Origin of the sequence: Stenotrophomonas sp. 59, from assembly GCF_030291095.1 — a bacterium.
In the GTDB taxonomy this organism is placed as follows: Bacteria; Pseudomonadota; Gammaproteobacteria; order Xanthomonadales; family Xanthomonadaceae; genus Stenotrophomonas; species Stenotrophomonas maltophilia_Q.
The window spans coordinates 1,223,321-1,336,541 of the sequence record NZ_CP127408.1; the positions used below are offsets into that span (position 1 = coordinate 1,223,321).

Genomic DNA, 113,221 nt, shown 5'->3' on the forward strand with positions numbered 1-113,221 from the left:
GTACGCGTGAGGACACCCGGCTGCGGTTGTGCCGGGCCATGCCCGGCGGCCGAATGTATCCAACTGTAGGAAGCCGCCGCCGCCCTACAGTCCGGTACAACTCTGCCTCGCAGCGAAACAGCGCCGATACATCCCCAGGCGGAAATGGCCACTCCCAACACCGGAGTACCCCCATGATCCGCATCACCCTGCTCGCCGCTGCCCTCGCCCTTGCCGGCGTCGCGACGCCTGCGTTCGCCGCCGAGGCCGATGCCGGCGCCCCGCCCACCGTCATCCTGGTACACGGCGCCTTCGCCGATGGCTCCAGCTGGAACAAGGTCATCACCACGTTGCACGATTGGAAGCTGCGGGCGGTGGCGGTGCAGAACCCGCTCACCTCGCTGGCCGACGATGTGGCCGCCACCCGTCGCGCGATTGCCGCCGCACCGGGCAAAGTCGTGCTGGTCGGCCACAGCTGGGGCGGAACGGTCATCACCGAAGCGGGCAACGATCCCAAGGTGCAGGCGCTGGTGTACGTGGCCGCATTCGCACCGGATGCCGGGCAGTCATCGGCACAGCAGGGCGAGGGCTATCCGGTCGGCCCGGGCCTGACGCGCCTGCAGGAGAAGGACGGCTACCTGACCCTGCCAGCCGACGCCATCGCCCAGGACTTCGCACCGGATGTGATGAAGAAGACCGCCGCACTGTTGTACAGCACGCAGGTGCCATTGAAGGCCAGCGCTCTGGGTGAGCCCGTCACCGTGGCCGCATGGCGCAGCAAGCCGAGCTGGTACGTGCTCAGCCGTGACGACCGCATGTTGTCGCCGCAGCTGCAGGCGGCTACCGCAAAGCGCATTGGCGCGCAGCTGCAATCGATCGGCAGCAGCCATGTGTCGCTCCTCTCGCACCCGGCCCAGGTGGCTGACGGCATCCTGGAAGCCGCAGGCGTGAAGCCGGCCGAACTGCCGCTGGCCGAGCAGGGGGGCTGAACGATGGCCGGGCTGCGTGTGTATGTACTGCCGTTGCTGCTGGGCCTGCTGGGTGGGGCGGCGCTGCTGATGGCCTGGCCCAGCCCGGAGGCCGATGCGCATCCGGTGCAGGCCGCTCCGGCTGCCGCGTTCGATGGCGGCGGGCCCTGGCACAACAGCCCACCGCTCGCGTTGAACCAGCTGCGAGGGCAGGTGGTGCTGGTCGAGTTCTGGACCTATGCCTGCAGCAACTGCCTCAACGTGGCACCTCATGTGCACCAGTGGCATGCGCGTTACGCGCGGCAGGGCCTGCAGGTGATCGGCGTGCATACACCGGAGTTCGCCTACGAAGGCCTGCCCGGCAATGTGCGCAAGGCCATCGCGCGGCTGGATATCACCTGGCCGGTGGTGCAGGACAACCAGTACCGGATCTGGAACGCCTGGGGCAACCGCTTCTGGCCGGCGCTTTACCTGGTCGACCGGCAGGGCAGGGTGGTCTACCGCCACTACGGCGAAGGCGACTACGCGCGTACCGAAAGCGAGATACAGCGCCTGCTGGCCAGCCCCTGAGCCGCGCTACCATGGCCGCGCCGCGCGGCCTTGACCTCCGTCTTCATCGAGAACGCAATGAACCACGTACCGCACATCCTTGTCGTCGACGATGACAGCGAGATCCGCCAGATGCTGGCCGACTACCTGCAGCGCAACGGCCTGCGCGTCAGCCAGGCCGATGGCGGCCGTGCGATGCGCGCGCTGATGGATACCCACGCGGTGGACCTGGTGGTGCTGGATGTGATGATGCCCGGCGAGGACGGGCTGAGCCTGTGCCGCAACCTGCGTGCCGGCAAGCATCGCGCGGTGCCGGTGGTGCTGCTGACCGCCCGCGACGATGAAACCGACCGCATCATCGGCCTTGAAATGGGCGCCGATGACTACGTGACCAAGCCGTTCTCCTCACGCGAACTGCTGGCGCGCATCAATGCGGTGATCCGACGCACGCAGATGCTGCCGCCGAACCTGCAGGTGAGCGAAGCCGGCCGCCAGTTGGCCTTCGGCGACTGGCGCCTGGATACCACTGCCCGCCATCTGCTGGATGCGCAGGACACCGCCTATCCGCTCAGCGGTGCGGAATTCCGCCTGCTGCGCGTGTTTCTCGACCACGCCAACCGCGTGCTCAGCCGCGACCAGCTGCTCAGCCTTACCCAGGGCCGTGATGCAGAACTGTTCGATCGTTCCATCGATCTCCTGGTCAGCCGCGTGCGCCAGCGCCTGGGCGATGACGCGCGTGAGCCCACCTACATCAAGACCGTGCGCAGCGAAGGCTACGTGTTCAGCGTGCCGGTGCAGCTGCTGGGGCCGCAGGAATGAACGCCCGCGCGCGCCGCCTGCCGTGGCCGCGCACGCTGTCGGCGCGCCTGCTGCTGGTGCTGCTGGGCGGGTTGATCCTGGCCCATGCGCTGTCCTTCGGTCTGTTGTTCTACGAACGCTACCAGTCCACCCGCAGCATGATGCTGCGCAACCTGGACGAGGATGTAGCAGTGAGCGTGGCCCTGCTGGAACACCTGCCGGCCGACCAGCGCCAGGCCTGGGTGTCGCGGTTGGAGCGGCGTACGTACCGCTACCTGTTGCGCCCGGCAGAGGCCGGCCCGGCGTTGGAAACCGATCGTGCGCGCCAGGTCACCGCCATCATCGATGACAGCCTGGAACACCGCTATCCGCTGCAGGCGCGGCAGGTGGCACGCCTGCCGGAACGTTTCGAAGTGGAGCTGCGCCTGCACGACGGTTCACCGTTGACCATCGAAGTCACACCGTCGGGCCTGCCGCTGGCGCGCTGGCTGCCGGCCGTACTGCTGGCGCAGCTGGCCCTGCTGCTGGTATGCGCGTGGCTGGCGGTGCGGCTGGCATTGCGCCCGCTGCGGCAGCTCTCGCACGCCGTCGAGCAACTGCAGCCTGGCAAGGACGCACCGATGCTGCCCGAAGACGGCCCCGCCGAAGTGGGCACGGCCGCAGCCGCGCTCAATGCACTGCAGGCGCGCATCCGTGGCCATGTCAGCGAGCGGCTGCAGATTCTGGCGGCCATCTCGCACGATCTGCAGACGCCGATCACGCGCATGAAGCTGCGCGTGGAAACCCTGCCCGAAGATGCCACCCAGCAGCGCCTGCTGGATGACCTGGACCACCTGGGGCAACTGGTGCGCGAAGGCGTGGCCTATGCGCGCAGCAGCCACGTGGCCAGTGGCGCGCCGGTGGCGATGGATCTTGGCGCGTTCCTGGCCAGCGTGGTGGGCGACTATGAAGACATGGGCAAGGCGGTCAGTGGTGGCGCGCCCACAGGCCTGACCGTGCAGACCTGGCCGCAGCCGCTGCGGCGGGTGGTCGGCAATTTGGTCGACAACGCGTTGCGCTACGCCGGTAGTGCCGAGATCGAGGCGGGGCGCGATGCAGCAGGCCGGCCGTGGATCAGCGTGTCCGACCGCGGCCCCGGCATCCCGGAGGACCAGCTGCAGGCCGTGCTGGCACCGTTCCATCGGCTGGAAAGCTCACGCAACCGCGATACCGGCGGCACCGGGCTGGGCCTGGCCATCGCCGTGCAGCTGGCGCAGTCGCTGGGCGGCTCGCTGCGGCTGCACAACCGTGAGGGCGGTGGCCTGCGGGCCGAATTGCAGCTGCCGGGGTAGCTGGCGGGGGCGGATCCCTTTGCGGGAGCAAAGGGCTCTGACCCCGATGTGGGATCTGCGACGTTCCTGCATGGCACCGGGATCAGCGATCATCTGCAGCGAGTGTTGAAACCAGGGAGCACCACGCAATGCAGGGACGCCATCCTTCAATCGGGCACGCACACGGTGTCGCGCTGCTGATCAGCGCAGGGTTGCTGCTGGCCTGCCAGCGCTCGCCGGAGGTACCGGCCGAACACACGCCTGCAGCCCCACCGGCGGTGATGCCGACCGCCAGCGCCGACCTCTCTCCGCTGCTGGACGCGCTGCCGACCTGTGTGTTGGACGGCTGGTACATCGACCCTCAGACCGATCGCCCGGCCCATCCCTGGCTGGCCGCGAACGCGCCGAAACCCTGCAAGGTGGACGAGGAAAACGAGATCGCCACGTTCTGCATGCGTGGGCAATGGAAAGGGTTGCCGGTGGAGGAGGTGATCCTGCCGACGATGACGTTCGTCTCGTTCCGCGGGGCGAAGATCGGCCTGCCGCTGGAGACCGCCCGCGTGATCGTTCACCAGCGCTTCGGCCGGGACTTTCCGGGGGGTACGGCTTACGAGCAGGGCCGGGAGCCGAAGCTGATGGCCGATCCCGAAGATGCACAGCGCTCGTGGCTGCTGTGCAGCACGCCGGAACCGGGGGACGACCTGGGCAGCCAGGCAGGCGTGAGCTATTCCGGTATGAACCTGCCCTACGACCACGACGGGTGCAGCTATCGCTACAGCCCGGTCGATTTCTGCGATGCGCAGCACGTGGCGCGCATCGAGGAAGCCCTCAGCAACGAGACGCCGAACTTCAACCAGCACTACCTGCTGGTGCAGGTCGATGATCGTCCTGAGTTCTTCCAGCGTTCGGTGGTGCTGGTCGACACCCGCACCGGACGCGCCACGCCATTGCCGATCGATGCCTTCACCGGACCAGCGGAGAGGGGCGGAGACGCCATCCGCTACGGAACCCTGGAAACGGGTGTGGACCAGCAGCAGTTCTGCCTGGATGGCGCGTTGCTTGTCTATCGCGCGTTCGAGGAAGGGCGGTTCTGCTTTGGCTTTGACGGTGAGCGCTTCACCGGGCACGAGACGCAGTACATGCAGCCGATGGATGGCCGATGACCGGCATTTCACCCGGATCGTGACACCCTGCCCGGAACCTGCACCCACGGGAACGAGGCTGTTGAAGGCGAACACGCAATGACCGCGGCGCGGCAGCGCTCGATGTGGGTGGCCGGCCTGTCCACGGTAGTGGAGTGGTACGACTTCACCCTGTACCTGTACTTCGCCACGGTGCTGTCACGGGTGTTCTTCGGCGGCGGCGAGCAGGCGCTGCTGGTGACACTGGCCGGCTTTGCGGTCTCCTACCTGATGCGCCCGCTGGGCGCGCTGTGTTTTGGCCACCTGGGCGATCGGCTCGGCCGGCGCTGGATGCTGTTGGCGTCGATGGCCTTGATGGCAGCGGCGATGCTGGCCACTGCGCTGTTGCCGACCGCGGCCACCGCAGGCGCCACCGCTGGCGTGCTGCTGCTGGTGCTGCGCTGCGTGATGGCATTCTCGGTGGGGGGCGAATACACCGGCGTAGTGGCCTACCTGCTGGAAAGCGCGCCGGAGAGACGACGCGGGCTGGTCACCTCGCTGGCGTCGGCAGCCAGTGAAGTGGGCGCGCTGCTGGCGGTGGCGATTTCCGCGCTCACTGTCGCGCTGCTGCCCACCGCGCAGCTGGACAGCTGGGGGTGGCGCATTCCGTTCTTCGTTGGTGCCGCGCTGGCGCTGGTGATCCTGGTCGCGCGCTCTGGCATGCACGAATCGCCCGAGTTCGAGCGCCAACGGCGCGAGGGCAGCATTCCCGCCACGCCGCTGCGGCATGTGCTGCGCAACCATCCTGCTGCGGTGGCGCGCACCTTCGCGATCTCGGCGCTGGGCTCAATCACCTATTACGTGGGCATCACCTATGTGCCGGCATTCCTGCACGCGCAGGGCCACGACGAGGGCGATGCGCTGTGGTTGTCGACGATCGCGGCGGTGGCGGTGATTGTGATCACCCCGCTGTGCGGTGCGTTGTCCGACCGCGTGGGGCGCCGGCCGATGCTGCTGGGCCTGACGTTGCTGGCGGCGCTGCTGCCGCTGTCCCTGTTCGCATGGATGGCGCAGGCCTCGGTGTGGGGCATCGCGCTGGCCGCGGTGCTGCTGGCCTGCGTGGCCGGTGGCGTGAGCGCGGTCGCGGCCCCGGCCACGGCTGAGCAGTTCCCGGGCGAAGGCCGGGTCAGCGGACTGGCATTGGGCGTGACCATGGCCACCGCGGTGTTCGGCGGCGCGACGCCGTGGCTGGCGCAATGGTGGGTGGAACGCAGCGGCTGGGCGGCGGCGCCGGGCGCGATGATCGCGCTGGTGGCGGTGCTGGTGTTGCCGGTGCTGTGGACCCTGCCCGAGACGGTCCCGGGCAGGGCCAGGCGCTAGCCGATCAGACCTTCAGGGTCTGCTCGATGTCGGCCAGTACGGCGGCCGCATCCACGCCGATGGCGACGGACTGCAGCACGTGGCCATCCCACACGCTGGGGCCGAAGCCCATGCCTTCCGGCTTGGGAATGGTCATGCCGCGGGCGACGCCGTCGGTGGCCACGCGCACGCTGGCGCGCTCGAACTGGAACAGCTCCGGGCGGGTCAGCGCGATGCAGGCGCAACAGTCGTGCACGACCATGCCCTTGTGCCCGGCCTGCAGGTAGAAGTCCACGTAGTCCTGCGACAGCGCACGCACCAGCTCGGCGTCGGCGCCGCCGAGGGCGGCCAGTTTGTCGAGGCCGTCGCGGTCCATTTCCACGCGGGTGGTCACGTCCAGGCCGATCGCGGTGACCGGCCAATCGGTGGTGAACACCACGTCGGCCGCTTCGGCATCGCCCCAGATGTTGGCCTCGGCGGCCGGGGTGATGTTGCCGTTGACGTGGAAGGCGCCGCCCATGAGCACCACGCCGCGCACCAGCCCGGCGATGTCTGGCGCCTGCTGCAGGGCCAGGGCCAGGTTGGTCATGCGGCCGACCGCGACCAGGGTCACTTCGCCCGGATGGGCGCGGACCAGGTCGATGATCAGCTGTGCGGCGGAGCGCGTGTCGGCGGCCACGTCCAGGCTGGCCGGCACCGGGTGGTTGCCCAGGCCGTTGTGGCCGTGGATGTGCACCGGCCAGGCTTCCGGCGTGGCTTCCGGCTGCAGCGGGCCTGCGGCGCCGCGCGCGACCGGGGCGGCAAAGCCCCAGGCCTGCTTCAGGTACAGCGCGTTGTGCGTGGTCGACTCCACCGAGGCGTTGCCGAAGGTGGTGGTGACGCCGATCAGGTCGATCTGCGGGTGCTTGTGCAGGTACAGCAGCGCCAGGGCGTCGTCGACGCCCGGGTCGGTATCGAAAATGACTTTCAGCATGTTGTTGTTCTTCTTCTTCCGTGTGGTGCGGGGGGCGCCGGCGGCCCGGAGACAGGCCGGCGCGCCCTACATTGTCCCATCTTCATGACAGGCAGGGCCAATGCCGGCGCGGCGGGCCATAATGCCCCCACGTCCAGGCACGGAACTGCCGCATGCTGATCGTCGCCCTTCTGCTGGTCCTGCTGGTGCTGGGCCTGAACATGGTGGCCACCGCGGTCATCATCAGGCGCGACGGGCTTTCGGCGGGCGGCCGTACGGTGCAGCTGTTGCTGGTCTGGCTGTTGCCGCTGGTGGGCGCAATCCTGTGCATGGCGGTGGCCACTGCCGATGGCTCGGGAAGCCGCGGGGAGGGGGGCGCAAGCTACGACAGCTCCGGTGGGTATTCCGGCGACAGCCACAGCCATCACAGCCACAGCAGCTCCGACTGCAGCAGTGATGGGGGGAGTAGTGACAGCGGCAGCTGCGGCGATTGAAGCCCGGCGCCCGGCTGTAGCGCCGAGCCATGTTCGGCGGCTTCCACCGCTCGCGTCGGGTGCCAGCCGAGCATGGCTCGGCTCTACAGAAGCCTGCTCAGCCGCCGCCTTCGGTTGGTAGCGGTGCCGGCACGTTCAACAGGCCTCCCGCCGCCACATAGGCGGCCAGCGCCCGGCCCTGGCTGAGCAGGTGGCGCTCCATGGTGCGTTCGGCGGCAGCGGCATCACGCCTGCGGAAGCACTCCATCAGTTCACGGTGCTCGGCCAGCGACTGCGCGGTACGGCCTGGGGTCAGCAACTGGCGGCCACGGTGCATCTTCAGGATGCGGTGCAGGTCGTGGGTGATGCGGATCAGCCACGGGTTGCCGGCATAGTGCTGCACGGTTTCGTGGATGAGGTAGTTATTGCGGTAGTACTCGGCGATGTTGCCCTCGGCCGCAGCCGTTTCCATCGCCGCATGCAGGTCTTCCAGCTGCTGTACCCCAGCATCATCGATATGCCTGACCGCTTCATGCGCGCAGCGGCCTTCCAGCATCGCCATCACCGGGAACAGCTGGTTGAGGTCTTCCAGCGTAAGCCGGGTGACCCGCGCACCACGACCGGCATCGATCTGCACCAGGCCTTCGGCGGCCAGCAGCTTCAGCGCTTCGCGCAGCGGCGTGCGGCTGATGCCCAGTTCTTCGCACAGCGCGGGCTCGTCGATCCACTCGCCCGGCGGCAGCCGGTAATCGTAGATGCGCTCGCGCACGTGTTCGGCGACCTCTTCATACAGGGGGGCGCGCTTCTTGGGAGAACGCGGGGCGGGAGCGATGGCCATGGTGGAAAGTGTACTGCCTCCATGCGTGGGACCTGTAATGCGGGCGGAAACCGAGGGGGAAACGGGTTTGGGGAAACGGCTGGGGGAAACGGGTTGGGGGAAACGCGTTGGGGCAAACGGGTTGGGGGAAACGGCCGGGGGAAACGGCTGGGTAGAGTCGACTGTTAGTCGACTATCGCGCGCAGCGCGGGGGTTTTCGCCGTCGGAACGAAGGGCAGTCGACTACCAGTCGACTCTACCCAGCCGACTATCGCGCGCAGCGCGGGGGGGCCGCCGTCGGAACGAAGAGCAGTCGACTACCAGTCGACTCTACCCAGTCGACTATCGCGCGCAGCGCGGGGGATTCCGCCGTCGGAACGAAGAGCAGTCGACTACCAGTCGACTCTACCCAGCCGACTATCGCGCGCAGCGCGGGGGGGCCGCCGTCGGAACGAAGAGCAGTCGACTACCAGTCGACTCTACCCAGTCGACTATCGCGCGCAGTGCGGGGGGTTCCGCCGTCGGAACGAAGAGCAGTCGACTACCAGTCGACTCTACCCAGTCGACTATCGCGCGCAGCGCAGGGGGTTCCGCCGTCGGAACGAAGGGCAGTCGACTACCAGTCGACTCTACCCAGTCGACTATCGCGCGCAGCGCGGGGTTTTCGCCGTCGGAACGAAGGGCAGTCGACTAACAGTCGACTCTACCCAGCCGACGATACCCAGCCGACTCTAACCCGCTCGCAGGGCGCCGGAATGGTCCGGCGCCCTGCGCACCTGCTTACATCCATCCCGGTACCACGAACACCAGCCAGGCCAGCAGCGGCCCCAGCGCGACTACCAGCCCGCTGTAGACCAGGAAACGACGGAACAGGGTTTCGCGCTCTTCCTTCGCCGCCGATGCCACCACCAGGGCGCCATTGGTCGAGAACGGGCTGACATCGACGATGGTGGACGACACTGCCAGTGCGCAGATCACGCCGGCCGCGCTGAGGTGGCCCTGCATCAGGAACGGTACCGCCAGCGGAATCGTGGCGCCCAGTACCGCCGCCGACGAGGCGAATGCGGAGACGATGCCGCCGACGTAGCAGACCAGCAGCGCGCCCAGCAGCGGGATGCCGATGTCGGAGACACCGTTGCCGATGAAATCCACCGCGCCGGCATGCTCCAGCACGCCGATGTAGGTCACCACGCCACAGATCAACAGAACTGTGGACCAGCTGATGCCATCGACTGCGCCCTTCTGGCTCTGCGGCGACAACAACGCCAGCGCCACCGCGACGGTGATCGAGACCAGGCCGACGTTGAGGTTGTAGATCAGCGCAGCAACACCCAGGCCCAGCAGGCCGATCAGGGTGAACAGCCGCTCGCGGGTCAGATTCACCGCATCCAGAGCGGCGGGATCATTGGACAGGGTGCCCCCGCCAGCGGCAACCAGCGCGCCGTGGCCTTCGATGGCGAACTGGCGTGACGATGCCTGCGGGCCACCGGCCATCGCCAGTTCGGCATTGCCGATCGTTCCGGTCGCGGTGATCGAGCCACGCCGCAGCAGGGCGATGCCGCCGAAGGCGAAGAAGCAGATCGTGGCCATCATGAAGTTGAAACCGAGACTGGTCAGGAATACCGCCATTTCAGTCACTTCCAGGCCGGCCTTCTGCACCACGCCGTTGGTGATGCTGCCGTACACGCTGATCGGCGAGAAACCGCCGGCCTGCGCACCGTGGATCACCAGCAGGCCCATCATCAGCGGGTTGATGTTGTATTGCTTTGCAAAGCGCAGTGCGACCGGTCCGATGATCGCCACCGCGGCGGGGCCGAGTGCGCCGAAGGCGGTGAGGACCGCGGTGATGACGAACATCACCCACGGAATGGCCACGATATGGCCGCGTACGGCTTTCACCGCCCAGTGCACCAGCAGGTCGATGGTGCCGTTCTTCTGCGCGATGGCGAACAGGTAGGTAATGCCGACCAGGGTCAGGAACAGATCGCCGGGGAATCCGGCCAGGACCTCCTTGCCCCCCATGTCGACCCACAGGCCGCCGATGATGAAGGCCAGCGCGAAGGCGACAGCTCCCATGTTGATTGGCATCGCGGTGGCGACGATGAACATGATCACCAGACCGATGATCGTTGCGATTTGTGGACTCATGCGCCCTCCCAGACACGTGACTCACGTACAGCGCGGATGGAGACCCGCCATCCCGGGGTAAGGCGACGTACTGCGTGTTGCGTGATACGTACTGCTCGAACCCGTTACTGCAGCCGTTCCAGCGCGCTGCGGACCCATGCCGCGGCGCCGTCCAGGCTCTGGAACTCCTCCACCGCGCGCACTTCGCAGCACGGGTAGGACGGCGCGACCATGCGCGCCAGTGCATTGCCCGGGCCCAGCTGCAGGAACACCCGCGCGCCGCGCTCGAAGGCCTGGCGCATTACCTGCGCCCATTCGATGGTCTGGGCCAGCTGTGCCGACAGGGTGTGTACCGCTGCGGCGCGATCGCGTACCGGCCGTGCATCGATACCGGCCAGCAGCGGCAGACGCGGGGCTTGCAGCGCGGCGGCATCGAGCGCCGCAGCGAACGGTGCGACCGCCGCCGCCAGCAGCGGTGTGTGCGCCGGAACGTGCACCGGCAGCGGACGGATGTCTGCACTCTCCGCACGCGCTGCATCGGCCAGGCCCTGCAGCGAGGCGTGCGTGCCGCCCACGATGAAATGATCCTGGCCATTGGCGATGGCCACGTACGCGCCCTGTGCATCGCAGAGTGACTGCAGGCTGCGGCGGTCCAGGCCGAGCACCGCCTGCAGGCCTGCATCGGCGGGGCTGGCGCCGTCCATCAGCTGCGCGCGGCGTGCGGCGAGGGCCAGGCAGGTGGCTGCATCAATGCTGCCGGCGATCGCATGTGCGGCCAGTTCACCGATGCTGTAACCGGCCACCAGCACCGGTGCTTGCACCGCTTCGCGAAGTCCCTGCCAGTGCGCGAGGCTGGCTGCACACAGCAAGGGCTGCGCCAGCGCATTGTCGAAGCGCGATTCATCGGCGGCCGCCGCGAACACGTCGCGTCCAAGCACTGTACTGGCAGTCTCCAGTACGTCGCACGCGGCCGGCAGATCGCGCACCCGGTCCAACATCGCCGCATGCTGCGCGCCTTGCCCGGGGCAGAGCAGGGCGAGGCTCATACACCCTCCTGCTGAAGCAGGAACCAGCTGCAGGCGAGCAGATCAGCACTGCCACCGGGGCTCAGGCGGCGTGCCACGAAGCGCTTGCCGACATCGCGCAGCCGCGCCTGCCAGCCGGGTGCGAAGGTGCCGCCGCTCGCGAGGAATGCGTGCGCCTGCTGCTGTGCCCAGTGCAGCCCATCGGCACCGCCACGGTGCAGAAGGTTGAGGTCATCGATCTGCGCGACCAGCTGCATCAGGGTCTGGCACAGCGCCGCATCGTGCGTCAGGCCTTCCCCCAGTGCATGACGCAGCGTAGGCATCGCCAGCTCGCGCAGCACCGGGTAGCCGGCCGCCGCCTGCTCGCGTACGCCCGGCACGCCATGGCGCACGCGTGCCCGCTGGCCAGGGCTGCTGGCATCCAGTGGTGCGCTGGCGAAGTCGGCTGCCCAGTGCGGCACGGCCAGGCACACCTGTGCAGCCGAACCCGCATGGTCGTGCAGTTGGCGGTAGCGTGCCGATGCAGCGACCAGCAGGCCGAGGCTGAAGATTGCACCACGATGGGTATTGATACCGCCGGTGGCCCGCAGCATCGCGGCCTCGGCGGCCAGCCCATGCATGCGCAGGTCCGCGAAGGGCGCATCGTCGGCGCCAGCATGGGCGATCGCGGTGAAGTAGTGGCGCAGGGCAAACAGGCTGCGCAGGAAGGTGCCGGCGTCCATGTCGTCATGGCTGCCGGTATCGAAGGGGGTGACCAGCCCCGGCTTGGGTGTGCACGCCAGTTCGGCATGCAGGCTGGCGATGGCCAGGCGGCCCAGTCGCGCGCTGTCCACTCGGGGGCGACAGGGCCGCTCGGCGTGGACGGCGATGTTCATGCGGCCACCCCGTTGGCGATGAACAAGCGATCGCGGGCTTCCAGCGCAGCACCATCCACACGCTTGACCAGTACCTCGCGGCTGCATCCGGCGTACTCGCGCCAGTTCACCGCGCCACCGTCGGCCAGGCACAGCTCGCCATCGACGCGGCGCGCGTGCGTGCGTTCCCAGTCCTGCAGGCGCTCGACCAGGGCATCGGCCTGGCCTGCGGCCCTTATCTGCCACAACAGATCGATGTCCGAGCGCGGATGCACATACGGCAAACCGCTCAGATGCTGCCAGGCGAACGCACCGAACACGCGTGCCGGTGCCAGCCGCTGCATCGCCTGCAGTGCGCTTCGCCAGTCGTCGGGCACGCCGCTGGCAACGACCTCTTCCAGCGCGGGCGGTGGCTGCAGTCGACGTACCTCGTGCGGAGCCACGCGTAGCGCCAGCCGTAGCTTGCCCTCGCTCGGCGGCAGCGGCACCCCCAGGCGCAGGCGCGGGTCGCGATCATCCACGGCGCAGCGCGCCACCATTGCAGGCAGGCCCTGCGCGAACCACGCTGCCAGGCGGGGTTCCTGCGCAGCGACGTCGGCGCGCCAGCCGGCGTGGGCCGACAGCCAGGCCAGCGTGTGGCGGGCGGGCCGCTCAGGCATCGCCACGGGCCACCGCATCGGCAACATCCGCCGCCAGTGCACGACCGCCGCGCTGTGCAGCCAGTGCCGCGCGCGCATCGCCGTCGCTGGGCGTGCGCAGGGCCCGCAGCAGGTGCTGCGCAAGATCGCCGTCCCACAGCGATTCCACCGCACCCATCGCCACGTAGTTGGCCACGCCCGGTGCGAACACCGGTGAGCTCTGGCTGAGCGCCTGCAGCTTTTCCAATGGTTGCTTGGTCACCCGCGCCATCGCACGCAGGTCCATCACGCGTACCTGTGCATCGGGCAGGGCATGGATGTGGTCGGCCATCAGGCCGAAGGACAGGAAGCCGCCACTGACCGATTCGCCATAGACCAGAGTGACCAGGCGCGCGCCACGGCGGCGGGCCAGATCGAGAGTCTGCGCGAGGTGCGCGAAGCAGCCATTGATGCCCAGCAGCTCATCGCGGCGCGCCAGGCGCTGGCCGGCAGTGTCGGCCAGCATCACGATCGGCCGCTGTGGGTGCGCGGCGGTGCTGGCAAGCACGGTCCCGGCCAGCGCCAATGCGTGGTCGACGCCAACCTCGATGCGGTCGGTGGTGCCGATCACGGTCACCTCGCCATCGTCGGTGGTTGCGCTGCCGGTCAGCACAGAATCCCGGATGTCGATGCGATGGCCGCGCGGGAACAGGGCGTCGAGCAGGGTCTGCAGCGGGGCGGTCATGGCAGCCTCCGGTCGGCGGTGGCGGCAAGGAAGGCGTCGGTGTCCAGCAGCTGCAGTCGTTCGGGTTCGGCGATGCCCTGGCGGGCCCAGATTTCCAGCCCATCGCGGCAATCGCCCCAAGCCTGCACACGGGCTTTCAATGACGCATGGCGTTCCTGCAGCGCGGCCAGCGCCGCATCGGTATCGGTGCTGGCGGCATCGGGTTGCAGCGCATCGCTTGCGGCCTGCGCGAAGGCTTCGATGGCGTCAGGCACCAGCACCTGTGCCTGGTCGATCAGGTAGCGGTGCTTGCCACCGGTCACGCGCCAGACCAGCGCACGGTCGCGTGAGTCGAACTCTTCCACGCCGCGTACCGTCTCGATCACTTCCGGGCCGGACAGCGAGAGCCGGCCTTCCTCGGACATGATCACCGTGGTGCAGCAGCGGGCGACGATGCCCATGCCGCCGAACGCACCGTTGCCGCTGCCGATCAGCGCGATGACCGGTACGCCAGCTGCACGTGCGGCCAGGGTGGCGCGCATGATTTCCGAAATCGCGATCAGGCCTGCATTCGCTTCGTGCAGTCGCACGCCGCCGGTGTCCAGCAGCAGAAGCACGCCGTCTGGACGCGTTTCGGCTGCGCGGCGCAGCAATCCGGTCAGCTTGGCGCCGTGCACTTCGCCCACGCCACCGCCCATGAACTGCCCCTGCTGCGCGGCCAGCAGCACGTGCTTGCCGCGCAGCGTGGCTTGGCCGACGACGATGCCATCGTCGAAGGCAGCCGGCTGGTCCAGCTGGGCCAGGTGCGGGCTCATCATCCGCCGCGCCGGGCCAAGGAATTCGTGGAACGAACCGGCATCGACCAGCCCGGCAGCGCGCTCGCGCGCATCGGCTTCGTAGTAACTGTGGCGACGTGCGTGGCTCATGGCGTGCCTCCGGCCAGCAGGGTTTCCACGGCCTGGTCCAGGCGCAGGCTGACCACGGCCGGGGTCGCGCCGGCGTCGTTGATCGACACGCGCACGTCGCGCAGCGGATGGCGCTGGGCGAAATCGGCGATCACCGCCTGCCAGATGCTGCCGAAGCCCTGTGCGGCGGTGATGATACGCACGGTCATTGCGCCGTCCAGATCAGCCGGTTCCAGCAGGATTTCCAGGTTGCCCGAGGCCAGCACGCCCACCAGCACCGCGTCGCGCGGGAACTGCACGGCGGTGCGGCCGTCGAATCGATAGTCGAGGGTTTCCATGCTCAGCCCCTTACCAGTTGCGGAAGCGCTTGGGCGGGTCGTACAGCCCACCGGACCAGCGCACCAGATCCTTCACCGAACGCGCGGCCAGCAGATCGCGGCTGGCATCGCGCACCCGGATGCCGAGGTCCTCCGGTCGGCGGATCACACCGCGGTCGCGCAGGTTTTCCACCATCGCGCGATCGCGGCCAAGGCCGACGGCGGTGTAGCCGGATACGCCGCGGATCGCCTGTTCGCGTTCCTCCGGCGTGCGGCACAGCAGCAGGTTGGCGATGCCTTCCTCGGTCAGCACATGGCTGACGTCATCGCCGTAGATCATCACCGGCGGCAGCGGCATCTGTGCGCGCTCGGCCAGGTCCCAGGCATCGAGGCGATCGACGAAGGCCGGTGCCATGTGCTCGCGGAAGGTCTCCACCATCTGCACGACCAGCTTGCGGCCGCGTGGTATTTCACCAGGGCGAGCGGCCTGTTGGCCGGCCTTGATCCAGGCGTCGCTGGCATGGCGGCGGCCGCGTGCATCCGAGCCCATGTTCGGCGCACCGCCGAAGCCGGCGATGCGGTCGCGGGTGGCGGTGGAGCTGTTGCCCTGCAGGTCGACCTGCAGCGTCGAGCCGATGAACATGTCACAGGCATACAGGCCGGCGGTCTGCGAGAGCGCGCGATTCGATCGCATCGAGCCATCGGCACCGGTGAAGAACACATCGCCACGGGCGGCGATGTATTTCTCCATGCCCAGTTCCGAACCGAACGAGTGCACCGACTTCACGAAGCCCGATTCAATGGCAGGAATCAGTGCCGGGTGCGGGTTCAGTGCCCAGTGCTGGCAGATCTTTCCCTTCAGCCCCAGCGATTCGGCATACGTGGGCAGCAGCAGTTCGATGGCTGCCGTATCGAAGCCGATGCCATGGTTGAGGCGGTTCACGCCGTACTCGGCGTAGATGCCCTTGATGGCCATCATCGCCATCAACACCTGGATCTCGGAGATCTGCGCCGGGTCGCGTGTGAACAGCGGTTCGATGTGGTTCGGCTTCGGCGCCTGCACCACGAAATTGACCCAGTCGGCCGGGATATCGACGCGGGGCAGGGTGTCGACGATCTCGTTGACCTGGGCGATGACGATGCCGCCGCGGAAGGCCGTGGCCTCCACGATCACCGGGGTGTCCTCGGTGTTCGGGCCGGTGTAGAGGTTGCCGTGGCGATCGGCAGCCTGCGCGGCGACCAGCGCCACGCGTGGGGTCAGGTCGATGAAGTAGCGGCCGAACAGTTCCAGGTAGGTGTGGATGGCACCGATCTGGATGCGGCCTTCGGCCACCAGGTTGGCCAGCCGCACCGACTGCGGGCCGGAGAAGGAGAAGTCGAGCCGGGAGGCGATGCCGCGCTCGAACACATCCAGATGCGAGGGCAGTGACAGCACCGATTGCACCATGTGCAGGTCGTGCACCCGCGCCGGGTCGAGATCGGCCAGCACCTGGGCCAGGAAGTCGGCCTGCTTCTGGTTGTTGCCCTCCAGGCAGACCTTGTCACCCGGCTCCAGCAGCGCGTGCAGCAGTTCACCCACGTCCTCGGCGGCGACTTGGTGGCCGCGCGCCCACGGCGCTGCGCGCTCCAGGCGCGCCTGGCGACTGCGCTCCAACGTATCCCAGCTCGGGTTCATCGACCGGCTTCCGATTGGCGTTGATATAATTACGGCATAATTATGGCTTGGTGTGCAACCCGCAGTGCAGCAAAAGGAAGGGCCCGCGCGGAGGCGGGCCCATTGATCCGGGTAGTGCCGGCCGCTGGCCGGCTCCACGCGATGCAGGGTAAGGGGAAGCCGGCCAGCGGCCGGCACTACCGGTTCCAGTCGCTCAGAACTTCCAGCGCAGGCTGGCCGACACGAAGCGCGGTTCGCCGTAGTTGTTGTAGTCCAGGTTCGCCCAGTAGCTCTTGTCCAGTGCGTTGCGCACGCTCAGCGTGGCCGTCCAGTTGTCGCTGATGCGGTAGTTGGCGTTGAACTGCACCAGCGAGTACGCCGGCTGCTTCACCGTTACCGTGCCACCCAGCGGGTAGGCGATGTTGTAGCCCTGCACCTTGCTCTGCCACTGCACGCCGCCGCCGATGCTCAGGCGCTCGAGTGCGCCGCGCAGCTGCAGCTGGGTATTGAGCTGCAGCAGGTCTTCGGGCGGGTTGGCGTACAGCAGGTCGGTGGCGGCACGGGTGACCTTGACGTGGGTGTAGCCGGCGTTGATCGTCCAGCCCGGCAGGATCTCGCCGTTGACGTCCACTTCCCAGCCGCGCGCCTTGGTGCCGTTGATGCCGATGTAGGCCGAGCTGCCATCGCTCAACGTGCCTTCCGGCACGCTCATGTCACGCACCGCGTAGTTGTCCTGCTTGGCCTCGAACACGGCGGCATTGGCGGTCAGGCGGCCATCGAACCACTGCGTCTTGATGCCCGCTTCCAGGTTGGAGCCCTGCACCGGTGCCAGCAGGTTGTCATTGCGGTCGCGGTAGTTCTGCGGGTTGAAGATCTCGGTATAGCTGGCGTAGGCCGACACGTTCGGGGTGATGTCGTAGACCAGGCCCACGTATGGGGTGACTTCGTCGCTGACCTTGTAGGCGCCGCTGGTGCCGGTATAGGCGCCGGCCGCGTTGTAGGAACGGCTCAGTGTCTGCCAGCGGCTCAGGCGCGCACCGGCAATCAGCGACAGCGGATCGGCCAGGTGCAGGCGGGTGGCCAGGTAGACGCCACTCTGCGTGGTCTTGGCCACGCGGCGCGCGCCGGTGCGGGTGTAGGTCACCTCGGAGATATCGCCATCCCAGCTGAAGACATTGGGGATGTAGTAGCAGCGCTCGCGCCCGCAGGTGGCCCAGTCGCGCGGGTAGTTCAGCGTGAGTGTATTGGTGGTGCCTTCCAGGTCCGACCACTGCGCACCGACAGTCAGGTCATGGTCGCGGCCGAACAGCGGGAACGTGCCGGTCAGGTAGGCGTCGACGTTGCGGCGGGTGTCCTTGGAATCACCGGCGGCGGCGCGCAGGTAGATGCCCGAGCCGCTCACCGGGTCCGGATTGCCGGTGCCATACAGGCGCACGTTCTGCACGTTGCCGCGGGTGTAGGCGGTGTTGATCTTCAGCAGCCAGTCGTCGCCGAAGCGCTGTTCCAGGTTGGCGAACGCGGTGTTGCTCTCGCGCTTCCAGTAGCTCCACTTCGGCGACAGGTTGGTCGAGCGCGCCAGGTGGGCGAAGTTGCCCTGGTTGTCGAAGAACGCGACGGTGCCCCAAGTGGATCCGGTCGGGTTGTTGTCCTGGCTCTGGTAACCGAGGGTGATGGTGGTGCTGTCGGTGACGTCGCCTTCCAGCACTGCCATGCCGGCCATCTTGTTCTCGTCGTAGCGGTCGTAGTACAGGCCACGATCGGTATAGGCGGCGACCACGCGGCTGCGGAAGCGGCCGTCATCGGTCAGCGGCGCGGTCACATCGGCCTCCATGCGCCGATAGTCCCAGCTGCCCGCGCTGACCGCGAACGAGGCATCGAACTCCTTGCCCGGGCGCTTGCGCAGCAGGTTGACCGTGGCCGACGGCACACCGGCGCCACTGAGAAGGCCGTTGGCACCGCGGATCACTTCGATGCGGTCGTAGAAGGCGGTGTCGTATTCCTGGTTGGTCGAACCGCTGTAGGTCGGGATGCCGTCGACCTGGAAGTCGGTGATGGCGAAGCCGCGTGCGTAGTAGAGCGGGCGCTGGGTGTCGTAGAAGGACACGCTGACGCCGGTCACGGTGCGCATCACGTCGTTGATGCTGAACAGCGATTCGTCCTGCAGGCGCTTCAGGCTGATCGCGGTGGCGGACTGCGGAGTTTCCTGCAGCGTGATCGGCAGGCGCGTGGTGCTCGACGGCGGTGCGGACTGTTCGGCGCGAACGCTGACCCGGTCCAGGGTCTTGGCATCGGCGGCGCCATCGGCCGCAGCGAACGCACTGGGTGAGGCCAGCAGGGACAGCGACGAAAGCAGGGCAGCCGGCAGCAGCGCGCGGCGGGGCAGGCGGTTACGCAGGGTCAGGGACATGAGGGGCTCGAGGCTTGGAAGCGGGGAAGGGCGGCAACAGTCGTCCAGCACCCGGGGCGGCGGCTTCGGGCACATCAGGTCCATCTGGGAGGGGCGCGGTCACTGCGCAGGACGCAAATGTAAATAATTCTTAACAACATTACAATTCGTATCAGTGCGCACAGGCTTTCCGGCGTATGGCAGCGATGGGATGGGGTCAGATCCCGTTGCCCAGGCAACGGGCTCTGACCCCGATCATCAGCGCCTGGGGACGGGTCAGAGCCCTCCCATGCGGGAGGGATCCGACCCGTCGGCGCACAAAAACAAACGGCCACCCGAAGGTGGCCGTCCGTCTGCATCGAAAGGAAGGCGCGGGCTTACAGCGCCTGCAGTTCCTCGTTGGCGTTGCGCTTTTCCTTGGCCGGCGCCGGAACCGCAGCCGGAACCGCGGTGGGAGCCGGCGCTGCTGCATTGGCGTCCACCGGCACTTCCAGGTACGGCAGGTGCAGGGTCTGGCTGGTCAGCGTACGGATCTCGTTGGTCAGCGCGGCGCTGTCGTTGAGCTTGCGCCCGTACGACGGCACGATTTCGCGCAGGCGCGCTTCCCAGCCGGCCTTCATCTGGTCCGGGAAGGCCTTGGCCATCAGGTCCAGCATGATCGGCGGCGAGGTCGACGCGCCCGGCGAAGCGCCAAGCAGGGCCGCGAGGGTGTGGTCCTTGTCGGTCACGATCTCGGTACCGAACTGCAGCACCGGGCCCTTCAGCGGATCACGCTTGATGATCTGCACGCGCTGACCGGCGGTGACCAGCTTCCAGTCGCCCGGCTTGGCGTTGGGGAAGTACTTGACCAGTTCGGCCTGGCGGTCGGCATCGTTCAGGCGCGCCTGGCCCATCAGGTACTGCACCAGGTCCAGGTTGTCCTTGCCCACTTCCAGCATCGGGCCGACGTTGTTGTGGGTGACCGAGGAATACAGGTCCCACCACGAGCCGTGCTTGAGGAACTTGGTGCTGTACAGCGCGAACGGCCCGAACAGGACCACCGGCTTGCCATCCAGCTTGCGCGCATCCAGGTGCGGCACCGACATCGGCGGCGAACCGGTTTCGGCCATGCCGTAGGCCTTCACACCGTGGCGCGAAGTTACGTCCTGACCCTGGAAGGCGAGGAACTGGCCACCGACCGGGAAGCCGGCGTAGTCCTTCGATTCCGGGATGCCCGACATCTGCAGCAGCTTCAGCGCGGCGCCACCGGCACCGATGAACACGAAGCGGGCGTGGGTCGTGGACTCGGTGCCGGCCTTGAGGTCCTTCACCGTCACGTTCCAGCTCTTGTCGGCGTTCTGCCGCAGCGCGCTCACTTCATGGTTCAGGTGCAGGCTGAAGTTCGGGCTGCGCTGCAGGCCGGTGGTCAGCTGGCGGGTGATCACGCCGAAGTTGACGTCGGTACCGAGCGGCATCCAGGTCGCGGCAACCTTCTGCTTCGGGTCGCGGCCTTCCATCAGCAGCGGGGCCCACTGCTTGATCTGCGCCGGATCTTCCGAGTACTGCATGCCGTAGAACAGCGGGTTCTTCACCAGGGCCTGCTGGCGCTTGTGCAGGTAGGCGATGTTGTCATCGCCCCAGACGAAGCTCATGTGCGGGGTCGGGTTGATGAAGTCGCTGGGCTGGCTCAGCCGGCCTTCCTTCACCTGGTGCGACCAGAACTGGCGCGAGACCTCGAACGATTCGGCGATGCCGACCGCGCGCTTGGTCTCGATGCTGCCGTCGGGCAGTTCCGGGGTGTAGTTCAGCTCGGCGAACGCCGAGTGGCCGGTGCCGGCATTGTTCCAGCCGTCGGAGCTTTCGCCGGCGACGCCATCGAGGCGCTCGTAGACCTGGATGTTCCAGTCCGGCTGCAGTTCCTGCAGGTAGGTGGCCAGAGTGATGCTCATGATGCCGGCGCCGACCAGCACAACGTCGACGGGCTTGTCGTTGCTGGCGGCGGGCACCGAGCGCTGGGTCAGCGGCCAGTACAGGAACAGCGCGGCGGCCAGCAACAGCAGCACGAGCAGGGCGAGCAGGGCCTTGCCAAATTTCTTCATGGGGGCGGGATCGTTGGCGGAGGGGAGGAGGTCAGGATGCGCATGAAGCAGGGAAAGGGCGTGAAGAAACAACGCCTTGCATCATCCGCCTGCGATTCTAACCGGAACCGGTCCTTTTTTGATGCAACGCAGCATCCGGCGGCCGGAATGCCTCACCGGTAGCGCCAGGCCATGCCTGGCGACCTCAAGCCCAGTAGCGCCAGGCCATGCCTGGCGACGCCTTCAATCAGACCAGCTCAAGAATCTCGTCACCGGCCTCGTCGACCTCCCCGGTCGGGCGCCAGCCCAGGCGCCGGTAGAAGCCGTGCGAGCGCGAGCGCGGGTCGGCCGAGCAGGCCAGGAACAGCCGCGGGTGGCCGGCATCGCGGGTCAGGCTGACCACCTCCTGCAAGAGCTGGCGACCGATGCCGCGGCCTTCATACTCCGGCAGCAGGGCCAGTACCAATACCTCGCCACTGGCGCGGTCGGCGAAGCAGTAGCCGGCCATGCGTTCGCCGTCCCAGGCGACGCGGCCGATGAAATCGCCACCGGAGATGCCTTCGGCCCACGTCTGCGCGGTGATGCCCAGTACGGCCAGCTGTGCGGCGCTGAAGGCGTTCTCGCGGGTACGCCCGCGCAGGTCAATGCAGGCGGCAGCATCTTCGGGGCGCGCATCGCGGACGAATACAGGCATGCAGGGCATCCTTGCAGTGATCGGCCGACCAGTATCCGCATCACGCATGGACCCGGTGTGTAGGACGCATGGAGATTGGATGGAGAAAAAGGGGGCGGAGGCGATTAAGTCTTTTAAGGCCCCAACGTCATGCAGGGCAAAGATGACTTGATCCCCTCCGTCCCCTTTTTTCAGCGCTTGCGCCGGATCAGCGCGGAGGACGCGTCCAGCACCGCGCGGGTCAGCAGGGCCATGGTCTGCACGTCGCCCTTCCAATGCTGCCAGTACAGCGGCACGTCTTCCCACGCGCGCTGGCGCACGTAGACCAGTCGCCCGGCGTCCAGATGCCGCTTGACCAAGGGCAGGGGGTTCATGGTCCAGCCCATGCCGCCCAGGTTGGCCTGCACGAAGGCGCGGGTGGAGGGAATCCACCAGGTCGGCGCGGTGCTGGGCAGATCGTCGCCGGCCATGCGCCGGGCGAAGCGGGACTGCATGTCGTCTTTTCGGTTGAACACCAGCACCGGGGCCTGCGCCAGCGCCTGCGCGGTCACGCCCTTGGCGAAGTGGCGTTCACGGAACTCCGGCGTACAGGTCGCCGCGTAGCGGATACTGCCCAGCGCGTGGATCTGGCAACCCTGCACCGGCTCGTCCAGGGTGGTCACCGCGCCCAGCACCGTGCCCTGGCGCAGCAGTTCCACGGTGTGGTCCTGGTCCTCAACGCGCAGGTCCAGCGTGGTGCCGGTGGTCTGTGCGAACTGGTAGGCGGCCTGGGGGAACCAGGTTTCCAGGCTGTCGTGGTTCACCGCCACCGGGATGCTGGCCTGTGGCAGATCCTCGTCGGCCAGGCCCATCCGGTGCAGCGCATCGTGTTCGAGCAGGGCCGTCTGCTCGGCCAGCTGCACCAGCAGCTGCCCCTCGGCGGTGGCGGTGGCCGGGGTGCCGCGCTTGACCAGCAGCCGGCCGATCCGATCCTCCAGCGCCTTGACCCGCTGCGAGATGGCGGACGGGGTGACATTCAGCGACTGCGCGGCACGGTCGAAGCTGCCTTCGCGGATCACTGCGGCCAAGGCGCGCAGCTGGGCATGGTCGATACGCATCGAATTAAGCTCCGCTAATGTTGGTTTAGGAAGTTTAGCTCGTCTTTTTCATGTTGCGGCGCGACAATGGCGCCCGTTCCGGTGCTGTCCGCCTTCGCGAGGCACCGTCCCCCCAAGCAAGTAAAGGCAGTGAATCCCATGTTCTCGGTCATCTCCGCCAGCACCGGCCTCGGTGCCTGGTTCTCTGGTGCAGCTACCGGCATCGGCCTGTTCGCCGTGGTCGGCGCCCAGAGCGCCTTCATCCTGCGCCAGGGCATCCTGCGCAAGCACATCGTGCCGGTGGTCGCCACCTGTGCGGCCATCGATGCGATCTTCATCTTTGCCAGCGTGGCCGGTCTGCGCACGCTCACTTCGGCGCTGCCGTGGCTGACCACTGCCGTGCTGTGGACCGGTGTGGCGTTCCTGGCCTGGTATGCGATGAAGTCGGCTCGCCGTGCGATCGCCGGTGGCGGCGGCATGGGCGAGGCCGACAGCGACGACGGCAGCCGCCGCGCGGTGCTGATGGCCGCGGTCGGTTTCTCGCTGATCAACCCGCACTTCTGGCTGGACATGATGGTGATCGGTTCGATCGCCGAGAACTTCGGCAACGCCCGCATGGCTTTCGCCGCCGGCGTGGTCACCGCCAGCTGCCTGTGGCTGACCGCGCAGGGCCTGGGCGCGCGCCTGCTGGCGCCGCTGTTCACCAAGCCCAGCACCTGGCGTGTGCTCGACGGCACCATCGCGGTGATCCTCAGCATCCTGGCCCTCACGTTGGCGGTGCGCGGGGTCCATTGACCCGGCGCACGCCCCCCGAACCCACGTCCTGACTCTCTCTCCAAGGTAGTGGTAACGACGGCACCGGCAACGGTGCCGTCGTTTTTTGTGGGCCACTGGCGGTCCGGTCGGCAGCCTGCCTAGAATCGGCCAGCCGGGACAAGGGGTCCAGGCAGGGGGAGAAGGATGCAGAAAATGATTCTGGCGGCCTCGCTGGCCGTCTTCGGGAGCGTTGCCGCGGCTGGCGCGGGCGCAGTGGATCTGACGCAGTACCTGCGTCGGGAGACCTTCACCGACATCAAGATCTCGCCGGGGGGCGAGTACGTGGCCGCGACGGTGCCGATGGAGGATTACACCGCCATCGCCGTGTTGAGGCTGAAGGACAAGCAGATCGTCGGCAGCTTCCGGCCTCCCCGGCGCAACCACGCGCAGACATTCGACTGGGTCAGCAACGAGCGCCTGCTGATCGGCCTGGCCCAGAAGTGGGGCGCGCTCGATCAGCCCAACCTTACCGGCGAACTCTACGCGATCGATGCCAACGGCAGCCGAGGCGAGCTGCTGGTGGGTTACCGCGTGGAGAGCAAGGGCCCGGGTACTCGCATCCAGCCGAAAACGGTCGAGGCGGTTGCCGCCTTCCTGGCCGATGATCTGCCAGGCGACGAGCGCAACGTGCTGGTGACGGTCTGGCCATTCACCGACGATCCCTACACGCGCATCGAGCGCATGGATGTCAGCAGTGGCCGGCGTTCGCGGGTGGTCGGATCGCCGGTCCGGCGCGGTGAGTTCACCACGGACGGGCAGGGTGAGGTGCGCTTCGTGCACGGTGCGGGTACCGACAACATCAACAAGCTCTATTACCGCGAGCGTAGCGGGGAGAGCTGGAAGCTGGTCAACGACGAACAGGTGAGCAAGCGTATCGAGACGGCGGTCGGGTTCTCCGCCGACGGCAACCTGGCTTACCTGGAGGTGCAGCAGGCGCAGGGCCCCGATGCCATTGTCAGCTGGAATCCGCAGACCGGCGAGCGCCATGCCGTGCTGCGCGATGACGTGGTCGATCCTTACCGGATCATCCGCCGCCCCGGCAGCCACGAGCCGGTGGGCGCGTTGTACTTGGGGGACACACCGAGGACCCGCTTCTTCGACGAAGCTTCGGCCGAGGCACGTCTTTACCGCAGCCTGGAAGCGGCCCTCGGTGGAGCGGTGTACATCACCTCCAGCACCCGCGATGGCCGTGTCGTGCTGGTGGAAACCTGGTCGGGCACGAACCCCGGCGATTTCTACGTGTACGACACCGAGGCACGCAAGGCCGAGCACCTGATCAGCCGCAGCGAATGGATCGACGCGCGCAACAGTGCCAGCGTAAAGGCGATCGCATTGAAGGCACGCGACGGGATGCCGCTGCATGGCTTCCTGACCCTGCCGCAGGGCAGCGATGGGCGCAATCTGCCGATGGTGGTGATGCCGCACGGCGGGCCGTTCGATGTTTTCGATTCCGGCCAGTACGATCGTGAAACGCAGATGCTGGCCGCTGCCGGCTACGCGGTGCTGCAGGTCAATTTCCGTGGTTCGGGCAACTATGGCCGTGCGCACACCCAGGCTGGCGCGCTGCAGTGGGGCGCGGCGATGCAGGACGACGTGACCGATGCCACGCGCTGGGCGATCGGGGAAGGCATTGCCGACGCGCGGCGTATCTGCATCTACGGCGCCAGCTACGGCGCCTACTCGGCGATGATGGGTGCCGCCCGAGAGCCGGGGCTGTACCAGTGTGCGGCGGGCTATGTCGGCGTCTATGACCTGCCGTTGATGTACACCCGTGGTGACATCCAGGATCGCGGCTCGGGCGTGACCTACCTGCGCGAATGGCTGGGGGATCCGGCACAGCTCGGTGCTGTCTCGCCAGTCAATCTTGCGGAACGGATCAAGGTACCGGTGTTCCTTGCAGCAGGTGGCGAGGACAAGCGCGCACCGATCCAGCATACCGAGCGCATGGAAGCGGCGCTCAAGCGCGCCGGCACGCCGGTGGAAAGCCTGTACTACACGACCGAAGGCCACGGCTTCTACACCGAAGCCCATCGCAGCGAGTACTACGGCAAGCTGCTGGCGTTCCTGTCGCGCAGCCTGGGTGGCAAGACCGCCACGACTGTGGCTGCGGACGGCAAGGGCAAGGCGCCGTAGCGCAAAGGGCGGCGGATGGTTCATCCGCCGCCCCGATTCCTGCCTCTGCGTGGGCTTACTTCACCCCGTGCATCATCTTCTTCAGCAGTGGCGCGGCGATGAAGGCGGCCAGCGCGCAGCCGAGGCCGATCCACATCAGCAGCCAGAACAGGTGCGCATAGGCACCAGCCGCGGCGACCATGTCCAGCGATTCGCCTTCCGGCACCTCGATCGCGGCCAGCTTGCCGAACAGTGCGGCAAGCGTTTCCGAGAATGCAGTGGCCAGGAACCAGGTGCCCATCATCAGGCTCATCACCCGCGGCACCGCCAACTGGGTCACCGCCGACAGGCCGACCGGCGACAGGCACATTTCACCGCTGGCCAGCAGGAAGTAGGCCAGCACCAGCCACCACACGCTGGCCATCTCGCCGGTGGCGCCAACCTGCTGTGCAGCCAGTGCCAGTGGGACGAATGAAAGCGCGCCGATCACCAGGCCCCAGGCCGACTTCACCGGCTTGCCCGGCTCCCAGCCACGGCGGTCCATCCAGGTCCACAGTGCGGCGAAGGCCGGGGCCAGCAGCACCAGGAACAGGCCGCCGAGATAGGTGAGCGAGCCGGCGGTCTGCGGAATCACCAGGCAGTCGCGCACCAGCAGCACCAGCATCAGTACGACGATGGCGGCGAAGAAGGTGCGCGGCGCCGACGACCCCGGACGGCGCTCGGACAACCGCGCGCTGACTACGAAGCCGAGCGGTGCCAGCAGCAGCGAGATGATCGACCACGGCAGCGGCGTGCCACCGGTGATCACCAGCGACGGCACGATGTCCTTGGTCAGCAGGCGGTCGGTGAAGGTCACCCACGAGCCATAGGACTGCTCGTACATCGTGAAGAACACCAGCGCCATGAAGATCAGCACCATCAGCGCGATCATCTGCTGGCGCTGCACCGGCGTGCACTTCGTGCCGGTGAACCAGGCGAACCAGACCAGCACGCCGCCCAGCACCACCAGCATCAGCATCAGCGCCAGGCTGATTTCGCCGCCCAGCGCGAACGCGCCGTTGCCGGCCGCCCACATCAGCCACGCCACTGGCAGTACACCGAGCACCGCGCACAGATAAATGAGCCATTCGCGCGGCAGTCCCAGCACCTTCTGCTTCAGCGCGGCCGGCTGTGGCGGTTCGGCATGGCCCTGCAGGTACTTCTGGCCCCACAGGAACATCGCCAGGCCGGCCAGCATGCCGATGCCGGCAGCGCCGAAACCGTACTTCCAGCCGTAAGCCTCGCCGAGGAAGCCGCACACCAGCGAGGAAAACAGCGCGCCGAGGTTGATGCCGGCGTAGAACAGTGAGAAGCCCGAATCGCGGCGCGGATCGTCCTTGGCGTACAGCTTGCCGACGATGGTGGAGATGTTCGGCTTCAGGAAGCCCACGCCCATGATGATCAGCGCCAGCGACAGGTAGGTCACCGCCAGCGCGGAGGTATCGCGCACCACTTCGCCGTTGACCCGGTAGGCCGCGTGGCCCTCGAAGGCCATGCCCAGATGGCCGAGCACCAGCAGGATGCCGCCGAACAGCACCGCCCGGCGCATGCCCAGCCAGCGGTCGGCCAGCATGCCGCCGAACACCGGGATGCAGTACACCAGGCCACCGTAGGCGCCGAGCAGGTCCAGGCCGGCCTTGTCGCCGAACAGGTGGTACTTGGTCAGGTACAGCAGCAGCAGCGCCTTCATGCCGTAGAAGGAGAAGCGCTCCCACATCTCGGTGAAGAAGCAGACGTAGACACCCTTGGGATGGCCCAGGAAGTCGTCGGAGGCGGTAGCGGCAACGGTCATCGACGGCGCGGACAGCGGAAAGGGCGCGATTATAGAAGGGGATGAGCCGCATCACGGCGCTTATGACAAATGCGACTTAATCCCCTCCGTCCCCTTTTGCGGCAGGCGTTGCCTGGCCTTGCCGGATCGGCCGGTTGGCCTTGCCGAACGGGTCGGGGAGGGCGTTGGGCCATGTCCTGCGGTGACCATGCGCACTGGACTTGCCGCCCCCTGAACGCTAGCGTGATCGGGATTTTTTGCCAGCAGGGGCTTCCATGAACCACGACGCTGCGCCCAAGCAGCTCACCTTCCGCGCAGTGGCCCTGGCCATCGTGCTGGCGGTGGTGCTGTCGGCCGCAAACGCCTACCTCGGTCTGTTCGCAGGCCTGACCATCGCCACCGCCATTCCCGCCGCGGTGATTTCCATGGGCGTGCTGCGCCTGCTGGGCGGTGGCTCCATCCTCGAAAACAACATCGTGCAGACCGGCGCTTCGGCCGGCTCGTCGATCGCCGCCGGTGTGATCTTCACCATCCCCGCGCTGGTGATCATGGGCTACTGGCCGGACTTCAAGTACTGGTGGGTGCTGGGCATCGCCGGCCTGGGTGGCCTGCTGGGCGTGCTGTTCTCGGTGCCGCTGCGCCGTTCGATGATCGTCGAAGACCCGCTGCCGTTCCCGGAAGGCAAGGCCGCGGCCGAAGTGCTCAAGGCCGGTGAGAATCCGGGCCCGGGCCTGAAGATCCTCGGCCTGTCGGCGGTGATCGGTGCGTTCGTCAAGCTGGCCGCGGAAAGCGGCATGCGCCTGATTCCCGATGCCTGGGCCACCTCGGCCTACGTCGGCAGCTCCAAGGTCACTGCCTTCATCGGCACCAACCTGTCGCCGGCGCTGCTGGGCGTGGGCTACATCGTCGGCCTCAACGTCGGCATCGTGGTGGTGTCCGGCTCGATCCTGACCTGGCACATCGCCATTCCGATCTACCAGGCGTTCTTCATGAACACCGATCCGGCGCTGGCCGCGTCGGTGGCTGCCGCTTCGTCCACCGAGGCCGCGTTCGCCATCTGGGGCGCGAAGATGCGTTACCTGGGCGTCGGCGCGATGCTGATCGGTGGCATCTGGACCCTGATCTCGCTGCGCAAGTCGCTGCTGAACGGCGTCAAGAGCGGCTTCGCGGCCGCGCGCAAGAGCGGTGGCCCGGTCTTGGCGCACACCGAGCGCGACCTGCCGATGAAGTGGATGCTGGTCGCCCTGGTGGTCTTCGTGCTGCCGCTGCTGGCCCTGTACCAGGCCATCGTCGGCCAGTGGCACGTGTCGATCCCGATGACGATCATCATGATCGTCGCCGGCTTCCTGTTCGTGTCGGTCTCGGCCTACCTGGCCGGCCTGATCGGCTCGTCCAACAACCCGGTCTCGGGCATCACCATCTCCACCATCCTGTTCGCCTCGGCCGTGCTGGTCGTGCTGCTGGGCGCCGATGGCCTGAAGCCGGTCGGTGCCGGTGGTGCGCCGCTGGGTGCGGTGGCCGCGATCATGATCGGCGCGGTGGTGTGCTGCGCCGCCGCGGTCGGCGGTGACAACCTGCAGGACCTCAAGGCCGGCTACATCGTCGGTGCCACCCCGTGGAAGCAGCAGCTGATGCTGGGCATCGGCGCGTTCTCGTGCGCGCTGATCATGGCCCCGGTGCTGAACCTGCTGGCCACCGCCTACGGCATTGGTGTGAAGTCCGAGCTGCATCCGAACGCACTGGCCGCGCCGCAGGCCAACCTGATGGCCTCGGTGGCCAAGGGCCTGTTCGGTGGCGAACTGCCGTGGACCTTCATCGGCATCGGTGCCGTGGTCGGCGCCGCCATCATCGCCTTCGACAGCTGGCTGAAGTCGCGCAACGCCCGCTTCCGCGTGCCGGTGCTGGCCGCCGCCATCGGTATCTACCTGCCGCTGGAACTGATGGTGCCGATCTTCCTCGGTGGCCTGATCGCCTACCTGGTCGAGCGCTTCCACAAGGTGCGCGCCGATGACGAAGAAGGCCGCGACCGCGTGCACAAGCCGGGCGTGCTGTTCGCCGCTGGCCTGATCACCGGCGAGGCGCTGATGGGCATCGCCATCGCGATTCCGATCGTGGTCAGCAGCCGCGCCGACGTGCTGGCCGTGCCGTTCCACCTGCCGGCCGCGCAGTGGATCGGGCTGGCCGTGCTGTTCCTGGTCGGCTGGCTGATCTACCGCACTGGCAAGTACGCCAAGGCGTAAGCAATGGGGTCGGATCCCTTCCCGCAGGGAAGGGCTCTGACCCCCACGCAGGCGGCGCCTGGGGTCAGAGCCGATTCTGCCGGAATCGGATCCGACCCCGGTGTCCCCTCAAACCGCGCTACGGCGCGGTTTGCTGTTTCTGGCGGCTGCCCGCCCGCAGGCATGACCGATGGCCTTGGCAGCTCCGGCCGCGCGGGCCTAACATCGGTTTTTTGCCGTCCTGCGGAGACCCCGATGAAACTGCGTCATGCCCTGCTGCCACTGAGCCTGCTGGCCGCCCTTCCCAGCGTTGCCGCTGCCCGTGGCCTGGAAGTCCGCGACATGGTGGCCATGGACCGCGTCTCCGCGCCGGTGCTGACCGCGGACGGTGGCACCGTGGTGTTCGCCAAGCGCAGCGTCGATGCCAACCTGAAGGCCTCCACCGCGCTGTTCGCACGCAACCTGCGCACCCGCGACGCGGCGCCGCCGAAGCAGATCACCCCGGCCGGCTGGAACGTCAATTCCGCCTCGCTGTCGGCTGATGGCCAGACGGTGTATTTCCTCAGCGCCAAGAACGGCAGCCAGCAGCTGTACGCGCAGCCGCTCAGCGGTGGCACCCCGCGCCAGCTGACCGATTTCGCGGTCGACGTGGACAGCTACCACGTGTCGCCGCAGGACGACCGCGTGCTGTTCAGCGCCGGCGTGTTCCAGGCCTGTGCCTCGGACCTGGCCTGCACCGAGAAGAAGCTGAAGGATGTGGCCGCTGCCAAGGCCAGCGGCAAGGTCTTCGACTCGCTGTTCGTGCGCCACTGGGACACCTGGAACGACGGCCGCCGCAACACCCTGTTCGTTGCGCCGCTGCCGGCCGCCAAGGTCGGTCCGGTCAAGGGCGCTTCGGCACTGAGCGCCACCATCGATGGTGATGCGCCGTCCAAGCCGTTCGGTGGCAATGACGATTTCGTGTGGTCGCCGGATGGCGCCAGCGTGGTGGCCAGCATCCGCGTGGCCGGCAAGCAGGAGCCGTGGTCAACCAACTTCGACCTGTATCGCTTCGACGCTGCCGGCAAGCAGGCGCCGGTCAACCTGACCGCGTCCAACCCGGCCTGGGATGCCGGTCCGGTGTTCAGCGCCGACGGCAAGACCCTGTTCTACCGTGCGATGAAGCGCCCGGGCTTCGAGGCCGACCGCTTCGGCTTGATGGCGATGGACCTGGCCAGCGGCAAGACCCGCGAGATTGCCCCGCAGTGGGACCGTTCGGCCGGTGGCATCACCCTGTCCGCCGACGGTGCCAGCATCTACACCACCGCCGATGACCTCGGCGAGCACCCGCTGTTCCAGATCGACGTGGCCAGCGGCAAGGCCACCAAGCTGATCGGCGACGGCAGCGTGACCTCGGTCGACGTGGCGGGCACCAGCGTGGCGATCACCCGCAACAGCCTGAAGAGCAACGACCAGGTGCTGGTCGGCCTGCTCCCGGCCGCAGGCGAAGCCATCGGCGAGCTGCGCGCGCTGACCCCGGCTGCTGGCGACGTGCTGAAGGACGTGTCCTTCGGCGACTACGAGCAGTTCGAGTTCAAGGGCTGGAACAACGACACCGTGCACGGCTACGTGGTCAAGCCGCACAACTACCAGGAAGGCAAGTCCTACCCGGTGGCGTTCCTGATCCACGGTGGTCCGCAGGGCAGCTTCGGCAACGGCTGGAGCTACCGCTGGAACCCGCAGACCTACGCGGGCCAGGGCTACGCGGTGGTGATGATCGACTTCCACGGTTCCACCGGCTACGGCCAGGCCTTCACCGATGCGATCAGCCAGCACTGGGGCGACCGTCCGCTGGAAGACCTGCAGAAGGGCTGGGACGCGGCGCTGAAGAAGTATTCCTTCCTCAACGGTGACAAGGCCTGTGCGCTGGGCGCCAGCTACGGCGGCTTCATGGTCAACTGGATCGCCGGCAACTGGAACAGCCCGTTCAAGTGCCTGGTCAACCACGACGGCGTGTTCGACCAGCGCATGATGGGTTACGCCACCGAAGAACTGTGGTTCACCGAGTGGGAGCAGGGCGGTACCCCGTACCAGAAGGCCGCGAACTACGAGAAGTTCAACCCGGTCAACCACGTGGCGGACTGGAAGAAGCCGATCCTGGTGATCCACGGCCAGCAGGACTTCCGCATCCCGGTCGAGCAGGGCCTGGCCGCGTTCACCGCTGCCCAGCGCCAGGGCATCGAATCGAAGTTCCTGTACTTCCCGGATGAGAACCACTGGGTGCTGAAGCCGAACAACAGCATCCTGTGGCACGACACCGTCAATGCTTGGCTGAAGCAGCACATCGGCGAATAAGCCGCTGCAGCGCGCAGGGGTCGGATCCCATCCGCATCGCGGATGGGCTCTGACCCCGTCATTGGTGGGTGTCGACCGTTGGTCGGCACGCCTTCGTCCCTCGGGGTCAGAGCCCTTTCGCATGGCGAAAGGGAGCCGACCCCGTATCGAGAGCACCTGCATGATCCAGAACGACATCGTCGTCTTCGGTTTGATCGCCGCCACCCTCGGCGCCGTGTTCTGGACCGCCTCGCGCGAGCAGGGCCTGTGGAAGCGCTTCTACACCTTCGTGCCGGCGCTGCTGCTGTGCTACCTGATTCCCGGCATCTACAACACCGTCGGCCTGATCGACGGGCAGAACACCAAGCTCTACAACCCGATCGCGCGCGACATCCTGCTGCCGGCGGCGCTGATCCTGCTCACCCTGGCGGTGGACATCAAGGGCATCCTGCGGCTCGGCCCGAAGCTGGTGCTGATGTACCTGGGCGCATCGGCCAGCATCATGCTCGGCGCGGTAGTGGCCTTCCTGCTGATGCGCGCGGTGCATCCGGAAACCGTCGCCGGCGACACCTGGGCCGGCATGGCCGCGTTGGCGGGCAGCTGGATCGGTGGCGGCGCCAACATGCTGGCGATGCGCGAAGTGTTCGACGTCAACGCCACCACGTTCGGCCAATTCGCGGTGGTCGACGTGGGTGTCGGCTACGTGTGGATGGCCGCGCTTATCTTCCTGGCCGGGCGTGCCGCGAAGATCGATGCACGCAGTGGCGCAGATACCTCGGCCATCGATGAGCTGAAGGAGCGCATCGCGCGCTTCCAGGCCGAACACGAGCGCATTCCCAGCCTCACCGACCTGATGCTGATCGTGGCAGTGGCCTTTGGTGGTGTCGGCCTGGCCCACGCCATTGGCGCGCCGCTGGCGGCGTGGTTCAAGGCCAACGTCAGCTGGGCCGCGCAGTTCAGCCTGGACGCACCGTTCGTGTGGGTGGTGGTGCTGTCGACCACGCTGGGCCTCAGCCTCAGTTTCACCCGTGCGCGCAACCTGGAAGGCGCGGGCGCCTCGCGCCTGGGCTCGCTGCTGCTGTACTTCCTGATCGCCTGCATCGGCATGCAGATGGATCTGCTGGCGTTGCTGGATCGCCCGTGGCTGTTCCTGCTGGGCATCATCTGGATCAGCGTGCACATCGTGCTGCTGTGGTGCCTGGGCAAGCTGCTGAAAGTGCCGTTCTTCTACTTCGCCATCGGTTCGCAGTCGAACATCGGTGGCCCGGCCTCGGCGCCGGTGGTGGCCGCGGCGTTCCATCCGGCGTTGGCGCCGGTAGGCGTGCTGCTGGGCACGATGGGCTACGCCACCGGCACCTACCTGGCCTATATCGTCGGCATCACCCTGCGCGCGCTGGCGGGGCAGGGCTGATCCTGTAGAGCCGGCCGCTGGCCGGCAACCCGGTGATGCTTCACGGCTTCATGAGGTTGCCGGCCAGCGGCCGGCACTACCGACGCTCTATGCCTGCAGCAACCCGCGTTCGATCAACCACGCTTTCGCGTCTTCGGCGTCCTGTTCGAACCACGCCTTCGTAGACCCCAGCCGATACGTATACCCCCAGGCATCCATGTCGGCCATCAACCGCGCACTGCCGACACCAGGCAACCGCCCGGCCAGCACGATCTGCAGATAGCAGGTGGCATCTTCCTCGGCCACTGAATCGGTGGCGTCGGTGTGCACCTGCGCTCGCCGCTCCGGCGGCAACACGATCAGATGGCAGGCTTCGTGCAGCATCGAATGCACGGGGGTGTCGTCGCGCACGTACACGTTGCTGGCGATGATGCCCGCCTCGGGCTCGCCCCAGTAGCTGCCTGGAATCGGTTCGCCGGCGGCCACATGGTGCAGCAGCAGGCCATGCGCGGCGAGCAGGCACTGCGCATCGGCGAAGGCGATGTCGCCCACGCAGGTGATGTCCACGGCAGTTGTCGTATCGGTCATGCAGGTCACGCAGCCCCGCCCATGCAGGCACGGGCGGGGCAGGGCATCAGGGTTTGTCCGGGCCTTCAGGCAGCGCCACGGAGATGTCCAGCACATCGTGCTGGCCATCCTTCACCAGGTCGACCTTCACCGCATCGACGTCGATGTTCACGTACTTCTTGATCACTTCCAGCAGCTCGCGCTGCAGCAGCGGCAGGTAGTCCGGGCCACCGCGGTGGCTGCGTTCCTGCGCGATGATGATCTGCAGGCGGTTCTTTGCGGTTTCGGCGGTGGTCTTCTTCGCTTTGAGGAAATCGAACAGGCCCATGCTTACCCTCCGAACAGCTTGCTGAAGAAGCCCTTCTTCTCGACGCTGGTGAAGCGCATCGGGCGATCTTCGCCGAGGATGCGCGCGACGGCGTCGTCATACGCCTGGCCGGCGGCGGATTCGACATCCAGGATGACCGGCTCGCCCTTGTTGGAGGCATTGAGCACGTCGCCCGATTCGGGGATCACGCCGATGGCCTTCAGGCCAAGGACTTCCTCGACGTCGGCGATGCTGAGCATCTCGCCGGTTTCCACCCGCAGCGGGGTGTAGCGGGTCAGCAGCAGGAACGCGGGCACGTTCTGGCCGGATTCGGCCTTGTGGGTCTTCGAGTCCAGCAGGCCGATGATGCGGTCGGAGTCGCGCACCGAGGACACTTCCGGGTTCACCACCACCACGGCGCGGTCGGCGAAGTACATCGCCAGGAACGCACCCTTCTCGATGCCGGCCGGCGAGTCGCAGATGATGTAGTCGAAGCCATCGGCGGCCAGGTCCTTCAGTACCTTGCCCACGCCTTCCTGGGTCAGTGCATCCTTGTCGCGGGTCTGCGAGGCGGCCAGCACGTACAGGTTGTCGAAGCGCTTGTCCTTGATCAGGGCCTGCTTGAGGGTGGCTTCGCCGTGCACGACGTTGACGAAGTCGTACACCACGCGGCGTTCGCAGCCCATGATCAGGTCGAGGTTGCGCAGGCCGACGTCGAAGTCGATCACCGCCACCTTCTTGCCGCGCCGCGCCAGGCCACAGGCCAGGCTTGCGCTGGAAGTGGTCTTGCCCACGCCGCCCTTGCCGGAGGTGACTACGATGATTTCAGCCAAAGGACTTCTCCTGGTTCTGCATTAGTTTGGGGCTGCGTCAGTCCAGCGCAGCGATCTTGATCTGGTCCTGTTCCAGCCACACCTGTACGGCCTTGCCGCGCAGGTTGTCCGGCACATCGTCCAGTACCTTGTAGTGGCCTGCAATGGCCACCAGTTCCGCATGGAAATCACGGCAGAAAATGCGTGCCGCGGTGTTGCCCTGGGCCCCTGCCAGCGCGCGGCCGCGCAGGGTGCCGTAGATATGGATGCTGCCATCGGCGATGACCTCGGCGCCGGCGCCGACGGTGGCCATCACGGTCAGGTCGCAGTATTCGGCGTACAGCTGCTGGCCCGAACGCACGTTGCCCAGCTGCATGCGGCCCGGCTGCGGCGCAGCTGCGTCGGCCACCTTGGCCACCGGTGCGGCCGGGGCCGGCTTCGGTTCGGCGCGCACGGCGCGGCGCGGTTCCGGCGCGGGCGGCGGGGCCGTTTCGGCCTCGGCACGTTCGTACTGGGCACGGAACTTGGCCAGCAGCGGCAGGCCGAGCTGCTGCGAGAGCAGGTCGACCGCGCTGGTGCCATAGGCCAGCGCCACCGGCAGCACGCCGGCGCTGCGCAGGCCATCGACCAGCGCCTGCGCGGTGGCCACGTCCGGCACCTGGCTCAGGCCGCCGAAATCGAGGATCACCGCCGCGCGGCCGAACAGCTTCGGCGCACGGGTCACGCGCTCGCGCATTTCCTGCACCAGGCGTTCGACATCAAGGGTACGGATGCGCAGGTTGGCGATGCCCACCTGGCCGATCTTCAGTTCACCGGCCTGTTCGTAATCGAAATTCACCGCCACGCTCAGGTCCCCGTCGGCCGCTGTGCCTGCGCCGGCAGCTGCCGGGCGCGTGTCCATGCCACATCCGGCAGCTTGCCGCCGTAGGTCTCCTGGACCCACGGGTAGCTGCACAGTTCCTTGGCCAGCATGCTGGCACGCACATCGACCTGGGCCATGGTGTTCTGGCCCAGCTCGCGGAAGCCGAAGCTGCCGTGGAAGAGCAGGGCGGCATCGGCGCCATGGTCGAGGAAGACTTCGCAGGTCATCTGCGGGTAGCGCAGCTCGGCAAAGCTCTGCGCGTCGGCATAGAACGCACGGCCGACGCCACCGCCGCGGCGGCGGCTGGCGACCACGATGCGGTCGATGTAGAAGAACGGGGTGTCCAGCTGCTGCTTGAACCAGGCGAAGTTGCTGCTGTCGTGCTGGCTGTCGCTGCCGAAGCCGATCAGGAAGCCGGCCAGGTTGCCGTCGCGCTCGGCGACGCGGAAATACTCAGCGGTTTCGTAGAACAGGCGCAGGCGGGCCGCATCCAGGGGAAGGATGGCCAGGCCAGCGTTGTTGTTCAAAGCCAGGACGGAATCGAGCTCGTGCTCGCGCACGTCGCGGATGACAATCGACATTGTGACTCCGTGGGGTAACGCGGTGGGTCCATCAAGGGACCGTCTGCACGATTATTGCACGGGGAGGCTTGGGCGCGTGCAGCGCCGTTCGTTGAGGCGTCACCCAGGCTGTGATATACCCGGCACACCTCTGGGGCAATGATGCGCCAGCGGCGATGTGGGTTCATTCATCAAATCAAAGGATGATTTTACAAATATGAACGCAATCGATTCCAAGTCCTGTGACCAGTACGGCCTGCGCGAGGTGACCGCCGAGCAGATCGAGGCCGTCTCGGGCGGCAAGGCGGACTTCTCCGGCGTCACTTCGTCTGTGGACAGCACCGCGCAGATCGTCAGCGGCTCGTGCGTGCGGTCTTCGAGCATGATGCCGTACTTCAGCTTCTCCTGCCTGTAGTCGCAACCGGGGAGGGTGCGGCAGACAGCACCCTCCCTCTGGCGGCCAACCCGTGCCGCGCGGGCGTGACTTTCGGGGCTTGGGCATGCCGGTGGAACCGCTACGATGAGGCATGCTGGTTCGACTCAACCACAATGCGATGCTGCGCTACTCCGGGCTGTTCACCTGGGGCACCGTCGGCCTTTGGCTCGCGATCTACCTGATCGACCCGGTCTCGCTGACGCTTGAGACCCTGGATGGCGAAGCGGGCTTCCGCATCATTCCGTGGGCCTCGGCCTACCTCGCTTTCGGTGTTGTGTACTGGGTGCTGACCCGCTCGTTGGGTGAGAGCCGTCCAGGCATCTTCGACCATGCCGCCCTTGTCCTGCTGACCGCCTGTGCGATCGGCGTGAGCTATTTTTCCGGGACCGCGCTGGGCAGCATCCTGCTGATGGTGGTGGCCGGCCTGCTGCCATGGCTGCTGGGCCCGCGCATCGGCGTGCTCTGGCTGGTAGCCAGCAATCTGGCCGTGCTGCCTGTCTACATCCAGCCCCTGGGGTTCCCGCCGTTCATCGCCGTGCTGCAGGCGGTGGGCTACATGGGCTTCTCCAGCTTCGTTTTCGTCATCGCGCTGGTGGCCCGCCGTCAGGCCGAGGCGCGCGACGAACAGCGTCGGCTCAATTCAGAGCTGCGTGCCACCCGCGCCCTGCTGGCCGAGAGTGCCCGCGTCAACGAGCGCACCCGTATCTCGCGCGAGCTGCATGACCTGCTGGGCCATCAACTGACCGCGCTGACCCTGAACCTGGAAGTGGCCGGGCACCTGGCCGAAGGGCAGGCGCTGGAGCATGTGAAGCGCTCCCACGCCCTGGCCAAACTGCTGCTGGGCAACGTGCGCGAGGTGGTCAGCCAGCTGCGCGAGACCGGCGCGATCGATCTGGCCGCGGCGCTGCGCCCGCTGACCGAGAACGTGCCTTCGCTGGACATCCAGCTGGACATCGAGGATCCGCTGAACGTGGAGGACCCACAGCGGGCCCACGTGCTGCTGCGCTGCACCCAGGAGATCATCACCAACGCGGTGCGCCACGCCGGTGCCCGCCACCTGTGGATCAAGGTGTACCGTGAAGCCCCGGACCGTGTGGTGGTGGAGGCCCGCGACGACGGTGTCGGCGCGGACATGGTCAACGTGGGCAATGGCTTGCGCGGCATGCGCGAGCGCCTGCAACAATGTGGCGGCCAGCTGCAGATCGAGACCCGTCCCGGCGAAGGCTTCCGCCTGCGGGCGACGGTGCCGGCAACGGTGCTGGTGGCCGCCCTTACCAAGGTTCCTGAAGGAGTACGTTGATGATTCGCGTCTGCCTGGTTGATGACCAAACCCTGGTGCGGCAGGGAATCCGCTCCCTGCTGGCACTCGACGACGGCATCGAGGTGGTGGCTGAGGCCGGCGATGGCCGGCAGGCGGTGGAGCTGATCCCGCAGGTGCGCCCCGACGTGGTCCTGATGGACATGCGCATGCCGGTGATGTCCGGGCTGGAAGCGCTGCAGGTGCTGTCGCGGCAGGAACAGCTGCCGCCGACCATCATCCTCACCACCTTCGACGACGATCAGCTGGTGCTGGCCGGCCTCAAGGCCGGTGCCAAGGGCTACCTGCTCAAGGACGTCACCCTGGCACAGCTGGTCGGTGCCATCCGCACCGTGGCCGAGGGTGGTTCGCTGGTGCAGCCGGCGGTGACCCAGCGCCTGTTGTCGGGCCTGGAGCACATGCGCAACGAGTTCGTCAGCCTGGACCGCCCGGACCCGCTGACCGACCGCGAGACCGAGATCCTTCGGCTGATGGCCAGCGGTTTCTCCAACAAGGAGATCGCCAACTCGCTGGGCGTGGCCGAGGGGACCATCAAGAACCACGTGTCCAACATCCTCTCCAAGCTGGGTGTGCGCGACCGTACGCGCGCGGTACTGAAGGCGTTCGAACTCCAGCTGGTCTGAGGAAAATCGTTTCGGTACAACGACTTGGATGGTGGCAGGGGGTTCCGGCCAAGGTTGCCCCCTACTTGCCGGGTAGCGGTATGCGTTACCCTTCGAACTCTTTGTCCATACAAATACGCAGCCGGCAGGGAAACCGGTGCGCCAATCCCGATAAACAATGCCCGCGAAGCCTGCTAGGATTGGCGCTTCGCTTCAATCAACCCGGCCGTGGGATCGGCCCCGGAGACTCTCTGAATGACCCGTATTATCGAGTTCCTGATCGCCTTGGGGATCGTGGCTGGCCTGTTCGTCATCATTGGCGTATGTCTGCCGGGCGAGCGTCACATCACCGAAAGCATCGAGACCAACCGCAAGATGACGATCGTGTACGACACGGTCAGCAGCCTGCGCCGCTTCAAGGACTGGAACCCGCTGGTACTGCGCGATCCCGCCGTTGAACTGAAGCTGTCCGGCCCGGCCTCCGGCAAGGGCGCCACCCTGGACTTCACCTCCAAGGACCTGGGCACCGGCTCCTGGAAGATTACCGACGCCGAAGAGAACAAGCGCGTTGCGATCGCCATCGAAGACGCCACCAAGGGTCACGACAAGGTCACCACCTTCACCCTGGAGCCGACCGGCAAGGGCGGCCGTAACGTCAAGATCACCCAGGACTACTCGGTGAAGTACGGCTTCGACCTGTTCGGCCGTTACGCCGGCCTGTATGTCAGCCGCCAGATCGGCGACGACATCAAGATGGGTCTGTCGCGCATGGCCAACATGCTCGCCAGCGTGCCGAACGTCGACTACCGCACCCCGGAAGCGCCGCTGACCGATCTGGCCATCGTCGATGTGCCGGCCGAGGACCTGCTGGTCGTCAACGCCGGTAACGTGGATCGCGGTCAGGACACGATCACCAAGTCCATCAAGGACAACCAGGAGTGGATCAAGCGCGTGATGGAGGCCAATGGCCTTGAAGCCGCCGGTCCGTTCCGCATCATCACCACCGACTTCGGTCAGGAGAAGTACGCCTTCGACATCGCCCAGCCGGTGAAGAAGAAGGGTGCTGAAGGCGCTGCTGCTGAAGCCCTGACCGTCAAGATCGACGGTGGCGCTCCGGTCAAGTACGTGCACGTCGCTCCGCACCGCTCGGCACATGCGGCCTACACCGGCCACATGGCGGGCCTGGACGTGGCCCGGAACGGCCTGCGCGCCTGGGCCGTGACGGCGGGCAACGAAGTGATCGACCGTCCGTACGAATCCTGGAAGGACGGCATCGACAAGTCGTTCACCCCGGAAGGTACCTACGACATCTACTGGGCCGTCAAGTAAGCCTCGGCTGACCCATGTAGTGTTGGACACGAAAACGCGCCGCTCATTGCGGCGCGTTTTTTTTGATCTGGCGCCCGGAAAGGGGCGCTGCGCAAGGAGCCCTCATGTTCAACCTGGAACGTCGCGCACGTAAGCCTTCCCTGCTGGCCTGTCTTGGCGCGCTGCTGGCGGCCGCCTCGATCGGTCTGTCCGCCTACGCATCGCACGGTGTGGCCGACCCGCAGGCGCAGCAGCATCTGAACATGGCGGCGCTGTATGCGTTCGCACACGGTGCGGTGCTGGTGGCGCTCGGGCCGCGCGCGCAGGGCGCGATCGCGCACCTGGCGCTGTACGTGCTGCTGCTGGGCGTGCTGCTGTTCTCCGGCAGCCTGGTGGGCGGCGCGCTGTGGCAGTGGCCGACGCGGATGGCGCCGATCGGTGGCACCAGCATGATGGCCGGATGGGTGTTGCTGGCGATCAATGCGTTGAGGCGGTGAGGGTCGCAGGGCTGTCGCTCCGATCCATGCCGATGCGATCGTGATGGTTCATGGGCGTTACTTTTCTTTTCGCGCGAGAAGAAAAGTAACCAAAAGAAACGCGCCGCCGACCGCGAGCCGGTGCTGCGCACCGGTCCCCTGCGCTCCTTGGCCCGTCGAGGGACGGTGCGGAGAGCAGCCGAGCATGGCTCGGCTCTACAGAATCGCAAGCACCTCTTCGCCCTCGCCGGACCTGCGGTGCTCGGCTCGCTTGAAGGCGGACCCAGCAGCCGCGCGCTGATCCGTCATAGAGGCTTCGAGCGAAGCGACCCGCTTTTGTCTTTGCTCTCTTGTTCCATCCCGTGGCGGACGCACGCGGAAACTGTCAGAGGCCGGGCGGGTGGGCTGGGCAGGGGTATCCGCGCCATGGATGGCGCGGCTAAGCCTCCAAGGACGGATTCACGGCGTCCCCTGTCCAGCCTACCCGCCCGGACAGCTCCATGAATTTCGCCGTGCAGCCGCCACGAGGGGCTCAGCCGTTGGCCGGCTTCCAGCACCAGTGCCACGGTTCGTAGACGATGCCGTGCGGGTTGTCGCGCGGGTAGCTCAGCTGGAAGCCGTGTTCACCGGCATGGGCCTGCAGCCAAGCGAATGCCTCGGTCGCTTCGAACGCTTCCTCGGCGGGCGCGTCCCCGGGTGTGCCGATATCCAGCGCATGGCCGCTGTGGTGTTCGCTGAAGCCCGGCGCTGCATTGACCTTCAGGATCTCCGCCACGCCCAGTCCGCGTGCCAGCTTCCGCTCGAAGATTCCCAGCTGGTAGGCATGGCTGCGGAAACCGGAGATGGCGTCCAGTGCGATGCCATCCTGCGCTGCGTGCAGGCGCATGCGGCGCCAGCCCTGTGCGGCGCCGCGACGCAGCCACAGCGGGCGGGCGAAACGATCACGGCCTGCGAAGTGCAGCAGGCAGGGCTCAGGCTCGAGCGGCAGCCCGCTGTCGTCGGCGTAGCGCTGTGCATCCAGGCCAAGCTGCTGCAGGCGCTGCTGCAGTCCAGCCAGCGGCAGCCATTGTTCTTCCAGTGAGGTGCCGAGCGGCCGTGCCAGCGGCGCGTCCAGCAACGCCAGGGCCTCCTCGACGCCGGGTTCGCGCGGCAGGCGCGGCACCAGCGAATGGACGCCGCGCGCCAGCACCGCAGCCAGGTAACGGCCATCACGCTTGCGCCGCAGCACCCATTGCGCCTGCGACAGCAGGCGTGCATCCGGATTGCTGCGTGCGCGCAGCAGATCGGCGGGCCACAGCTCGATGGCTTCGGTATTGATCAGCAGGGGCGGGCGTCGTTGCATCGCCTCAGCTTACTGCTGCGGTGCCGGTGCGGCCACCTTGCGCAGTGCCTCCAGCAGCGCCTGTGGCCGGTCCAGGCTGAGCAGCAGGGTGCTGCCATCGCGTACCGGCAGCACCAGGACGCGGCTGCGGTCGGTGACCAGCGCAAAACCCTTGCCACCGCCCTGCAGGCGGAAATGGCCGGAATGGAAGCCCGGCATCGAATAGCCATTGGTCTTGAAACGGATGCCATAGCGGCGATCGTGGCCGAGGTCGACCACCTCGGCCTGGTCCAGGCGCAGCTGCGCCACCGGCACCCGCCGCCGGTACATCGTTGAACGCACGTCCAGCATGTCGCCATCGAACTCAACCCGGCGCCTGAAGAAGGCCAGGCCCAGCCCGATGCCGAGCACGGCAATCACCACCAGGCTCCATGCCGCGCTGCCGCCCATGCGGAACCACGGCGGCGACAGGGTCACCTCCATCCACGGTGCGTCGGCCCGGGTGGTGTGCAGCTGCGCGTAGACGCTGATGGCGAAGGCCAGCAGCAGGGGCAGCACCACCCAGAGCACGCGGAACGGCGAGCTCTCCGCCACATCGAAGCGTTTCGGATCGCTGCCGCTCATCGCTGCGCCTTGATCCAGGTGGCCACATCATCGATCAGCGTTGTATCGACATGGCCCGGTTGTGCATATTCCTGCAGCGAGCTGGGACCGCTGCCGGCAATGCCGATGTGGTTGAGTGCCGGATACGCGCGCCATTGCACATCGCTGCGGCCGGCCAGCGCCTTCTGCCAGAGCGCCCAGTCGGCATCGGGTACCTGGAAATCGCGGCCGCCGTGCAGCATCAGCAGTGGTTTGTGCAGGGCCTGTGCATCGGCACGTGCGTTGACCGCCTCCACGCTCTTCCAGAACGACTGCGGAACGCCCAGTGGCAGTTCGCTCGCTGGCGCCGGTGCATCACTGCGCGCCGCCGCGATCTGCGCGTCAAGACGGTCGAGGAAGGCCTGTTCCGGTGCGCTGATGCTGCCGTCCAGTGCCATCAGGTAGCGGTTCTGTTCCGGCAACAGTTCCAGCAGCGTGCGTGCGGGCGCAGCCCACAGGATCGCGCCGCGTGCCTGTGGCCAGCGAGTGGCGATGCGCGGGGCGAGCATGCCGCCCTGGCTGTGCCCCATCACGAACACTCGCTTGCGGTCGATGTGCGGGGCCGCAGCCAGGCTGGCCAGCGCGGCCTCGGCATCCAGCGTGGTTTCGTCATCGACGGTGAAGTGGTCGTTGGCGAAATCCTGCGGGCGGGCGAGGGTGCGCTTGTCATAGCGCAGCACGGCGATGCCCTGGGCGGCCAGGCCGCGGGCAACATCCAGGAACGGGCGACTGCCACCGATCGTCTCATCGCGGTCCTGCGGACCCGAACCATGCACCAGCACCACCGCCGGGAAAGGGCCTTTTCCCTTCGGCAGTGCCAGGGTGCCGGGCAGGGCGCCGCGCGCCTGCGGCACGCTGAAATCCACTTCGCTGTAGGTGGCATCGGCCGGCGGCGGTGGTGCCTTGTCGGCCGCAGCGGGCCGCAGCATCAGGCCGGCCACCTTGTCCTGTGCATCCACCGCCACCTGCGCATTGACGCGGCCGCTGGCGAACTTCAGTGGCACCACCACCAGCGTCATGTCCTGTCGTGTATTCACCTGGACGGCGCCGCGATCCTGCAGTGTGCCCAATGAGTTCCACAAGGCGCCCAGCTTCTCGGCGGGCACGGCCTGGGCCATCTGCGGCGTGAACATCGCTTCCGCTTCGGCTACGCGCCCGGCCTGCAGGTGATCGAGCAGGCGGTTGGCGATCTGCTGCGGTTCGGCGGCGATCGCCGGGCAGCTCAGCAGGGCCAGTGACAGCATGAGCAATCTGCGATGGCGCGACATGGCTACTGTTCCTTCTTGAAGACCAGCATGGCCGGGCGCATCGGCGCCGGAATGATGATGTTGACCAGTTCCCAGCCCAGCTGGCCCTGGCGGGTCAGTTCACTCTGGATGTCCTCGGCCTTCAGGACGCCCATCATCGTGGTCTTCACTTCGATCGTCTGGTAACTCCAGCGCGTGCTCATTCCTTGTCCTCCGGCGATGGCGTGGGTTTTGGCAGGCGTCCTGCCTTGCGCAGTGCGTCGCGCAGCACGTATTCAATCTGCGCGTTGAGGCTGCGCAGCTCGTCGTCGGCCCAGCGCTGCGCCGCGGCCAGGACCTCGGCGTTGATGCGCAGCGGATAGGCTTTCTTCTCACTCATGAAAACTCCTGGCGGGGCGGTGGGGCGCCCCGTTGCGAGGGTGGTTCAGTACAGCGAACCGGCGTTGACGATCGGCTGGGTGCCGCGGTCCGAGCACAGCACGGTCAGCAGGTTGCTGACCATGTGCGCCTTGCGTTCCTCGTCCAGCTCAACCACGCCGTTCTTCTGCAGTTCGGCCAGGGCCATTTCGACCATGCCGACGGCACCAGCCACGATGCGCGTGCGTGCAGCGATCACCGCGTTGGCCTGCTGGCGCTGCAGCATGGCCTGGGCAATTTCAGCGGCGTAGGCGAGGTGGCTGATGCGTGCGTCGATCACCTGCACACCCGCATCGGCCAGGCGCTCGGCCAGCTCGTTCTTCAGGTGCTGGGAGATCTCGCTGGCGTGGCTGCGCAGGGCCAGCTGGCCGTCCTCGTGCTGGTCGTAGGGATAGCTGGTCGCCATCGCACGCAGCGCGGATTCGGACTGGATGTGCACGAAGCTCTCGTAGTCGTCCACGTTGTAGACCGCTTCGGAGGCGTCGACCACCTGCCAGACGATCACTGCGGCGATCTCGATCGGGCTGCCGTCCAGCTCGTTGACCTTCAGCTTGCCGCTCTCGAAGTTGCGCACGCGCTGGCTCACCCGGCGCTTGGCGTAGAAGGGGTTGTTCCAGCGCAGGCCGTTGTCCTTGACGGTGCCGACGTACTTGCCGAACAGGCTCAGCACCGCCGCCTGGTTGGGCTGGATGGTGTACAGGCCGGCCAGGATGAAGACCGCGGCAGCGACCACCAGCACGCCGGCCAGCATCAGCAGCAGGTTGGGCGAGCCGGTGCTGGCCTTGGCCGCCACCCCCAGCACGAACAGCGCGCCGCCGGCCAGCGCGGCCAGCAGGGATCCGGCCAGGGTGCCGAGGCCGTTGAGGGAGGCAAGCGACTTCTCTTTCATGGCGGTACGTCCTTGAGGGTTCAGAGTGAAGATATCAAAGTGATATCACTTGTCGACTACCGTTCGTCGGATGCCGTGGCTGGGGGGCGGCCAGCTAGAATGCCCACCCGCCTTCACATCGCTGCTGGAACCGCCATGGCCAAGCTTGGAACTCCGTTGTCCCCCTCCGCCACCCGCGTGCTGCTGCTGGGCTCGGGCGAGCTCGGCAAGGAGGTGGCCATAGAGCTGCAGCGGCTGGGCGTGGAAGTGATCGCCGCCGACCGTTACGCCGACGCGCCGGCGATGCAGGTCGCGCACCGCTCGCACGTGATCGACATGCTGGACGCGATGGCCCTGCGCGCGCTGATCGCCCAGGAACAGCCGCACCTGGTGGTGCCGGAGATCGAGGCCATCCACACCGAGACCCTGGTCCAGCTGGAGCAGGAACAAGGCCTGCGGGTGATCCCGACCGCACGCGCCGCGCGCCTGACGATGGACCGCGAGGGCATCCGCCGCCTCGCCGCCGAGACCCTGGGCCTGCCGACCTCGCCGTACCGCTTCGTCGATACCGAGGCCGAGTACCGCGCCGCGGTGGCCGCCATCGGCCTGCCGTGCGTGGTCAAGCCGGTGATGTCGTCCTCGGGCAAGGGCCAGAGCACGCTGCGCAGCGAGGCGGACATCGCGCCGGCCTGGGACTACGCGCAGACCGGTGGCCGTGCCGGTGCCGGCCGCTGCATCGTCGAAGGTTTCATCGATTTCGACTACGAGATCACCCTGTTGACCGTGCGCCATGCCGGCGGCACCTCGTTCTGCGCACCGATCGGCCACCTGCAGAAGGATGGTGACTACCGCGAAAGCTGGCAGCCGCAGCCGATGTCGGACAAGGCGCTGGCGCGTGCCGAAGAGATCTCGCGCGCGATCACCGACGACCTCGGTGGCTGGGGCCTGTTCGGCGTCGAGTTGTTCGTGAAGGGCGACGAAGTGTGGTTCAGCGAAGTGTCGCCGCGCCCGCACGATACCGGCCTGGTGACGCTTGTGTCGCAGGAGCTGAGTGAGTTCGCGCTGCATGCGCGCGCCATCCTCGGCCTGCCGATCCCGCTGATCCGCCAGAGCGGTCCGTCGGCCTCGTGCGCACTGCTGGCGCACGGCGAGGGCGTGCCGTACTTCAACAACGTCGCCGCTGCGCTGCAGGTGCCGGATACCGCGGTGCGCCTGTTCGGCAAGCCGAGCGTGCACGGCCACCGCCGCGTTGGCGTGACCCTGGCGCGCGCCGAAACCATCGATGAAGCGCGTGCCATCGCGCGTGAGGCTGGCGACGCCATCGGCGTCGAACTGCGTCCGTAAGACGGTAGCGCCGGGCCACGCCCGGCGGCTTTCCCTGCGCTGCGCGAATCTACTGTAGAGCCGAGCCCGCGCTCGGCTGCTTTTCAATCCGCGCCGCGCGCGGGAGCCGAGCGTGGGCTCGGCTCTACAGAGCAATCTGCCTTACGGCTTCACATCCACCCACACCAGGTGGTGGTCGCTGCCGTCGGCGATCTTCGCTTCCGGGCTTTCATTGGCCGGCCAGAAGATGCCGCTGCCCACGTATTCGAAACCGGTCGAGGGCAGCACGTAGTCCAGGCGCATGGTGCCGGATTTCGGGCCGAAATCGCCGGTGGCATGGAACGGCGCGCCCTTGCGCTCGATGCCCTTGGCCGCATAGGCCAGGCTGGTCTGCTCGCCGCCGATGCTGCGCGGGGTGGGGTAGCGCAGCACGCGGGCGTTCTCGATCAGTTCGACGATCGCCTCATGGCGCCCATCGCCATCGACCGGGTCGTTGTTGAGGTCGCCCAGGATCACGAAGCGCGCGTCCTGCGCCAGGCCACCGCACCGGCCCTTGTCGTCGCACAGCCACGGCTTGTCACCCTTGGACAGGTATTCCTGCCACAGGCGCAGTTCGTCGTGGTTGCGCGCGGCATTGCGCTTCTCCGGGCCGTCGAACACCGGCGGGGTCGGGTGCGAGACCAGTGCGTGCACCACGCCGGCCGGAGTCTTCACCGGCACGTCCCAATGCGACTTCGACGACAGGCGCAGCTGCGACCACACGTGGTCGTTGTAGAAGCTCTGGCCGGTGCGCGGATCGACCGGACGGATCGCACCGGGCATCGCGCTCCACTTCAGCAGCTGGAAGCTGCGCACCTTGGCTTCGTCGATCGGATAGCGCGACAGCACCAGCATGCCGTACTGGCCGGGATGCAGGCCGTAGCCCCACGCATCGTTGCCGCGGCTGCGGCCTTCGCCGCCGACCACGCCGTTGTTGTCCAGGTCCAGGCCGCTCGGCACGCCGGTGTTGACCGGGGCCAGGTAGCGGTAGGCGAAGTGCAGCGGCTTGCCGCCGCCGGGCTGGGCCACTTCCAGGTAGCGTTTCTGGAACAGCTCGGCGGCGCGGTGGGCGTCGTCGAAGTCGAACTCGTTCAGCAGCACCAGGTCCGGGCGCACCTGCTGCAGTACCGCGGCGATCTTGCGCGCGTGCTCGCTGTCGCCTTCCAGCTCCTTGATCAGGCCACCGGCGTCGTCGGAGTACAGCGAAGTGTTGTAGGTGGCCAGGCGCAGCGCAGTGGACGGCTTTTCGGTCATCGCGGGGGACTTGGCGAAGGCGGGGGCGGTGGCGCCGCAGAGCAGGGCCAGGGCGAAGATCAGGGGTTTGGCGTTCATCCCCCTATTCTGCACCCGGCCCGGTGTCAGCGGTTTGTCAGCGCCCGTCCAGTTCGTTGTCGAAATCGTGCCAGCGGCGGCCGTCGTAGGCCTCCAGCGGATGGAAGCGGCGCTTGTAGTCCATCTTCTGGTGGCCGCGGATCCAGTAGCCCAGGTACACGTGCGGCAGGCCCTCGCGGCGGGCCCATTCGATCTGCTGGAGGATCGCGAAGGTGCCCAGCCCGCGCGCGGCGTGCTCCGGGTCGAAGAAGGTGTAGACCGCCGACAGGCCGTGCTCGGTGACGTCGGTCACCGCCACCCCCAGCAACTGGCTGGGCTGGCCGTCGTGGCCGGGCAGGCGCATCTCCATGAAACGGGTGTGCGACCAGCTGCCGATCAGGAACTGCTCGAACTCGTGCGGCCCGTGGTCGTCCATGCCGCCGTTGGCGTGGCGGTGGGTGAGATAACGGTGGTACAGCGCGAACAGGTCGTCGCGGGCGGTGGCGGCGGTGATCCGCACCTCCAGGTCGTCATTGCGGGTGGCGCAGCGGCGCTGGCTGCGGTCCGGGGCGAAGCGGGCCACGGGAATGCGTACCGCCACGCAGGCCTGGCAATGCGCACAGTGCGGGCGATAGACCAGGTCGCCACTGCGGCGGAAGCCCCAGCTCAGTGCCAGCGGGTACAGGCCGCCGAGGCGACGGTCGTGCGGGTCCAGCACCAGGTCGCGCGCCACCCGGTCCGACCAGTACCCGCAGGGGTGCTCGCCGGTCTGGAAAAGCCGCAGTTCGTCGTCTCTGTCGCCGTGTATCGCCATGGGCACAGCATAGCCCCAGGCCGTCGCAGTGGCGGCGACTGTCCGCCGGATGAATGGAACCGGCCACGGCGTCAACCGATGCCGCGCCCGGGCGTTGTTGTCTCCCGAGGGTGAAGTGATCACCCCGACGCAATTCCCATTCCCAGGAGTGACCCCATGATCCGTACCCCCCTGCTGCTGGCCCTGCTGCTCGGCACCTCCGCTTCCGGCATCGCGCTGGCGGCCGACACCCCGGCCGTGCCGGCACAGCGCCCGGCCAAGCTGGACACCAACGGCGACGGCGTCATCGATCGCAGCGAGGCAGCCGCCAACCCGCGCCTGGCCGCGAAGTTCGACGAGCTGGACAAGAACAAGGATGGCAAGCTTTCGCGCGATGAACTGCCGCGCTGGCAGCATGGTCGCCGTGGCCACGGCGGCGAGCGCTGGGCCAAGCTGGACGTCAACAAGGACGGGCGCATCAGCCGCGAGGAAGCCAAGGCCGATCCGCGCCTGGCCGCGCGCTTCGACCAGCTCGACCTCAACAAGGACGGCTACCTCGACAAGGCCGACCGCGAGCTGCGCATGAAGCAGCGCCGTGATGCCTGGTTCGCTGCCGCCGACACCAACAAGGATGGCCAGCTGAGCAAGGCCGAGTTCGACGCAGCCAAGGGTCCGATGCACGGCGGCCCGCGTCATGGCGGTCCGCGCGACGGCGCTGCGCCGAAGCCGCAGCGCTGAGGTTCAACGCAGTGAATGACGACAACGCCGGCGCACTGCCGGCGTTGTCCGTTACAGGCGGCCGCTGCGCATCAGCGAGTACACCACAAGCGCGATGACCATCAGGTTCATGGCGATGATGCCGGTGCGGCCGTACATCGATTCGAACTTCCAGTTGATGCCGGTTCGCCCGCGGCGGGCCGAATCGCGCGTGATCATTGGCGCCATCACGCGCTGCAGCGGCACCAGGCACTGGTAGTTGACCACGGCCAGTCCTACCGCCAGCACCGTCAACTGCCCCCAGACCGGCGCCTGCAGCATGACTGCCAGCAGGATTACCAGGCACCAGAACATGCCGGTGATGATGTTGAGATAGAGAAAGCGGCGTACCTCGGTCCGCTCGGACGCCGTTTCGGTGTACGACATCAGGAAGCGCCCGCCCAGATAGCTGCCGATCGCGCCACCGACCACGCCGCCGATGACCGCACCCCAGCTTTCGGCCGGCAACACATGCAGCTGGCCCAGCGTGGCGGTCAACGAGCCCATCGCGGTGCCTCCGGCAACACTGGCGCCGCCAAGGCCCAGCTTGCTGCCGCCCACGCCGACGCCCACGCCGGTTCCGAGCAGGATCGCGGCACTGGCCGTACCCGGCGCCGCGACCAGCACCATTGACACCACGGCGGTGGCGAATGCGGCGCTCGGTGCGCTGCTGCGGGCGAACTCACCGAAGCGCTGCAGCAGGCCGTCACGCACCAAGGCGCGGGCGCGTGACAGGCGCTTGCGCACCGCCGCGTCGCTGAGCCCGAGCAGATCGGCCACCTGCTGCGATCGTTGGCCTTCGCGGTAGTACAGCAGCAGTACTTCGCGGCTGTCGGCAGGCAGGGCGGAAATGATGTCCTCGGCGGCGATCTCTTCTTCCACCCGCTGCAGGCGGTCGGCGGCACCCGGGGCCGGGTCGGCGGCCATGCCGAGAGCCACCTCGGCAGCCTCGCCGGTCAGCGGCCGGCCACGCTGCGCGCGCAGCCAGTCGCGGGCCAGGTTGCGGGTGATCTGGCGCAGCCAGGGCAGGAAGCTGGTCGAACTGCGCAGCTGGTGCAGCTGCTGCCAGCCCTTCACGAAGGCTTCCTGGGCAATGTCCTCGCTGGCCTGGCGGTCGCGGGTGATGGCCAGCGCGATGGCGGTGACCGTGTTCTGGCAGGCCAGAACGATGCGCCCGTAGGCGTGCTGGCAACCGCTGGCGGCGGCGGGCAGTTCGCGTTCCAGGGTCTGGTCGATCGATGCGGCGAACGTCGTCATGGCGGCGGCTCTCCTGCTGGGATTGTGTCCCAAGACGGAGCCGCGCGCCCAATGTGACCGGTTGGCTTCCCGGTAGCGCCGGGCCATGCCCGGCGGCGTTGCTGTCAGGCCGCGACGCTCGCCGGGCATGGCCCGGCGCTACCGCCCCTTACTTGGACGGCTGGATGCGGACCCGCACTTCTTCCTCTTCCGGTGCGGCCTGTGGAGCCGGTTGTGCCTGCTGCGGCTGCGCCTGTGGGGCAGGGGCCGGTGCCGCAGGCGCCGGGGCGCCGCGGTGGCGCAGGCCGATCACCAGTGCCACGCCGGCGATCACCACCAGCAGCGCGATGCGGATGCGCCAGGCCCAGCTGCGGCCGCCTCTGCCCGCTTCCGGGGCGTCGCGGAAGGCGAACTCGGCGGTCGGATGGTCGCGGCGGGTGGTGTCGAGCAGGCGCGCCTCGCGCAGGATTTCACGCGCGCGCGGCTGGTCGTCGGCGCGCACGATCCACACCGCCGGGTAGGCGTTGGCGTTGCCTAGGTCGGTATAGCTGAACTGGCCGCGGCGGCGGGTCTTGTACGAGCGCCCGTTGGTGACCTTGACGTCGATGCCATGCTCGCGCAGGAGCTCGGCCACGCCTTCGACGGTTTCCACGCGCTGGCTGCTGAAGATCTGGCGCATGGATTTACTCCTTGGCCGGCACGGCGGCGGCCGCGGCCTGGTCGGGAACGACGCGGATCAGGCCTTCCTGCGCGGTGCTGGCCACCAGCACGCCGTTGCGGGTGAAGAACTGGCCGCGGGCCAGGCCACGCGAATCCTGCGCGCTGGGGCTGTCCAGCGAATACAGCAGCCAGTCGTCGGCGCGGAACGGGCGGTGGAACCAGATGGCGTGGTCGAGCGAGGCCATCTGCACGTGCGGGTGGTAGTAGCTGATGCCGTGCGGGAAGGTTGCCGTGCCCAGCAGGTGGAAGTCGGAGGCGTAGGCCAGCAGCGCCTGGTGCAGCTCCGGCGCATCGCCAACCGGTTCGCTCAGGCGCAGCCACACCTGATGGTAGGGCGGGCGCTTGGGCGGGTTCAGTTCGTCGCGCGGGTAGACATGGCGGAACTCGAACGGGCCGCCGCGCGACAGCCAGCGCTGCACCTTGATCGGCAGCCGTTCCAGCACGTCGGCCGGCAGCGGGCGGTTCGGCTCGATGTCTTCCGGCTGTGGCACTTCGGGCATCTTGTGCTGGTGCTCGGCGCCGGTCTCCGCCTGCTGGAACGAGGCCGCGCAGAAGAAGATCACCTTGCCGTGCTGGATCGCGGTGACCCGGCGCACCGAGAAGCTGCCGCCATCGCGGGTGCGGTCCACGTCGTAGACGATGGGATGGTCGATGTTGCCGGCGCGCAGGAAATAGGCGTGCAGCGAGTGCACGTGGCGGCCGTTGTCGACCGTGGCCTGCGCCGCGGCCAGCGCCTGGCCCAGCACCTGCCCGCCGAACACGTACTTGGTGCCGATGTCGCGGCTCTGCCCGCGGAACAGGTTGTCCTCCAGCCGCTCCAGCGTGAGCAGGTCGATCAGCTCGGAGACGACGGGTTCGGGCGTGTCGTTCAAGGGGGCGGCCACAACAGGGAAAGAGGGCCTGATTATACCGGTCAGGGGTCAGATCCCTTTCGCGATGCGAAAGGGATCTGACCCCGGGCGCGGGCGAACGTTATTTGCCCAGCCGCGCCACCAGGGCCTGCAGCGCATTCTGTGCATCCGGGGCGAACCAGGCCTCGACGAAGCGGTCCAGCTGGATCAGGTCCGGGTGCAGCGCTTCGTGCAGGTCGGCGCGGGCGATGGCGCGGGTCAGCAGCATCGGCTGGCGCGGCTGCTTGAGCAGGTTCTGCAGCCAGGCGATGGCGCGCGCCACCACCAGGTCGCCTTCGGCCAGTTCATCGACCAGGCCGATCTGCAGCGCCTGTTCGGCCGGCACCAGCGAGCCGGTGGTCAGCAGCACGCCGGCGCGGTGCACGCCCACCGCACGGCGCAGCAGGCGCTGGATGCCCTCCGGCGCGATCAGGCCGACCTGCACTTCGTTCAGGCCAATGGCGTAGGGGCGCGACGGATCGGCGCTGCGCGCCATCACCCGGTAGTCGCAGCACAGGGCCAGCACGCAGCCGCCAGCCGGGGCGTGGCCGGTGATCGCCGCGACCACCGGGATGCGGCTCTCGGCCAGCGTGCGCACGGCGCCAAAGAAGGCGTTCCAGGTGTCCAACAACTTGTGCTTGTCATCGCCGTGCGAGAGCAGGTGCGGCACGTCCATGCCGCCGGTGAAGACGCGCTCGCTGCCTGACAGCACGATGCCGTGTGCGTCTTCGGCCATGGCCAGCTCGATGGCGTGGATCAACTGCCGGCACAGTTCGGTATCCAGGGCATTGACCGGCGGCCGCGCCAGGCGCAGTTCGCGGATGGGGCCATGGTTGATCACCTCGATGAGCGTCGTCATGCTGCGGTCTCGTTGCGAAGAAGGAACCTGGGCGATGATAACCAAACCATTCGTTGGCGTACTGTTGGTTCTGTGTGCGGCTGCAGCATCGGCCTCGGCCGCAGAACCGGCCTGCGTCACGGTGGAGCAGGGGTGGGCGCGGTTGCCACCGAATCCGGCGATGCCGATGACTGCTGGCTACGGCGTCATCCACAACGGCTGCGGCAAGGCGGTGGCGATCACCGGTGCGACCAGCAGCAGCTTCGATGATGTGTCGCTGCATGAGACCACGATTGTCGATGGCGTCAGCCGCATGCGCGCGATCGAGCGCCTGCCGCTGGCAGCCGGCGCGCGTGCCGAGCTCAAGCCCGGTGGCCTGCACCTGATGCTGATGCAGGGCAAGGGTGCGTTGAAGGAAGGCCAGGCGGTGCCGCTGCGGCTGCAGCTGGAAGGGGGGGGCGAAGCGAGCGCGACGTTGACCGTGCGCAAGGCTGCGCCGTAACGCGTCGCCCGTTTCGCCGGGCATGGCCCGGCGCTACCGGTGATGATCCGGCGGTCATGCCTGGGTAGCGCCGGGCCATGCCCGGCGGGATGCTACGTCCAGTCGAACGAGAACAGCACCGTGCGGCTCACCGGTTCGTACAGCATCACGATGGCATCGGCACCGGTGGCGCACCAGTTGTAGCCAGCGACGTCAGCCACGGCGAAGAACTTGTTGCCATTGCGGGTGATGATCACCGTTTCGGCGTCGTCCGGGGCGTCGGGGTCATCGGCAGCCTCGGTGAAGCCAAGCTCGAAGGCGGCGGGAATCTCTGCAGTTTCGGTCCAGTTGCCGAAACCGATCGGGCCACCCAGCGTATCCAGGTATTCACGCTCGCTGGGTTCGCCCTTGCCGAAGCGCGAGTAGCAGGCCAGGCGGCCATGGGCGGCATGGTAGTCACGCGCCTTGGCATAGCTCTCGCGCATCTGTGCGATGTGTTCGCGCGCGTACTTGTCATCCACCTGGTCGCCGATGAAGTAGCCCTCGTTGCCGAGGAAGCGCATCTCGTTGCCGGCAGTCAGTTCGAAGGCGATCCAGTTGGTGCCGGTGAAATCGTTGTGGTGCGCTTCGGTGGTTTCACCGATGCAGCCGTCATACGGCTCGATCGGGCACAGCATTGTGGCCACCTGGCCAGCCAGCTCCGGGCGCAGTACGCCAAGGTCGATCTTCAGCAGCGGCAGCAGGTGCTGCGCGAGCCACGCCTGGTCGGCAGGGAAGACATCGGCGGGGAAGGGGATCATGCCGGGCAGCAGGTCGCGCAGTTCAGTCTGGTGGATCATGTCAGTCCTTTGAATTGCAACGGTAGCGCCGGGCCATGCCCGGCGGACCAAACGCCGACCAAGGTCGGCATCTACCAGAAGCGGATCAGCTCGACGCGCTGCGGATTGCCTCCGGCAGCGGTGCGCTCTTGCCGGTCTGGGTATCCATCCAGACCACCACCACGTTGCCGTCCGAATACAGCTTCGACTCGTCCTGCTGGTCGACGATGCGGTGGCCGATGGTCACGCTGCTGTTGCCCAGGCGCTCGACGAACAGTTCGACCAGGATGTCGTTGGGCCACACGATCGGCAGCCGGTAGTTGACGTTGGTCGCAGCCACCACCGGTGCGATGCGGTCGGTCATCGAGACGCCGTCCACGCCCAGCATCCAGCGCACGCGCGCTTCTTCCAGGTAGGAGATGTACTTGGCGTTGTTCACGTGGCCCATGCTGTCCATGTCACGCCAGCGCACGCTGATCGGAATGCGGGCCAGGATCTTGTGTTCGCTGCTCATCAGGCGTCCTTCTTCTTGCTGCCAGTAGTGGTCTTGCTTGCCTTGCCGGTGCTCTTGGCAGCCACTGCCTTCTTCGCCGGCTTGGCGGCCTTCTCAGGCTTCACCTTGCGCGGCGGGCGGGCGTCGGGCTTGTTGGCCACGGCGGCCGGCTGCTCGGGACGCGCGCTGGTGGAGGGCAGCATGCGCGCAAGGAACTGGCCGGTGTACGACTGCGGGCAGGCCGCCACGTCCTCCGGCGTGCCGGTCACCAGGATGGTGCCACCACGATGCCCGCCTTCCGGGCCCAGGTCGACGATCCAGTCGGCGGTCTTGATCACGTCCAGGTTGTGCTCGATCACCACCACCGTGTTGCCTTCGTCGCGCAGCTTGTGCAGCACGCCCAGCAGCGCTTCGATGTCGTGGAAGTGCAGGCCGGTGGTCGGCTCGTCGAGGATGTACAGGGTACGGCCGGTATCGCGGCGCGACAGCTCCTTGGACAGTTTCACGCGCTGCGCTTCACCACCGGACAGCGTGGTCGCGCTCTGGCCCAGCTTGATGTAGCTCAGGCCGACGTCGACCAGGGTTTCCAGCTTGCGGGCGATCGATGGCACCGGCTCGAACAGCTTCAGCGCATCCTCGACGGTCATTTCCAGCACGTCGTTGATGTTGAAGCCCTTGTACAGGATCTCCAGCGTCTCGCGGTTGTAGCGCTTGCCGTGGCAGACATCGCACGGCACGTACACGTCCGGCAGGAAGTGCATCTCGACCTTGATCAGTCCATCGCCCTGGCAGGCCTCGCAGCGGCCACCACGCACGTTGAAGCTGAAACGGCCCGGCGAATAACCACGCGCACGCGCTTCGGGCACCTGCGCGAACAGCTCGCGCAGCGGGGTGAACAGGCCGGTGTAGGTGGCCGGGTTCGAGCGCGGGGTGCGGCCGATCGGCGACTGGTCGATGTCCACCACCTTGTCGAACAGGTCCAGGCCATCGATCTCCTTGTACGGCGCGATCGGGTGCGAGGAACCATTGATTTCGTTGGCGGCCAGCGAGAACAGGGTGTCGTTGATCAGGGTCGACTTGCCCGAGCCGGACACGCCGGTCACGCAGGTCAGCAGGCCCGACGGAATCGCCAGGTCCACGCCCTTCAGGTTGTTGCCGCTGGCCCCGCGCAGGTGCAGGGTCATCTTCGGGTTCGGCTTGTGCCGGCGCGCCGGAATCTCGATCGCGCGCTTGCCCGACAGGTACTGGCCGGTCAGTGAACGTGGTGCCTCCAGGATGTCCTGCAGGGTGCCCTGGCCGACGATCTCGCCGCCATGCACGCCCGCGCCCGGGCCGATGTCCAGCACATAGTCGGCCAGGCGGATTGCATCCTCGTCATGCTCGACCACGATCACCGTGTTGCCCAGGTCACGCAGGCGGGTGAGGGTGCCGAGCAGTCGTTCGTTGTCGCGCTGGTGCAGGCCGATGGACGGCTCGTCGAGCACGTACATCACGCCGACCAGGCCGGCGCCGATCTGGCTGGCCAGGCGGATGCGCTGTGCCTCGCCACCGGACAGGGTGTCGGCCTTGCGCTCCAGGGTCAGGTAATCCAGGCCCACGTCGACCAGGAAGCCGAGGCGTTCGCCGATTTCCTTGACGATCTTCGAGGCGATTTCGCCACGCCAGCCCGGCAGGCTCAGTTCGCTGAAGAACTTCAGCGCCTCGTCGATCGGCAGCACCACCAGGTCCGGCAGCGGGCGGTCGGCGACGAATACGTTGCGTGCTGCCTTGTTGAGGCGGGCGCCATGGCATTCCGGGCACGGCTGTTCGCTGATGTACTTGGACAGTTCCTCGCGCACCGCCGGCGACTCGGTTTCCTTGTAGCGGCGTTCGAGGTTGGGAATGATGCCCTCGAAGCGGTGCTTGCGCTGGGTGCGGCCACCGGCTTCGGTGAAGTAGGTGAAGGTGATCGCTTCATCGCCGCTGCCGTACAGCACGGCCTGCTGCACGTTCTCCGGCAGCGAGTTCCACGCCGCGTCGACGTCGAACCTGTAGTGCTTGGCCAGCGAGGCGATCAGCTGGAAGTAGTAGGCGTTGCGGCGGTCCCAGCCGCGCACCGCGCCGGCGGCCAGCGACAGTTCGGGGTGCACCACCACGCGCGAGGGGTCGAAGAACTCGGCCATGCCCAGGCCATCGCAGCCAGGGCAGGCGCCCATCGGGGCGTTGAACGAGAACAGGCGCGGTTCCAGTTCCGGCAGCGAGTAATCGCAGACCGGGCAGGAGTACTTGGAGGAGAACAGCGTCGGCGCGGTTTCGGCGTTGTCCAGGCTCTGCACCGAGGCCATGCCGTCGCCCAGCTTCAGCGCGGTCTCGAAGCTCTCGGCCAGGCGCTGCTTGATGTCTTCGCGCGGGCGGAAGCGGTCGATCACCGCTTCGATGGTGTGCTTCTGGCGCAGCGCCAGCGGCGGCACCGCATCGATTTCATGCAGCTCGCCGTCCACGCGCACGCGCACGAAGCCCTGCGCGCGCAGCTGGTCGAAGACCTGTGCATGTTCGCCCTTGCGGTCGCGGATGACCGGCGCCAGCAGCATGTAGCGCTGTTCCGGGTCCAGGGTCAGCACCTGGTCGACCATCTGGCTGACCGTCTGCGCTTCCAGCGGATAGCCGTGGTCCGGGCAGCGCGGGGTGCCGACGCGGGCGTACAGCAGGCGCAGGTAGTCGTAGATCTCGGTGATCGTGCCGACCGTCGAACGCGGGTTGTGCGAGGTCGACTTCTGCTCGATCGAGATGGCCGGGGACAGGCCCTCGATGTGGTCCAGGTCCGGCTTTTCCATCACGCTCAGGAACTGGCGTGCATACGCCGACAGCGACTCGACGTAGCGGCGCTGGCCTTCTGCATAGATGGTGTCGAACGCCAGCGAGGACTTGCCCGAACCGGACAGGCCGGTGATCACGATCAGCTTGTCGCGGGGCAGGTCGAGGTCGAGGTTCTTCAGGTTGTGCGTCCGCGCGCCGCGGATGCGGATGAAATCCATCGCCATGGGGGATCCGGTTGTGGGGGCGTTGGCTGGGTGCCGGGCCAGCAGGGAACGGCAATCGGTCAGCCTACCGAGGTGACCAGATGGGGGCAATGGGCGACAATGCCAGCCCGGTGTCTCACCTTCTGAGACAGGCCGACAGGCAGGGGTCAGATCCCTTTTCACAACGTGAAAAGGGATCTGACCCCGTTCCGGCCGGGCTTCCCAGGCCGTTCAGGGGTTGACTTGACCCGCGCCCGCTGATCTGCGTACAATTCCGCTCCTGTCCGCCCTCGACGGCGGCAGTCCATAGACCACAATAACTACAGAGGAAGTCTGGTCATGTACGCAGTACTGGTCACCGGCGGTAAGCAATACCGCGTGGCGCAGGGCGAAAAGCTCCGCGTCGAAAAGCTCGAAGTCGAAGTCGGCAGCGAGATCAAGTTTGACAACATCCTGATGCTGGGCGACAGCGATGGCGTGAAGCTGGGCGATGCGCTGAAGGGCGCTGCCGTCACCGCCAAGGTCCTGTCCCAGGGTCGTGCTGACAAGGTCCGGATCATCAAGTTCCGTCGCCGCAAGCACCACATGAAGCGTCAGGGTCACCGTCAGTACTACACCGAAATCGAGATCACCGGCATCGCCGGCTAAGCATCAGGAGAAGCAGTCATGGCACATAAAAAGGGCGTAGGCTCCTCGCGCAACGGTCGCGACTCCAACCCGAAGTACCTGGGCGTCAAGATCTTCGGCGGCCAGGCCATCGAAGCCGGCAACATCATCGTGCGTCAGCGCGGCACCCAGTTCCACCCGGGTTCGGGCGTTGGCCTGGGCCGTGATCACACCCTGTTCGCCCTCGTGGACGGCAAGGTGGAGTTCTCGGTCAAGGGCGCCAAGAAGCGTCGTACCGTCAGCATCGTCTCGGCCGACGCCTGATCCAGGCATCGCCGGCACCCATGCCCCGGCATGGCCGTGCTGGATGAAGAGCACGCTGCATGGAGAGCCCCGCTTCGGCGGGGCTTTTCGTTAGAGTGAACGCAAGACCGGCTGTGCCGGGTTGCCGGCCCGCGGCCGGCATGACATTCAAGGCGACGGCAGGCAGGCCGCGCCCATCGCAGGCATCGAAACAATGAAACTGGTAGACGAAGCAGAAATCGAAGTGTTCGCCGGCAACGGCGGCAACGGCTGCATTGGCTTCCGTCGCGAGAAGTTCATTCCGCTCGGCGGCCCGGACGGCGGCGACGGCGGTGCGGGCGGCAGCGTGTACATCCGCGCCGACGAGAACCTGAACACCCTGGTCGACTTCCGCCATGACCGCATCTTCAAGGCGCAGCGCGGCGAGAACGGCATGGGCCGCCAGGCCTATGGCAAGGGCGGCGAAGACCTGACCATTACCGTGCCGGTCGGCACCGTGGTGATCAACGTTGCCACCGATGAAGTCATCGGCGACCTGACCCAGCACAACGATCGCCTGCTGGTGGCCAAGGGCGGCCGCGGCGGGCTGGGCAACATGCACTTCAAGAGCTCGACCAACCGCTCGCCGCGCCAGGCGCTGCCGGGCGAGCCGGGCGAAGAGCGCACGCTGAAGCTGGAGTTGAAGCTGCTGGCTGATGTCGGCCTGCTGGGCTTCCCCAATGCCGGCAAGAGCACCCTGATCCGCGCCGTTTCCGCGGCGACGCCGAAGGTGGCCGATTACCCGTTCACCACGCTGTACCCGAACCTGGGTGTGGTGAAGGTGGAGAACTACCGCAGCTTCGTGATCGCCGACATTCCGGGCCTGATCGAGGGCGCGGCCGACGGTGCCGGCCTGGGCGCGCAGTTCCTGCGCCACCTGCAGCGCACCCGCCTGCTGCTGCACCTGGTGGACATCTCGCCGATGGAAGGTGGCGTGGAAGGCATTTCGCCGGTGGAGCAGGTGCGTGCGATCGAGCGCGAGCTCGAAAAGCACGATCCGGAACTGCTGAACAAGCCGCGCTGGCTGGTGCTGAACAAGGCTGACCTGATGTTCGAGGACGAGGCCAAGGCCGCGGCCGAGCAGATCGTCGCCGAGCTGGGCTGGAAGGAGCCGTGGTTCCTTGTCTCGGCGCTGGGCCGCGAAGGCACCTTCCCGATCATGAGCCGGATCATGGCCTTCTTCGATCGCCAGAAGGAAGAAGAGCAGGAAGCCCGCGACGCGCAGTAGAGTCGACTGTTAGTCGACTGGCGTTGATGAAAACCCGGCTTCGGCCGGGTTTTTTGTGGCCTGCGCGATGGGGTTGGCTGGCTGAGGCGATGGCTCCGGCTGGGGCGACGGGCTTCGGTTGGCGCAATGGCTCCCGCTGGGGCGACGGGCTCCGGCTGGGGCAATGGCTCCCGCTGGGGCAATGGCTCCGGCTGGGTAGAGTCGACTGTTAGTCGACTGCTCTTCGCGCTACCCGTAAAGCCCGCGCTGCGCGCGTTAGTCGACTAACAGTCGACTCTACCCCGTCGAAGCAGCCAGTCGAAGCAGCCAGTCGAAGCAGCCCGTCGAAGCAGCCCGTCGAAGCAGCCAGTCGAAGCAGCCAGTCGAAGCAGCCAGTCGAAGCAGCCAGTCGAAGCAGCCAGTCGAAGCGGCCAGTCGAAGCGGCCCGTCGAAGCGGCCCGTCGACGCAACCAGTCGACGCAACCAGTCGACGCAACCAGTCGACGCAACCAGTCGACGCAACCAGCCGACGCAGCCAGTCGACACAGCCAGCCGACGCAGCCAATCGACGCAGCCAATCGACGCAGCCGGCCGATGCCACCGGACCTGTGGCAATCCCCGGATCGCAGGCAACAAAAAACCCGGCCGAGGCCGGGCTTTTGTCTGCTGCCCGCACCCCGAAGGGCAGGGCGGCAACGCCGGATCAGGCGGCCTTGAGGGCCTTGATGCGGTCGTTCAGGCGGCTCTTGTGGCGAGCAGCCTTGTTCTTGTGGATCAGGCCACGCGCGCTGAAGCGATCCAGGATCGGCTGGGCAACGGCGAAGGCGGCTTCGGCGCCGGCGGCATCGTTGGCGTCCAGCGCCTTGATCACTTTCTTGACAGCGGTGCGCAGCATCGAGCGCTGAGCCACGTTGCGCGCGTTGCGCACGACGGTCTGCTTGGCGCGCTTCTTGGCGGACTTGATATTGGCCACGGTGGTGGTTTCCTGAAAAAATCGGTGTTATGGGAACAGCAAGCTAGCTAGTATGATGGCGTAAGAAATGCACGTCAAGTCGATTGTCAAGAGGGACGCTGAGTGAGTTCACCCAAGTTGTTGCGGGGCCTGCTGTCGTTCAGCAGCATGACCATGGTCTCGCGCGTTCTCGGACTTGTCCGGGACTTCGTGGTGACCACCACGTTCGGCACCAACGCCATCACTGATGCTTTCTGGGTCGCCTTCAGGGTACCCAATTTCCTGCGGCGTTTGTTCGCCGAAGGCTCTTTCGCCACCGCTTTCGTGCCCGTGTTCACGGAAGTGAAGGAAACCCGCAGCCACGCCGAGCTGCGTGAACTGATGGCCCGTACCGCCGGCACCCTGGGTGGGGTGCTGATGCTGGTCACCGCGCTGGCGCTGATCTTCGCGCCGCAGCTGGCCTCGGTCTTCTCAAGCGGCGTTGATACCGACCCGGTGAAGCAGGGCCTGCTGGTCGACCTGTTCCGCCTGACCTTCCCGTTCCTGCTGTTCGTCTCGCTCACCGCCCTGGCCGGTGGCGCGCTGAACAGCTTCCAGCGCTTCGCGATGCCGGCGCTGACCCCGGTCATCCTCAACCTGTGCATGATCGCCGGTGCGCTGTGGCTGGCGCCGCGGCTGGGCGGCACCCCGGAGAAGCAGATCCTGGCGCTGGGCTGGGCGGTGCTGGCCGCCGGCATCCTGCAGCTGCTGTTCCAGCTGCCCTCGCTGAAGGGCATCAATCTGCTGACCCTCCCGCGCTGGGGCTGGAGCCACCCGGGCGTGCGCAAGGTGATGACGCTGATGGTGCCGACCCTGTTCGGCTCCTCGGTGGCGCAGATCAATCTGCTGCTGGACACCGTGATCGCGGCCAAGCTGACCGATGGCTCGCAGTCCTGGCTGTCGCTGGCCGACCGCTTCCTGGAGCTGCCGCTGGGCGTGTTCGGCGTGGCGCTGGGCACGGTGATCCTGCCGGCGCTGGCCCGTCACCACGTCAGCACCGACCGCGAGGGCTTCTCGCGCTCGCTGGACTGGGGCCTGCGCATGACCCTGCTGATCTCGGTGCCGGCCATGCTCGGCCTCCTGCTGTTGGCCGAACCGCTGATCGCGACCATCTTCCAGCACGGCCAGTTCAGTGCCTTCGATACCCGGATGACCGCGCTGTCGGTGTATGGCCTGAGCTTCGGCCTGCCGGCGTTCGCGCTGCTGAAGGTGGTGCTGCCGGCGTTCTACGCCCGCCAGGACACCAAGACCCCGGTGCGCGCCGGTGTGGCCGCACTGGTGGCCAACATGGTGTTCAACTTCGCCCTGCTGGCGGTGCTGTACCAGGTGATGGTGCCGGACGAGCTGAAAGCGCAGGGCGTGATGGCGGCCATCGGCAAGCAGCCGGGCCTGCACCTGGCACTGGGCATCGCCAGCGCGCTGTCCAGTTACCTGAACCTGGGCCTGCTCTGGTACTGGCTGGGCAAGACCGATGTCTACCAGCGCCGGCCGGGCTGGGGCGGCTATCTGCTGCGCCTGCTGTTGGCCTGCGTGGCCATGGTCGCCGCCCTGCTGGCCCTGCTGCACTGGCTGCCGGCGTTCTCGGCGATGGGTGTATGGGAGCGGATCGGCAGCCTGTCGCTGCTGGTCGGCGGCGGCGGTGCCACCTACGCAGTGGCCATTGTGGCGATGGGCTTCCGCCCGCGCGACCTGCGCGGGCATTGATCACCGCTTGTGGCGGCTATACTTCAGGGTTACACCATTGAAGCGGCGGCCCCGGTCGGGCCGGAACGAGAGTTGATGAGCAGGCTGTTCAGAAGCGTCGAGGGCGGGGAACTGTTCCCCAACGGAAGCGTGGTCTGTATCGGTGCATTCGACGGCCTCCACCTGGGCCATCGTGCGCTGGTGCGCCATGCGGTTGCCCGCGCGCGCGCCTTGGGCGTGGCCGCCGTGGCCGTGGCCTTCGAGCCGCTGCCGCGTGAGTTCTTCGCCCAGGGCACACCGCCGCCGCGGCTGACCCTGGCGCGCAGCAAGGTCGAGATCCTGCGCGAACTCGGCGTCGATGCGGTCGGCCTGCTGCGCTTCGACGCGGCGATGGCAGCGATGCCGGCCGAGACCTTCGTACGCCAGCTGCTGGTGCAGCGCCTGAACGCCCGCGAAGTCTGGATCGGCCCGGAGTTCTGCTTCGGCAACCGCCGCCGTGGCGACCTGGCCCTGCTGCAGAAGATGGGCGCCGAACTGGGCTTCACCGCGGGCGAAATTGAAGCGGTCGACCTGCATGGCGAACGCATTTCCAGCACCCGCATCCGCCAGCTGCTGCAGGAGGGCGACTTCGCCCGTGCCAATGACCTGCTGGGTCGTCCGTACGCGATCAGCGGCCGGGTGGTGCGCGGGCGCCAGCTCGGCCGTACGCTGGGCTTCCCCACCGCCAACCTGCGGTTCCCGAAGACCCCGGCGCTGTCGGGCATCTACGCGACCTGGGTGCACGGCGTGTTCGACCAGCCGTGGCCGTCGGTGTCCAGCTTCGGCACGCGGCCGACGGTGGAGGGCGTGGAGCCGCTGCTGGAAGCCCACCTGTTCGATTTCCAGGGCGACCTGTACGGGCGCCACATCGACGTGGAGTTCGTCGCCAAGCTGCGCGACGAAGAGAAATTCAATGATCTGGCGGCACTGACCGACCAGATGCACCGCGACGCCGAACAGGCGCGCGCCATCCTTTCCGAACATAGATTGCGAGCCACTGCGTGAGCCAGGACTACAAGACCACCCTGAACCTGCCAGCCACCGAATTCCCGATGCGCGGCGACCTGCCCAAGCGCGAGCCGGGCATTCTGGCGCAGTGGGAAGCGCAGGGGCTCTACCAGCAGCTGCGCGACAACGCCGCCGGCCGCCCGCTGTTCGTGCTGCATGACGGCCCGCCGTACGCCAACGGCCGCATCCACCTGGGCCACGCGGTCAACAAGATCCTGAAGGACATCATCGTCAAGTCGCGCTACCTGGCCGGCTTCGATGCGCCCTACGTGCCGGGCTGGGACTGCCACGGCCTGCCGATCGAGATCGCGGTGGAAAAGAAGTGGGGCAAGGTCGGCACCAAGCTCGACGCCGTTGAATTCCGGCAGAAGTGCCGTGAGTTCGCCGAAGAGCAGATCAACATCCAGCGCGTGGACTTCAAGCGCCTGGGCGTGACCGGTGACTGGGACAACCCGTACAAGACCCTGAGCTTCGACTTCGAAGCCAACGAAATCCGTGCACTGGCCAAGGTCGTGGCCAACGGCCACCTGGTGCGCGGCGCCAAGCCGGTCTACTGGTGCTTCGACTGCGGTTCGGCGCTGGCCGAAGCCGAAATCGAATACCAGGAAAAGGAATCGCCGGCGATCGACGTGGCCTACGCCGCGCGCGACGCACAGGCCATCGGCCAGGCGTTCGGCGTGAGCGTGCCGGCCGACGTCGAAGTGGCGGTGCCGATCTGGACCACCACGCCGTGGACGCTGCCGGCCTCGCTGGCGGTGTCGCTGGGTGCGGAAATCAACTACGTGCTGGCCGAAGGCCCGGCCCACAACGGCAAGCGCCGTTGGCTGGTGCTGGCTGCCGCGCTGGCCGAGCGCGCGCTGCAGCGCTATGGCGTTGACGAGGTGGTGCTGCACGGTGAAACCACCGGCGCGGCGCTGGAAAACCAGCTGCTGGCGCATCCGTTCTACCCGGAACGCGAGATCCTGGTGCTCAACGGCGACCACGTCTCCGACGAGGACGGTACCGGTGCGGTGCACACCGCCCCCGGCCACGGCCAGGAAGACTTCGTGGTCAGCCAGAAGTACGGCCTGCTGGACAAGTACAACGCCGGTCAGGTCACGCCGATCGACGGCCGTGGCGTGTACCTGGAATCGACCCCGCCGGCAGGTGATGTGGTGCTGGCCGGCCAGCACCTGTGGAAGGCGCAGGAGGCCATCGTCGGCGTGCTGCGCGACAACGGTTCGCTGCTGGCGTTCCATCCGATCCGCCACAGCTACCCGCACTGCTGGCGCCACAAGACGCCGGTAGTGTTCCGCGCCACCCCGCAGTGGTTCATCTCGATGGACAAGGCCAACCTGCGCAACGATGCGCTGGCCGCCATCGATACCGTCGGCTGGTTCCCGACCTGGGGCAAGGCGCGCATCCAGAGCATGGTCGACGGTCGCCCGGACTGGACCATCTCGCGCCAGCGCACCTGGGGCGTGCCGATCGCGCTGTTTACCCATCGCCAGACCGGCGAGATCCACCCGCGTTCGGTCGAGCTGATGCAGCAGGTCGCCGACCGCGTCGAAGCCGAGGGCATCGACGTGTGGTACTCGCTGGATGCCGCCGAACTGCTGGGCGCTGAAGCGGCCGACTACGAGAAGGTCACCGACATCCTCGACGTCTGGTTCGATTCGGGCGTGACCCATGAGGGCGTGCTCGCCGCGCGTGGCTTCGGCAAGCCGGCCGACCTGTACCTGGAAGGTTCCGACCAGCATCGCGGCTGGTTCCAGTCCTCGCTGCTGACCGGCGTAGCGATCGACAAGCGCGCCCCGTACAAGCAGTGCCTCACCCACGGTTTCACCGTGGACGAGCACGGCCGCAAGATGTCCAAGTCGCTGGGCAACGGCATCGAGCCGCAGGACATCATGAACAAGCTGGGCGCGGACATCCTGCGCCTGTGGATCGCCTCGGCCGACTACAGCAATGAGATGTCGTTGTCGCAGGAGATCCTCAAGCGCAACGCCGACGCCTACCGTCGCCTGCGCAACACGGCACGCTTCCTGCTCGGCAACCTGGACGGCTTCGATCCGGCCCAGCACCTGCAACCGCTCGACCAGATGGTCGCGCTGGACCGCTGGATCGTGCATCGCGCGTGGGAGCTGCAGGAGAAGATCAAGGCAGCCTACAACGGCTACAACATGGCCGAGATCGTGCAGCTGCTGCTGAATTTCTGCAGCGTGGACCTGGGCTCGCTGTACCTGGACGTGACCAAGGACCGCCTGTACACGATGCCGACCGATTCGCACGGTCGCCGTTCGGCACAGAGCGCGATGTACCACATCGCCGAAGCGTTCACCCGCTGGGTCGCGCCGATCCTGACCTTCACCGCCGACGAGCTGTGGGGCTACCTGCCGGGCGAACGCGCCGGCCACGTGCTGTTCACCACCTGGTACGACGGCCTGGCGCCGCTGCCGGCCGATGCCCAGCTCAACGCCACCGACTTCGACCAGCTGCTGGCTGTGCGCGAGCAGGTGGCCAAGGTGCTGGAGCCGATGCGTGCCAACGGCGCGATCGGTGCCGCGCTGGAAGCGGAAATCACCATTGCCGCCAACGAGGAGCAGGCCGCGAAGTGGCAGCCGCTGGCCGATGAACTGCGCTTCCTGTTCATCAGCGGCGACGTGCAGGTGCGCCCGGCGACCACCGACGAAGTGTTCGTCAGCGCCCAGCCGACCACCAAGGCCAAGTGCGTGCGCTGCTGGCACCACCGCGCCGACGTCGGCAGCAACGCCGATCATCCGGAACTGTGCGGCCGCTGCGTGAGCAACATCACCGGCGCCGGTGAAGTACGGAGCTGGTTCTGATGGCCGCGCCCCGTCCGCACCCGAACGCCCTGATCTGGCTGCTGCTGTCGGCCGCCATCATCGGCCTGGACCAGTGGTCCAAGGCCTGGGTCCTGTCGAGCCTGCCGGAGTTCCAGCCGGTGGTTGTGATCGACGGCTTTTGGAACTGGTACCGCACCTACAACACAGGCGCCGCGTTCAGTTTCCTGAGCGACGCTGGTGGCTGGCAGAAGTACTTCTTCACCGCGCTGGCCATTGCCATCAGCGGCCTGATGGCCTGGTGGCTGCGCGGCACCGCCCGCGGCAACTGGAAGGCCGCGGTGCCGTATGCGCTGATCATCGGCGGTGCCATCGGCAACGTGATCGACCGCCAGGTGCACGGCCACGTGGTCGATTTCATCCAGTGGTACGTGGGCAGCTACACCTGGCCCTCGTTCAACATCGCCGATTCGGCCATCGTGGTGGGTGCCATCGGCATCGCCCTGTTTGGCCTGTTCGAAGGCAAGTCCGCCAAAAAGGCGGATAATGCCAACCCGAAACCGTAAGCCGGCCGCTGCCGGGAGATTGAACTGATGGATGTGCTGCTCGCCAACCCGCGTGGTTTCTGTGCCGGTGTCGATCGTGCGATCGAGATCGTCAAGCGCGCGATCGAAACGCTGGGCGCGCCCATCTACGTCCGCCATGAAGTGGTGCACAACCGCTTCGTGGTGGACGACCTGAAGCAGCGCGGCGCGATCTTCGTCGAGGAACTGGACGAAGTGCCGGACAACAACACGGTGATCTTCAGCGCGCATGGCGTCTCCCAGGCCGTGCGCCAGGAAGCCGAGCGCCGTGGTTTGAAGGTGTTCGACGCCACCTGCCCGCTGGTGACCAAGGTCCACTTCGAAGTCGCCCGCCACTGCCGTGCCGGCCGTGACGTGGTGCTGATCGGCCACGCCGGTCACCCGGAAGTGGAAGGCACCATGGGCCAGTGGAACCGCGAAGCCGGTACCGGCCAGATCTACCTGGTGGAAGACGTGGAGCAGGTCGCCACGCTGCACATCAACCAGCCGGAAAACTTCGCCTACACCACGCAGACCACGCTGTCGGTGGACGACACGCGCGGCATCATCGATGCGTTGCGTGAGCGCTTCCCGGCGATGCAGGGCCCGAAGAACGACGACATCTGCTACGCCACGCAGAACCGCCAGGACGCGGTGCGCGACCTGGCCAAGCGCTGCGACCTGGTGCTGGTGGTCGGTTCGCCGAACAGCTCCAACTCCAACCGCTTGAGTGAGCTGGCCCGCCGCGAAGGCGTGGAGTCGTACCTGATCGACGGCGCGCATGAAATCGACCCGGCGTGGGTGGTGGGCAAGCAGCACATCGGCGTGACTGCCGGTGCCTCGGCGCCGCAGGTGCTGGTCGATGGCGTGCTGGCACGCCTGGCCGAGCTGGGTGCCAGCGGCGTGGGCGAGCTGGATGGCGAGCCGGAATCGATGGTGTTCGCGCTGCCGAAGGAACTGCGCCTGCGCCTGGTCGATTGACCGGACCTGACTCGGGTGGGGATGTATCCATCCACGCATGGCGTGGATCTACCGCTCACGGCCTTGTCACCGGGTTTGCCGCTTCTGGTGGAGTTCGCGCGCGCCATGACCTTTGGCCATGGGGCAGGGCTCTCTACAGGCCTAGCATCGGAGGATTCTCCGTTGTTGGATGCTGCCCGATGAAGACCCGTGCTCTGGTGATGTCCCTGCTGTTCGTGCTGGCGGCCACGCCTGCGCTGGCGCAGACCTCGTCGCCGGCCAGCGCCGCCGCTCCCGGCCTGCTGCGCATCGATGTAGACGCGCGCGACCTGGCCCGGCGCATCTTCAAGGTCACCGCCACCGTGCCGGCCAAGCCGGGTCCGATGACCCTGCTGTACCCGCAGTGGATTCCCGGCAACCATTCGCCCACCGGCCCGATCGACAAACTGGCCGGCCTGCGCGTCACCGCCAACGGCAGGCCGCTGGCCTGGCAACGAGATCAGTTCAACGTCTACGCATTCAAGGTGGATGTGCCCGAAGGCGTGAACGAGATCGTCGCCCACTTCGATTTCCTGTCCTCGCAGGGCGGCAGCCAGGGCCGGGTGGTGATGACCCCGGAAATGCTCAACCTGCAGTGGAACGCCAACTCGCTGTATCCGGCCGGTGTCGATGCGCGCCAGCTGCAGGCGCAGGCCAGCGTGACGCTGCCCAAGGGCTGGTCATTCGCCACCGCACTGGAGACTGCGCGCCGTGACGGCGACACCGTGGTGTTCAAGCCGATCTCCTATGATCACCTGGTCGACTCGCCGCTGTTCGCCGGCGAACACTACCAGCGCATCGACCTCGATCCGGGCGCGAAAGTGCCGGTGCACCTCAACGTGTTCGCCGACGAGGCCAAGTCGCTGAAGCCGACCGATGCGCAGATCACGATGCACCGCGCGCTGGTGCAGCAGGCCGACAAGCTCTACGGTGTGCGCCACTACAACCACTATGAGTTCCTGCTGGCGTTGACCGACCGTCTCGGCGGCATCGGCCTGGAGCATCACCGCTCCAGCGAGAACAGCGCCGATCCGGGCTATTTCACCGAGTGGGACAGCAACGCGTGGATGCGCGATCTGCTGCCGCACGAGTACACCCATTCCTGGAACGGCAAGTACCGTCGTGGCGCCGATCTGGCTACTGCCAATTTCAACGTGCCGATGGGCGACAGCCTGCTGTGGGTGTACGAGGGCCAGACCCAGTTCTGGGGCCAGGTGCTGGCCGCACGCTCGGGGCTGTGGTCGGTCGCGCAGGCGCGCGACATGCTCGCCAACGTGGCCGCCACCTATGACCGCGGCCGCCCGGGCCTCGCCTGGCGCCCGCTGCAGGACACCACCAACGACCCTACCATCGCCCAGCGCCGCACCCTGCCGTACCGCAACTACCAGATGAGCGAGGACTACTACTCCGGCGGCCAGTTGCTGTGGCTGGAGGTGGAAGGCAAGCTGCGCGAGCTGAGCGGCAACCGCCGCAGCCTGGATGACTTCGCGCGTGCATTCTTCGGCGTCGGCAATGGCGACTGGGACGTCAATCCGTACACTTTCGACGATGTGGTCGCGACCTTGAACGGCATCGCACCGTATGACTGGGCGACCTTCCTGCGCGGCCGCCTGGACGGACATGGTTCGCTGACCGGTGGCCTGGAGCTGGCCGGCTGGAAGCTGGTCTACCGTGATACGCAAAACGACGCCTACAAGGCACAGGAAAAGCGCGCCAAGGGCGCGTTGCTGGCCTACTCGCTGGGTGCGACCGTGCTCGACAGTGGTTCGGTCGGTGACGTGATCTGGGACAGCCCGGCGTTCAACGCAGGATTGGCGCCGGGCATGAAGGTGATCGCCGTGGGCGGGCGCGAGTACAGCAGCCAGCGCTTGAAGGACGCGGTCGCTGCTGCGGCAAAGGACAAGGCGCCGATCGTGCTGCTGGTGAAGCAGTTCGACCGCATCGAGACCATGAACATCGACTACCACGGTGGTCTGCAGTACCCGGTGCTGGAACGCATCACCGGCAAGCCCGACCGCCTGGCGGACCTGTGGAAGGCACGATGAAACCGCGCGTCCGCGATGGCGTGATCCTGCTGGCAGCGATCCTCGCCATTGTGGGCGCGTTCCTGCACGGTGACGGGCGCTGGCTGCACTGGCTGGCCAAGCCGGCCACCACGCTGCTGATCGCCGCCATCGCCTGGCGCGTGCATGATCCCGCGCAGGCGTTCTACCGGCGCGCAGTGCTGGCCGGCATGCTGCTGTCGTGCGTGGGCGACATCGCGCTGATGCTGCCGATCGACGCGTTCGTGCCGGGGCTGGTTGCGTTCCTGCTGGCGCACGTCTGCTACATCGTCGCGTTCCGCGAGGGCCTGCGCGCAGGCCGGGGGCTGCTCGCCGCTGCCGTGCTGCTGGGTGCCTTCGCCGTGCTCAACGTGATGGGCCTGTGGCCGCACCTGCCGGTGCCGATGCGCATCCCGGTGCTGGCCTACGTGGTGGTGCTGGCGTCGATGGCGGTGCTTGCGCTTGCGCGCGCATGGGCGCGTCCTCAGGCGGCCGCGCCGGAACCGTGCAGTGCACGCTGGGCGGCAACCGGTGCCGTGCTGTTCGTGGCCAGCGATTCATTGCTGGCCTGGGACCGCTTTGCCGGAGGCCTGCCGCTGGCCAGCCTGCTGGTGTTGTCCACCTACTACGCCGCGCAGTACGCCATCGCCCGCTCCGTAAAATAGAAAAGGGGACGGAGGGGATTAAGTCGCCATCGGCATCAAGGCAATTACGACTTAATCCTCTCCGTCCCCTTTTCTGACGCTGCGCGCGATGCCCTGTGCATCGAACTGCAGGCGCGCCGATTCGCGGTCGCCGTCAACCTCGTCCGGCAGCCATGCCAGCTTGCCGGCCTTGCGCACGATCACGTAGACGTGGCCGACTTCCGAGGCCGGGTTCTGCAATGCGTTGCGTTGTTCCTGCAGTGCCTTGGCCACGCGTGGTACGGCATCGAAATCGATGTTGGCCAGCGGCGTGCTGCTGCGTTGCAGGCTGATGGTGGGGGCGAACTGCTGCGGGTTCACCGGGTTGCCCTTGCGCCACTGCCCGCGTTCGAAGTGGTAGCTGTCGACGTGGTTCGGCTGCTGCGGATCGACCAGGTCCAGGTTGATGCGGCCATCATCGTAGAAGTGGATGCTGTGGAACACCGTCAGCCGGTGTCCGGACAATGCAGGCAACTGCTCCAGTGCCTGGCGTGCGCCCAGCAGGTACTCCGAATCGAACAGCCGGTTGCTGCGTTCGGGCATCAGGGCGGGCTGCAGTCCGGGCGCCGTTGCCAGTGAGTCGGCCTGCTCGCGCGGCGGTTGCGATGCAGATGGCCTCGACGGACGGTCGGGCTGCATCGGATGTCCCAGAGTTTCGGCGATGGTTCCCAATGCACCGCCGGCTACGGCCACGCCGGCCAGCACCAGCAGCACCAGCGAAAACACCCGTCGGGTGGAAGGAGGCCGCTTCACATGCCCTCCAGGCGCACGTTGCCGCGGTCATCCGGGTCGTACAGCAGGGTCACGTGTTCGCGCGGGATGTTGGCCAGGTCGATCAGCGGAATGAAGCGACGCACGCTGGCCCGCTGCACATCGCCGTCACGGTCGGTGTACTCCAGCTGGAACTCCACCTGCGGCTGCTCGTTGAGGTAGGTGCCGGTCTGGCGCACCTTCAATACCCTGGCCTCCACGCCGATGCCGCGGTACTTCAATGCGTCGCCGCGCGCATCACCCTGCAGCAGGCGGCCAAGCAGGCGCAGTCCCAGCATGTAGCCACACAGCACCAGTGGGCACACCAGCAGCGGGTGGCCGAAGGACAGGAAGGTCCAGCCAAGGCCCTCGCTCTGCAGCCGGTAGGCCGCCACATAGGCGGCGGCTACCAGGACGATGCCGATCGCAGCGCCGATGCTTCGCCGCCACAGGCTGGCGACATCCAGTTCGGGCTGGGCACCGTCCAGTACCACGTTCGGGAACGCGCCCGGCGTTCGGCCCAGGCGTGCATTGATGTGCCTGCCGACGCCGAAGCGCTGCAGTTGCGGCTTGCTGTCGACCACCAGCAGCTGTTCGCTGATCGGGGTGCCCGACAGATTCTGGAAGGACAGCTGCAGTTTCCATTGTGCGAATCCACGCACGTGCACACCGGTCTGCTCGGCGTGTTCAATCAGCGCATCACGAGGTTCGCCATCGGCGAGGATCGAACGCACGCGATGCAGGGCGCGCGGCGGGCCGAGCAGCAGGGTATGCAGGAAGGCGAGCAGCAGCGCCAGCCATGCACTCAGTGACAGGGCGAGCAGCAGTAGTGCCAGCCACGGCGCGCTGCGATCAGCCAGCGCCACCGGCCAGGAGGTGCCGAAATAAAGGATGCAGGGGAAGGGCAACGCGAAGAACAGCAGGAACGCGCCCCAGAACCAGAGATAGGCTTTCATGGGGGAGGTGGCAGGCCGGTGGAACAGGCCGCGTAGCGTACTACGCTCAGCGGAACTGCAGGGTAAGCAGGTAGTAGCGACCCAGTGGATCGTCCAGCCCCGGCATCTGCCCACCATTGCCGATCAGGTAGTTCACCGGTTGCGCATCAAGCACGTTGTGCACATCCAGCGCCGCGATGACGCGAGGGCCCAGGCGGCGCGCCAGGTGCAGGTTCCAGCGCAGCTGGCGCGGATTCATGCAGTGGTTCTGTTCGATCTGCCGCTGCGGGCACTCGGCGCCGGGCAGCCATGCACGGGTGCGGCCCACCTGGTTGCCGCGCAGGGCGATGTCCCAGTTGCTGTTCTGCCATTGCACGTTCAGGACCGCCGCCATCTCGGGCGTGACATGTCCGCGCAGGTCGATCGCCGGTTCGTGGTCGCGACGGCGGCGCAGCTCCTGCTGCTTCAGCGCGTCCAGCGAGAACAACCACTGGCCGTTGCTGCCGGTGTCGATCCGGTATTCGCCACGCAGCACCCAGTTGCGGGAGGTGGTACGGCCGATATTGTCGAACGACAGCCGCAGGCTGCTCAGGTTGCCATCCTCATCCAGCTGCCAGGTATCACGGTTCCACACGGCATCGACCGGCTGCAGCGCGAGGATCTCGTTGCGCAGCTCGACGATGTTGTGGGTCAGCGACAGCGAGAACGCATCGCTGGGTGACCAGGTCGCCGCCAGCGAATGGCTGCGTGAGCTCTCGGCCTTGAGCGTGGTGTTCTCCTCCACATCCGCAGTGACCACGCAGCGGCCGTCGGGCCCGCTCTGTGCACAGGGCGGCAGTGCGCTTGAGGCGGGGAGGGTGAGGGTGCCGAACTGTCCTGGCGGACGGCGCTGTTCGAACAGGCTGGGCGCGCGATAGCCGCGACCGCTGGCCAGCAGGAACGACCAGTGCGGTGTTGGGGTCCAGCGCAGACCGGCACGGGGCGAGAATGCCGTGTAATCGCCGTCGTAGTCCCAGCGCGCGGCCAGGTCCATGCGCAGTTCCGATGTCAGTGGCAGGCCCAGTTCCGCATACGCGCCGCCACTCTGCCGCGACAGGCGCCGCTGCTGCTGCGGCAGCCCCAGTGCCAGATCGCCCTGGCTCAGCAGGGTGTCCGGGTGGGACGTCCAGCGTTCATGGCGCAGGTCGATACCAGTGGCCAGCTGCGCGTTGCCGCCCCGCATCGGCATCAGTGCGCGCTGTATGCCCCACCAGCCCTGCCATTGCTCGGTAAGTCCGCGGTTGCGGATCGACGGGAACAGCGACGTGGCTTCATCGGCGGGCAATGCATTGAAGCCTGGCAGGAACCTGAGTGACTGCGCAGCCTCGATGAAGGGTTCGGCGCGCACGGTGCCCGGTGTGGACAGGGTGACGTCGCTGCGCTGTGCGCTGATGCCGGCGTCCCAGCTGTGGCTGCCCTGGTCCCGGCCGATGCCCAAGGTGAGATCGGCGTCGGTGGCACGTACCTGGGGACGCACATTGCCGGCCTCGCGCAGGACGCTGTTGAAGGTGTAGCCGTACAGGCCGAGGGCGACGGCGGTCGGGCCCAGATCGAAGCGCTGCCGGTTGTGGCTGGCGCGGGCTTCGGCATAGACGTAACGCCCCTGGCCACGCTCATGCCGGTAGCGCAGATAGGCCGAGGCGGTATCGGAGGCCGGTTGAAGCGAACGAGGGCGCGAACTGTCGAACCAGCAGGCGCCATTGCGTCGTTTCAATGGTCCGTCGCAGCGCGTAGCGGGCCAGTAGTCGCCATCGCGGAAGGCGCCGATCAGGTATTGCGACGTCTCTGCGTGCCAGTCACGCTGGTCCCCCGCCAGGTGGTCGACGCGATGCAGGTCGATGCCTGCGAACCAGCGGTCGCCGTTCCCGCGCAGGCCTCCGGTGGCGGCCTGCACGCGGTACTGGCCAGCGTCGCCACGGCTGCTCAGGCCGGTCTGCAGCGTCGCCTCCGGGCCGTCGGCCTGGTCGCGCAGGATGATGTTGACCACGCCGGACATGGCATCGGCGCCGTAGATGGCCGAAGCACCGCCGCGCACCAGTTCGATGCGTTCGACAAAGCTGAGTGGAATGCCGCCCAGATCGGTGAGCCCGCCCTGCTCCAGCGACACCATCGGGTAGCGGGGCAGGCGCCGGCCATTGACCAGGAACAGGGTGGCGCGTGGTCCCATGCCATCCAGGCTGGTGGTGGCGGCAGCACCGACAGGCAGGTACTGCGAATCGCCACTGCGGGCGCTGCTCATCGCTGGCAGTCCGTTCATGCCGGGCAGGTGCCGCAGCAGGTCGAACAGGCTGCCGTAGCCGCTGCGCAGGATGTCTGCGCGATCGATCGTGGTCACCGGCAGGGTGGTCTGCACGGAGGTGCGCGGCAACCGGCTGCCGGTGACATGGATCGGCGCCAGGTCCACCTGGGGTGGCGACTGTGGGGGTGTGTGCGGGCGCGGCGCGACCGTTGCCGGAACCGGCGGCGCAGCCGCGGGCGCGACGCGGATGCGGCGGACCACGAAGCCTCCGGACGGTGTTCGAAGGATGGTCACCGGCATGCCGGCGACCAGCTGTTTCAGGGCCGATGCTGGATCGGCCAGGCCATGGGTGCCGTTGGCATGGAGCCCCGCCAGTTCCCGGGCATCGAACACCAGAGCGATGCCGCTTTGCCGTGCCCATTGCTGCAATGCCGAAGGCAACGGGCCAGCGTTGATGCGGTAGTCGTGGGTGGCGGCCGGATCGCCTGCGAGGGCGGCAGGCGGCGCGGCGACCAGCAGAGCCAGGCACAGCAGGGGGCGGAGCAGCCCCCACTGCAGCGCGCCTGGTCCTGCCATCACCGCAGGCCTCCTCAGTACGTGCGGCGCAGTTCCAGCGCGCCATCCGGGCGCGTCTGGCCAGCAATGGACCAGCCAAGTTCCAGCGCGGACAGCAACTCCTGTGCGTCACCTGCGCGGAACGTGCCGCTGACCGCCAGATCACTGATCTCCGGGTCAGCGATCACCAGCGGTGCATGGCCATAGCGGTTCATGCGTTCGACCACGATCGACAGCGGGGTGGCATCGAAGACCAGCTGCCCATGCAGCCAGCCCTCGGCGGCTGCCGTGGAGGACAGGGCTGGACCGGGCTGGATGCGCCCGGAGGGCAGTACCTGCAGTTGCTGGCCAGGGGCCAGCGTGCGCTGGGCGGCGCCGTTGCTGACTTCCACCGCACCCTCCAGCAGCGCGACCTCGACCAGGCCATCGTGCAGGCGCTCAACCTGGAAGGTCGTGCCGATATCGCGGATCGTGCTGGTACCGGCGCGCAGCTGCAATGCCTTGCTCGATGGCGCGACCTGCAGCTGCAGGCGGCCGCGTTCGAGGTCCAGCTCGCGGTGGCGCCAGCCGAAGCTGGCATGCAGCGTCGTGCCGGCATCGAGCATGGCCACGCTGCCATCGGGCAGGGTCAGCCGCTGTGCCTGATGCGTGTCATTGGCAAAGCGTTGCGGGGCAGGGTTGCCATCCACCGCTACCATCCAGCCCACGCCGATGGCCAGGCAGATACCCGCGGCTGCGGCCGCAGCAGGCAGCCAGCGGCGCCGGGCAGGCCGTGCCGCGCGCGCCGCAGCCGTCCGCAGCCACGGGTCCGCAGCCAGGCCCTGGCCCTGCTGGAAAAGGTCTTCGGCCTGCACCCAGGCTTTGACATGGGCAGGGTCTTCAGCAAGCCAGTCTTCGAATGACTCGCGTTCGGCCGCGGTGCAGTCCGGAGCTTCCAGCCGCGCCACCCAGGTGCTGGCGCGTGCGAACAGCGAGGCGTCTTCCCTATGCCGGTGGCTGCTCATTCGGTATCCCTGTCGTTGTGCAGCGGATCCGGTCCCAACTCCTGGCGCAGGCCCTGCAGGGCGCGGGCGATATGTTTTTCCACGGTCTTGGCTGTAATTCCACAGTGCCGCGCGATCTGCGTATAGCTCATGCCGGTGATCCGGTTGAGCAGGTACACCTCGCGCGCGCGCTCGGGCAGTTTGAAAAGGGCCTGCCGCAGCAGGGACAACATCTGCCCGGACTCTGCCTGGCGCAAGGGATCCGGCGACGGGCTGGTGGGCTCGTCGTGACCATCATGCTCGGCCAGTGACAGGTGCGGTCGCGACTGCGGCGATCGGCCGCGATCGGCCAGGCGATTGCGCGCGATACGATACAGCAGCAGGCGCAGTTCGTCGGTGCCGTGCGCGCGATAGCGGATCAGCCGCTCCATGCAGTCCTGCGCGATGTCCTCCGCATCCTCCGGCCCGACGCCCCGTGTGCGCAGGAACGCACACAGTGGCGCGCGTTCCTCGCGTACGAACGCGATGAAGGCGTCCGCAGGCGCGGGTGGCTCCGGCGCGCGATGGATCAGGGGGGACGGGGCGGACAGGGCTGGCCTCGGCTGACATTGGCGGTTGCGTCATCGAGTTTTACGCGACGATGACCGGATGGGGAAGAGTGCAGGGCGCCCCTCTCTTATTGTGAATGCATTCATTTTTCCCGGACGGTCGCGCTGGGGGAGATTCCGGCGTTCTGCCGTTTGACTCCTTACCCGCGTGTTGCGGGTGGAGAGAGAACGTATGAAGCATTCGAAGTTGAGCCTGGCCCTGGCCGGGCTGATCGGCGTTGGTGCCATCGCGGTGGCTGATGACGTCATGGCAATGAGTTATCACGTGCAGGGGGATCGCATCTTCCTGAGTGGCGGGGTGACCTACGCCGATGTGCTATCGCTGCCGGCACTGCTGGCCAAGGCGCAGGCCGAGGGCCGGCCGATCCGCGAGGTGGTGCTGCGCACCTCCAACGGTGGCGCGCTGATTGCCGGCGAATGGTTGCAGGGCGTGATCCGCACCGCCGGCCTGAATACCATCGTGTCCGGCCACTGCATTTCGTCCTGCTCGATCATGCAGTCCGGTGGCGTCGAGCGTTATCTGGCCGGTGACCTGCCGATCGTCGATTCGGTGCAGATCCACGCCGCCAGCAACGGCGGCAAGGTGATCTACACGCCGTCGCCGCGCATGACCCAGATCTACACCGGCAACTACGGCGGTGGCATGGATGCCGGCCTGCTGCACAAGGCCATGTATGAAGTGGTGCAGCCCAACGGCCTGCTGGTGTTCCGCGATCCGGCGCGTACCACCGGTGCTTCGGTCAGCTTCGATCCGGACGGCAGCGGCAGCAAGCTGGAGTCGTTCCCTGGGCAGGACATCTACAGCAACAGGATCATTACCGCGAAGGGCTACCGCGATCCGGGCGATACATTGAATGTCACGGCCAACGTGAGCGGCGACATCAACCCGGGCTACCTGCGCACCGGTCGCCAGCTGCAGACCTTCGTCGATGATGATTTCGCGCGTTGGAATACCAATCCGTCCTCGACCTACATGACCCTGGCGCAATACATCTACAACCAGTCCGGCACCGGACCACAGGGCATCGGTCCGAATTCGGTGCAGGACTATCTCAGTGATCCGGGTGTCCAGGCCCTGTTGTTGTCCAGGCTGCGCCTGGGCGACCTGGATGCGTCCACGCTGGACAACTCGATGGGCGTGATCCGCGTGGCCAACGGCGCCACCTGGCGTACCTCCGCCACCACCGGTGCCGACTTCATGCTGGTCGACAATGGCACCATCGCACTGGAAGGCGGCGCGCTACGCGCTCCAGAAGTGCGTGTGATGGGCGCGGGCATGCTGGTCGGCCATGGCGATGTGGCCAGCACCGCAACGGAATTCAGCGCACTGGTCAGCGGTACCCGTCCGTCCTGGCGCGAGGATGGCTTCAACCGCCTGCGCGTGTACGGGACCCTGATGCCGCGCGGCGGCGATCTGGTCACCCATGGCTACGTCAACATCATGCCGGGCGGCAAAGTGTTGTTCGACGTGACCGAGAACGGTGGTACTGCTGCCGGGCGCGTGCGCGTGGGCAGCTTCTTCGACCAGTCCAGCGGCAAAGTGAATGACGGCGCGCTGGTGATCTCCAAGGGCGCCTTCCTGGAGCTGAATGTAGCGCAGGGCTACTACGGCCAGGATTTCCGTCGCGATCTCGTGCAGGGCCCGATCTACCAGGGCGGCTTCGAAGACGTCGTGCGCCTGGGCGACACCGGCTACAGCGCCAGCATCACCGGCGGAGAAGTGTTCCGCCCACGCCACAACTCGCTGCTGAGTTTCAACGTGAAACAGACCGCGGACGGCCTGTGGTTGACCGCCAACCCGGGCTTCGACCAGCTGGGGCTGTTTGCCAATGGTGCTTCGGGCGATGCCCTTGGCCGTGCGCTGGCGACCGCTTCCGATCGCAGGGATGGTGGCCTGAAGTCGCTGCTCGGTGCCCTGCAGTTCGCCGACCGTGATGTGATCGCACAGCAGGCCGGTGCCCTGCGCGGTGACGCGCACGCGAGCCTGCGCCTGGCCGACAACGCATTGGTGGGCAGCATCGGCAACGTGGTGCAGCAGCATCAGGCCGCGATGCGCAGTGGCGGTGATGCCGACGGCCTGGCCTCGCAGGCCGCGCAGTCGGTGTCGGCGCAGCCGGGCATGCGCCACGGCAGCCTGTTCAACCAGCTGGCCATGCATCTGGTCGAGCCGGCGGCGGGTGGCGGTGAAGGCAGTGGCTCTGGTCGCAACCATGGCCTGTGGGCGCGAGGTTTCGCCAGCCACGGCCGCATCGATGCCGACGGTGGCGTGGCCGGCTTGAGCCATAACATCGGCGGCGTCGTCGTCGGTGCCGATACCCGCGTTGCCGATGACCGCGTCACCCTGGGCGTCAGCGTGGCAGCGGCAGATATGTCGACCAAGGGCCGCGACGGCTCCGACTTCAGCGGTGACGTGCGCGCGCTGGACGTGGGCGGCTATCTGGACGCGACCTATTCGCGCGGCTATCTGTCGGCGGCGGTGCGCTATACCGACCTGCGTCATGACACCCGGCGCAGCGTCAGCGGTATCGATGGCCTGCAGCAGCCGCTGCGCGCCAAGTACAACAACGATGCGATCTCGGCACGGATGGAACACGCGTTCTCGTTCACCACCGGCAGGGGCCTGGTGATCCAGCCGCTGCTGCCGGTGGTGGACTACGCGCGCACCTCGGCCACGCGCTTCAATGAAGGGCAGGGCGCGGGTGCACTGGTCGGTCGCAGCGGCAGCCTGGAAAGCATCCGCGTTGGTGCCGGCCTGCAGCTGTTCAGGACCTTCGAGGGCAACAACGGCGAGCGCATCACCCCGCGTGCGCGCGTGGTCTGGCAGAAAGAGCTGGGCGATTCGCAGGCCCGTTACAGCACTGGCTTCGCCGCAGCACCGGACCTGGTGTTCGGCGCCAGCAGCCAGGCCGTGGGCGAGCAGGTGCTGGCCTGGAACCTGGGCGTGACCAGCCGCGCCAGCGAACGCCTGTCGATCATGGCCGACTACGTGGGCGAGCGTCGTGACGGGCAGATCCAGAACGGCGTGATGCTGGGCCTGGGCTACCGGTTCTAAGTGGCACAGGGCACCGGCGATGTTCGCATCGCCGGTGCCATCCCCACGGACGCGTGGCTGCGGTATGGTCGGCATGGCATTCCACCCAGGTTCTTCCATGCAGATCGCCGTCTTCAGCGCCCGACCCTACGACCGCCGCTTCCTCGACGAATCCAACCAGCGCGATGCGGCGGGGCAAGGTTATACGTTCGTCTACTTCGATGCCGCGCTGGATGTGCATACCGCAGCACTGGCACAGGATTGCGCCGCCGTCTGCGTGTTCGTCAACGACCGGCTGGATGCGGCGGTACTGCGTGCGCTGCACGCGTTGGGCGTGCGTGCGGTGCTGCTGCGCTGTGCGGGCTTCAACAATGTGGACCTGGCCGCTGCGAAAGCACTGGACCTGTTCGTCGCCCGGGTGCCTGCGTATTCGCCCGAGGCCGTTGCCGAGCATGCACTGGCGCTGGTGATGACCCTCAACCGCCAGACCCATCGCGCCTACAACCGCGTGCGCGAAGGCAACTTCATGCTCGATGGGCTGCTCGGGCGCACCCTGCATGGACGCACCGTCGGCATCGTCGGTACTGGCAAGATCGGGCTGGCCACCGCGCGCATCTTCAAGGGCATGGGCTGCACCGTGCTGGGGCATGACCCGTATCCGTCGGCCGCCTTCGCGGCTGTCGGCGAGATGGTGGCGCTGGATGAACTGCTGGCGCGCGCTGACATCGTCTCGCTGCATTGCCCGCTGACGCCCGATACCCAGCACCTGATCAATGACGCGTCACTGGCGCGGATGAAGCCGGGCGCGATGCTGGTCAATACCTCGCGTGGCGCATTGGTGGACACCCATGCGGTGATCCGCGCGCTGAAGTCGCGCCGGCTCGGACACCTGGCTATCGACGTGTACGAACAGGAAAGCGCGTTGTTCTTCCAGGACCTGTCCGGCGAGATCATCGACGACGAGGCCTTCCAGCGCCTGATGACCTTCCCCAACGTGCTGGTGACCGGCCACCAGGGCTTCTTCACCGTGGAGGCGCTGCAGGAGATCTCGGCAATCACGCTGGGCAACCTGGCCGATTTCGCCGCCGGGCGGCCCTGCGCCAACCGGGTCGAGGCGGGCTGAGCCGGGTGGATTGACCGCCGGGGCGCCCAACCCGTAAAATCGCGGGCTCCGCCGGAATAGCTCAGTTGGTAGAGCGGCGCATTCGTAATGCGTAGGTCGCAGGTTCGACTCCTGTTTCCGGCACCAGTTGCATGAAAAGCCCCGGCCTTGGTCGGGGCTTTTTTTGTGCTCTGGTAGTGCCGGCCGCTGGCCGGCAACCAGTAGTGCCAGCCCATGGCTGGCAGCCCTAATTTCCGAACCTCGCGGCCTGCCAGCCACGCCGGCTTCCCAGGCGCTTAGCTCCTCGCACAGTTCCTGACCTGGCAACCGAAGCCGGCCATTCCTGTGCTATGAATGCACAGCCTTGCTTCGAGGCTCTTTCAGGAATTGCAGGGATGCGCAGGTTCGGGGGAACTGCAGGCGGTGTGTCCAACCGCCTCAGGAAATTCGAGAATCGAATTCGGAAGCTCGGCGCAATGGGCGCCTGGCTGTGCTGCGTGCTGCTGATGGGCCTTGGCCTGTCACCAACCGCAATCGCCCAGACCACGGTGACGTACATCCACACTGACGCCCTGGGCTCGGTCGTGGCTGAGAGCGATGTCAACGGCAATGTGATCAAGCGCAACGACTATGAGCCCTATGGCGCTTTGGTAGGTGGCCAGGTTGCGGATGGGCCGGGCTACACCGGTCATGTGAGCGACTCGGCCACGGGCCTCAGCTACATGCAGCAGCGGTACATGGATCCGCAGTTGGGGGTGTTCCTGTCGGTGGATCCGGTGACGGCACATGAGCAGCCTGTCGGGCAGTTCAACCGATACCGGTATGCCAATGGGAATCCTTACAAGTTCACGGATCCGGACGGGCGAATCGTCAAGTACGCATTTGAAGGCGGAGCGACGCTGCGCGATGGTGCTGCCGTGCTCAATCATTGGATGAAGTCAGAAACCATCAGCTCTGAACTGAAGCAGATTCTCCTGTCCGATGAGACCTACACCATACAGTTCAATCGCAATGGTGATTTTGGATATGACGAGAATGAAAGAACCATCAGTATTGATGTCACCTCTGGACTTCGCATCAAATCCTCCGGGGAGATCCAGTCCCCTGCTCTGGGGGGCGGTCACGAGGTGAGCCATGCTGCCCAGCATGATCGGGTTGGATTGTCCGCATTCCAGGCTTCGCTTGTTGCGCCACAGTCCAACTCGGAGAGCAACGGCGTGATGCAGATCCGAGTCGGCGTATCTTCGGAAGAGGCGCGGGCTACGGGGGTGGAGACCCGGGCCGCGCGTGAGCTGGGGGAACCTGCCCGGAAAAGCTACAGCGACACGAACGGCACGGTCAATGTCTGCTCCCCCACCAGCAATCGAGGGTGTTGAATGAACCGTGTTCTGCTGATTGCGTTGGCCTTGTCCAGTGCCTCATGTCGCGCCGGCGAGGAGCTCCCAGGGCCTTGCAAGGATGCCAGCCGTCCGGTGGAGTCCATTGCGCCGGTCGTTCCCGCCATGACAGAAATGCAGGTGCGCGGCTCTGTTGTGGCGACGGTGGTCGTTGAAGAGGATGGACGGGTGACGAATCCGGTCATCACGGGGGCCCAGCTTGAAGGGCTGGATCGGGGAAGGGTCGACAATGCGGCCTATGAGCGCGCAGCCCTGATTGCCGTGGTGAAATGGCGTTTCCCGCCGGTCCCATCTCGCTGCACCAGGAAGGTCACATTCGACTTCCAGCGTCTGGATTGATTGAGCCCGGTCAGGCCATGGAAGGCGTTGGCAATCCCCGCCATGGAGGCGAGGGGCAACGCGAGTGGGGGGAGATCTGCCTCAAAAAGCAAGATCGAAGTAGTAGACCTTCTTTGCTCCGAACACGCCGCATCCTTCGCTGGTTAGAGCGTGGAAGCCGATCGGTGTCCGCGATGACGCCGCCGACAGGATGGCCGCGTATTTTTCCCGTCCGGATTTGTCGCTGGACAGATCGATTACCCAGCGCCCGGCGGAAACACACTCGTTGTTGGTGGGCTGGCCTTCCAGCCATACGGAAACGAACGTGGATTCGACAACCAGCTTGGTGATTTTTCCGGTCTGGTGTGTATCGGCCCATGCGCTGCCGGACAGCAGCAGTGCACCGAGCGTGATAGCGAGCTGTTTCATGTCTTCCCTGCAGGCCCGGGTGATCAAACCCTATATATAGCGCAGTACGTGCCGGATCTGATGAGCACGAGCATCATCAGTTGCCGCAGAAAGCCACCGATCACCCCGGCCAGCACCCCGGCCGCGATCCGCATGGCCAGCCGGACCCATCGCCCGGCGCGTTCCCGCAACCAGGGCAGTACCGCCGTTACCTGTGCAGCCAGCAGCAACACCACCACATCCAGCCCCAGTGCATCGACCAGCGACAGCAGCGGCAGCAGGTCGGGATTGCAGGCCAGTACAAGCAGCAACACGCTGCACAGCAGCGCAAAGGCCCGACGGCTGGTCGGCAGGGTGGTCCAGCGCAGTAAACGATCAATCAAGGGCATGAATCTACGGGTCCTTGTCAGAGCGGTGCATGCAGGCGGTCATTCCGCGCGGACGGGCTGCCGCAGCACTGTCTTCAATCGAGCGGCTTCGGTCCTGCGCGGGTCGCTCAGGTAGATCTCATGGTGGGGGCCGGCAAAGGCATACCCCAGAGAGGGCATCAGTTCATCGTGCAGATGGGCCAGGGCCGGACCCTCGTCATCGTAGGCGCCTACGTGAAGCGTCTGCAGGCAGAGGCCTTCTTCGAGAATTTCGTGGCGAAGGCTGGCCGGAACGTCGCCCAGTTTCTTCGCCGCCTTGGCAATGGCAGCCTCCAACTGCGCTGGACTGATCCCGTCCGGCGTGCGGATCATCACCGTCCACCTCCACTCATCCTTGCGGCGTGCCACAAAGCTCGACGGATCCTCGGCGGTCCAAAGCGCTTCCAACGGCGGCACCACATAGTCCTGGCCCCCGGCCTTCAATGCGAACTTCAGTGCATAGCTCACCGAGTACAGCCATTGCACCGCCTGCAGGTAGGCCGGGGCGGTGTTCGGGTCGCCGCGACCATCGACCATCAGGTAGGGCAGGGGCGGTACATCGACCGGTACGAACTGGCCGGCGGGCGGTTGATAGAGCGCCCGGTCGCGCTTCTTGAAGTCGATCTTGTCCATCGGGGGCTTCCTCCTGCGCCGAGCATCCCATGCCAGGCACCGCTCAGCACGCCTGAACCGGTTCAGGTGACTTTGCCGAACGAGGGCGAACGACCCGCGAACGTCCGGGGCCGGAATGCCGCCCTGGGTCATGCGCGCGTCATGCCCGCGCACTGCGACAACGTGTCGCAGCCTGAAACGGGCCTTTCCTGCGCCTGATCATTGTCAATGCCTTTCTTAAATGGTGGGTGACGGCCTAAAATTGAAAGGCTGACTCGACCCCACCTCCCTGCCTGTCTTCCGGACCGGCGGGACCGGCTTTTGCCGGAACAGGCAGGACGGGGAACGGCATTCCCTCGCAATTGGATCGACCGATGATTCCGTTGAAAACCCTTGGGCGCTGGTTGCGCCCGGGCCTGCTGCTGTCGTTGCTGGTGATGCTCACCGGCTGCGATGCCGTGGCCATCCTCAGTCCGAAGGGCCAGATCGGCCAGGATGAGAAGACCCTGCTGATCACGGCCACCGTGCTCATGCTGCTGGTCGTCATCCCGGTCATCATCATGACCCTGACCTTCGCGTGGAAGTATCGCGCCTCCAACACCAAGGCCCGTTACGAGCCGAAGTGGTCCCACTCGACGGCGATCGAGGTGGTGGTGTGGTCCATTCCCTGCATGATCGTGCTGGTGCTGGCGGTCCTGACCTGGCGTTCGTCGCACGCGCTGGACCCGTACAAGCCGCTGGAATCGGACGTCAAGCCGGTCACCATCGAGGCGATCTCGCTGGACTGGAAGTGGCTGTTCATCTATCCGGAAGAGAAGGTGGCGGTCGTCAACGAAATCAAGTTCCCGGTCAACACGCCGCTGAACTTCAAGATCACGTCCGATTCGGTGATGAATGCCTTCTTCATCCCGCACCTGGGCAGCATGATCTACTCGATGGCTGCGATGGAGACCAAGCTCCACCTGATCGCCAACGAGACCGGTGAATTCCCGGGCATGTCCTCGCACTACAGCGGCGCGGGCTTCGCCAAGATGCACTTCACTGCCTACTCGGTCACCGATGCCGAATACCGCCAGTGGCTGGACCAGGTCCGTGCCGGCGAGCAGACCCTGGACAAGACCTCGTTCAAGGCCCTGGGTGAAGCACGCAACGCCGAGTGGTATCCGGTCACCTACTTCGGCAAGACCGAAGAAGGCCTGTTCGACTGGGTCATCGCCAAGCACATGGGCGACAACAAGCACTACGGCATGAAGCACGAGCACAAGGCCCCGGCCGATGGTGCCGCTGCCGAAGGCCACGACGCCCATGCGGGTCACGAGGGCCACGAAGGCCACGCCGACGCCGCTGCCGCTCCGGCCGAACACGCCGGACATACTGCTGACGAGCACGCCGCCGCCGGTCACGCCGGCCACGCGGGTTCGGGAGAATGAACATGTTGGGAAAACTCTCTCTTGAGTCGATCCCCCACGATCCGATCGTGCTGACCACCCTGGTCGGCGCGGTGCTGGGTGGCCTGGGCGTCATGGCCCTGATCACCAAGTTCAAGCTGTGGGGCTATCTGTGGAAGGAGTGGTTCACCTCGGTGGACCACAAGAAGATCGGCGTGATGTACCTCATCGTCGCCTTCGTCATGCTGCTGCGCGGCTTCTCCGACGCCATCATGATGCGTACCCAGCAGGCGCTCGCCGTCGGCGGGTCCGAGGGTTACCTGCCGCCGCACCACTACGACCAGATCTTCACCGCCCACGGCGTGATCATGATCTTCTTCGTGGCGATGCCGCTGATCACCGGCCTGATGAACCTGGCCGTGCCGCTGCAGATCGGTGCGCGCGACGTCGCGTTCCCGTTCGTCAACTCGCTCAGCTTCTGGCTGTTCGTGTCCGGCGCGGTGCTGATCATGCTGTCGCTGTGGATCGGTGAGTTCGCTGCTACCGGCTGGCTGGCGTTCCCGCCGTTGTCGGGCATCGAATACAGTCCAAGCGTCGGCATGGACTACTACATCTGGGGTCTACAGGTCGCAGGCCTGGGTACCACGCTGAGCGGTATCAACTTCTTCATCACCATCCTGAAGATGCGTACCCCCAGCATGAAGCTGATGCAGATGCCGGTGTTCACCTGGACCGCCCTGGTGACCAACGTGCTGATCGTCGCCGCCTTCCCGGTGCTGACCATCACCCTGGTGCTGCTGACCCTGGACCGTTACCTGGGTACGCACTTCTTCACCAATGACGGTGGCGGCAACGCCATGCTGTACATCAACCTGATCTGGATCTGGGGTCACCCGGAGGTGTACATCCTGGTCCTGCCGGCGTTCGGTGTGTTCTCCGAAGTCATCGCGACCTTCTCGCGCAAGGCGCTGTTCGGCTACAAGGGCATGGTCTACGCCACCGCCTGCATCGGCGTGCTGTCGTTCATCGTGTGGCTGCACCACTTCTTCACCATGGGTTCGGGTGCCAACGTCAATGCCTTCTTCGGCATCACGACGATGATCATCTCGATCCCGACCGGCGTGAAGATCTTCAACTGGCTGTTCACCATGTTCCGCGGTCGCGTGCAGTTCACCACGCCCGTGCTGTGGACCATCGGCTTCATGGTCACCTTCACCATCGGCGGCATGACCGGCGTGATGCTGGCGATCCCGGCCATCGACTTCGTGCTGCACAACAGCCTGTTCCTGATCGCCCACTTCCACAACGTCATCATCGGCGGCGTGGTGTTCGGCATGTTCGCCGGCATCACCTACTGGTGGCCGAAGATGTTTGGCTTCCGCCTGAACGAGTTCTGGGGCAAGTGCGCGTTCTGGTGCTGGTTCATCGGCTTCTACGTGACCTTCATGCCGATGTACGTGCTGGGCTTCATGGGCATGACCCGTCGCCTGCAGAGCACCGTCAACCCTGCCTACGAGCCGCTGCTGCTGGTGGCTGCCGCAGGTGCCTTCATCGTGGGTGCCGGCATTCTGTGCCAGATCATCCAGGTGGCTGTGTCGATCCGCGACCGCAAGAAGACCGTCGACCTGACCGGCGACCCGTGGGATGCCCGTACGCTGGAGTGGGAAACCTCTTCGCCGCCGGCCTTCTACAACTTCGGCACGCTGCCGGAAGTCACCGAGCTGGACGATTTCTGGGAGCGCAAGCAGCGTGGTGAAGCCTGGCCGAAGCCGGCCAAGTACACCGACATCCACATGCCGCGCAACACCGGCACGGGCGTTGTCATCGGTGCCTTCAGCCTGGTGTTCGGCTTCGCGATGATCTGGCACATCTGGTGGCTGGCCATCGTCGGTTTCGTCGGCATGATCGCCACGTTCATCTACCGCACCTTCGACCAGGACGTGGACTACTGGGTCCCGGCCGCCGAGGTGGAACGCATCGAGAACGAACACCGCAAGCACCTGGAAAACCAGGGCCTGGTGAAGTCGGAGCTGAAGGCATGAGCACCAATACCTCGACCCTGAGCCACGGGCACGCCGCGCATGCGGCGGCCCACGGCCATGACGACCACGAGCACCACGACACCGGCGGCAACACCGTCTTCGGTTTCTGGGTGTACCTGATGAGCGACTGCCTCATCTTCGCCTCGCTGTTCGCCACCTACGTGGTGCTGTCCGGCGGTACCGATGGTGGCCCCGGCGCGAAGGACCTGTTCGAGCTGCCGTTCGTGGCGTGGGAAACCGCGCTGCTGCTGACCTCCTCGCTGACGTTCGGCCTGGGCATGATTGCCATGCACCGCAAGCAGATGGGCCAGATGTACCTGTGGCTGGGCATCACCTGGCTGCTGGGCTTCGGCTTCATGTGCATGGAAGTGTGGGAGTTCCAGCACCTGATCCACCAGGGCTACGGTCCGGACCGCAGTGCCTTCCTGTCGGCGTTCTTCGCCCTGGTCGGTACCCACGGCCTGCACGTCAGCGCCGGCCTGCTGTGGCTGCTGGTGATGTTCGTGCAGCTGAAGAAGTACGGCCTGACCCCGACCAACAAGACCCGCATGGCGTGCCTGAGCCTGTTCTGGCACTTCCTGGACCTGATCTGGATCGGTGTGTTCTCCGTCGTCTACCTCAATGGAGCCCTGTAATGGCACATGACAACCATGCACACGACCACGGCACCGGCGGCGAAAGCCATGGCACCGTGAAGTCGTACCTGATCGGCTTCGTGCTGGCGGTGGTGCTGACCGTCATCCCGTTCTGGATGGTGATGTCGGGCGATTTCTCGCGCACCGTCAACGGTGTGGTCATCGCCATCACCGCGGTGCTGCAGATGCTGGTCCACCTGGTGTTCTTCCTGCACCTGGACCGCTCCTCGGAAAGCCGCTGGAACGTCAACGCTGCGGCCTTCACCGTGGTGGTGATCGGCATCATCGTGGTCGGCACCCTGTGGGTCATGCACAACATGAACGTGCACATGATGCACTGACGTCTTCGCGACGTTGCCACGCAGAAAGGCCGCCCTCGGGCGGCCTTTCTGTTTGTTGCGCGATCGCGGGGAACGCATCCACGCATGGCGTGGATCTACCAGTCACCGCGAGGGCCCCGCACAGTAGATCCACGCCATGCGTGGATGCGGTTGCCTCTCAACCGACCTTGCGCAGGAACTCGTCGGCGTCCATCGGCCGGCCCAGGTGGTAGCCCTGCAGCTGGTCGCAGCCCAGCTCGCTCAGGTACTCGCGCTGTGCCTGGGTTTCCACGCCTTCGGCCACCACCTGCAGCTGCAGGGTGCGGCCCAGCGCGATGATCGATGAGACGATGGCGGCGTCCTCGGCATTGCACTCCAGGTCGTGCACGAACGCGCGGTCGATCTTCAGTTCGGTGGCGGGCATGCGCTTGAGATACAGCAGGCTGGAATAACCGGTGCCGAAATCATCGATGGCGATGTGCACGCCCATCGCGGTCAGGTCGTTGAGGATCGCCAGGCTGGCGTCAACGTCCTTCATCGCGGTGGTTTCGGTGATCTCCAGTGTCAGGCACGCCGGTTCGATGCGGTGCCGCTCCAGTGCCTCGCGCACGCTGTCCAACAGGGCCGGCGAGGAGAACTGCAGTGGCGACAGGTTCACCGCCATCGACCATTCGGCATGTCCGGCATCGTGCCACGCGCGCAGCTGCGCGCAGGCGCGGTCCAGTACCCAGTCGCCGATCGGCAGGATCAGGCCACTGCGTTCGGCGATGGGAATGAACACATCCGGTGCCAGCAGGCCCAGCTCCGGGTGCTGCCAGCGCAGCAGGGCCTCGGCGCCGGTGGCCGGTGCACCCGCCGCGGGGAATTTGGGCTGGTAATGCAGCACCAGTTCGTTGCGCGTGATCGCCTTGCGCAGGTCCTGCAGCAGGCGCAGCTGGCGGTTGGCGCTCAGCTGCATCGACGGCGTAAAGAAGGTATAGCCGTTCCGGCCGGTTTCCTTGGTGTGGTACATCGCCGCATCGGCGTGTGCCATCAGCTCGCGTTCGTTGCCGGCATCATCCGGATACAGGGCGATGCCGAGGCTGGCGCTGACCTGCAGTTCGGCCGCGTCCAGGGTGAACGGCTCGCCCGCGGCAGCGATGATGCGCTCGGCCACGACCACGGCATCGTCGGGAATATCGATGGCCAGCACGATCACGAACTCGTCGCCGCCGAGGCGGGCGAAGGTGTCCTGCGGGCGCAGCAGCCCGCCGATGCGCTGTGCCACCGCCACCAGAAGGCGGTCACCGAGCTGGTGGCCATAGGCATCATTGACCGCCTTGAAGCCGTCCAGGTCGCAGAACATCACCGCCACCGCGTGGTTGCGGCGGCGGGCCTTCTCGATGGCCTGCTCGATGCGGTCCTGCAGCAGCATGCGGTTGGGCAGCTGGGTCAGCGGGTCATGCAGCGCAGCCTGGATCAGCTTGTCGTTGGCGTGCGCCAGCGAGTCGGCCAGCAGCCCGGTGCGCACGCGCATCTGCCGGTCGAACAGCGAGGCCACCAGGGCGATGCCCAGGGTCGCCACCGTGGTGACGATCACCAGCACTGCCAGCCAGCGCGTATCGATGCCGCCACTGCCGACCGCGCCGCAGATGCTGCCTTCGGGGAAACGCGCGGCCGCCATGCCGGTGTAGTGCATGCCGACGATGGCCAGCCCCATCACCAGCGACGCCAGCGCGCGCAGGAGGATGGTGTTGCGCTGTTCGGTGCGCAGGCGGAAGGCAATCCACAGCGCCGCACCGGCGGCACCGATGGCTACCGCGATCGAGGCGGCGAACCAGCCGGGGTGGTAGTCGATGCCCGGCTGCATGCGCATCGCGGCCATGCCCAGGTAGTGCATGGTGGCGATGCCCAGCCCCATCAGTACGGCGCCGGCCAGCAGCCGGCGCCAGGGCAGGCTGGGGCGCGACACCAGCCACAGTGCGTAGGCCGAAGCGCCGATCGAGACCGCCAGCGAATACAGGGTGATGCCGAGGTCGTAGCCGACCGGGATCGGCAGGTCGAAGGCGAGCATGCCGATGAAGTGCATCGACCAGATGCCCAGGCCCATTGCCGCCGCGCCCCCGGCCAGCCACCAGCGGGCCACGCGCCCCTCGGCCGTGGCCAGGCGTCCGGCCATGTCCAGCGCCGTGTACGAAGCAAGGATGGCCACCAGCAGGGAGATGATGACCAGGCTCTGACTGTAACTGCCAGTCATGTTGAATCCAGTGGGGGAGGGAGGGGCGCCCGCAAGGCGCACGCCCGCGACCCCTATCGGCGCGGGTGGGCGGGACTTGAGCGGTCGCAGCACCTGCGACCCGGCTCGGCTATCCTGCCACGCCTGTTCCCGTTGCTGGAAATCATCCAATGGCAAAAGCCCGCACCGCCTACGTCTGCAATGAATGCGGCGCCGAATTCAGCAAGTGGCAGGGCCAGTGCACCGAGTGCAATGCCTGGAACTCGCTGTCGGAAATCGTGCTGGAGAGCGCGGCGGCGGCCAAGGCGCCGGCGTCGCGGCGGGCGGGTTGGGCGGGCAAGATCGATCCGCCGAAGATCACCGCACTGAAGGACGTGGAGCAGACCGAGCACCGCCGGGTCAGCACCGGCATCGGCGAGTTCGACCGCGTGCTGGGCGGCGGTCTGGTCGAGGGCGCGGTGGTGCTGGTCGGCGGCGACCCGGGCATCGGCAAGTCCACCCTGCTGCTGCAGGCAGTGGCGAAGATGGCGGCGGAGCTGCCGGTGCTGTACGTCACCGGCGAAGAGTCGCTGGCGCAGGTGGCCGGCCGCGCGCACCGGCTGGAACTGCCACTGGATGGCGTCAACGCGCTGGCCGAGACCGGCGTCGAGTCGATCCTGCAGCATGCCTCCAGGGCCGGCCCACGGTTGATCGTGGCCGATTCGGTGCAGACCTTGTGGACCGAGAGCCTGACCGCCGCGCCGGGTTCGGTCAGCCAGGTGCGCGAGAGCGCCGCGCGCTTGGTGCGCTTTGCCAAGGAGACCGGCACCGCGGTGTTCCTGGTCGGCCATGTGACCAAGGAGGGCGGCATCGCCGGCCCGCGCGTGCTCGAGCATATGGTCGACGCGGTGCTGTATTTCGAAGGCGAGAGTGGCAGCCGCTTCCGTTTGCTGCGCGCGTTCAAGAACCGCTTCGGCGCGGTGAACGAGCTGGGCGTGTTCGCAATGGGCGACAAGGGCCTGAAGGAAGTCTCCAATCCTTCGGCGATCTTCCTGTCCGGTGGCAGCACGCACCAGCCCGGCAGCTGCGTGATGGTCACCCGCGAGGGCACCCGGCCGCTGCTGGTGGAGGTGCAGGCGCTGGTGGATGCGTCGCCGCTGTCGAACCCGCGCCGTGTCGCGGTCGGCCTGGAGCAGAACCGCCTGGCCATGCTGCTGGCCGTGCTGCACCGTCATGGTGGCGTGCTGGTCGGCGACCAGGACGTGTTCGTCAATGTGGTCGGGGGTATCCGCGTACAGGAGACTGCGGCCGACCTGCCGGTGCTGCTGGCGGTGCTGTCCTCGCTGCAGGACCGGCCGCTGGCGGAAAAGACGATTGCCTTTGGCGAGGTTGGCCTGTCCGGCGAGATCCGCCCGGTGCCCAATGGCGAGGACCGCCTGCGCGAGGCCGCCACCCATGGTTTCAAGCGCGCCATCGTGCCCAAGGCCAACGCACCCAAGGGCGGTTCGGTGAAGGGCATGGAAGTGATTGCGGTGGAACGCCTGTCCGAGGCGATCGACGCGGCATAACACCCGTCCTGTAGAGCCGAGCCCACGCTCGGCTGCTTTTTGTAGCGTCGAGCCATGCTCGACGGGTGGTCGAACAGCAGCCGAGCATCGGCTCGGCTCTACAAGTGTCCAATGCAGTAACGGTCAGCTTCACTGTGCTAGTTTTTCCCGCTCGACGAAGGCGCCCTCTGGCGTCTTTCCGTGCCCAGGAGTAAACGATTACATGCAGGACACCGCGCTCACCGCCCCCAACGCCGAAATCCGTCGTGCCGGGGTCGATCTCAATGGACTGATGACGGTGCTGGGCAAGCACCTGTACTCCACCCCGGTGGTGGCGCTGCGTGAGCTGGTGCAGAACGCGCACGACTCGATCATCCGCCGTCGCATCGAACAGCCGGGCATCGAAGTGCCTTCGCGCATTTCGGTGCAGGTCGATGCCGCTGCCGGCGTGCTGCGCATCACCGATACCGGTGCCGGCCTGACCCGTCAGGAAATCCACGACTACCTGGCCACCGTCGGCGTCGGCTACACCCGTGGCCTGCGCCAGGGCGGCGAGGACGACGAAGGCCTGATCGGCATGTTCGGCCTCGGCTTCCTGTCGGCCTTCGTACTGGCGCGCAGGGTCAGCGTGCGTACCACCTCGTACCAGACGCCGGAGCTGGGGCATCTGTACGTGTCCAGCAACGCCGAGCAGTACACCGTCAGTGAAGTGCCGGCGCGGGCGGTCGGTACCGAGGTGGAACTGGAGCTGCATCCGGACTTCCTGCCGCTGGCCAACGAGGCGCGCCTGCACGAGGTGCTGGGCCGCTACTGCGCACTGCTGTCCGAGCCGATCTTCATCGGTGCTGCGGCCGAGGCGCTCAACCCCGAGCCGCCGCCGTGGCGTGGCCAGGGCGACGTCGCTGTGCATCCGGTGCAGGCGCGTCGCCAGGCGCTGCAGTTCGCTGCGCGCTTCGAGCACGATTTCGAGCCGATCGTCACCGTGCCGTTGCGCGCGGATGGCAACAGCGATGCCACCGGCCTGCTGTGGGTGCAGGACGGTGCTACCTACGGCACCAGCGACAACCGCAACCTGTCGGTGTTCGTGCGCGGCATGCTGCTGGACGACGATGCGCGCGACCTGCTGCCGCCCTGGGCCGGTTTCATCGGCGGGGTGATCGAATCCTCGCGTCTCACGCCTACCGCCAGCCGCGAAGACCTGCAGCGCGACGACCAGTACCGCGCCGTGCAGCATGCACTGCTGGAAGCGCTGATCGATGGCCTGGCCGACGTCGCGCGGCAGCAGCCGGAAGCCTGGCGACGCGTTCTCACGCGCCACAATGAGGCCTTGCTGGGCGCAGCGCTGTGCGATGACCGCCTGTTCGACCTGCTGCTGGAACACGTGCGCGTGCCGACTTCGCAGGGCGACCTGCCAGCCAGTGCGTTGCCGGCGCGCGGTGCCGTGCATGTGATCCTCGACAATGGCGGCGGCTTCGAGGAAATGCTGTTCCGTGCGATGGGCGTGCCGGTGGCGCACGGCCATCGCTATGCGGTGGTGCCGTTCCTGCGCCGCTGGGCCCAGGCCAAGGGCCTGCGCCTGGTCGAGCTCGGCACAGAGCAGGGCAACCGCGCGCTGTTCCGCACTGACGACAGCCTCGACGAGGCGCAGCTGGCATGGCTGCGTGAGCAGCTCGGCGATGGTGAACAGCTGCTGCCGGCACGCTTCAGCCCGGAGGCATTGCCGGTGGTGGTGGTGCCCGACCGCGAGGCCGAACTGAAGCAGCGCCTGGAAGACGACGAGAACGACAAGCGCGTTTCAATGGCGGCGCTGCGCCTGGCCCGGCAGTTCACCGCACGCATCGAATCGCGTGCGCCGTCGCGGCTGTACCTCAACCTCGACAATCCGGCCGTGCAGGCGCTGTTGCGCGCCCAACGCGACGGGCACCCGCAGGCCGAAGCCGCAGCACGCCTGCTGCGTTCGCTGAAGATCATCGTCGCCGCGCAGGGCCGTCCGCTGGCCCGTGCGACTGCTACGCCCGGCCCGGATCTCAACGGCGCGTTCACCGATATCGCCGGTGCCCTGCAGCAGATGCTGCGCTGAGCACCGCCCCCTCTCATCCAGCCTTCGCTAGACAGGAGCACTTACCCCATGGACATCTGGAACTGGGTCGAAAAACTGCAGGGTGACCTGCGCCAGGCAGGCCAGGCGCAGAACGCGCACCTGCTGAACCGCCTCGCCGACGAGGTGAGCGAGCTGCGCGTCGACCGCGTCGACGCACTGCTGCCCGAGGCGCGTGCGCTGGGCAAGGCGCTCGACAACCCGTGGGTCGACGTCTACGTCGGCCACTGGGCGCTGCGCAACCGCGTCGGCAACCGCGTCGAAGGCGAGAGCGCGCTGGGCGAAGCCGTGGCGCTGTTCGAACGCGCGCATCGTGAGGACACGCTGGAGTGCCCGCAGTCGATCTGCGTGACCCAGGATCTGGCGGCCTGCTACGGCAACATCGATGGCCCGGGCTGGGTGCCCGAGCGCATCGAGGTCTGCGATGAAACGCTGGCTCGCATCGATCCAAGCTGGGCCTGCTTCCAGTGCCTGAGCTGCGAGAAGGCCGATGCACTGCTCGACGATGGCCGCGGCCAGGATGCGCTGGATTACCTGCAGGTGCAGTCCGGCGCGATCGAGGCCTGTGGCAAGGAAGTGTTCGACAGCTTCCCGGAGATGCAGATCAAGATCCTGCTCGGCATGGGCCGCGCCGAAGAGGCGCTGGCGCTGATCGAGAAGCGTGAGGCCGAAGTCGCCGCGTCCGGCGAGTACGAGCCGGCCAACTGCACGGTGCCGCGCCGCCTGTCCAAGGCCTGGGCGCTGGCGCAGCTCGGCCGCGACGAAGAAGCGCTGCAGCAGCTGGTGCCGTGGAACGAACTGACCCCGACCTATTGGCGGCTGTGGGCCAACACGGCTGCCGCGCTGTGCCAGCGTGATCCGTCGCGCAACACCTGGGACCTGGGCACGCGCTACACCACCATCATCGAGCACTTCGCGAAGGTCGGCTCGCACCGTCTGCTGATCGAAGTGGCCGCGCTGAGCCTGGAGCTGGCCCTGCAGCGCGGTGCACGCTGGGTGGCACAGCGCCAGCTGGAGCTGGCGCGTAACCATCTGACGCAGCTGCGCCAGGACCGCGGCGCCGCAGCGCTGGTGGCCGGCCTGGCCGCTCGCATCGATGCCTTGCCGGATGTCGCACCTCTGCCGGTGCCGGCCGCTGAACTGCTGGCATGGCTGAACGAGCAGGGCGAGCAGAACCAGTCGCGTGATCCTGAGCGCGAGGCGCAGTGGCTGCTGCAGGCACAGGCGCAGCTGCCGGATGATGAGGCACTGGCCGAGATGGCCGCTTCCGCGTTGAGCGCCTGTGGTGCACAGGCGGAAGCGCGCGCATTGCTGTGGCGATTCGTGCGCACACACGCTCAGGATGATGGCCCGGCTGCCTACACGCTGATGCGCTGGCTGACCGAGCAGGGCGACGACGACGGCCTGCGCCAGCTGGCGGATACCTACCGCGGCAGCGTGCCGGTGTTCGCGCACTGGTGCGAAGTGCAGCGCGCTCGTCGCGTTTCCGACTGGCCGGCGCTGGAGCAGGCCGCGCAGGCGCTGCTGGCCGCCTCGCCAGGTTCGCACGGTGCGCGTGGCACGCTGGCGCGCATGTACATGGAAACCGGCCGCTTCAGCGAAGCACAGGCCTGCTATGCGCAGCTGGTGGAGCTGCTGGAAGAACCCAACGCCGCGCACTGGGACCACATGAGCGCCGCCAGCGCGGCGCGGGATTGGGACGCGGTGCGTCGCTCGGCGGCGGCGATCGGCATGGAGCTGTCCAGCCAGGAGGGTGTGGTCGAAGAACCGTGGGGCTGGGTGATCATCCGCAGCGAAGAGAATGGCGAGCCGATGGAGTACTACGCCCGCCGCAGTGGCCCGGTGACCGCACGCATCGTCGAGAACGCACCGGCCAACCGTGCCCAGCAGGTCGGCGACTGGGTGGTGTTCGACGCCGCGCTGGTGCACCCGGCGCCGGAGGAGGAAGAGGCCCGCGAGCACTTCATCCCGACCTATGCGCAGGTGCATGTTCTGGAACGCGGCGGCTTCGCCCGCAGCTGGCTGATCGATGGCGCGCACCCGGGCGAAGAGGCCTGGAATGCCTTTGTCGAAGCTGCCGAGGCGCAGGGCTGGCAGGTGTGGTCGCACAGCCGCGCGGACTACACCGTGACCGATCCGGCCGTGGAAGAGGGCACCCTGCCGGGTGTGCTGTTCACCGTTGCGCAGCCGCAGGATCATGCGCCGCTGGCACTGCATCGCTTCCTGCAGCAGGAAACCGCGGCGTGGCCACATCCGCATTGCTGGCTGCGCCTGGCCGAGGCCTGTGACCAGGATCGACAGCCGCACCTGGACGTGATCGAGCGCTACGGGCTGTAAGCTCTGCCGCGCGGGACGCTCGCCGGGCATGGCCCGGCGCTACCCCCACGCGGTTCCGGTAGCGCCGGGCCATGCCCGGCGTCCCCGCACTCCAGGAATGGAAAACATGCGAAAGACAGGGATGTTGATGATCGCCGGGCTGCTGCTGGCCCCCACCGTGCAGGCTGCACCTGCATGCCAGGAGCCAGCCGCTGTGGCCCGCGCCTTCTACGAGGCGACGACCGGTAACGGTGATCTGCTGGAGCCGCCGGCTGCACTGGTTAGCCCGGCCTTCAGCAAGGCGCTGCGCGGCGAGCGTGCCTGCCAGGAACGCGAACAGGGCATCTGCACGATCGATTCCGATCCGTGGCTGGATGCGCAGGACGGCGACATCGACAGCCCGGTGCGCTACAGCTGGAAAGAGACTTCGGCGACTACCGGCCAGGTCGAAATGCGGTACTCGGTGTGGAAGGCTGCCTACGTGACCCGGTTGCCGATGGTGCGCCAGGCGCAGGGCTGCTGGCAGGTCGATGACATTCTCACCAACAGCGGCCGCTCGGTGCGGAAGATCCTGGCCCAGCCAGTGCCCTGAACCGCGTGGGGCATCCACGCATGGCATGGATCTACGGCGCTCCGTTTGCCGGCCAGGTGATGTTGTGGGGCGGGTACCGACCGTTGGTCGGCACGCCTCTACCGCGTATGCCCGAACACCAGCTCGATCACGAACTGGCTGCCGAAGAACGCCAGCAGCAGCAACAGCATCGCCGCCAGCGTCCAGTGCACCGCCTTCATTCCGCGCCAGCCGTAGCGACGGCGGCCGATCAGCAACACGCCGAATACGATCCATGACAGCACGCTCAGCACGGTTTTGTGCACCAGCTTCTGCGCCAGCAGGTCATCGACGAACAGCACGCCGGTGACCAGGGTCAGGGTGAGCAGCGCAAAGCCGACGGTGATCACCCGGAACAGCAGCGATTCCAGGTCGGCCAGCGGCGGCAGTGCACGCAGCCACGGGCGGAATTCACGACGGCGCAGGGCACGTTCCTGCAGCCACAGCATGATCGCCAGCAGCGCGGCGATGCTCAGCGTCGCGTAGGCCAGCAGCGCCAGCCAGGCATGGCTGGCCAGGCGCCAGCCCAGCACTTTGCTCGGTTCGTGGCCGTAGCCGTGGTAGGCCAGCAGCAGCACGGCAGCCAGCGGGAACACCACCACGCCCAGCGCCGACATCCGCCCTCGCGCGCCGACCAGCGAGGTCAGCCAGGCCATGCCCAGGCCGACCAGCGACAGGGCGGCGAAGAAGTGCATGTCCGGGCCGCCGTTGGTGCGCATCGCGACCATCACGTGGTAGCCGCCGTGCAGCAGCATCGCCGGCAGCGCCGGCCACAGCCAAGTGGGCGCGCCAGAGGTTCCATCGCGGCCGAGCGCGCGCACCAGCAGGGCACTGGCAGCCAGGTACAGCAGGACGGCGATGAGAACGATTGTCATCGTTGCAGTTTCGCATACCCCCGCGGTGGTGGCGACGGCCGCGGCGTCGCAGCCCGGGGGCAGGGGCGGACCCGTTATACTGTCTGCCTTATTGTCCCCCGCTTTCAGACAGGTTGCGCCGCATGTTCGAGTCCCTGACCCAGCGCCTTTCCGGCACCATCGAGCGCCTGCGTGGCCGTGGCCGCCTGACCGAGGAGAACATCCGCGAGGCGACCCGCGAGGTCCGCATCGCGCTGCTCGAAGCCGACGTCGCGCTGCCGGTGGTGCAGGCCCTGATCGAGCGCATCAAGGTGCGCGCGGTCGGCCAGGAAGTGCTGAAGTCGCTGACCCCGGGCCAGGCCCTGATCAAGGTCGTGCGCGACGAGCTGACCGCGGTGATGGGTGCTGAAGCCAGCGACCTGAACCTGAATGTTCCGGCTCCGGCCATCATCCTGATGGCGGGCCTGCAGGGCGCCGGCAAGACCACCACCGTGGGCAAGCTGGCCAAGCACCTGAAGGAAAAGCGCAAGAAGAAGGTGATGGTGGTCTCGGCCGACGTTTACCGTCCGGCCGCGATCGAGCAGCTGAAGACCCTGGCCGAGCAGGTCGGCGTGCTGTTCTTCCCGTCCAGCGCCGACCAGAAGCCGGAGGCCATCGTCCGCGCTGCCATCGACGATGCACGCAAGTCGTTCGTCGACGTGCTGCTGGTCGATACCGCCGGCCGCCTGGCCATCGACGAAGCGATGATGGCCGAGATCAAGGCCCTGCACGCGGCGGTGAACCCGGCCGAAACCCTGTTCGTGGTCGACGCCATGACCGGCCAGGACGCGGCCAACACCGCCAAGGCCTTCGGCGACGCGCTGCCGCTGACCGGCGTGGTGCTGACCAAGACCGACGGTGACGCCCGTGGTGGTGCCGCGCTGAGCGTGCGTTACATCACCGGCAAGCCGATCAAGTTCGTCGGTGTCAGCGAAAAGCCGGAAGGCCTGGATGTGTTCCATCCGGACCGTATCGCCAGCCGCATCCTGGACATGGGCGACGTGCTGTCGCTGGTCGAGCAGGTGGAGCAGCAGGTCGACAAGGACAAGGCGGCCAAGCTGGCCGAGAAGGTCGCCAAGGGCAAGAAGTTCGACCTGAACGACATGCGCGACCAGCTTGAGCAGATGCAGAACATGGGTGGCATCGGTGGCCTGATGGACAAGCTGCCGGGCCTGGGCAACATCCCCGACCATCTGAAGCAGCAGGTCAGCCAGGGCAAGGAAGTGCCGCGCATGATCGCCATCATCGGCTCGATGACCAAGAAGGAACGGCGCAACCCGAACCTGCTCAATGGCTCGCGCCGCGCGCGCATCGCCAAGGGCTCGGGCGTGACCCCGGCCGACGTCAACAAGCTCATGAAGCAGTACATGCAGATGGAAAAGATGATGAGCAAGATGGCCGGCGGCGGCATGAAGGGCATGCTGCGCAGCATGAAGGGCATGATGGGCGCCATGGGCGGCCGTGGCATGCCGTTCCGTTGATCGACGTGAGGGCCGAACGCAGGTGCCGGGATCGGCACTTGCGTGCCCCGGCCCGTATTGCTTGACTACCTGCCGTATCTGACAAGGGAATGTTCATGAACAAAGTGATCGTGGCGATGGTCCTGGCCCTGGGCCTGGCCGCATGCAAGGACGACACCTCGGTGTCGCAGAAGGCCGGCAGTGCCATCAGTGGCACGGCGGCTGATTTCGTTGCGGGCCTGGGCGAGGGCGTGGACAAGCGCATGAACGTGACACTGCAGGCCGATCCGGGCCTGGCCGCACATGGCCTGACCGTGACCCTGGGCAAGAGCCGGGGCATGGGTTCCAAGGACGCGGCGGTGTATGTGGTGGCCGACAAGGCCTTCAAGGGCAAGCTGGTGGCGCGCGCGCTGGACGCCGATGGCACCGAGATCGGCCGTGCAGCGGCCGAGGTGGAGTTCGCCGCAGACGACGCGCGCTACGTGACCTTCCAGTTCAACGAGGAAATGGACAGCCAGCTGGTGCGCACCTACGCGGTGGTGGCGCGCTGATCCCTGTGCGACCGGATCTACGGATCCGGTCTCGGCGACTGGCGTATGCTGGGTGGTGACTTCTCCCACAGGTATGTCGCGTGAACGCATCGCCGATTCTTGAACGCGCCGACACCTTCTGTCGGCGTTTTTCATTGCAGCTTCCGGTCCTGCTGGCGCCGATGGCCGGCGCCTGCCCCGTACCGTTGTCGGCTGCGCTGGCCAACGCCGGCAGCATGGGGGCGATGGGTGCGGTGCTGTCGTCTTCGGCCGATATCGGTCGTTGGATGGACGATTTCCGCGCCGCTTCGGCCGGCCCGGCGCAGGTGAACCTGTGGGTGCCCGATCCGGCACCGACCCGTGATGTCGCCGCCGAAGCTGCCAGCCGCGCCTTCCTCGCGCAATGGGGCCCGGACGTGCCAGCGAGCGCAGCCGACGCCACGCCCGCCGATTTCGAAGAACAGTTCGCCGCGCTGCTGGCCGCACGCCCGGCGGTGGCCTCGACCATCATGGGCGTGTTGCTGCCGCGCCACGTGCAGCAGCTGAAGGACGCCGGCATCGCCTGGATCGCGTGCGCGACCACGTTGTCCGAAGCACGCGCTGCCCAGGATGCCGGCGCCGATGCCGTGGTGGCGCAGGGCGTGGAAGCGGGTGGGCATCGTGGTTCATTCGATCCGGCGATGGCCGAGCGCCAGCTGGTGGGCCTGTTCGCGCTGCTGCCGCGTCTGGCCGATCACCTGCAGATTCCTGTGATCGCCGCCGGTGGCATCGCCGATGGTCGCGGCATCGCTGCGGCGCTTACGCTGGGCGCCAGTGCCGTGCAGATCGGCACCGCGTTCCTGCGCACGCCGGAAGCGGCGATTGCGTCGGCGTGGGCGGACGGGCTGGCTGCCAGCGAACCGGAAGACACCTGGCCGACCCGTGCGTTCAGTGGTCGCCTGGGCCGTGGCCTGGCCACGCCTTATGTGCGCGCCGCCGCCGCGGAAGGTACCCCGGCGCCGCGTCCGTACCCGGTGCAGCGGGGCCTGACCGCGCCGATGCGCAAACAGGCCGTGCAGGAAAACCGCCTGGCCGCGATGCAGGCCTGGGCCGGGCAGTCGGCGTGGATGGCGCCGGCAGAGCCCGCTGCCGAAGTGCTGCGCGGTATGTGGAACCAGGCGCAGGCGCTGCTGCGATGACGGTGATCTGCAATGGCCAGCCGGCGCAGGTGGAGGATCTGCTGCCCGCGCTGGTGAATTACGGCCATTTCACCTCGCTGCAGGTTCGCGACAACGCCGTGCAGGGGCTGGGCCTGCATATGGCGCGGCTGTCGCAGGCGACGCGGGAGCTGTTCGGCAGCGCGCTGGACACGGTGCAGGTACAGGCCTGGATGGTGCAGGCATTGCAGCAGGCAGGCCTCGCCGATGCCTCACTGCGAGTGACGGTGTACTCGCGCCGCTTCGATTTCCGCAATCCGCTGGTCGCCGTGCCGGTGGACGTGCTGGTGGCGGTGTCCGCGCCGGTGGCGCTGAGTACACCGAAGCGCGTGCGCAGCGTGGCCTGGCAGCGCGAACTGCCGCAGATCAAGCATGTAGGCACGTTTGGCCTGTTTGCCGAGCGCCGTGCGGCGATGGCGGCCGGCTTTGACGATGCCCTGTTTGTCACCGCCAGCGGCGAGATCAGCGAGGGCAGCACCTGGAACCTGGCCGTGCACGACGGTGAACGGCTGCTCTGGCCGCAGGCGCCGGCGCTGCGCGGGACGGCCGAGACGCTGCTGAAGCGGCACTGGCCTGGGTCGCAGCTCACGCTGCCGCTGGCGTTGGCTGAACTGGACGGCGTGAAGGCGGCTTTTGCCTGCAATGCCAGCGGCCTGTGGGCGCTTGAAGCCATCGACGGGCATGTCCTGCCCGGTTCGCAGGCCTTGGCTGAACAGGGAAGGGCGGTGCTGGCGGCGGTGCCTTGGCAGGGATTGGGGTCAGATCCCTTTTGCGTCCCAAAAGGGATCTGACCCCCGGCAAGCCCCCCCGGGGTTGGCTCGGCCGGGCTCTGCCGCTATAATCGCCCGCTTACCTCGCCATCCTGGCGACTGGGCAATAGGAAAAACACCATGGTCAAGATTCGACTGACCCGCGGCGGCGCCAAGAAGCGTCCGTTCTACCACATCATCGTCACCGACGTGCGCAGCGCGCGCGACGGCCGCAACATCGAGCGCGTTGGTTTCTACAACCCGGTCGCCCAGGGCGGCGAGAAGCGCATCGAGCTGGACCTGGCCCGCGTTGACCATTGGGTCAAGAACGGCGCCCAGCCGACCGACAAGGTCCGCAACCTGATCAAGGAAGCGACCAAGTCCCAGGCCGCTGCGGCCTGATCCTGACGGGCCACGCTTCGGCGTGGCCCTCTTGGTTGAAGCAGATGAAAGATATCGAGCGCCGCATCCTGCTGGGCAGGGTTGTCGGCGCTTTTGGTGTGCGCGGCGAGATCAAGCTCGAGTCCTGGACCGAGCCACGTTCCGCCATTTTCCGTTACCAGCCGTGGATCGTGCGCAGCCCGTCCGGCGTGGAAACCACGATTGAAGGTGTGCGTGGCCGCGACAGCGGCAAGCACCTGGTCGCCCGTTTCCCTGGCGTCGAGGACCGTGATGCGGTCGAAGCGATGCGCGGCACCGAGATCTACGTGGCCCGCAGTGCCTTGCCGCCGCCGAAGCCCGATGAGTATTACTGGGTGGACCTGGAAGGCCTGGACGTGAAGACCACCGAGGGCGTTGCCCTGGGCCAGGTCTCGCACCTGTTCAGCACCGGCGCCAATGACGTGGTGGTGGTCCGTGGCGACCGCGAGCGGATGATTCCGTTCGTGCAGCCGGACTTCGTCAAATCGGTCGACTTCGAGGCCAACCTGGTCGTGGTCGACTGGGATCCCGAGTTCTGAGTGTGAGCATGCGTTTCGACGTCATCACCCTGTTCCCCGAGTTCCTCGCCCAGTCCGCTGGATTGGGCGTGGTCGGGCGCGCGCAGGAGAAGGGGTTGTTCAGCCTGCATGGCTGGAACCCCCGTGATTACGCCGAAGGCAACTACCGCCGGGTGGACGACCGTCCGTTCGGTGGTGGCCCGGGCATGGTGATGCTGATCGAGCCGCTGCAGGCCTGCCTGCAGGCGATCCGCGATGCTGATCCGACCCCGGCACGGGTGATCTACCTCAGCCCGCAGGGGGCGCCGTTGACCCAGGCCAAGGTACGGGAGCTGGCGGCACTGCCGCGCATGGTCCTGCTCTGTGGCCGCTACGAGGGCATCGACGAGCGTTTCCTGGAAGCCAATGTCGACGAGGAGATTTCTCTCGGCGACTACGTGCTGTCCGGTGGTGAGCTGGGCGCGGCGGTGATCATCGACGCCGTGGCCCGCCTGCAGGACGGTGCCCTGAACGACGCGGAATCGGCGGCGCAGGACAGCTTCGAGGGCGACCTCGGCCTGCTCGACTGCCCGCACTACAGCCAGCCGGCCCAGCACCCGCTGGGTGACGTGCCGGACGTGCTGCGCTCGGGCAACCACGCAGCCATCGCGGCCTGGCGCCGCCAGCAGTCGCTGGTCCGTACCGCCCAGCGGCGCCCGGACCTGCTGGATGAACAAGCGCTGGGCAAGGCCGACCGCAAACTGCTGGAACAGGGCCGTCAGGCCCGGAAACACAAGGCCAGCCCCTAGCGCAGGGCTGGCTTTATCGGCTATCATGGCCAATTCCGCCAGCCACGGCCGGCGCGCGCAGTACCCAAAACAAACGTGCAGCACAGTCCCGTGACTGCATGAGCCTACGTTGTCGATACGACACGCCCACCCGAACAAGAATCGGTGTAACCCATGAGCAAGCTGAACAAGTCCATCGTCGCGGAATTCGAATCCGCCCAGATCACCCGTGAACTGCCGAAGTTCAGCCAGGGCGACACCGTTGTCGTCAACGTGAAGGTGAAGGAAGGCAGCCGCGAGCGCGTGCAGGCCTACGAAGGCGTTGTCATCGCCACCAAGAATGCCGGCCTGAACTCCTCGTTCACCGTCCGCAAGATCTCGCACGGCTACGGCGTCGAGCGCGTTTTCCAGACCCACAGCGCCATCATCGACTCGGTCGAAGTGAAGCGTCGTGGTAAGGTCCGCGCCGGCAAGCTGTACTACCTGCGTGGCCTGGAAGGCAAGGCTGCCCGCATCAAGGAAGACCTGGCTGCCGCTGCTGCCGCCAAGGCTGCCCGTCTGGCCGAAAAGGCCTGATAAACAACTTCGGTTGTTGCCGCGACGGCCACCTTCGGGTGGCCGTTTGCGTTTCCGGCATCGCATCGGCCACGATCAGGTGATGAACGACATCAACCCGCGCTATCCCGCTGTGATCCAGGCGGCATTGCGCTTCCTCGACGGCAAGGGGCTGGCGCGCGTGCAGTCGGCGCCGCTGCTGCACCGCCTGCTGTGGCGCCTGGGCATTGCCCTGCCGCCACCGATCCTGGCCGGCTTCGGCATCAATGCGCTGGTGCAGGGCCTGCTGTTCGGGTTGTTCTGGACCGCGCTGATGTGGCTGATGCTGTGGCAGGGAAGTGAGCGCCCGCTGGCCCTGTTGTTGCTGGCCGGCCTGTTGGCCGGCGCGCTGTTCGGCGTGGTGATGGCGGCCCTGATGCGCTCGCTGCGCCGCCACCGCAAACTGCCGGAGTGGCGCCAGTTCCGCGCGGGGCAGGCGGACTGAGCCGATGGCGCACCGCGCCGTGACCAGCAGGCGCGCGTCGCGCTAGGCTGCCGGCATCATCCCGATGGACGTGCCGTGCGATGCCCGCCAAGCGAACCGCACCCTCCGCCGCCCCAACGCTGCTGTCCGGCGGCAACCCGCAGATCGCCAAGGGCGAAGGCAATGCCCCGGTGCAGGCCTACATTGCCGCCATGCCTGATTGGAAACGTCCGATCGGCGAACAGCTGGATGCGCTGATCGAACAGGCCGTACCCGGCGTGCACAAGGCGGTGAAGTGGAACTCGCCGATGTACGCGGTGGCCAGGGGCGAAGGCTGGTTCCTCAGCTTCCATTGCTTCACCCGCTACATAAAGGTCGCGTTTTTCCGCGGCGCCGCGCTGAGGCCGGTGCCGCCGGAGCCGTCCAAAAGTGCCGATACGCGTTACCTGCACATCGAGCAGGATGGCGTGCGGGATGAGGCACAGTTCCTCGACTGGGTGCGCCAGGCGGCCGCATTGCCTGGAGAACGCATGTAAGTCGACTGTTACGATCTCCTTGCCGACGAGAACCGCTGATGGCCATCCATTCGCCTGACCCCGCCGACGCGGGCACTCCTGCCTCCACCCTGATCGACGCCCGCATCGCCGAACTGGGTGACTGGCGTGGCCAGACACTGGCCCGCGTGCGTGTATTGATCCATGAGGCGTTGCCTGACGTGCAGGAAACCTGGAAGTGGCGTGGCACGCCGGTGTGGGAGCACAACGGCATCCTGTGCACCGGCGAGACCTACAAGCAGGCGGTGAAGCTCACCTTCGCCAACGGTGCGGCGCTGGCCGATCCGAAGGGCCTGTTCAACGCCAGCCTGGACGGCAACACGCGGCGTGCGATCGACATCCATGAAGGTGCGATGCCCAATGCCGCGGCGTTGAAGGCGTTGTTGCGTGCGGCGGCGAAGTTTAACGCGGCGAAGAAGAAGCGGTAGGGCCGGCCGCTGGCCGGCTGTTGTGTGATGCTTCTGGAGAGGTTTGACGTTGCCGGCCAGCGGCCGGCACTACCGTGGCAATCACCAGCGGCCGGCATTACCGCGGCGGAGTGGCATCCAGCGCGGCGTCGGGGTCGGCCACCGGCGACGGCGGACAAGCCGGAATCTCCGACGGCGTGGCCAGTTCCTCGGCGTGCGAAGGCTTGCCGATCATCTTCGCCTTGCGCCAGCCACCCCAGCGGTAATACGCCAGCGACAGCAGCATCGACACGAACGAGCTGACCGGGAAACTCCACCAGATCGCATCGGCGCCCCAGTACGGCTGCAGCAGTTCGGCGAACGGCACGCGCACGCCCCACAGCGAACCGGCCAGGATCAGCAGCGGCGGAATCACCGCGCCGGTGGAGCGCACCACGCCGGAGATGACGAAACTGACACCGAAGAACAGGAACGAGCCGATCACCACGTGATTGAGGTGGCGGGCGATGTCCAGCGCCTGGCTGGCCGGTGGCAGGAACAGCGCCAGCAGCTGCCGGTCGAACACCACCAGCGGCAGGATCAGCGCGCCGGTCAGCAGGAAGTTGAACAGCACGCCCTGGCGCGCGGTGCCGCGCACGCGGTCCCAGCGCTGCGCACCGACGTTCTGTGCGGCCATCGACGAGCACGCTGCACCGATCGCCATCGCCGGCATCTGCAGGTAGTTCCACAGCTGCAGCGCGGCGCCGTAACCCGCGCCGGTGTCGGTGCCGTACTGGTTGACCATGGTCATCAGCAGGATCACCGACAGCGAGATCAGCACCATCTGCAGGCCCATCGGCACGCCCTTGACCACCAGCGCCTTGAGGATGGTCAGGTCGAGCTTGAACAAGCGCATGTCGGCACGGCCCAGCCACAGCGTGTGGCGCTTGTGCCGCATGTACAGCAGCAGGCCGGCCAGCGACAGCGTCTGCGCGACCAGCGTGGCCCAGGCTGAACCGGCGATACCCAGCGCGGGGAACGGCCCCATGCCGAAGATCAGCACCGGGTTCAGCACGATGTCCAGCGCCACCGAGACCATCAGGAAGCGGAACGGCGTGCGCGAATCGCCGGCACCGCGCAGCGCGGCGGTGAGGAAGGCGAACGCATACAGCGTCGGCATTGCCAGGAAGATGATCCGCAGGTAGGCCTCGGCCAGCGGCAGCGAGGCGGCTGGCGTGCCCATTGCCGCCAGCAGCGGGTGTGCCATGAACCAGCCGGCGATGGCGATGATCACCGACAGGCCAATGAAGAAGGTGGCACTGGTGCCGACCACGCGCCGCGCCTGGGCGATGTCGCGCGCGCCGATGGCCTGGCCGATCAGGATGGTCGAGGCCATGCCGAAGCCGAATACCGAGCCGATCAGGAAGAACATGATGTTGTTGGCGTTCGCGGTGGCGGTCAGTGCCGCTTCGCCGAGGAAGCGCCCCACCCACACCGCATTCACCGAGCCGTTCAGCGACTGTGCGATGTTGCCCGCCAGGATCGGCAGCGAAAACAACAGGAGATTGCGGCCGATCGGGCCGGAGGTCAGGTCAAGCGGCGCTTTGGCCATGGAGTGGTGATCGAATCCCGGGAGGCGCACACTAGCACCAAGCCGGTTTGCGGGATGTGGCAATGCATCAACGACTGCAGGTGACGCGGGCTCTGGCGCTGGCCTTGATCGGCGCCACACTGGCCGCATGTTCGACAGGTGACCGGCTGGGCGATACCCAGGTGCGGCCGACCGACCGCCCCGAATGCCTGGTCGGCAGCCAGCGCCAGGATCTGTCCGGGGGTGTGCCGACCCTGATCGGCGGCACCGGCTGCCGGACCGACCCCGACCATCCGCGCCCTCTGAACAAGCCACCGGAGTAGTCCAGATCGATGCATGAACTTTCCCCGCTGTCGCCCAGTGTCCGCCTGGACATCTGGCTGTGGGCGGCCCGTTTCTTCAAGACCCGCAGCCTGGCCAAGCAGGCCATCGAAACCGGCAAGGTCAGCGTCGCCGGCCAGCGTCCGAAATCCTCGCGCGCGGTGCGCGTGGGCGAGCAGCTGCAGGTGGACCGTGGCGAGGAGCATTTCGAGATCCAGGTGCTGGGCCTGAGCGATCAGCGCGGGCCGGCACCGGCGGCGCAGCAGCTGTATGCCGAGAGCGAGGCCTCGAAGGCGCGTCGTGCGGAGCAGCGTGCGCTGCGCATCGCGGCGCGCGACGGCTTCCAGCCACCGGAGCACAAGCCGGACAAGCGTGCGCGGCGACTGATCCGTGCGCTGGGCGATCTGGACGCGCTTTGACGCATTGACGCATCCGCCATGCATGGCGGATGCCGTGTGTGCGGAATACCGTCGGTAGCGCCGGGCCATGCCCGGCGGGCAAGGTTCCGGTCAGCCGTTGTTGGGTAGACCTCCGGCAGGGTCGGAACATCCTGTCATGGAAGATCGCAATGTTCCTGCGCCACAGCCTGCTGTGCCTGACCCTCGCCACCGCCCCGGTGTACGCCGCCGACATCACCTTCTGGGATGCTCCGCAACGCGGCGGTAACAGCATGAACATGTCGCCGCCCGACCGGGCCTACTTCGATGCCCTGCGCGCGACCGGCGCGACCTGGGTGCGCCTGGTCCCCGACAAATGGAAGGGGCAGGGCGGGCGTGACTTCCTGATCGGCAATGCCGACGACTACCGTGGCCTGGTTCCGGCCGACCTGGCCACGCTGCGGCGGGTGCTGGATGATGCCGACGCGGCCGGGTTGAAGGTGGTGCTGACCCCTTTGTCGTTGCCGTTGCTGCGCTGGAAGCAGCACAACGGCGACAAGGTCGACCCGCGCCTGTGGCAGTCCTTCGACAACCACGTTCCCGCCCGGCGCTTCTGGAACGACCTCGCCACGGCATTGAAGGGCCATCCCGCGCTGGCCGCCTACAACCTGATCAACGAACCGGTTCCCGAATACGGTGCTGGCCTGGCCGAGCATGCTCCGGCAGAGGCCATGCGCCAGTGGTACACCGGTGTGCAGGACGGGCCGCGCGATCTGCGTCGTTTCTATTCGGAACTGATTGCCAGCATCCGCGCGGTCGATGCGGACATGCCGTTGATGCTGGATGCCGGCTGGTACGCCGCTGCCGACGGTTTCAACTACTGGCCGGCGCCGCTGGCAGACGCGAAACTGCTGTACAGCGTGCACATGTATGAGCCGTATGCCGCCACCAGCGCGCCGAACCAGAAGCGCACCACGCCGTATCGCTACCCGGGCGTGGTGCCGTTTGGCGAGCACAGCGAACGCTGGGATGCCACGCGTGTCCGCAGTTACCTGCAACAGCCGATGGACTGGGCGAAGACGCATGGCGTGGGGGCCAACCGCATGGTGGTTGGCGAGTTCGGCTGCATGCGGCGCTGGCCCGACTGCCAGCGCTACCTGCAGGACGTGCTGCAGGTGCTGGAGCAGGAGAAGGTGCATTGGGCCTTCTATGCCTTCCGCGAGGATGGCTGGGATGGCATGGACTATGAGTTGGGTGACGGCCCGTTGCCGTGGTCCTACTGGCAGGCGCAGGAACAAGGCAAGGCCGTGGCGCCGCCGCGTTCGATGCAGGCGCCGTTGTTCGCACCGATCCTGGAGCGGCTGAAGGCGGGCAATCGGTAAGCCGCCGGGCATGGCCCGGCGCTACCCATGGAAATTCCGATCATGCGATCGGCGGATATCGATCAACGCGACGCCCGGTAGCGCCGGGCCATGCCCGGCGACACCTTCCGTCAGCGCTTGCTACCCAGCAGGTTGCCGCCCAGCTTCAGCAGGTCGCCCATACCCAGCTGGCCATCACCGTCCTGGTCCAGCAGGCTGCCAAGCAGACCGCCGGCGAGACCGCCCTGCTGCTGTACCTGCTGCTTCTCCTGGCCCAGCGCCTGGCTGAGCGAGCCGGCATCGGCCTGGCCGCCGCCCAGGCGCTGGGCGAGGAAGGCCATCACGATCGGTGCGAGGATCTGCAGCAGCTGGCTGGTGCGGCCGCTGTCGAGCTGGGTGGCCTGGGCCAGGCCGGTTTCCACCTTCTGCTGGCTGCCACCGAAGATGTGGCCGAGGATGCCGGCGCCGTCGCTGGCGGCACCACCGCCACCGCTGCCCAGCACCGAACCAAGCACGCTGCCCAGGTCCAGCCCACTGTGGTTGTTCTGCAGTGCGCCGAGCAGCGCCTGCGCGCCCTGCGGCTGCGAGGCGTTGTTGCCCAGCGCGCCCATCAGCACCGGCAGTGCGGCACTGATCGCACCGGAGGCCTGGGTGTCGCTGATGCCGAGCTGCTGCGACACCTGCTGCAGCGGGGCGCCCTGCAGTTTGGAGAGAAGTTCATCGGTCAGGCTCATCAGTGGGCTCCTTGATTGGGTTTGGGCGTGCTGACGATACGACGCGGACCGTTAAAACGGCGACGCCGCCCCAGAGGGAGGCGGCGTGCCGTACGCGGGGCAGGGCGATCAGAGCTCGATGTCTTCCGCGCCCGGGGTGGCGGCCGGGAAGTCGGTTTCCGGCTGGGCCGGCTTGAACGGATCCGACGGCTGGGTGGCCAGGGCCTTCAGGGCCGCGGCAATGCCGGCGCCATAGGCCGGGTCGGCCTTGCTGCAGTTGTCGATGTGGCGCTGCTTGATGAAGTCCGGCGCATCGCCCAGGGCACGGGCGGTGTTGGCGAACAAGCGGTCCTTCTGCGCCTGGTTGTAGCTGCGGAACAGAGCACCGGGCTGGCTGAAGTAGTCGGCGTCGTCTTCGCGGAAGTTCCAGAAGTCGGCGTCACCGCGGATCTTCATCGGCGGCTCGCGGTACTCCGGCTGCTCCTGCCACTGGCCGTAGCTGTTCGGCTCGTAGTGCGGCAGGCCACCGTAGTTGCCGTCCACGCGCATCGCACCGTCGCGGTGGTTGCTGTGCACCGGGCAGCGTGCGGCGTTCACCGGAATCTGGTGGTGGTTCACGCCCAGGCGGTAGCGCTGCGCATCGGAGTAGGCGAACAGGCGCGCCTGCAGCATCTTGTCCGGCGAGGGGCCGATGCCCGGCACCAGGTTGCTCGGTGCGAATGCCGACTGCTCCACGTCCTGGTACCAGTTGACCGGGTTGCGGTTCAGTTCGAACTGGCCCACTTCGATCAGCGGGAAGTCGCTCTTCGGCCATACCTTGGTCAGGTCGAACGGATGCACGCGATAGGTTTCCGCCTCCAGCTCCGGCATGACCTGGATGAACAGCTTCCACTTCGGGAAGTCACCCTTCTCGATCGCGGCGAACAGGTCGCGGCCGTGGCTTTCGCGGTCATGGCCGACCAGGATCTGCGCCTGTGCGTCGGTCAGCGATTCGATGCCCTGCTGGCTGACGAAGTGGAACTTGACCCAGAAGCGCTCGCTGTCGGCGTTGGTGAAGCTGTAGGTGTGCGAGCCGAAGCCGTGCATGTGGCGGAAGCTGCGCGGGATGCCGCGGTCGCTCATCACCACGGTCACCTGCAGCAGGGCTTCGGGCAGCAGCGTCCAGAAATCCCAGTTGTTGCGCGCGCTGCGCAGGTTGGTGTGCGGATCGCGCTTGACCGCCTTGTTGAGGTCGGCGAACTTGCGTGGGTCGCGCAGGAAGAACACCGGCGTGTTGTTGCCCACCAGGTCCCAGTTGCCTTCTTCGGTGTAGAACTTCAGCGCGAAGCCGCGGATGTCGCGCTCGGCGTCGGCGGCGCCACGCTCGCCGGCCACGGTGGTGAAGCGGGCGAACATCTCGGTCTGCTTGCCGACCTTCTCGAACAGCTTGGCGCGGGTGTACTTGCTGATGTCGTGGGTGACGGTGAAGGTACCGAACGCGCCCGAGCCCTTGGCGTGCATGCGGCGCTCGGGAATGATCTCGCGGTTGAGGTTGGCCAGCTTCTCCAGCAGCCACACGTCCTCCATCAGCAGCGGGCCGCGCGGGCCGGCGGTCTTGCTGTTCTGGTTGTCCACCACCGGTGCGCCGAAGGCCGTGGTCATCGGCGTGACCGGGTCATCGCCGTGCTTCTGCTTGGGCGTGGTGCTCAGCTCGCGCTGCTGCTCGGCGCCCTGCTCCGGCGACGGGGCGGTGTGATACGGGCACTTGGCGTTGTTGTTGTCGGACTGGCTCATCGGCTGGCTCCTGGTGGCGGTGAAGACGTGGGAAAACATCTTCACTCGACTGTAGCTAGGGCCAGATGAAATGAATAATCGAATGAATCATTCATTTCTATAGTTTTTGTCTATCGATTGTCGGAAATTCATTGCCGGAGCCTTGTTCCGGTCGCCCCGCGGCTCGCGCCCCGACATGCTCCGGTCATGGGCCAGCGGTGCTCGATTCGACGATGCGCACCGGGCGTGCCAGGCCGTCGAAGGCATCCACATAACGACGATGGAGCATCCCGTCCCGGCGCAGCTGGGTATCCTGCATTGGCCGGATCTGGGTGGTCAGCGGATTCCCGCGTGGCGCCAGCTGCGTTCCGTAGCGTGCGGGATAGGCAGCGGATGCGCCTGCCTTCACATACCGGGTTTCCTGTACCACCACGCCGGCACGGCGAAGGCGCTCGATCTGCAGGTCGCCGATGTTGGCGGTGTAGTCGTTGCCGAAGACATACTCGGCCTGCACGCCGTCAGGCCGGTTCTCCCAGGTGGTTGACACGCAGTTGGAGGTGCAGCCACCGGTGAATGACCAGTGCGGTGAGTATGTGTACGTCCAGGAGGCGGGCTGGATGCCGGGCCCGGACAGGGTCTTGGATACCAGCGACTTGGCCATGTAGGCGTTGGGAATGCCGAATGAGCCAAACCCGAAGTTGGAGGAACTGGTGCCGATGATGCCGCAGCTGCCAGGCGTGTTGTCCGATCCGTGGATCAACTGGCGAAGCGAGAACACTCCTTGCGCGCCGCTGGGATGGCGCATGGTGATCACATCGTTGTAGGCCGGGTCGCCGGCATCTTCCGAGCGGAATCCGGCTGCATTCTGCGCGCAGGAATTCATGTAGAAGCCTGGATTCAGGACGGGGGGCACCATCGTCCACGGCATCGCGCCGACATGGCGGTCGGTGGAGAAGGTCCAGCGCGACTGGTCGGGAAGCACGACTTCATTGAGCGTGCGTCCCCAGTAGCTGTCGACGTAGTTGTAGCGCCAGGTGCGATCTCCGGCCCGGACGGCACCGATCTTGCCCTGCGCGTCATAGTCGATGTCGATCCGGGCTCCGTCATTGGAAATGATCGCCAGCAGGCGGGTCGGGTTGGCACTGTCGTAGCTGTAGCTGACCCAGTTGCCGTGGCGGTCCTCGACACGTGTCGCGTAGAGGAAGACATCGACCACCGGAACCAGCAGGTAGGGCTGCGATGTGCCATTGCCATTGCCATCACGGTAGTACTCGTTGGCCAGCACGTCGTGCTG

106 protein-coding genes and 1 tRNA gene (1 of these 107 only partly in view) are annotated in these 113,221 nt (G+C 66.8%); 57 read left to right on the forward strand and 50 right to left on the reverse strand.

The genetic code is table 11. The annotated features are described in order from the left end of the window. The first annotated feature begins 173 nt into the window (after positions 1-173). The 6 genes from QP552_RS05600 (at position 174) to QP552_RS05625 (ending at position 6,105) form a co-directional block, all read left to right on the forward strand. Positions 174-968 (forward strand): alpha/beta hydrolase, encoded by a 795-nt coding sequence (locus tag QP552_RS05600; RefSeq protein WP_111204031.1) that lies wholly within the window; start codon positions 174-176, stop codon positions 966-968. 3 nt (positions 969-971) lie between these two features. Further along, positions 972-1,517: a redoxin family protein gene (locus QP552_RS05605; RefSeq protein ID WP_286075271.1), complete on the forward strand. Its 546-nt coding sequence runs from the start codon at positions 972-974 to the stop codon at positions 1,515-1,517. Between the two features lie 57 nt (positions 1,518-1,574). Beyond that, on the forward strand, positions 1,575-2,315 hold the full coding sequence (locus QP552_RS05610) for a response regulator transcription factor (protein ID WP_107230172.1): 741 nt from the start codon (positions 1,575-1,577) through the stop codon (positions 2,313-2,315). Next, positions 2,312-3,625 (forward strand): HAMP domain-containing sensor histidine kinase, encoded by a 1,314-nt coding sequence (locus tag QP552_RS05615; protein ID WP_286075272.1) that lies wholly within the window; start codon positions 2,312-2,314, stop codon positions 3,623-3,625. Before QP552_RS05610 ends, QP552_RS05615 begins: the two co-directional genes overlap by 4 nt. A gap of 128 nt (positions 3,626-3,753) precedes the next feature. Further along, a complete protein-coding gene (locus QP552_RS05620; RefSeq protein ID WP_286075273.1) occupies positions 3,754-4,767 on the forward strand; it encodes a hypothetical protein in 1,014 nt (337 codons plus the stop codon). A 78-nt stretch (positions 4,768-4,845) separates the two neighbouring features. Further along, on the forward strand, positions 4,846-6,105 hold the full coding sequence (locus QP552_RS05625; protein WP_286075275.1) for an MFS transporter: 1,260 nt from the start codon (positions 4,846-4,848) through the stop codon (positions 6,103-6,105). A gap of 4 nt (positions 6,106-6,109) precedes the next feature. Here the strand turns inward: QP552_RS05625 and QP552_RS05630 are convergent, their stop codons facing one another. Then, positions 6,110-7,057 (reverse strand): nucleoside hydrolase, encoded by a 948-nt coding sequence (locus QP552_RS05630; RefSeq protein WP_106549312.1) that lies wholly within the window; start codon positions 7,055-7,057, stop codon positions 6,110-6,112. Between the two features lie 152 nt (positions 7,058-7,209). Between QP552_RS05630 and QP552_RS05635 the strand changes: the two genes are divergently transcribed. Continuing rightward, a complete protein-coding gene (locus QP552_RS05635; protein WP_197616918.1) occupies positions 7,210-7,530 on the forward strand; it encodes a hypothetical protein in 321 nt (106 codons plus the stop codon). 97 nt (positions 7,531-7,627) lie between these two features. Here QP552_RS05635 and QP552_RS05640 read toward each other — a convergent pair whose 3' ends face one another. From QP552_RS05640 to QP552_RS05700, 13 genes are all read right to left on the reverse strand, one after another. Next, the gene (locus QP552_RS05640) at positions 7,628-8,347 is read right to left on the reverse strand and encodes a GntR family transcriptional regulator (RefSeq protein ID WP_286075276.1); all 720 of its coding nucleotides are present in this window, start codon (positions 8,345-8,347) and stop codon (positions 7,628-7,630) included. Positions 8,348-9,106: 759 nt separating this feature from the next. Beyond that, positions 9,107-10,474 carry an SLC13 family permease gene (locus tag QP552_RS05645; RefSeq protein WP_286075277.1) on the reverse strand — a complete coding sequence of 456 codons (1,368 nt, stop codon included), beginning with the start codon at positions 10,472-10,474 and terminating at the stop codon, positions 9,107-9,109. 104 nt (positions 10,475-10,578) lie between these two features. After that, positions 10,579-11,499 (reverse strand): malonate decarboxylase subunit epsilon, encoded by a 921-nt coding sequence (mdcH, locus tag QP552_RS05650; protein WP_286075278.1) that lies wholly within the window; start codon positions 11,497-11,499, stop codon positions 10,579-10,581. Further along, a complete protein-coding gene (gene mdcB, locus QP552_RS05655) occupies positions 11,496-12,353 on the reverse strand; it encodes a triphosphoribosyl-dephospho-CoA synthase MdcB (protein WP_286075279.1) in 858 nt (285 codons plus the stop codon). The genes mdcH and mdcB overlap by 4 nt, the downstream gene beginning before the upstream one ends. Beyond that, on the reverse strand, positions 12,350-12,991 hold the full coding sequence (gene mdcG / locus QP552_RS05660) for a malonate decarboxylase holo-[acyl-carrier-protein] synthase (protein ID WP_286075280.1): 642 nt from the start codon (positions 12,989-12,991) through the stop codon (positions 12,350-12,352). The genes mdcB and mdcG overlap by 4 nt, the downstream gene beginning before the upstream one ends. Then, positions 12,984-13,694 (reverse strand): biotin-independent malonate decarboxylase subunit gamma, encoded by a 711-nt coding sequence (mdcE, locus tag QP552_RS05665; protein WP_286075281.1) that lies wholly within the window; start codon positions 13,692-13,694, stop codon positions 12,984-12,986. The genes mdcG and mdcE overlap by 8 nt, the downstream gene beginning before the upstream one ends. Next, entirely contained in the window at positions 13,691-14,599 is a 909-nt protein-coding gene (locus QP552_RS05670) for a biotin-independent malonate decarboxylase subunit beta (protein WP_286075282.1), read from the reverse strand. Before QP552_RS05670 ends, mdcE begins: the two co-directional genes overlap by 4 nt. Further along, positions 14,596-14,916, reverse strand: coding sequence for a malonate decarboxylase acyl carrier protein (gene mdcC / locus QP552_RS05675; protein WP_286075283.1), 321 nt, complete (start codon positions 14,914-14,916; stop codon positions 14,596-14,598). Before mdcC ends, QP552_RS05670 begins: the two co-directional genes overlap by 4 nt. A 10-nt stretch (positions 14,917-14,926) precedes the next feature. Continuing rightward, positions 14,927-16,570, reverse strand: a complete 1,644-nt coding sequence (mdcA, locus tag QP552_RS05680; protein ID WP_111204044.1) for a malonate decarboxylase subunit alpha — start codon at positions 16,568-16,570, stop codon at positions 14,927-14,929. Positions 16,571-16,763: 193 nt separating this feature from the next. Beyond that, positions 16,764-18,956 (reverse strand): TonB-dependent siderophore receptor, encoded by a 2,193-nt coding sequence (locus QP552_RS05685; protein ID WP_286075284.1) that lies wholly within the window; start codon positions 18,954-18,956, stop codon positions 16,764-16,766. 356 nt (positions 18,957-19,312) lie between these two features. After that, the gene (gene mqo / locus QP552_RS05690) at positions 19,313-21,013 is read right to left on the reverse strand and encodes a malate dehydrogenase (quinone) (RefSeq protein ID WP_286075285.1); all 1,701 of its coding nucleotides are present in this window, start codon (positions 21,011-21,013) and stop codon (positions 19,313-19,315) included. 226 nt (positions 21,014-21,239) lie between these two features. Beyond that, positions 21,240-21,686 carry a GNAT family N-acetyltransferase gene (locus tag QP552_RS05695; protein ID WP_286075286.1) on the reverse strand — a complete coding sequence of 149 codons (447 nt, stop codon included), beginning with the start codon at positions 21,684-21,686 and terminating at the stop codon, positions 21,240-21,242. 170 nt (positions 21,687-21,856) lie between these two features. After that, positions 21,857-22,762 (reverse strand): LysR family transcriptional regulator ArgP, encoded by a 906-nt coding sequence (locus tag QP552_RS05700; protein WP_005412604.1) that lies wholly within the window; start codon positions 22,760-22,762, stop codon positions 21,857-21,859. A 138-nt stretch (positions 22,763-22,900) separates the two neighbouring features. Here QP552_RS05700 and QP552_RS05705 point away from each other — a divergent pair, with 138 nt between their 5' ends. Together QP552_RS05705 and QP552_RS05710 are read left to right on the forward strand one after the other, a co-directional pair. Continuing rightward, complete coding sequence (locus tag QP552_RS05705) at positions 22,901-23,536, forward strand: LysE family transporter (protein ID WP_005408523.1); 636 nt, start codon at positions 22,901-22,903, stop codon at positions 23,534-23,536. A gap of 165 nt (positions 23,537-23,701) precedes the next feature. Then, positions 23,702-25,690: a S9 family peptidase gene (locus QP552_RS05710; RefSeq protein ID WP_111112275.1), complete on the forward strand. Its 1,989-nt coding sequence runs from the start codon at positions 23,702-23,704 to the stop codon at positions 25,688-25,690. 55 nt (positions 25,691-25,745) lie between these two features. Here QP552_RS05710 and QP552_RS05715 read toward each other — a convergent pair whose 3' ends face one another. Further along, complete coding sequence (locus tag QP552_RS05715) at positions 25,746-27,500, reverse strand: oligopeptide:H+ symporter (protein ID WP_111112276.1); 1,755 nt, start codon at positions 27,498-27,500, stop codon at positions 25,746-25,748. A 254-nt stretch (positions 27,501-27,754) separates the two neighbouring features. Between QP552_RS05715 and QP552_RS05720 the strand changes: the two genes are divergently transcribed. The 3 genes from QP552_RS05720 to QP552_RS05730 all read left to right on the forward strand — a co-directional run bounded on the left by QP552_RS05720 (position 27,755) and on the right by QP552_RS05730 (position 33,422). Further along, the gene (locus QP552_RS05720) at positions 27,755-29,719 is read left to right on the forward strand and encodes an oligopeptide transporter, OPT family (RefSeq protein ID WP_106549412.1); all 1,965 of its coding nucleotides are present in this window, start codon (positions 27,755-27,757) and stop codon (positions 29,717-29,719) included. Positions 29,720-29,953: 234 nt separating this feature from the next. Further along, positions 29,954-32,032, forward strand: coding sequence for a S9 family peptidase (locus QP552_RS05725; RefSeq protein WP_286075287.1), 2,079 nt, complete (start codon positions 29,954-29,956; stop codon positions 32,030-32,032). Positions 32,033-32,192: 160 nt separating this feature from the next. Then, positions 32,193-33,422 (forward strand): DUF819 family protein, encoded by a 1,230-nt coding sequence (locus QP552_RS05730; RefSeq protein WP_106549414.1) that lies wholly within the window; start codon positions 32,193-32,195, stop codon positions 33,420-33,422. An 87-nt stretch (positions 33,423-33,509) separates the two neighbouring features. Here QP552_RS05730 and QP552_RS05735 read toward each other — a convergent pair whose 3' ends face one another. From QP552_RS05735 to QP552_RS05755, 5 genes are read right to left on the reverse strand one after another with little or no spacing between them, the layout of a single operon-like run. Next, the gene (locus QP552_RS05735) at positions 33,510-33,989 is read right to left on the reverse strand and encodes a hypothetical protein (protein WP_111112278.1); all 480 of its coding nucleotides are present in this window, start codon (positions 33,987-33,989) and stop codon (positions 33,510-33,512) included. A 46-nt stretch (positions 33,990-34,035) separates the two neighbouring features. After that, positions 34,036-34,296, reverse strand: coding sequence for a cell division topological specificity factor MinE (gene minE / locus QP552_RS05740; RefSeq protein WP_005408532.1), 261 nt, complete (start codon positions 34,294-34,296; stop codon positions 34,036-34,038). 2 nt (positions 34,297-34,298) lie between these two features. Then, on the reverse strand, positions 34,299-35,108 hold the full coding sequence (gene minD / locus QP552_RS05745; protein WP_005408533.1) for a septum site-determining protein MinD: 810 nt from the start codon (positions 35,106-35,108) through the stop codon (positions 34,299-34,301). Positions 35,109-35,145: 37 nt separating this feature from the next. Further along, positions 35,146-35,988: a septum site-determining protein MinC gene (minC, locus tag QP552_RS05750; RefSeq protein ID WP_111112279.1), complete on the reverse strand. Its 843-nt coding sequence runs from the start codon at positions 35,986-35,988 to the stop codon at positions 35,146-35,148. Continuing rightward, positions 35,934-36,530 (reverse strand): GNAT family N-acetyltransferase, encoded by a 597-nt coding sequence (locus QP552_RS05755; protein WP_005408535.1) that lies wholly within the window; start codon positions 36,528-36,530, stop codon positions 35,934-35,936. The genes minC and QP552_RS05755 overlap by 55 nt, the downstream gene beginning before the upstream one ends. 196 nt (positions 36,531-36,726) lie before the next feature. On the opposite strand from QP552_RS05755, the gene QP552_RS05760 reads away from it, so the two are divergent. From QP552_RS05760 to QP552_RS05780, 5 genes are all read left to right on the forward strand, one after another. Then, on the forward strand, positions 36,727-36,924 hold the full coding sequence (locus QP552_RS05760; RefSeq protein WP_286075288.1) for a hypothetical protein: 198 nt from the start codon (positions 36,727-36,729) through the stop codon (positions 36,922-36,924). A 112-nt stretch (positions 36,925-37,036) separates the two neighbouring features. Then, on the forward strand, positions 37,037-38,245 hold the full coding sequence (locus tag QP552_RS05765) for a sensor histidine kinase (protein ID WP_286075289.1): 1,209 nt from the start codon (positions 37,037-37,039) through the stop codon (positions 38,243-38,245). Further along, on the forward strand, positions 38,245-38,886 hold the full coding sequence (locus QP552_RS05770) for a response regulator transcription factor (RefSeq protein ID WP_005408537.1): 642 nt from the start codon (positions 38,245-38,247) through the stop codon (positions 38,884-38,886). Before QP552_RS05765 ends, QP552_RS05770 begins: the two co-directional genes overlap by 1 nt. 234 nt (positions 38,887-39,120) lie before the next feature. Next, entirely contained in the window at positions 39,121-40,194 is a 1,074-nt protein-coding gene (locus QP552_RS05775) for an SRPBCC family protein (RefSeq protein ID WP_111112282.1), read from the forward strand. 104 nt (positions 40,195-40,298) lie between these two features. Beyond that, a complete protein-coding gene (locus tag QP552_RS05780) occupies positions 40,299-40,670 on the forward strand; it encodes a DUF423 domain-containing protein (protein WP_286075290.1) in 372 nt (123 codons plus the stop codon). A gap of 511 nt (positions 40,671-41,181) precedes the next feature. Here the strand turns inward: QP552_RS05780 and QP552_RS05785 are convergent. Genes QP552_RS05785 through QP552_RS05810 form a run of 6 tightly spaced genes read right to left on the reverse strand, consistent with a single transcriptional unit; the run spans position 41,182 to position 45,165 of the window. Beyond that, complete coding sequence (locus QP552_RS05785) at positions 41,182-41,991, reverse strand: M15 family metallopeptidase (protein WP_111112970.1); 810 nt, start codon at positions 41,989-41,991, stop codon at positions 41,182-41,184. 9 nt (positions 41,992-42,000) lie between these two features. After that, the gene (locus QP552_RS05790) at positions 42,001-42,594 is read right to left on the reverse strand and encodes a PH domain-containing protein (protein WP_106549422.1); all 594 of its coding nucleotides are present in this window, start codon (positions 42,592-42,594) and stop codon (positions 42,001-42,003) included. Continuing rightward, on the reverse strand, positions 42,591-43,880 hold the full coding sequence (locus QP552_RS05795; protein WP_258394054.1) for an alpha/beta fold hydrolase: 1,290 nt from the start codon (positions 43,878-43,880) through the stop codon (positions 42,591-42,593). Before QP552_RS05795 ends, QP552_RS05790 begins: the two co-directional genes overlap by 4 nt. A 2-nt stretch (positions 43,881-43,882) precedes the next feature. Then, positions 43,883-44,062, reverse strand: coding sequence for a DUF4177 domain-containing protein (locus tag QP552_RS05800; RefSeq protein WP_106549423.1), 180 nt, complete (start codon positions 44,060-44,062; stop codon positions 43,883-43,885). After that, positions 44,059-44,238: a hypothetical protein gene (locus tag QP552_RS05805; protein WP_005408543.1), complete on the reverse strand. Its 180-nt coding sequence runs from the start codon at positions 44,236-44,238 to the stop codon at positions 44,059-44,061. The genes QP552_RS05800 and QP552_RS05805 overlap by 4 nt, the downstream gene beginning before the upstream one ends. 45 nt (positions 44,239-44,283) lie before the next feature. Further along, a complete protein-coding gene (locus QP552_RS05810; protein ID WP_019659308.1) occupies positions 44,284-45,165 on the reverse strand; it encodes an SPFH domain-containing protein in 882 nt (293 codons plus the stop codon). A 135-nt stretch (positions 45,166-45,300) separates the two neighbouring features. Between QP552_RS05810 and purT the strand changes: the two genes are divergently transcribed. Further along, a complete protein-coding gene (gene purT / locus QP552_RS05815; protein ID WP_111112969.1) occupies positions 45,301-46,488 on the forward strand; it encodes a formate-dependent phosphoribosylglycinamide formyltransferase in 1,188 nt (395 codons plus the stop codon). A 141-nt stretch (positions 46,489-46,629) separates the two neighbouring features. Here the strand turns inward: purT and QP552_RS05820 are convergent, their stop codons facing one another. Continuing rightward, on the reverse strand, positions 46,630-47,838 hold the full coding sequence (locus tag QP552_RS05820) for an endonuclease/exonuclease/phosphatase family protein (RefSeq protein WP_286075291.1): 1,209 nt from the start codon (positions 47,836-47,838) through the stop codon (positions 46,630-46,632). Positions 47,839-47,875: 37 nt separating this feature from the next. Continuing rightward, positions 47,876-48,631: an arginyltransferase gene (locus QP552_RS05825; RefSeq protein ID WP_286075292.1), complete on the reverse strand. Its 756-nt coding sequence runs from the start codon at positions 48,629-48,631 to the stop codon at positions 47,876-47,878. A 156-nt stretch (positions 48,632-48,787) separates the two neighbouring features. Here QP552_RS05825 and QP552_RS05830 point away from each other — a divergent pair, with 156 nt between their 5' ends. After that, the gene (locus QP552_RS05830; RefSeq protein WP_286075293.1) at positions 48,788-49,348 is read left to right on the forward strand and encodes an EF-hand domain-containing protein; all 561 of its coding nucleotides are present in this window, start codon (positions 48,788-48,790) and stop codon (positions 49,346-49,348) included. Between the two features lie 51 nt (positions 49,349-49,399). Here QP552_RS05830 and QP552_RS05835 read toward each other — a convergent pair whose 3' ends face one another. The 4 genes from QP552_RS05835 to QP552_RS05850 all read right to left on the reverse strand — a co-directional run bounded on the left by QP552_RS05835 (position 49,400) and on the right by QP552_RS05850 (position 53,071). Then, the gene (locus tag QP552_RS05835) at positions 49,400-50,623 is read right to left on the reverse strand and encodes a sigma-70 family RNA polymerase sigma factor (RefSeq protein WP_286075294.1); all 1,224 of its coding nucleotides are present in this window, start codon (positions 50,621-50,623) and stop codon (positions 49,400-49,402) included. Positions 50,624-50,771: 148 nt separating this feature from the next. Next, positions 50,772-51,281 (reverse strand): pathogenicity-like protein, encoded by a 510-nt coding sequence (locus tag QP552_RS05840; protein WP_286075295.1) that lies wholly within the window; start codon positions 51,279-51,281, stop codon positions 50,772-50,774. A 4-nt stretch (positions 51,282-51,285) separates the two neighbouring features. Next, complete coding sequence (tesB, locus tag QP552_RS05845; RefSeq protein WP_111112964.1) at positions 51,286-52,194, reverse strand: acyl-CoA thioesterase II; 909 nt, start codon at positions 52,192-52,194, stop codon at positions 51,286-51,288. A gap of 100 nt (positions 52,195-52,294) precedes the next feature. Next, positions 52,295-53,071, reverse strand: a complete 777-nt coding sequence (locus tag QP552_RS05850) for an enoyl-CoA hydratase/isomerase family protein (RefSeq protein WP_012479449.1) — start codon at positions 53,069-53,071, stop codon at positions 52,295-52,297. A 34-nt stretch (positions 53,072-53,105) separates the two neighbouring features. On the opposite strand from QP552_RS05850, the gene QP552_RS05855 reads away from it, so the two are divergent. Beyond that, the gene (locus tag QP552_RS05855; protein WP_111112963.1) at positions 53,106-53,552 is read left to right on the forward strand and encodes a copper chaperone PCu(A)C; all 447 of its coding nucleotides are present in this window, start codon (positions 53,106-53,108) and stop codon (positions 53,550-53,552) included. A gap of 92 nt (positions 53,553-53,644) precedes the next feature. On the opposite strand, the gene QP552_RS05860 is transcribed toward QP552_RS05855, so the two are convergent. The 3 genes from QP552_RS05860 to uvrA all read right to left on the reverse strand — a co-directional run bounded on the left by QP552_RS05860 (position 53,645) and on the right by uvrA (position 57,862). Beyond that, positions 53,645-54,370 (reverse strand): enolase, encoded by a 726-nt coding sequence (locus tag QP552_RS05860; protein WP_111112962.1) that lies wholly within the window; start codon positions 54,368-54,370, stop codon positions 53,645-53,647. Positions 54,371-54,455: 85 nt separating this feature from the next. Continuing rightward, positions 54,456-54,863, reverse strand: a complete 408-nt coding sequence (locus QP552_RS05865) for a thioesterase family protein (protein WP_049443720.1) — start codon at positions 54,861-54,863, stop codon at positions 54,456-54,458. After that, positions 54,863-57,862, reverse strand: coding sequence for an excinuclease ABC subunit UvrA (uvrA, locus tag QP552_RS05870; RefSeq protein ID WP_111112961.1), 3,000 nt, complete (start codon positions 57,860-57,862; stop codon positions 54,863-54,865). The genes QP552_RS05865 and uvrA overlap by 1 nt, the downstream gene beginning before the upstream one ends. Before the next feature lie 318 nt (positions 57,863-58,180). Between uvrA and rplU the strand changes: the two genes are divergently transcribed. The 3 genes from rplU (at position 58,181) to cgtA (ending at position 60,017) form a co-directional block, all read left to right on the forward strand. After that, positions 58,181-58,489 (forward strand): 50S ribosomal protein L21, encoded by a 309-nt coding sequence (gene rplU / locus QP552_RS05875; protein ID WP_006424709.1) that lies wholly within the window; start codon positions 58,181-58,183, stop codon positions 58,487-58,489. 18 nt (positions 58,490-58,507) lie between these two features. Next, positions 58,508-58,771: a 50S ribosomal protein L27 gene (gene rpmA / locus QP552_RS05880; protein WP_005415704.1), complete on the forward strand. Its 264-nt coding sequence runs from the start codon at positions 58,508-58,510 to the stop codon at positions 58,769-58,771. 193 nt (positions 58,772-58,964) lie between these two features. Beyond that, on the forward strand, positions 58,965-60,017 hold the full coding sequence (gene cgtA / locus QP552_RS05885) for an Obg family GTPase CgtA (protein WP_106549432.1): 1,053 nt from the start codon (positions 58,965-58,967) through the stop codon (positions 60,015-60,017). A gap of 682 nt (positions 60,018-60,699) precedes the next feature. Here cgtA and rpsT read toward each other — a convergent pair. After that, entirely contained in the window at positions 60,700-60,969 is a 270-nt protein-coding gene (gene rpsT / locus QP552_RS05890) for a 30S ribosomal protein S20 (RefSeq protein ID WP_005408560.1), read from the reverse strand. Between the two features lie 117 nt (positions 60,970-61,086). Between rpsT and murJ the strand changes: the two genes are divergently transcribed. From murJ to QP552_RS05925, 7 genes are all read left to right on the forward strand, one after another. After that, a complete protein-coding gene (gene murJ / locus QP552_RS05895; protein WP_286075911.1) occupies positions 61,087-62,691 on the forward strand; it encodes a murein biosynthesis integral membrane protein MurJ in 1,605 nt (534 codons plus the stop codon). A gap of 75 nt (positions 62,692-62,766) precedes the next feature. After that, positions 62,767-63,714, forward strand: a complete 948-nt coding sequence (locus QP552_RS05900; protein WP_111112447.1) for a bifunctional riboflavin kinase/FAD synthetase — start codon at positions 62,767-62,769, stop codon at positions 63,712-63,714. Continuing rightward, the gene (gene ileS, locus QP552_RS05905; protein WP_111112448.1) at positions 63,711-66,542 is read left to right on the forward strand and encodes an isoleucine--tRNA ligase; all 2,832 of its coding nucleotides are present in this window, start codon (positions 63,711-63,713) and stop codon (positions 66,540-66,542) included. The genes QP552_RS05900 and ileS overlap by 4 nt, the downstream gene beginning before the upstream one ends. Then, the gene (lspA, locus tag QP552_RS05910) at positions 66,542-67,066 is read left to right on the forward strand and encodes a signal peptidase II (protein ID WP_111112449.1); all 525 of its coding nucleotides are present in this window, start codon (positions 66,542-66,544) and stop codon (positions 67,064-67,066) included. Before ileS ends, lspA begins: the two co-directional genes overlap by 1 nt. Before the next feature lie 27 nt (positions 67,067-67,093). Further along, entirely contained in the window at positions 67,094-68,044 is a 951-nt protein-coding gene (gene ispH, locus QP552_RS05915; protein ID WP_049428543.1) for a 4-hydroxy-3-methylbut-2-enyl diphosphate reductase, read from the forward strand. Between the two features lie 179 nt (positions 68,045-68,223). Continuing rightward, the gene (locus QP552_RS05920) at positions 68,224-70,107 is read left to right on the forward strand and encodes a peptidase M61 (RefSeq protein ID WP_286075302.1); all 1,884 of its coding nucleotides are present in this window, start codon (positions 68,224-68,226) and stop codon (positions 70,105-70,107) included. Then, positions 70,104-70,769, forward strand: a complete 666-nt coding sequence (locus QP552_RS05925) for a lysoplasmalogenase (protein WP_286075303.1) — start codon at positions 70,104-70,106, stop codon at positions 70,767-70,769. Before QP552_RS05920 ends, QP552_RS05925 begins: the two co-directional genes overlap by 4 nt. A 51-nt stretch (positions 70,770-70,820) precedes the next feature. On the opposite strand, the gene QP552_RS05930 is transcribed toward QP552_RS05925, so the two are convergent. Genes QP552_RS05930 through QP552_RS05950 form a run of 5 tightly spaced genes read right to left on the reverse strand, consistent with a single transcriptional unit; the run spans position 70,821 to position 76,785 of the window. Next, entirely contained in the window at positions 70,821-71,540 is a 720-nt protein-coding gene (locus QP552_RS05930) for a hypothetical protein (protein ID WP_286075304.1), read from the reverse strand. After that, a complete protein-coding gene (locus QP552_RS05935) occupies positions 71,537-72,493 on the reverse strand; it encodes a hypothetical protein (RefSeq protein ID WP_111112453.1) in 957 nt (318 codons plus the stop codon). Before QP552_RS05935 ends, QP552_RS05930 begins: the two co-directional genes overlap by 4 nt. Positions 72,494-72,539: 46 nt before the next feature. Continuing rightward, the gene (locus QP552_RS05940; RefSeq protein WP_111112454.1) at positions 72,540-75,326 is read right to left on the reverse strand and encodes a TonB-dependent receptor; all 2,787 of its coding nucleotides are present in this window, start codon (positions 75,324-75,326) and stop codon (positions 72,540-72,542) included. Between the two features lie 14 nt (positions 75,327-75,340). Further along, positions 75,341-76,309, reverse strand: a complete 969-nt coding sequence (locus tag QP552_RS05945) for a FecR domain-containing protein (RefSeq protein WP_286075305.1) — start codon at positions 76,307-76,309, stop codon at positions 75,341-75,343. Beyond that, on the reverse strand, positions 76,306-76,785 hold the full coding sequence (locus QP552_RS05950) for an RNA polymerase sigma factor (protein ID WP_238378640.1): 480 nt from the start codon (positions 76,783-76,785) through the stop codon (positions 76,306-76,308). Before QP552_RS05950 ends, QP552_RS05945 begins: the two co-directional genes overlap by 4 nt. Positions 76,786-77,068: 283 nt before the next feature. On the opposite strand from QP552_RS05950, the gene QP552_RS05955 reads away from it, so the two are divergent. From QP552_RS05955 to QP552_RS05975, 5 genes are all read left to right on the forward strand, one after another. Then, entirely contained in the window at positions 77,069-79,948 is a 2,880-nt protein-coding gene (locus tag QP552_RS05955; protein WP_286075307.1) for an autotransporter outer membrane beta-barrel domain-containing protein, read from the forward strand. Between the two features lie 97 nt (positions 79,949-80,045). Beyond that, positions 80,046-81,050, forward strand: coding sequence for a 2-hydroxyacid dehydrogenase (locus QP552_RS05960; protein WP_111112456.1), 1,005 nt, complete (start codon positions 80,046-80,048; stop codon positions 81,048-81,050). Between the two features lie 50 nt (positions 81,051-81,100). Next, positions 81,101-81,176: transfer RNA gene (locus QP552_RS05965), tRNA-Thr, on the forward strand. A gap of 278 nt (positions 81,177-81,454) precedes the next feature. Then, complete coding sequence (locus QP552_RS05970) at positions 81,455-82,405, forward strand: RHS repeat-associated core domain-containing protein (RefSeq protein WP_286075309.1); 951 nt, start codon at positions 81,455-81,457, stop codon at positions 82,403-82,405. After that, positions 82,406-82,765 (forward strand): hypothetical protein, encoded by a 360-nt coding sequence (locus QP552_RS05975; protein ID WP_286075310.1) that lies wholly within the window; start codon positions 82,406-82,408, stop codon positions 82,763-82,765. Positions 82,766-82,846: 81 nt separating this feature from the next. Here QP552_RS05975 and QP552_RS05980 read toward each other — a convergent pair whose 3' ends face one another. From QP552_RS05980 to QP552_RS05990, 3 genes are read right to left on the reverse strand one after another with little or no spacing between them, the layout of a single operon-like run. Continuing rightward, positions 82,847-83,173 carry a hypothetical protein gene (locus QP552_RS05980; protein ID WP_286075311.1) on the reverse strand — a complete coding sequence of 109 codons (327 nt, stop codon included), beginning with the start codon at positions 83,171-83,173 and terminating at the stop codon, positions 82,847-82,849. A gap of 23 nt (positions 83,174-83,196) precedes the next feature. After that, positions 83,197-83,541 carry a hypothetical protein gene (locus tag QP552_RS05985; protein ID WP_111112459.1) on the reverse strand — a complete coding sequence of 115 codons (345 nt, stop codon included), beginning with the start codon at positions 83,539-83,541 and terminating at the stop codon, positions 83,197-83,199. A 39-nt stretch (positions 83,542-83,580) separates the two neighbouring features. After that, positions 83,581-84,192: a GyrI-like domain-containing protein gene (locus QP552_RS05990; protein WP_106549447.1), complete on the reverse strand. Its 612-nt coding sequence runs from the start codon at positions 84,190-84,192 to the stop codon at positions 83,581-83,583. Between the two features lie 353 nt (positions 84,193-84,545). Between QP552_RS05990 and cyoA the strand changes: the two genes are divergently transcribed. The 4 genes from cyoA to cyoD are packed head-to-tail and all read left to right on the forward strand — an operon-like array spanning position 84,546 to position 88,577. Beyond that, positions 84,546-85,601, forward strand: a complete 1,056-nt coding sequence (gene cyoA / locus QP552_RS05995) for a ubiquinol oxidase subunit II (protein ID WP_111112461.1) — start codon at positions 84,546-84,548, stop codon at positions 85,599-85,601. A 2-nt stretch (positions 85,602-85,603) separates the two neighbouring features. After that, positions 85,604-87,601: a cytochrome o ubiquinol oxidase subunit I gene (gene cyoB, locus QP552_RS06000; RefSeq protein WP_111112462.1), complete on the forward strand. Its 1,998-nt coding sequence runs from the start codon at positions 85,604-85,606 to the stop codon at positions 87,599-87,601. Continuing rightward, entirely contained in the window at positions 87,598-88,236 is a 639-nt protein-coding gene (gene cyoC / locus QP552_RS06005) for a cytochrome o ubiquinol oxidase subunit III (RefSeq protein ID WP_286075312.1), read from the forward strand. The genes cyoB and cyoC overlap by 4 nt, the downstream gene beginning before the upstream one ends. After that, positions 88,236-88,577: a cytochrome o ubiquinol oxidase subunit IV gene (gene cyoD / locus QP552_RS06010; protein WP_005408584.1), complete on the forward strand. Its 342-nt coding sequence runs from the start codon at positions 88,236-88,238 to the stop codon at positions 88,575-88,577. The genes cyoC and cyoD overlap by 1 nt, the downstream gene beginning before the upstream one ends. 157 nt (positions 88,578-88,734) lie before the next feature. On the opposite strand, the gene QP552_RS06015 is transcribed toward cyoD, so the two are convergent. Further along, positions 88,735-90,792 (reverse strand): bifunctional diguanylate cyclase/phosphodiesterase, encoded by a 2,058-nt coding sequence (locus QP552_RS06015; RefSeq protein WP_286075313.1) that lies wholly within the window; start codon positions 90,790-90,792, stop codon positions 88,735-88,737. A gap of 149 nt (positions 90,793-90,941) precedes the next feature. Here QP552_RS06015 and radA point away from each other — a divergent pair, with 149 nt between their 5' ends. The 4 genes from radA (at position 90,942) to QP552_RS06035 (ending at position 97,303) form a co-directional block, all read left to right on the forward strand. Then, positions 90,942-92,318 (forward strand): DNA repair protein RadA, encoded by a 1,377-nt coding sequence (gene radA, locus QP552_RS06020; RefSeq protein ID WP_005408586.1) that lies wholly within the window; start codon positions 90,942-90,944, stop codon positions 92,316-92,318. Positions 92,319-92,520: 202 nt separating this feature from the next. Further along, on the forward strand, positions 92,521-94,377 hold the full coding sequence (locus tag QP552_RS06025) for an ATP-binding protein (RefSeq protein ID WP_106549511.1): 1,857 nt from the start codon (positions 92,521-92,523) through the stop codon (positions 94,375-94,377). 48 nt (positions 94,378-94,425) lie between these two features. Next, complete coding sequence (locus QP552_RS06030) at positions 94,426-96,732, forward strand: tetratricopeptide repeat protein (protein WP_286075314.1); 2,307 nt, start codon at positions 94,426-94,428, stop codon at positions 96,730-96,732. Positions 96,733-96,838: 106 nt separating this feature from the next. Continuing rightward, positions 96,839-97,303, forward strand: a complete 465-nt coding sequence (locus QP552_RS06035; protein WP_286075316.1) for a hypothetical protein — start codon at positions 96,839-96,841, stop codon at positions 97,301-97,303. A gap of 98 nt (positions 97,304-97,401) precedes the next feature. On the opposite strand, the gene ccsA is transcribed toward QP552_RS06035, so the two are convergent. After that, positions 97,402-98,196: a cytochrome c biogenesis protein CcsA gene (ccsA, locus tag QP552_RS06040; RefSeq protein WP_106549514.1), complete on the reverse strand. Its 795-nt coding sequence runs from the start codon at positions 98,194-98,196 to the stop codon at positions 97,402-97,404. A gap of 122 nt (positions 98,197-98,318) precedes the next feature. On the opposite strand from ccsA, the gene ffh reads away from it, so the two are divergent. The 11 genes from ffh to QP552_RS06095 all read left to right on the forward strand — a co-directional run bounded on the left by ffh (position 98,319) and on the right by QP552_RS06095 (position 105,854). After that, positions 98,319-99,695 carry a signal recognition particle protein gene (gene ffh, locus QP552_RS06045; RefSeq protein ID WP_014036403.1) on the forward strand — a complete coding sequence of 459 codons (1,377 nt, stop codon included), beginning with the start codon at positions 98,319-98,321 and terminating at the stop codon, positions 99,693-99,695. Positions 99,696-99,790: 95 nt separating this feature from the next. Further along, positions 99,791-100,225, forward strand: a complete 435-nt coding sequence (locus tag QP552_RS06050; protein ID WP_286075317.1) for a hypothetical protein — start codon at positions 99,791-99,793, stop codon at positions 100,223-100,225. An 80-nt stretch (positions 100,226-100,305) separates the two neighbouring features. Then, positions 100,306-101,382 (forward strand): nitronate monooxygenase, encoded by a 1,077-nt coding sequence (locus QP552_RS06055; protein WP_286075318.1) that lies wholly within the window; start codon positions 100,306-100,308, stop codon positions 101,380-101,382. Then, entirely contained in the window at positions 101,379-102,191 is an 813-nt protein-coding gene (locus QP552_RS06060; RefSeq protein WP_286075319.1) for an aminotransferase class IV family protein, read from the forward strand. The genes QP552_RS06055 and QP552_RS06060 overlap by 4 nt, the downstream gene beginning before the upstream one ends. A 99-nt stretch (positions 102,192-102,290) precedes the next feature. Next, positions 102,291-102,551, forward strand: a complete 261-nt coding sequence (rpsP, locus tag QP552_RS06065; protein WP_005408594.1) for a 30S ribosomal protein S16 — start codon at positions 102,291-102,293, stop codon at positions 102,549-102,551. A 44-nt stretch (positions 102,552-102,595) separates the two neighbouring features. Further along, entirely contained in the window at positions 102,596-103,108 is a 513-nt protein-coding gene (rimM, locus tag QP552_RS06070; RefSeq protein WP_049431209.1) for a ribosome maturation factor RimM, read from the forward strand. Between the two features lie 8 nt (positions 103,109-103,116). Further along, positions 103,117-103,875, forward strand: coding sequence for a tRNA (guanosine(37)-N1)-methyltransferase TrmD (trmD, locus tag QP552_RS06075; RefSeq protein WP_111112948.1), 759 nt, complete (start codon positions 103,117-103,119; stop codon positions 103,873-103,875). Positions 103,876-104,028: 153 nt separating this feature from the next. Next, positions 104,029-104,430 carry a 50S ribosomal protein L19 gene (gene rplS / locus QP552_RS06080; RefSeq protein WP_005408597.1) on the forward strand — a complete coding sequence of 134 codons (402 nt, stop codon included), beginning with the start codon at positions 104,029-104,031 and terminating at the stop codon, positions 104,428-104,430. Between the two features lie 82 nt (positions 104,431-104,512). Continuing rightward, the gene (locus tag QP552_RS06085; RefSeq protein WP_111112947.1) at positions 104,513-104,893 is read left to right on the forward strand and encodes a DUF6404 family protein; all 381 of its coding nucleotides are present in this window, start codon (positions 104,513-104,515) and stop codon (positions 104,891-104,893) included. An 80-nt stretch (positions 104,894-104,973) separates the two neighbouring features. Continuing rightward, a complete protein-coding gene (locus QP552_RS06090) occupies positions 104,974-105,408 on the forward strand; it encodes a DUF1801 domain-containing protein (RefSeq protein ID WP_286075320.1) in 435 nt (144 codons plus the stop codon). Between the two features lie 38 nt (positions 105,409-105,446). Continuing rightward, positions 105,447-105,854, forward strand: coding sequence for a DUF1801 domain-containing protein (locus QP552_RS06095; RefSeq protein ID WP_286075321.1), 408 nt, complete (start codon positions 105,447-105,449; stop codon positions 105,852-105,854). A 97-nt stretch (positions 105,855-105,951) separates the two neighbouring features. On the opposite strand, the gene QP552_RS06100 is transcribed toward QP552_RS06095, so the two are convergent. Next, positions 105,952-107,424 (reverse strand): MATE family efflux transporter, encoded by a 1,473-nt coding sequence (locus tag QP552_RS06100; protein ID WP_286075322.1) that lies wholly within the window; start codon positions 107,422-107,424, stop codon positions 105,952-105,954. 62 nt (positions 107,425-107,486) lie between these two features. Between QP552_RS06100 and QP552_RS06105 the strand changes: the two genes are divergently transcribed. From QP552_RS06105 to QP552_RS06115, 3 genes are all read left to right on the forward strand, one after another. After that, the gene (locus QP552_RS06105) at positions 107,487-107,726 is read left to right on the forward strand and encodes a hypothetical protein (RefSeq protein ID WP_111112943.1); all 240 of its coding nucleotides are present in this window, start codon (positions 107,487-107,489) and stop codon (positions 107,724-107,726) included. 9 nt (positions 107,727-107,735) lie between these two features. Then, positions 107,736-108,143, forward strand: coding sequence for an RNA-binding S4 domain-containing protein (locus QP552_RS06110; RefSeq protein WP_049446976.1), 408 nt, complete (start codon positions 107,736-107,738; stop codon positions 108,141-108,143). Positions 108,144-108,292: 149 nt separating this feature from the next. Continuing rightward, entirely contained in the window at positions 108,293-109,483 is a 1,191-nt protein-coding gene (locus QP552_RS06115; protein ID WP_286075323.1) for a cellulase family glycosylhydrolase, read from the forward strand. 110 nt (positions 109,484-109,593) lie between these two features. Here the strand turns inward: QP552_RS06115 and QP552_RS06120 are convergent, their stop codons facing one another. The 3 genes from QP552_RS06120 to QP552_RS06130 all read right to left on the reverse strand — a co-directional run. Continuing rightward, a complete protein-coding gene (locus QP552_RS06120; RefSeq protein WP_286075324.1) occupies positions 109,594-110,196 on the reverse strand; it encodes a DUF937 domain-containing protein in 603 nt (200 codons plus the stop codon). Between the two features lie 108 nt (positions 110,197-110,304). After that, positions 110,305-111,816, reverse strand: a complete 1,512-nt coding sequence (locus QP552_RS06125) for a catalase (protein ID WP_286075912.1) — start codon at positions 111,814-111,816, stop codon at positions 110,305-110,307. 316 nt (positions 111,817-112,132) lie between these two features. After that, on the reverse strand, positions 112,133-113,221 hold the 3' portion of the coding sequence (locus QP552_RS06130; protein WP_106549526.1) for a wall associated protein. Its footprint extends 669 nt past the window's final position; only the last 1,089 of its 1,758 coding nucleotides appear in the window; its start codon lies off the right edge, out of view; the stop codon is at positions 112,133-112,135.

Bases quoted from the DNA above. Each gene is read 5' to 3' on its own strand.
- QP552_RS05600 (WP_111204031.1), top strand. From the start codon at position 174: ATGATCCGCATCACCCTGCTCGCCGCTGCCCTCGCCCTTGCCGGCGTC.
- QP552_RS05605 (WP_286075271.1), top strand. From the start codon at position 972: ATGGCCGGGCTGCGTGTGTATGTACTGCCGTTGCTGCTGGGCCTGCTG.
- QP552_RS05610 (WP_107230172.1), top strand. From the start codon at position 1,575: ATGAACCACGTACCGCACATCCTTGTCGTCGACGATGACAGCGAGATC.
- QP552_RS05615 (WP_286075272.1), top strand. From the start codon at position 2,312: ATGAACGCCCGCGCGCGCCGCCTGCCGTGGCCGCGCACGCTGTCGGCG.
- QP552_RS05620 (WP_286075273.1), top strand. From the start codon at position 3,754: ATGCAGGGACGCCATCCTTCAATCGGGCACGCACACGGTGTCGCGCTG.
- QP552_RS05625 (WP_286075275.1), top strand. From the start codon at position 4,846: ATGACCGCGGCGCGGCAGCGCTCGATGTGGGTGGCCGGCCTGTCCACG.
- QP552_RS05630 (WP_106549312.1), bottom strand. From the start codon at position 7,057: ATGCTGAAAGTCATTTTCGATACCGACCCGGGCGTCGACGACGCCCTG.
- QP552_RS05635 (WP_197616918.1), top strand. From the start codon at position 7,210: ATGCTGATCGTCGCCCTTCTGCTGGTCCTGCTGGTGCTGGGCCTGAAC.
- QP552_RS05640 (WP_286075276.1), bottom strand. From the start codon at position 8,347: ATGGCCATCGCTCCCGCCCCGCGTTCTCCCAAGAAGCGCGCCCCCCTG.
- QP552_RS05645 (WP_286075277.1), bottom strand. From the start codon at position 10,474: ATGAGTCCACAAATCGCAACGATCATCGGTCTGGTGATCATGTTCATC.
- mdcH (WP_286075278.1), bottom strand. From the start codon at position 11,499: ATGAGCCTCGCCCTGCTCTGCCCCGGGCAAGGCGCGCAGCATGCGGCG.
- mdcB (WP_286075279.1), bottom strand. From the start codon at position 12,353: ATGAACATCGCCGTCCACGCCGAGCGGCCCTGTCGCCCCCGAGTGGAC.
- mdcG (WP_286075280.1), bottom strand. From the start codon at position 12,991: ATGCCTGAGCGGCCCGCCCGCCACACGCTGGCCTGGCTGTCGGCCCAC.
- mdcE (WP_286075281.1), bottom strand. From the start codon at position 13,694: ATGACCGCCCCGCTGCAGACCCTGCTCGACGCCCTGTTCCCGCGCGGC.
- QP552_RS05670 (WP_286075282.1), bottom strand. From the start codon at position 14,599: ATGAGCCACGCACGTCGCCACAGTTACTACGAAGCCGATGCGCGCGAG.
- mdcC (WP_286075283.1), bottom strand. From the start codon at position 14,916: ATGGAAACCCTCGACTATCGATTCGACGGCCGCACCGCCGTGCAGTTC.
- mdcA (WP_111204044.1), bottom strand. From the start codon at position 16,570: ATGAACCCGAGCTGGGATACGTTGGAGCGCAGTCGCCAGGCGCGCCTG.
- QP552_RS05685 (WP_286075284.1), bottom strand. From the start codon at position 18,956: ATGTCCCTGACCCTGCGTAACCGCCTGCCCCGCCGCGCGCTGCTGCCG.
- mqo (WP_286075285.1), bottom strand. From the start codon at position 21,013: ATGAAGAAATTTGGCAAGGCCCTGCTCGCCCTGCTCGTGCTGCTGTTG.
- QP552_RS05695 (WP_286075286.1), bottom strand. From the start codon at position 21,686: ATGCCTGTATTCGTCCGCGATGCGCGCCCCGAAGATGCTGCCGCCTGC.
- QP552_RS05700 (WP_005412604.1), bottom strand. From the start codon at position 22,762: ATGCGTATCGACCATGCCCAGCTGCGCGCCTTGGCCGCAGTGATCCGC.
- QP552_RS05705 (WP_005408523.1), top strand. From the start codon at position 22,901: ATGTTCTCGGTCATCTCCGCCAGCACCGGCCTCGGTGCCTGGTTCTCT.
- QP552_RS05710 (WP_111112275.1), top strand. From the start codon at position 23,702: ATGCAGAAAATGATTCTGGCGGCCTCGCTGGCCGTCTTCGGGAGCGTT.
- QP552_RS05715 (WP_111112276.1), bottom strand. From the start codon at position 27,500: ATGACCGTTGCCGCTACCGCCTCCGACGACTTCCTGGGCCATCCCAAG.
- QP552_RS05720 (WP_106549412.1), top strand. From the start codon at position 27,755: ATGAACCACGACGCTGCGCCCAAGCAGCTCACCTTCCGCGCAGTGGCC.
- QP552_RS05725 (WP_286075287.1), top strand. From the start codon at position 29,954: ATGAAACTGCGTCATGCCCTGCTGCCACTGAGCCTGCTGGCCGCCCTT.
- QP552_RS05730 (WP_106549414.1), top strand. From the start codon at position 32,193: ATGATCCAGAACGACATCGTCGTCTTCGGTTTGATCGCCGCCACCCTC.
- QP552_RS05735 (WP_111112278.1), bottom strand. From the start codon at position 33,989: ATGACCGATACGACAACTGCCGTGGACATCACCTGCGTGGGCGACATC.
- minE (WP_005408532.1), bottom strand. From the start codon at position 34,296: ATGGGCCTGTTCGATTTCCTCAAAGCGAAGAAGACCACCGCCGAAACC.
- minC (WP_111112279.1), bottom strand. From the start codon at position 35,988: ATGGACACGCGCCCGGCAGCTGCCGGCGCAGGCACAGCGGCCGACGGG.
- QP552_RS05755 (WP_005408535.1), bottom strand. From the start codon at position 36,530: ATGTCGATTGTCATCCGCGACGTGCGCGAGCACGAGCTCGATTCCGTC.
- QP552_RS05760 (WP_286075288.1), top strand. From the start codon at position 36,727: ATGAACGCAATCGATTCCAAGTCCTGTGACCAGTACGGCCTGCGCGAG.
- QP552_RS05765 (WP_286075289.1), top strand. From the start codon at position 37,037: ATGCTGGTTCGACTCAACCACAATGCGATGCTGCGCTACTCCGGGCTG.
- QP552_RS05770 (WP_005408537.1), top strand. From the start codon at position 38,245: ATGATTCGCGTCTGCCTGGTTGATGACCAAACCCTGGTGCGGCAGGGA.
- QP552_RS05775 (WP_111112282.1), top strand. From the start codon at position 39,121: ATGACCCGTATTATCGAGTTCCTGATCGCCTTGGGGATCGTGGCTGGC.
- QP552_RS05780 (WP_286075290.1), top strand. From the start codon at position 40,299: ATGTTCAACCTGGAACGTCGCGCACGTAAGCCTTCCCTGCTGGCCTGT.
- QP552_RS05785 (WP_111112970.1), bottom strand. From the start codon at position 41,991: ATGCAACGACGCCCGCCCCTGCTGATCAATACCGAAGCCATCGAGCTG.
- QP552_RS05790 (WP_106549422.1), bottom strand. From the start codon at position 42,594: ATGAGCGGCAGCGATCCGAAACGCTTCGATGTGGCGGAGAGCTCGCCG.
- QP552_RS05795 (WP_258394054.1), bottom strand. From the start codon at position 43,880: ATGTCGCGCCATCGCAGATTGCTCATGCTGTCACTGGCCCTGCTGAGC.
- QP552_RS05800 (WP_106549423.1), bottom strand. From the start codon at position 44,062: ATGAGCACGCGCTGGAGTTACCAGACGATCGAAGTGAAGACCACGATG.
- QP552_RS05805 (WP_005408543.1), bottom strand. From the start codon at position 44,238: ATGAGTGAGAAGAAAGCCTATCCGCTGCGCATCAACGCCGAGGTCCTG.
- QP552_RS05810 (WP_019659308.1), bottom strand. From the start codon at position 45,165: ATGAAAGAGAAGTCGCTTGCCTCCCTCAACGGCCTCGGCACCCTGGCC.
- purT (WP_111112969.1), top strand. From the start codon at position 45,301: ATGGCCAAGCTTGGAACTCCGTTGTCCCCCTCCGCCACCCGCGTGCTG.
- QP552_RS05820 (WP_286075291.1), bottom strand. From the start codon at position 47,838: ATGAACGCCAAACCCCTGATCTTCGCCCTGGCCCTGCTCTGCGGCGCC.
- QP552_RS05825 (WP_286075292.1), bottom strand. From the start codon at position 48,631: ATGGCGATACACGGCGACAGAGACGACGAACTGCGGCTTTTCCAGACC.
- QP552_RS05830 (WP_286075293.1), top strand. From the start codon at position 48,788: ATGATCCGTACCCCCCTGCTGCTGGCCCTGCTGCTCGGCACCTCCGCT.
- QP552_RS05835 (WP_286075294.1), bottom strand. From the start codon at position 50,623: ATGACGACGTTCGCCGCATCGATCGACCAGACCCTGGAACGCGAACTG.
- QP552_RS05840 (WP_286075295.1), bottom strand. From the start codon at position 51,281: ATGCGCCAGATCTTCAGCAGCCAGCGCGTGGAAACCGTCGAAGGCGTG.
- QP552_RS05850 (WP_012479449.1), bottom strand. From the start codon at position 53,071: ATGACGACGCTCATCGAGGTGATCAACCATGGCCCCATCCGCGAACTG.
- QP552_RS05855 (WP_111112963.1), top strand. From the start codon at position 53,106: ATGATAACCAAACCATTCGTTGGCGTACTGTTGGTTCTGTGTGCGGCT.
- QP552_RS05860 (WP_111112962.1), bottom strand. From the start codon at position 54,370: ATGATCCACCAGACTGAACTGCGCGACCTGCTGCCCGGCATGATCCCC.
- QP552_RS05865 (WP_049443720.1), bottom strand. From the start codon at position 54,863: ATGAGCAGCGAACACAAGATCCTGGCCCGCATTCCGATCAGCGTGCGC.
- uvrA (WP_111112961.1), bottom strand. From the start codon at position 57,862: ATGGCGATGGATTTCATCCGCATCCGCGGCGCGCGGACGCACAACCTG.
- rplU (WP_006424709.1), top strand. From the start codon at position 58,181: ATGTACGCAGTACTGGTCACCGGCGGTAAGCAATACCGCGTGGCGCAG.
- rpmA (WP_005415704.1), top strand. From the start codon at position 58,508: ATGGCACATAAAAAGGGCGTAGGCTCCTCGCGCAACGGTCGCGACTCC.
- cgtA (WP_106549432.1), top strand. From the start codon at position 58,965: ATGAAACTGGTAGACGAAGCAGAAATCGAAGTGTTCGCCGGCAACGGC.
- QP552_RS05900 (WP_111112447.1), top strand. From the start codon at position 62,767: ATGAGCAGGCTGTTCAGAAGCGTCGAGGGCGGGGAACTGTTCCCCAAC.
- lspA (WP_111112449.1), top strand. From the start codon at position 66,542: ATGGCCGCGCCCCGTCCGCACCCGAACGCCCTGATCTGGCTGCTGCTG.
- ispH (WP_049428543.1), top strand. From the start codon at position 67,094: ATGGATGTGCTGCTCGCCAACCCGCGTGGTTTCTGTGCCGGTGTCGAT.
- QP552_RS05920 (WP_286075302.1), top strand. From the start codon at position 68,224: ATGAAGACCCGTGCTCTGGTGATGTCCCTGCTGTTCGTGCTGGCGGCC.
- QP552_RS05925 (WP_286075303.1), top strand. From the start codon at position 70,104: ATGAAACCGCGCGTCCGCGATGGCGTGATCCTGCTGGCAGCGATCCTC.
- QP552_RS05935 (WP_111112453.1), bottom strand. From the start codon at position 72,493: ATGAAAGCCTATCTCTGGTTCTGGGGCGCGTTCCTGCTGTTCTTCGCG.
- QP552_RS05940 (WP_111112454.1), bottom strand. From the start codon at position 75,326: ATGGCAGGACCAGGCGCGCTGCAGTGGGGGCTGCTCCGCCCCCTGCTG.
- QP552_RS05945 (WP_286075305.1), bottom strand. From the start codon at position 76,309: ATGAGCAGCCACCGGCATAGGGAAGACGCCTCGCTGTTCGCACGCGCC.
- QP552_RS05955 (WP_286075307.1), top strand. From the start codon at position 77,069: ATGAAGCATTCGAAGTTGAGCCTGGCCCTGGCCGGGCTGATCGGCGTT.
- QP552_RS05960 (WP_111112456.1), top strand. From the start codon at position 80,046: ATGCAGATCGCCGTCTTCAGCGCCCGACCCTACGACCGCCGCTTCCTC.
- QP552_RS05975 (WP_286075310.1), top strand. From the start codon at position 82,406: ATGAACCGTGTTCTGCTGATTGCGTTGGCCTTGTCCAGTGCCTCATGT.
- QP552_RS05980 (WP_286075311.1), bottom strand. From the start codon at position 83,173: ATGAAACAGCTCGCTATCACGCTCGGTGCACTGCTGCTGTCCGGCAGC.
- QP552_RS05985 (WP_111112459.1), bottom strand. From the start codon at position 83,541: ATGCCCTTGATTGATCGTTTACTGCGCTGGACCACCCTGCCGACCAGC.
- QP552_RS05990 (WP_106549447.1), bottom strand. From the start codon at position 84,192: ATGGACAAGATCGACTTCAAGAAGCGCGACCGGGCGCTCTATCAACCG.
- cyoA (WP_111112461.1), top strand. From the start codon at position 84,546: ATGATTCCGTTGAAAACCCTTGGGCGCTGGTTGCGCCCGGGCCTGCTG.
- cyoB (WP_111112462.1), top strand. From the start codon at position 85,604: ATGTTGGGAAAACTCTCTCTTGAGTCGATCCCCCACGATCCGATCGTG.
- cyoC (WP_286075312.1), top strand. From the start codon at position 87,598: ATGAGCACCAATACCTCGACCCTGAGCCACGGGCACGCCGCGCATGCG.
- cyoD (WP_005408584.1), top strand. From the start codon at position 88,236: ATGGCACATGACAACCATGCACACGACCACGGCACCGGCGGCGAAAGC.
- QP552_RS06015 (WP_286075313.1), bottom strand. From the start codon at position 90,792: ATGACTGGCAGTTACAGTCAGAGCCTGGTCATCATCTCCCTGCTGGTG.
- radA (WP_005408586.1), top strand. From the start codon at position 90,942: ATGGCAAAAGCCCGCACCGCCTACGTCTGCAATGAATGCGGCGCCGAA.
- QP552_RS06025 (WP_106549511.1), top strand. From the start codon at position 92,521: ATGCAGGACACCGCGCTCACCGCCCCCAACGCCGAAATCCGTCGTGCC.
- QP552_RS06030 (WP_286075314.1), top strand. From the start codon at position 94,426: ATGGACATCTGGAACTGGGTCGAAAAACTGCAGGGTGACCTGCGCCAG.
- QP552_RS06035 (WP_286075316.1), top strand. From the start codon at position 96,839: ATGCGAAAGACAGGGATGTTGATGATCGCCGGGCTGCTGCTGGCCCCC.
- ccsA (WP_106549514.1), bottom strand. From the start codon at position 98,196: ATGACAATCGTTCTCATCGCCGTCCTGCTGTACCTGGCTGCCAGTGCC.
- ffh (WP_014036403.1), top strand. From the start codon at position 98,319: ATGTTCGAGTCCCTGACCCAGCGCCTTTCCGGCACCATCGAGCGCCTG.
- QP552_RS06050 (WP_286075317.1), top strand. From the start codon at position 99,791: ATGAACAAAGTGATCGTGGCGATGGTCCTGGCCCTGGGCCTGGCCGCA.
- QP552_RS06060 (WP_286075319.1), top strand. From the start codon at position 101,379: ATGACGGTGATCTGCAATGGCCAGCCGGCGCAGGTGGAGGATCTGCTG.
- rpsP (WP_005408594.1), top strand. From the start codon at position 102,291: ATGGTCAAGATTCGACTGACCCGCGGCGGCGCCAAGAAGCGTCCGTTC.
- rimM (WP_049431209.1), top strand. From the start codon at position 102,596: ATGAAAGATATCGAGCGCCGCATCCTGCTGGGCAGGGTTGTCGGCGCT.
- trmD (WP_111112948.1), top strand. From the start codon at position 103,117: ATGCGTTTCGACGTCATCACCCTGTTCCCCGAGTTCCTCGCCCAGTCC.
- rplS (WP_005408597.1), top strand. From the start codon at position 104,029: ATGAGCAAGCTGAACAAGTCCATCGTCGCGGAATTCGAATCCGCCCAG.
- QP552_RS06085 (WP_111112947.1), top strand. From the start codon at position 104,513: ATGAACGACATCAACCCGCGCTATCCCGCTGTGATCCAGGCGGCATTG.
- QP552_RS06090 (WP_286075320.1), top strand. From the start codon at position 104,974: ATGCCCGCCAAGCGAACCGCACCCTCCGCCGCCCCAACGCTGCTGTCC.
- QP552_RS06095 (WP_286075321.1), top strand. From the start codon at position 105,447: ATGGCCATCCATTCGCCTGACCCCGCCGACGCGGGCACTCCTGCCTCC.
- QP552_RS06100 (WP_286075322.1), bottom strand. From the start codon at position 107,424: ATGGCCAAAGCGCCGCTTGACCTGACCTCCGGCCCGATCGGCCGCAAT.
- QP552_RS06105 (WP_111112943.1), top strand. From the start codon at position 107,487: ATGCATCAACGACTGCAGGTGACGCGGGCTCTGGCGCTGGCCTTGATC.
- QP552_RS06110 (WP_049446976.1), top strand. From the start codon at position 107,736: ATGCATGAACTTTCCCCGCTGTCGCCCAGTGTCCGCCTGGACATCTGG.
- QP552_RS06115 (WP_286075323.1), top strand. From the start codon at position 108,293: ATGTTCCTGCGCCACAGCCTGCTGTGCCTGACCCTCGCCACCGCCCCG.
- QP552_RS06120 (WP_286075324.1), bottom strand. From the start codon at position 110,196: ATGAGCCTGACCGATGAACTTCTCTCCAAACTGCAGGGCGCCCCGCTG.
- QP552_RS06125 (WP_286075912.1), bottom strand. From the start codon at position 111,816: ATGACCACGGCCTTCGGCGCACCGGTGGTGGACAACCAGAACAGCAAG.